The organism is Gordonia sp. VNK1 (genome assembly GCF_040049135.1).
GTDB lineage: Bacteria > Actinomycetota > Actinomycetes > Mycobacteriales > Mycobacteriaceae > Gordonia > Gordonia oleivorans.
The window spans coordinates 1-115,343 of sequence record NZ_JBDZDJ010000001.1 but is presented as its reverse complement, the minus strand read 5'-3'; the positions used below and the strand labels follow the sequence as shown (position 1 = coordinate 115,343).

The following is a 115,343-nucleotide window of genomic DNA, read 5'->3' as shown; positions in this document are numbered from 1 at the left end:
ATGGTGCTGCTGGTCGGGGAATCCGCCGATATGGAGATCGACCGGGCCGCGGGTCGGATTCGGGTGCAGCCGAGCGTCATCGCCGACCTCGACCTCACCCGCTCACACTTGTGGGCTCATGTGCAGCGCGAGGACGGCCGCGATGAGGTCGCGCGGTTGGTCTGCCCGCATCGCGTGCCGGGTGCCCCGGGCGGTGAGGTCCTGATCGCCCATCGCGACTACACCGCAGCCGTGGTGACCGCGTTCGACAACGGCGCCGGTCCGGCGTGGACGGGTCAGGTGGGATCGCCGATCGATCTGACATTGCTGTACTCGTGGAGTTTCCGCACCGGCGACTCCGGCGACTTCGAATCCCTGGCCACTGCCATCGACCCGGACAGCTCGTCCGGATTGGGCACCGCAGCAATGCGTTACGCCCGTGGCGCGGTGCAGGCCGACGTTCATGTGCGGGGCGCGATCAGCACCCTCGCCGACGACACCGACGCCGAGATCACCCAGGTCGACCGCCTCCGCGACGACGTGGCGGCGCTGCTCGCCGACGCGGAGGCGTCGCACGATCCGTTGGGGCGCACGGTGATCGGCCCACCCCACTACGGACGCAGTTGGGTGGCCGATCCGCGCACCACCACCTGGGGCACCACCCTCAACGACGACCCCCGCCTGCGCGGTACCGCCGCCCTCGGCGTCCGGATGGGTCAGGACGCCCAGGACGATCTGGTGGCGGCCATTGTCGCCGAGTTGGGCGCCACCACCCTGGCAGCACATCTCATCGCTCACCTCGCCTTCGGCGTCGAGATCAGCGGATCGCTCTGGCGGCGCAAGCTTCCCGACGACGCGACCGAACAGGTGGCGCTGCTCGCACCGCTGTTGCGTCGACTACGCGCGACCAGCGGCGGGTCGGCGATGGAGGCGATCACCGGGGCCGAGAGCCCTCTGGTCCCGGAGGTGTTCTCCACCGCGGCCCGCCGCATGCTACGGCCCCGCACCGCACGCACCCGCCACACCACCGCACCGATCACCCATACCTCGGCCATCGGATACGTCAACACGTGTCGCCTCGATCCGGTGCCTGCCGGCGACGGATTCCCCGGCATCGACAGCGTCGCAGAGGCCCTCGGCGCACCACCCGCCGAGGATCTCCTGCGCGATCCGCGGAGCCACCGCGGTGTGGAGTTCCCCGTCGACATCGTGGTGTCGCTGCTACCGCAGCCACCGAGACCACGGTGCGATCCCACCCATCTGGGTGGCGTCGCCGGGATGATCACCCCCCGGTTGGACCCGCGAGGACCGAACTCCCCCGGCCGTCGACGCGTCCAGTCTCGCATCCATGGCCTCGATATCGGTGACCTCCGCCCGCCCGAGTACCCCGCCGGCGTGGACTATCCCACCTGGATTCTGCTGCGCGACAGGGCCAAGGAATGGCTCCTGCCCGGCGTCGGCACCCTGGATCCCGATTCCGTGGTGGCGATGCAGACCAACCCGACGTTCATCGACGCCTTCCTGGTCGGGATCAACGAGCAGATACTCGGCGAGTTGCGTTGGCGCAACATCCCGATCAACCGATCGTCAACCCCGCTGTTGTCGTTCTGGCGGCACATCGATTACCGGACCGGTGCCCGCGTGGCCGACATCCGCGGCGTCGGCGACTGGACCGACACGAGCGACCTCGGCGACGCCGAACATCAGGTACCGACCGGCGTCGACCACGGCGCCACCGGCGATCTGGTGCTGGTGTTCCGCACCGACCTATTCCGCCGCTATCCCAAAACCCTGGTGTACCTGATTCGCAAACCCGTACCCGACAATCCGGCAACCGTCGATCAATTACTCCGTCAGACACCAGGATTCCTCGATCCAACGGGAAGCGGCAACCACATCGGGCCCAACTTCCAGGGCACCATCAGCCGCGACGTCGTCTTCTTCTCTTTCGACATCGACCCGGACACCCTCGAGAAGTTCTGGGTGGTGCTCGACGAACCGCCCACCGAGTTGCGGTTCCGCCGATTCAACGGAGATGCCGACGACGCGCCCGCCGCTCCGCTCGGCGAGTCCGCCACCACGTCAGCAGTATTCGCGAATGCCACCCTCGACCATCCGACCCGCGTCGCCTTCGACGGAGCCGACCTCAAGGCGCGTGGCCTGGCGATAGGAACTGCGTGATGACCGAGAGCACAGCACTATTCGATGCACGGGTGGAGGCGGTGGCGTTCGCCATCCCACTGGCCACCGGCGTCGAACCGCCCGAACTCGTCGGCGTTGGGTGGGTCATGCCGCTGCACGAACAACTCGAGGTCGAGCGTCGGCTCCTGTCGGAAGCTCCAGCCGACGAACGGACCGACCGCTACGGCGAGGTCACCATGCTGGCCTGGCTGCAGCACCGCACCGCCGCTGAGATCGCCGACGCCGCCGCCAACGACCCGGTCTATCAGGCGAACTCGCCCCACGGGTCGCCACCTCCGACCGTCAACCTCGTCGTCGCGGCCACCATCGCCGCCATGCATCCCGGACCGGGCACCTCGCCGGCGGATCTGCGCGCGGCAGTGGGCGATCCGGCCGTCGACAGCTTGGTGGCCATCGCCCGCGCGGACCGGTTGAGGGATCCGATCGAACTGCGGGCAGATCTCTGGCGTGACGTCGGCGTCCTGCTGCCGGTACGACTGGAAACCATTGTCGGCCAAGCCTCCCCCGCCGATCCGTGGATCATGCGACTGCGCATCATTCCCGATGAACCCAGCGTGCTGCGGCACGATCCCGTACCCACCGACACCGAGATCGCCCTCGTCACCGCCATGTGGCAGCAGCTCTACGACAGTCTCCCCCCAGCTGTTCAGCAGACGCCCTACCTCACGTGGTTGGATCACGACGAGCTCATCGGTGCACCCTGGGAAACGTTGTGCAGCAGGGTCGGCGGCCCGCGGGCAGCCTGGTTGGTCGGAACATTCCCACCGAATCGGATCGTGGCGGGCCAGATCCACATCGACGCCGGAGCGGCCCACCCCACACCAGCGAATCGAGTGTCCGGGCTACCGCCGAGAATCGAGGTGTGGTGTGACTTCGGTGCCGGAGCAGAACGCGTCCACGTCATCGACGTTGCGCAGAGTGACCTTCCGTTTGACGTCGTCGGCGCGGACCTCGTCGTCGACGAGGATGGCGATCCAAAGGTGGTCGAGCCGACCGATCGGTGGTGGGTGTCGTTCGAGGCCGCCATGGAGGTCGGTCTGGGGGCGACCTTCGAGTTGCCGGCGGGGCATTCGCCGGATGACGTTGCGGCGCTGTATGTGGTGGGTATCGGCGATGACTCGCCGGCGGACCATTTCGCCGAACTCGTCAATGCCGGTGAGATGTCACGAGTTCCGTTGGGTACGCCGACCAATACCGTCGACGGTGCCCACGCCGCCGATCTGGGCGCCGACCCGCAGACATGGCTGGCGATCGCGCGTCGACGGCTTCATGACGACCTCTCTGACCCGTGGGTGTCGCTGCCGCTGACCGGTGACTTCTTTCGTCTGGGTCCCATTCCCGGCAGAGGCGACTTCGACGGACCTGCCGGCCTGGATCGCCTCCTCGTCCAGTCGGCGTGGCCGGTGTTGTGGGGGCACCATTTCCGGGATCTGTGGGCGTTTGGTCCGGACACCGACCGACTCGGGCTCTGGGCCGCCACCAACCTTTCACCTCAAGGTCCCTACCCGCCCATTCGCATCAGCGAGCAACCGTACGGACTCCTGCCGACGTCGGTGATGGGTCGGTGGTCGGTCGACGATGAGGCAGACGCCGACTGCGAACCTCGAATGGCGGAGGTACTGAACCGCATTCGGGAGGTGGCCGAAACGGCCGCCACCGGTGGATCGGGTGCTGATTCGCCGACCGCCGCCGGCGCCTCCCCCGACCGTCTGATGGAACTGATCGGCGTAGACGCGGTGTCCCACGACTACGTGTATCGGCCCTTCTTCTCGGCCGAACTGTGGCAGCAGCTCTACGTCAGTGCGGGCGCCGATCCCGATGCGTTCGAGAAGAAGGTGGCCGATGTGGTGGCGTCGGCGAAGGATCTCTACGCCCAAGACCCCGCCCGCACCTATTTCGGTGTCGGGGAGGCCACCAGCCTCGAACTCCCACTGGTCGTGCCCTCGCAGTGGCCGCACTGGTACACCGAGGAGATGCCGGTCGGCGAGGCGATGGCGCAGGTGCTGAAGGAGATAGCCACCGTCTCTGGGCTGGACCTGCCCCGCTTCTGGGGCGGTGAGCAGAGAGAACGGGGGATGATGCCCGACAGCCTTCTGATCCGGATGCTGTGGCAGTCCAAATTGACGGCCGAGGCCTATGTCGTGCGCGACTTCCTCAAACTCACCGACCCGATGCTCGATCATCCCTACGTCCAGCTGAACGGCACCGAATTGGGCGCCTACGCCTATCAGTACGACGAGACGCTCGGCTACAGCGGACCGGCCTACGATCTCGCGCGGACGATGATCGACGGCATCACGCAGCTCTGCGACATCGTGACCTTGCCGGGCGCCGTCGAGCAGCTCGAGTTCGCTCTGCGTGCCACCCTCGACACGGCCACTCACCGCATCGACCCATGGTTCACGGGTATGGTGGCCCGGCGACTACGGGGACTCTCGGAGTCGCCGACCGCCCGCCATCGGCTCGGACTGTACGGCTGGGTCGACGGGCCGCTGCTCGGGTCGCCCGGCCCCACGGATTCCGGTGTCTTACATACCCCGTCACATGAACAGGCACTCACCGCGATCATCCTGCGCGACTCCGATGTGCCGATGCGATTGGAATCGAACAGAATTCGGCTCGCCGACGAGATCGCCGACGAGGTGCGCATCGGCGCCCATCCCTTCGAGGCGATCGGACGCCAGGTGGAACGGGTGATCGCCGGCCACGACGACGTGGAGACGGTGCGAAAGCGGTTCCCGCTGCGGCTCGATCGCCCGGATGCGGCGCGGGTCTGCCACGGCATCGAGGCTCTCGACACGCTGCTCGGGCCGACCGGCGGGACCGTCGTCGACATGGACGTCGACGGCCGGCGGGATGGACTGAAAGAGATCCGGGCGGCCCTGGACACGTACGGCGACCTGCTGGTCGCGGAGGGGGTTCACCAGGTGGTCAGCGGACGACCCGACATCGCCGGCAACGTCATGGATGTCGCCGCCGGGTTCGCCACTCCCCCGAAGCTTGATATTCTGCGCACTCCGTTGACGGCGGAGGCGTTGCGTACCAGCGTGATCAGCATCCTGCCTGCCGCTCCGGCGGGTGGCGGTGACGGCCCGGCGTTCATCGCGGACCCGGCGGTGGCGGCGGCGATCGAGGCGCAGGCCGGGGCGGCCGACGAGTGGGTGTGGGTGGGCGCGGTCGTCGACGGCGCGCCGGCACCGCGGGCCACACTCGCCGATCTCAAGCTGACTCCCGCCGATGCCGCGGCACTCGCGCCGGATCTGCTCGGCGACCTCGCGGCGTGTGTACTGGGTGGTCCGCCCGATCCCGTTGCCTCGACAGCACTTCGGCGGCATCGTCGGGCGACCGATGTGCTCGACTCTCTGGGCGCGCCGGCCTTCGTCGCCGACGTGGTGTCCGACGCTGCGAGTCTTGATCCCGCCGAGATCGCGGCGCTCGATGGGGGTATCGCCGACGATCTGCTGGTGCGGTACAACGTGTTACGTGATGCGGCCGCGACGGTCGCCGGCGATTTGTCGAGTGCGTCTGGCGGCGGTGACGCCGCGGCGTGCGCGGAGGCACTGTCGTCGGCGCTGCGATGGGGTGTGGTCCCGCACGTCGAAGGCGCGCGACGACCGGCGGTGTTGTCGGCGATGCTGGGAGTGGCGCCGCCCGCCGATCTGGCGCCTGCGTCTGTCGTCGAGCTCCGTGACCTGGCCGGCAAGGCAGCGACCGCTCTGACGGTCCGTGTCGACGCCGCGCCGGAACTACCCGCGACAGCCCCGGATGCCCAGGAGATCCCGCGTGCCGACGAGACGATCGCGCGAGCCATCGTCGAACTCGCCTCACCGACAGGACGAGTCGGCGTGCTCGCGTCGATGAAGCTCGGAGACCTGCTGCGGGTCACCGGGATCGATCCCACCGAAGACAACGATCTCGACGAGGATTGGTTGTCGGTGTGCGCGGCGGTCCGCCCGCACCTGGCGCGGGTGGAAGCGCTACAGCTCGAGGCGATGGTGCCGTCGGCCTTCCCTCCGCTGCTGACGTGGAGCAACTCGCGCGAGGATCATTGGCAGCGGGAGGCATTGGCCGACTTCGTCACCGAACGCAACCGGCGTGCCGACCCCAGCGGGTCGGTACCACGGTTCGTCGCCGCGCACTCGACGGACCGGCTGGATGGTGATCCCGAGGCACAAGTGTCGGTTGGGCTGGTCGACAGCTGGGTGGAGTCGGTGCCACGTCCCGTGCAGACCACCACGGCGGCTTTCGGTTTCAATGCGCCGACGTCTCGTGCGCCGCAGGCGATCCTCATTGCGGTACCTCCCGAACTCAGCGACTTCGGTGCGCCCCTGGATGAGGAGTTGCTCGTCGAGATCGTCGCCGACACCCGGCTCAGCGCACGGGCCCGTGCCGCCGGCCCTCATCAGTTCGGCGGTTTGCAGGCGGCGGTGGGGACCGCAATGTTCGCCGCCGCCTCTCCGACCGGGCTGCGCCTCGATACCGACACGAGCTATCCGTGACGTCGTCTCTACGTGAAAGGAGGCTGCTGCCATGGTGATTCGTGTGGACTGCCACTACCGTCTCGATCCGCATCCGCGTCAGCAGGATTTCACCACGGGCTTCTCCGCCCGCATCGCCGATCCACTGTGGTTCCTGACGCGCCAATGGCAGATGGGTGAGATGCAGGGCGAGAACGCGAGTAGCCCGGTCCGGGTGGACTATTCGACGGTGACCACTCCGATCGACCCATCGCCGGTGGCGCCCGACATAGACCCGACCAAGGTGCCCGCCGAGGCGATCATCGAGGATGAAGACACCGGATGGTGGACGATGGGACGCCGGTTGCGGATCGGCCGGGTGCTGGCGGATCGGCTCGGCGACGTCGACGCGGAGTATCGGTTCTCGGCGCCGCCACCGCCGTACGAGAACCTGGTCGGCGCAGTCGACGGCCTGGCGATGTGGCGTGATCCGGACCCGTTGGGCCTCGGCGACGCCGACTTCGTCGCCGTCGGCGTTCCGGCTCGGCGTGGATCTGCCTGGCAGCCTGATGAACTGGTGTATGCCACGGAGTTTCCCACCGGTGACGACGGATCGCCGATGCTGCGAGTGCCACGCCATCGGGGCGGCGAGGTGGACTGGTTGAGTACCGATGCCTCCGGTGCCGGGTTCGCCGGTGACGTGGTGGCGTCGCATGCGTATCCGGCGCAGTTGGAGTATCCGGGTGCACCGGCGAGCCGGTGGTGGGAGATCGGGGATGCCGCCGTCGACATCGGCGGGTATCCGCCGGACAGTGCGCATCCGGTGACCGCCATGCTGATCTCGTTGATCTGCTCGCACGCCGACGATTGGTTCCTCTTCCCGATCGACGTGCCGGCCGGTCATGTCAGCACACTGCTGGACGGCGAGATCGAGGTGACCGACTCTTTCGGATGCACGTATACCGCACGGGTGCCGGATGATTGGTCGATGTTCGGGATGTCCGGAGCCGACCCGTGGTCGCTGGTGGTGTGGCTTCGCGCGCTCACCCCGGTCGAGGGTCCCGCCATCGAGGAGGTGCTGTTCGGGCTCGATGAGTACAGCAATCTGCTGTGGGCCGTCGAGGAGCGTATCGACGGACGGGAGGCGGCCGCGTCATCAGCGTCCGCCGAGGCTCCCGCCGCTGCAGCACTGACGATCGACCCCGGCGCGCGACGCTACAGCTATCTCCCCGGCACCACACCGACTCCGTTCTGGCATGCGTACGGGGTCGACGAGGTCCGCGTGAACGGGCAGTTCCGACGACGGTTGGTACAGCGGCGAATTGCCGATCTGTCCGGTGAGGAGCCGACGTTGGTCGACGCGCCGGTCGCCGAAGTGTTGCGTGTGCACACCGCCGACGGTGAAGTGGTCCACGAGATCGAACCGGCGACCATCCCGCCGATCGGAACCCGAATCATCCGTCGCCACAAGCTGGCTCGGGACGTGGACGGCAATCCGTGCTTGTGGGTCGAGCGGCAACGTCAGCCGGTGCTGCGACCACCCAGTCAACACGTTCGGTTCGACGAGTTCGTCGAGCGGAGCCTCGACTGACTTCCGTTGACAGCACTCTGAATTACGTTGACCGCACTCCGTTCCAACGCCATGCCTCAGAGCAGAACCAGCCCTACCACCGGAGGTCTCGACACCTCCTCGGCTAGCGCCTCGTCGGCTCGACCGACGGAAAATAGTGGGCATCAATGCAATTCAAGCCGGCTGTCAGTGAACGAGAGAGGCCTATCCGGGGCCAGAGATACGCACGACCACGCCGACCCTTGCCCATTTCTAGACATCTGCCGAGTAGCCTCGCGACAAAACCCCAGGTCACGGACGTCCGATACTCGACCACATGTCTAGAAATGGGCAAGAGGGGTCAGCAGTAGGCCGGTTACCTCCGCGACTTCCATGTCGCCGCAGTCGACCGGTGATAGAAGTCGGCCGATGTTGCGCGAGTGACGGGCAGGGAGACGAGCACCACCACGGTGGCGACGACAATGACGAGGACAGCGACAACCATGATCAACCTCACGAGGTGTTGCAGGTGTACCGTCGTCCCCGACACGACCGGTGAGTTGGCGTCCATGATCCCGACCCCGTCGCCGTGCGACAAGCCCTTCGTGCACAAGCTAACCCGGCCGGCGCGGCTGTGTCAGAGGTCATCCGGGCACTATCCCGAACGGCGTTCGTCACTCACCGACAGCATCGCCGCGAACCGCCCTCGCCCTCACGGCGCCCGCCGCGGATCCGACACGGTCACCGTCGCACCATCGGGACGAACGCACTTGATGACGTAGCCGGTGTCCGGGACTTCGGCTGCGCCGTAGATGTTGCAGTTCCAGCCGTCGACGGTGGCACCGTGATCGCCGCGGCGGATACCGGGGTCGTTGTTGAAGTTCTCGATGAGGGTGATCGCGTCGGGGCAGGACAGTTCCCCGGACGTGACCACCACATACGCCCGCCACTCGGGTGCCGGACCGCACGTGGAGGGTCCGGCCGGCATCACCGAGGTGGTCGTGAGTTCCGGAGCCAGCGTCAGGCTGCTGGCCTCGGGTTCGAGTTCGTCGAGCACCGTCGGCAGTTCGGACGCGTCCACCGACGACACCGGCATCACGTCGTCGACGGCGTCGGCGTCACCGTCGACGGTCGCCGTGCAGGCCGCCACCACGCACCCGGCGACCAGCGCGGTCGCGGACACAAGCACACGGCGGATGATCGGCATGTGCGGTATTCAACCCGCTGCCCCGCCGGATGGCGCGTGCTCGTGTCGGATTCGTCCGTTCGGTCCACACGACTCCGCCGGTCCGGCCCCGAGGAAGTGGGAGCCGGACCGGCCGAGTCAAGGTTCGTTGCTACTTGGTTGCCGAGGGGAACGTGGCCTCGATGACCGTCCAGATCAGCTGCGCCAACGGTGTCGCGATCACCGCCGGAATCCCTTGTCCCTGAAGCGCAATGGACAGCAGCGGGATGGTGATCACCGACCAGTCGAAGTCGGCGAAGAACTGCTTGAGGGCGTCCTGGATGAAGTCCGAACCGAGGTCGGAGGACCCCGTCGACGACGACCCGGTGGACGTGTCCGGCGTCGCGGTGCCCGTGGTGCCCTCGCCGGTGGCGCCCTCGGTGGTGGTACCCGTGGTGTCGTCGTCGTAGGCGACCGCGGCGAGCACCGCGTGCTCGACGGTGAGCCTGTCGGCGGCGGTGGGTGTCACGCCACGCTGACCGTCGAGAACCCAACCAGCGGCGGCCGCGCCCGCGGAGTCACCGGCGGCGGCCGCGTGCGCGCCGATGGCGGTCCAGTCCAGACCGATCGCCGACTGCGTCGACGCCGGCACCGGCGTTGGATCGGCGAGTGCCGGACCCGCGGCGATGGTGGTGCCGATGGCTGCCGCCACGGCGAGAGTGGTTGCGCGCATGCGCATTCCAGAGAACATGAACAATCTCCCCCGAAGATTGATGTGGTGGATACTGAAATTACCTGTGCCGCAGATCAACTCGCGACACATGCTCCCTGGGCGAGGTTCCGGGCACGTGCCGCCGAGTTGGCGTAGTACGTGGCGGTACCCCCGTCAGGAAGTGTGACCTCGCAGACCTCGGTGGCCCCGATGGCGTCGAACTGCTCCTGGGTGATGACCTCCCCGGCGCCGCAGGGTCCACCGGTTGGATCGCCGACGACGACCACCCAGTACATCCCTTGGTAGGGCGGAGATATTGCGCACCAGACGATTTCGTCGCCATTGGCGGTGAGCTTCATGCCCGCGGGCAATTCAGCGGTGGTGGAAGCGGACGTGGGTCCGCTACTGACAGGTGATTGGCTGCACGCAGACATGGTGAGCGCCGCGAAGACGCCTACGATTCCTGCGATGATGCCCCGACTCATCATCATGAGGTGAGCTTAAGGTGTGGATCGGTCGATCCACCATGCGTGCACGCGAGAGTGAGACAGGACTCGCTTCCAGTGTCATCGAGTGACGGACACCACAGATGCGCGGGCGTCTCGGTGCGTCACTGCGCCGGGCTCACCGCTCCACCGGAGAGGGTGCGGTAGGCGTACGTCGACGCGATGAGGGTCACCGGGGCCGAGACGAGCAGTCCGACACCGCAGAGGATCGCGCCGACGATGTTGAGCACGATCACCACGACCGCGAGCAGCAACAGTGAGCCGACGTTCTTCGACGTCAGATTGAAGCTGGCCTTGAGTCCGTCGACCGCCGACAGATTGCGGTCGATGACGAAAGCGAAGGTGTACCAGAGCAGGAACGTGGCGATCAGGCCGGGAATGATGAGCAGGATGTAGCCGATCGTGGTGATCACCCACACGAGGATCGCCGCGATGAAGACGTTGCCGAGGTTGTTCCACTTGAAGAAGTCACCGATACCCGGCTTGCGGCCGTCGAGTTCGTCGAGCGCGCCGCGGGTGAACGCGGCCTGCACCAGCACACTGAGGATTCCGGATACCAAGCCGGGAATGATGTTCGACGTGACACTCGTCGACTCATAGTCGAATCCCCTTGCGGCGCTGTCGATCACCGCGACGATGATGAACGCGATCAACGAGATGCCGATCCACGTCCCGGCGTTGGCCTTGAACTTGTTCCAGCCGTAGCTCAATGCCGTTCCGAGGTCGAAATCGGCGGGGCCGGTGGCATATCCGCCGGGCGCCGCGGGCGGTGGCGGATACTGCCCGTAGGGCTGGTCGGACTGCGGTTGGCCGCCGTACGGTTGGTTTCCATATGGCTGGTTGCCGTAGGACTGATTGCCGTAGCCCTGGTTGCCGTAGGGGTCCTCCGGGTTGGGCGTGCCACCGGGGTTGTTCGGGGGATAGGTCATGTCGCTCCTCGGTGTGATGACTGTCCCGACACGCGGACGGTGACACGATCTGCCCTGGTATCGCAATGGAATGGTTCGAATCGATTCGGAATCGTGCCTTGGCGCGAGGGGCGCGAGGGCAGGCTCACACCGGTCGGTCAGCGACGCGGCAGCGAATCCGGCCATACTTGTTCACGATGCGTTCACCTGACCTCTTCCATGCCCTTGTGCTGCTGAACCTGCTCTTCGCGTGCGGGCTGTGGACTCTGCTGCGGCCGAGTATCCGCGCGGCCGTCGTGCTGGTGCTGGTGGCCGGGGCGTGGGTGATCTGGAATCGTCCGCTCGAGGGGGCCGTGCTGCTCGCCGTGACCAGCCATAACGGCGTCACCGAATCGGATCTGCTGTCGGCGGTGGCGGTCGGGATCGCGGTGTGGGCGGTGACGGTCACGGCCCGTCAACGCACCGGACGGCACACCCCGACGCGGATGCGGTGACCTACCGCGCGAGCACCGACGCGGTGTACTTGGGTTGCCAGTCGTTGGTGAGCAGCGCGCCGAAGTTGTCCTCGCGGTTGTTGGCCGAGGTCCCCCAGTCGCGCACCGAGTAGATGAACGCGGGCCCGCAGTAGCCGGAGTTCTTGGCGGCGCTGAGGACGTCGAGGATCTGGGTGGCCTGCTCCTGCTGACTGACCATCTCGTTGACCCCGAATCCCAGCGACCCGGTGGAGCCCGACGAACTGGTGGTGTCCGAGGTGGTCGTCGGCCGGGTGGGCGCGCCCATCTCGGTGATCCAGATGCGCTTGGCGGAGTCGCCGTAGGATTCCATCACCCCTCGGATCTGTTGCAGTTCCGTCCAGCCGTTGGGGGTCGCGGAGATGCCGCCGGGAAAGACGTAGGGATGCATTGCCGCGGCGTCGAAATAGCTTTTCGCGCCTGCCGCATACATTTTCGTGACGAAATCCACGGCGCCGGCATCAGGGCTCATTCCGGCGGCCACCACCGTCGATTCGGTTCCCGGCAGTTTCTGTTTGACCGCTGCGTAGGCCGCTTTCAGCAGGGCCGTGTACTCGGTGGGATTCGACGGTGTCAGACCCCAGAATGCGGGCAGGTTCGGCTCGTTCCAGATCTCGAATCGTGTGACGTCGTCGTAGCGCGCTATCACCTTCTGCAGGAATGCGCCGAGCGTCGCCGGGTCGGACGGCGGGGCGTAGATGCCGAGTTGGCCGGGTGCCGCGGCTCGCCGCGCCCACGTCGGAGTGGTGGTGACCAGCGCGAGGACCTTCAGGTTGCGTGCGCGGGCCGCGGCGACCAGACGATCGGGGATGGTCCAGTCGTAGCTGCCCTTCGTGGCCTCCACGCTCGACCAGTCGATGAACACCCGCAGCCACTGCGCATGCGTCTTCGCCACCGCGTCGAGCTCGCGGTTCACGTCGGCCGCGCTGAGGTACTGGGTGGCGGCGCCCTGCGAAAAGCCGTAACCATCGTCCGGGGCGGGGACGTCGGCGGCGCGGGCGGTCGGGTTGGCGATCGTCACGCCGAGCAGTGCAATCACCACGGAAATGACCGCGATGAATGTCGTCACCCATGTCCGGCACGTGATTCTGCGGGCATTCACTGCGAGCCTCCCGATGACTCTGTGGGCATTGTTTCGAAAGTGTATTCACGGCGTGCGGCGCTCGGTGGGGAAATGGCGGGACGGGTGAGTGGTCCCGGAGCGTGCCGGGACCGGCCGGGTCGGCGTCGCATAGCATTGCCGGGTGGAGATGCCGGGCCTGCGACGCCGTGACCTGCTGCGTGCGGGTCTGCTGGGTGCGACGGGCCTCGCGGTGGCGGCCTGTTCGTCGACGACGCCTGCGGAGACCAGTTCCTCGGCGGCCCCGCCGCCGCGACGGTGGGGCGCGTTCATTCCGTCGGTGATGCCGATCGCGGGGACCACGCGCACCCCGCTGCAGCAGCTGACGAATCTGGCGGGCGCGCCGCCGTCGTATGCGCACTGCTTTGCCGCGATCGGCGACGAGGTGCCGCTGCGCACGCTGTCGGCGATCATCGAGTTCGGCGCGACTCCCCTACTGACGCTGGAACCGTGGCGTCCCGACGGCGGGATCACCCAGCCCGCGTATGCGTTGTCGCAGGTGGCCGCCGGTCGGTACGACACCGAATTCGCCCGTTGGGGACGCACTCTCGCGTCGTGGGGCAAACCGGTGCTGCTGCGGTTCGCTCAGGAGATGAACGGGACGTGGTATCCGTGGGCGGTCGGCGTGAACGGCAACACCGCCGCCGACTACCGCGCCGCGTGGACGCGGATGCACACGGTGATCAGCGCGCAACGTCCGGGCACACTGGAGTTCGTGTGGGCGCCCAACACACTGACCCTGGGCACCAGTCCTTTTGACGACGCCTACCCCGGACCCAACCTGGTGGATCGGCTCGGCCTGGACGGCTACAACTGGGGTGATGTGCCCGGCCATCACTGGCAGAGCGCCCCCGACCTGTTCACGTCGGGTCTGGCGGCGTTGGCACGTCTGGATTCCCGCCACCCGATCCTCATCACCGAGGTCGCCGCCGCCGAGGGCGAGGGTCCCGACGCCAAGGCCAACTGGATTCGCGACTTCTTCGGTGTCGTCGAAAACCACTCGCGGGTGCAGGGATTCGTCTGGTTTCAGATGGACAAGGAACGGGACTGGCGTTTCAATTCGACGCCGGCGAGCCTGGCCGCGTTCCGGCAGGGACTGGCGACGATGGTCGGCGGCTGACCTGGCGGTTTGTCCGAATTGGTCTCTTCGGGGGACAGTGACACCTGCACCCGGACTGGTAGGAACACGGGAGATCGTGTGAAAGGCGAACAAGTATGACAACGCAGCAGTGGCCGCCGACTCCCCCGACCCCGCCGCCGGGTGATCAGCCGCCGACGGGTGGGCAACCGCCGTCGGGTGGGTCGTCGGGTGGGGGTAAGAAGCCGCTGCTCATCATCGGCGCCATCATTCTCGGACTGTTTGCGCTGCTGCTGTCGTGCGGGATCGGCGGGGTGATCGGCTCCGGCGGGGACACCGCGGCCGCGCCGAGCACCACGACGGTGACCAGTGTGTCGACGGTGACGGTCACCGAATCGCCGAGCACCAGTTCGAGGGCGTCGTCGTCGGCCCCGGCGTCGACCTCGGCGGTGCCGAACGCCAGTACGGTCCCCCGTGGGCTCATCCCGACCAGCACCGAGACCCCCGAGCCGACCACCACGATTCCCCGTGTGCCGACCACCACGCAGGCGCCGGGTGCGTACTACTCGAGTTGCGCCGATGCCCGCGCGGCCGGGGCGGCTCCGCTGTATCTCGGCGAACCCGGCTACCGGCCGGGCCTCGACCGTGACGGCGACGGGGTTGCCTGCGACCAGAATTGACGGGTCGCGACGGCTGGATCCGCCGGATACCGATATAAACGCGGTGTGAGAGGCCGCCCGTGTCGATATACGACGCGAAGGCCCTGTGACACCGCGTTTGTATCGGCGTTTGGGGTGAGATCGGGCGGCGAGGCGATATAACCGGGATGGCTCAGCGGATCGGAAACAATAATTGCTTCCGATAGGCTGAGCGGTCCCGATTATATTGGCGCACCGAGTAGTTCGCACCGACCAACTCCCGTTGGCCGAGTGCCGGTGAGCTTGCGAGTCGGTGTATCTGCCCGGCGGATACACTCGCTCGTTCCTCGCGAGCACTCGGCCAGCGGGGGTTACGTCACGAGCAGTCCGTCGTCCAGCGGGGTTGATCTCGCCGGATGTATCGGCCTGTGGGGTGGGATCGGGCGGCGAGGCGATATAACCGGGATGGCTCAGCGGATCAGAAACAATAATTGCTTCCGATGGGCTGAGCGGTCCCGATTATATTGGCGCACCGGCGGGTTCGTGCTCGGCGATGGTGCGGAGAGCTGCGGGAGTGGCCTCGACCTCGACGGCGGATACACTCGCTCGTTCCTCACGAGCACTCGGCCAGCGGGGTTACGGTCGGCCAGCGGGGGTTGATCTCGCCGCAACGGCACCAGCACCGGATACAAACGCGGTGTGAGAGGCCGCTCGTGTCGATATATACGACGCGAAGGCCCTCTCACACCGCGTTTATATCGGCCTGTGGGGTGGGATCGGGCGGCGAGGCAATATAACCGGGATGGCTCAGCGGATCAGAAACAATAATTGCTTCCGATAGGCTGAGCGGTCCCGGTTATATTGGCACATCGGCGGGTTCGTGCTGGACGGACAGCCTTCACGACACCCAGCCCAGCAGCTCCCAGCACCGGGTCACCCGGTCTCGACACGACCTCCGCTGGCGCTCCGGTCGGCTCGACCATCGAATTGAATTGCAGCCCAGACCAAGGGGCAGCGCCCGGGTCGGCTCGACCATCGAATTGAGTTCCAGCCCGGATCAAGGGACGACGGTCGGTTCGGCTCGACCAGCGAATTGAGTTGCCGCCCAGACCAAGGGACGGCGCCCGGGTCGGCTCGACCAGCGAATTGAACTGCAGCCCAGACCAAGGGGCAGCGCCCGGGTCGGCCCGACCAGCGACTTGAGTTGCAGCATCAGAGCTACCTCGCCCGATAGTCGAAGCGCGCCTTGTCGAGTTGTTTGGTGAGGGCCGGGCCGAGAACGCGTGCGGCGGTGGCGGTCAGGTGGGATTCGTCACGGTAGAAGAGAATCTTGTTGCGGGCCGGGAAGCAGGTATTGCCCTCGCACAGAAGATCATTGACCGACAGGGTGAGGATGTCGCGGTCGCCGCCGCGGGCCTGTTCGGTGAGGATGGGTTCGTGGCGGACGACGTCGTCGAGGTGGAAGTTGCATTTCGTCCAGTCGTCGAGGGCACCCGACATGCAGTCGGCGATCTGGAAATTGGGGTACGGGGTGTCGGCAAGGTAGACCAGTTCGGCACCGGTGTCGCGGAGCCGGGTGAGGCTGTCGTCCCAGGCCGCGGCCGACTCCTCGTAGGTGGGTACATACGTCGACAGTGACGAGAACACGATGACCTTCGGCTGGATGGCCGCAATCTGGTTGAGGGTGTCCTCCCGCCAGCGGATGCAGTCCTCCTTGTTGAACGGGTCGGGTCGTCCGCGTTGCGGCAGGATGTTCTGCACCGGGCAGGCCGCCTTGGTGAACTGGTAGATCCGCCAGCCGTGCGCATTCCCGATGTCGCGCACCGTCTCCGCCCACTGTTCGGCGTGCGAGTCACCGAACAGCACCACCGGGATACCGTCACCGGGCCCGAAGGCGCATTCGTGTGGTGGGCCGTACTCCCCCACCGGGACCAGGCATTCGTGGGGTTCGGGACGGTCGTCGTAGGCCTGGAACGGGTTGGGTACCACCGGTCCCGACGTGGCCGAACTCTCCTGCCCGAACACCGACTGATAACTCAACGTGGCGTTGGTGATGGTGTCCTTGCTGGCGATGTTGACGGTCACCACGCCGACGACCATCGCCGTCGCCAACCCGATGACCAGCCCGGTCAGCCCGACCGAGATGGACGCCGAATTGTTGCGCTTCAGTTCGGCATTGCGGATGATCGGCTCTTCGAAGTACAGCGTCGAGGCGGTCGCGATCAGCAGCGACACCCCGCTCACCGCGAGCAACGCGGGCCAGGTGGTGATCCCGGTCTGCGTCTCGAAGAGCACCAGCGCCGGCCAATGCCACAGGTACCACGAGTACGACACCCGACCGAGAAAACGCATCGGCGGAAACGACAGCAGGAATCCGGGGGCGAACCATGCTCCGGGACTGACCTGTCCGGACAGGATCAGCAGGGCCGCCGCCAGCGTCGGCAGCAGTGCCGCCGTTCCCGGGTACGGCGTGGAGGCGTCGATGAGGACCGCCGATGCGACGATGCCCGCGAGCCCGGCCCACCCCAGCAGGATCGCGAACGCTCGCGCCGACAGCGCTTTTCGCGACCACCACGCCAGCAATGGTTCGATCACGGCGAGCAGTCCACCGACTCCGAACTGCCAGACGCGGGTGTAGGTGGCCATGTACGCGGTGGCCGGATCGACCGGGGTGAGCCGGATCGCCCAGATCAACGACCCGATGGTCAACAGTCCGACGACCAGCGCGATGGACCAGCGGATCGAAAGGTGTCTGCGCAGTGGGGTTCTCGCGACGAGGATGGCGGCGAAGAAGATCGTCAGCGGCCACACGAAGTAGAGCTGTTCCTCGATGGCCAGTGACCAGAAGTGGGTGGCGAGGCTGCCGTCGATGGCGCCGGCGAGGTAGTCGGCGTTCTGCGCGATGAAGTGCCAGTTCGCGAGATTGGCTGCGGCGGCGAGCAAGTCGATGGCCTGTTTGAACACCCGCAGCAGCGGCATCGTCAGCATCGCGCCGATCAGCGACACCACGATCACCAGGGCGGCGGCCGGGATGATCCGCCGGAAGCGCCGGGCGTAGAACCCCTTGAACGACAACGATCCGCTGCGTTCGAACTCCCGGATCAGCAGGCCGGTGATGAGGAACCCGGAGATGACGAAGAAGATGTCGACGCCGACGAACCCGCCGTCGAGTCCGGGGATGCGGGCGTGGAACAGGACGACGAGCAGCACCGCGACGCCGCGGAGCCCGGCGATGTCGGTGAAGAACTTCGAGGTGTGCGGTGCGGTCACGACGTCGTCCACGGCAACATGATGTCGAAGACACCCAATGCCACCGCCCCGATGAACACGATGACGGCGGTGTAGCCCACCACTTCCCACGCGGTGATGCGGTTCCAGTTCGGTGCGGTCGGGCGGCGGTCGGTGATGGTCGGACGAGGAAGAGTGTCACGCGGGGGGACGTCGGAAGGCGGGGTCGGCTCCGCCGCACCGAACCGGTCGGTATCCACATCGTCGGGACCCATCTCGTATCCGGGCACGTCCGCGATCCGCGGAATGCGCTGGGTGGGATGGTCGTCGGGGTCGGTCCAGCCGTTCATGCCGACACCTTCGATCGTCCGCGGGAGAACAGGATCCGCATGAATTCGACGAACAGGGGGAGGGCGAGATAGGTGTAGACGCAGGCGAATCCGACCATCATCCAGAATGAGGCGAGTCCGTGGTAGCGGATGTCGCGCAGGATGAACACCCAGAACACGATCAGCGACGCCCCCAGCGACACCGCGCCGAGGATGCTGATGGAGCGGGCCAGCGAGTTGGACTTGCCGACGACTCCGGTGGGCACCCAACCGATTTCGCGGCCGATGATCTTGTGCAGGATGGCGATGGCGTGGGCGAAGCTGTAGGCCATCTGGATGCGCAGCACCTCGAATCGCCAGCGGGTGCGCGACACCAACGGGAACATCACCACATACACCCACAGCCCGAACAGGAACGGCACCAGCTGCCAGGGCCGGACGTCGTCGGGGAAGGCGGTCACCATGATGACGCCGGGCAGGAAGACCAGGAAGACGTTGAATGCGGTCGTCAGGTAGTAGAAGACCCCGGCCCAATGGGCCATCGCCTGCCGGAAGGTCATCCGTTTCGGCTCGGCCACAACGGTATTGCGCACCCGCGACAGCGATCCCATGCACCAGCGGTACTGCTGGTTGAGGAAGCCGGCGAGATCCGACGGGCACAGTCCCCGTGAGAGCACCACCGGCACATAGCGAATCAGGTAGCCGGCCTGCTGCAGGTGACGGCCGGTGTGCAGGTCCTCGCTGTGTTCGATGGGGGCGAACCCGCCGACCGCCTCGAGGGCGCTGCGCCGGTAGAGGGCCGATGTGCCAACGCAATTGGCGGCGTCCATGCGGTCGCGGGACGGCTGCACCCACCGGTAGAAGAACTCCTGGGTGGCGCCGGCGGTGCGTTGGATCCAGCCCATCGTCTCGGTGGTGGCGAAGCATTGCGGACTCTGCACGATGGCGACCCGCGGGTCGTCGAGGTAGGGCATCAGGTGCGCGAGGAAGTCGTGGCGTGGGCAGAAGTCGGCGTCGAAGATGATCACCACGTCACCGGAGCTCTGGGTGAATCCGTAACGGAGGTTCCCGGCCTTGCGGAGGTGCCCGCGGTCGGGGCGGAGGTGATAGCGGAATCCGAATTCGGCGGCGAGGTCGCGGACCTCGTCGGAGGCGGCGTCGTCGAGCACGTGCACGGTGAGCTCACCCGGCCAGCACAACGCCGCGACGTGAGTGTAGGTGGCGCGCAGGATGGCCAGGCTTTCGCCGCAGGTCGGCAGGAACACGTCGACGGAGGCGAACACCCCGCCGTCGGGAACCCAAGTGGCAGCACACTGTTGATGTGTGCGCCAGGTCACACGACGTCGGCTGAGGCCGGTCGCCAGGGACAGCAGGGTGCCGATGGCGTTGAGGCCCAGCACCACCAGCGCCGGCCACAGCCAGGGGTGCGCGGTGGCGAAGGCGGTCAGCGACCACGCCGACAACCCGAACGCGATCAGCAACGCGAGCTGCACCCATCGCATCTGTGGGCCCAGGTATTCGTAGATCTCGTCGTCGGCGGGCGCGACGATCGCCTCGGGGTCGGCACTGATTTCCGGCGGCATCGACTTGCGCCGCCGCCTGTCGTCGACAGCGTCGTCGTCGGTCCCGATTTCTCCCCCGAGAAGCACACCCACGCGAAACAGAATCATGCACCCGCAACGCCAATGCAATCCGGCGTCGGCGGGCCCGCTACCGTTCTCCGTGTGTTGTTGCGGAATCGGATGGCCTGTGCGGTGGTGGCGGTGTGCACCGCGATCGTCGTCGTCGGCTGCGATTCCGCGGCACCGGAGGCCGTGCACTCCCCCGCCGCGGCACCCTCGCCGGCGGCGGCGACCCTGGCGGCGCGCGGGCAGGTGGTGTCGTCCACCGATCCGCTGACCGCGTGGTCGTCGTACCTGCCGTCGGAGACGCGCGCCACCCGCATCGTGTATCGGTCGGTGTCCGGGGTCGACGGCGCGGCCACCACCGTCTCCGGTGCGGTGTTCGTTCCCGGCGGCGACCGGCCCGCGGGCGGCTGGCCGTTGATCGCCTATGCGCACGGCACCACGGGTGTGACCCGCGATTGCGGGCCGTCCGACCGCGCGGACATGTTCGGTGACATCCGGGCCGTCGCCGGCTTTCTGAACTCCGGATATGCGGTGGTCACGACCGATTATCAGGGTCTGGGCGAACGCACGAGCGGGCCGGCTCACCCCTATCTGGAGCCGCGGACCGCGGGCTACAACGTCATCGACGCCACCCGCGCGGCACGGTCGGTGGAGCCGACGATCGGCCCGGAGTGGGTGGCGGTCGGCGCCTCTCAGGGCGGCGCGGCGGCGTGGGCGAGCGCCGAGGAGTTCGCCGGTTACGGTCCGGGCGCCGGGCAGTTGGTGGGAGCGGCGGCGACGGTGCCCCTGCTCGACGCCGGTTACCTCGTCGATCGCGCCCAGTCGGGCGAACTGACGCCGTCACAACGGTGGCTGTATCCGATTCTGGTGAAGGGCGTCGCGCAGGCGAATCCGCAGCTCACCGCCGGGGATTACCTGCACGGGGCGGTCGGGCAGAACGTCGACGCGCTGGTGTCGTGTTCGGGGGAACGCTCGGGATTGACCGACGAGGTGAACGCCGCCGACGGCGACGCCTTCATGGCCGATGCCGCCGACGCCGACCGGCTGCGGGGCGTCCTGGACTCGATGTCGTTGCCGCGCACCCGAACCGACGTGCCCATCCTCGCGATGTACGGCAGCGTCGACGAGATCATCCCGGTCGACGTGATGGAAGTCACCCTCGGTCGGGCGTGCACGCTCGGGGACACCGTGACGAGGGTGCGTCGCGAGGGGCAGGGGCATTCGCTGGACCCCGGTGCACTGCTCGGACAGTGGATCGCCGCGCGTTTCGCCGGACAGCCGGCCACCGGTGATTGTTGAGGCGAATTTCCCGGACGAGAATTCCCTCGACCGGACCACACGACGGCGACGGTGAATCGGGCAGTGATTCCCGGGGCCCGCTAGGGTGAGGACATTTGTTGGGCGTGCGGTTCGGTGATCGGGGTTTGGCGACGTGAAGAATTGGGTGCGGCGGATCTATGATTCCGCTCCGCTGTGGGCGTGGATTGTCATGGCCGTGTGCGTGGTGATCCTGGTGGTCGGGCTGGTGATCTCGTCCAACCGGACCGCTCCGACGTCATCGACCGCGACGACGACGCCGAGCGCGCCGAGTACCACCGCGCCCGCGGCCACCCCGGCCACCGTCGCCTTCTTCGACGCCGCGAAGGCGGACCCGAAGGAGCCGAAAACGATTCTGCTGCTTGGTGATTCGACGGGAGCCTCGACGTCGGGGTGGGCCCCGGAGCTGGGCCGGGCGATCAGCAGTTCACTGGACCGGACGGTCGCCACCGCCTACTGGAACCCCACGACCTCCAAGTACGGGGCACCGGTGGTCCTCGGCACCGGCCCCAACGGGGCGATCGGCTTCTGGAACGGTTCGGCGTCGGGCAAGGACGCGGCGTATGCGCTGGACAATCTGACCGCGCTGACCACCGCCCCGTCGGGCGAATCGATCGGCACACCGGATCTGGTGCTGCTCAACTTCGGCCTCACCGAGGATGCGTCGCAGCCGCTGGCCGAGCAGATCCAGCCACTCATCTCGGCCATTCAGAAGAAATATCCGGATGCCGGGATTGCGGTGATCAAGCAGAATCCGCCGCGTGACGGCGACAATTCCGACCAGGTGTCGGGGTACGCGTCGGCGATGGATGCCGCGGGCATTCAGGTGATCGACGTGTACTCGGCGTTTCCCGCCGACGCCTCCGCACGCGCCGCGTTGATGGCCGACGGCCTCAATCCGAACGAGGCGGGCCAGAAGCTGTGGTCGAAGACGGTGCTCGCGGCGTTCGGGTTGCCGGCGTCGTCCTGAGACCCCCTCGGTCCGTCGGGATGACCCGACGCGGTCACGGATTGCGCACTTTTTGAAATTCGCTTGGTCGTAGGACAGGCATTTACTTCCCTTATGGCCCCCAAGTACGGGACAATCCTGAGTACGTCCTTATCGCACCTGAGAAAGTCCCGTCATGATGCCGAGTTTCACCCCGCTGACGCGCCGCGTCGCTGCGGGTGTGCTAGTGGCCGGGATAGCGGGCGTGATGGTCGGCACCACGGTGTGGGCGGTACCCGGCGTCGACACCAGCGCGTCGGCACCCAGCACCGACCTGCAGGTCGCGCTGGCCTCGATGGGGTCCGAACCCACCCAACTCGGTGTCGTCGACGACAAGATCTACCGGATCTCCGACGCCGACCTCGACGCGACCCTGGACAACCTGAGTGCGCTGGGTGTGACCGACATCCGGGTCGGCGCGCCGTGGCAGTATCTGGAGGCCGATGGCGAGAATTCGGCGGCGTGGTCACGCCTGGACGACATCGTCGAAGGGGCGCAGGCGCGCGGCATGAACGTGGTGATCGTCGCGGCGGTCACCTCGCCGTGGTCGGCGGGCGAGACCGACACCGACGCCCCGCGCATCGACGAGTTCGCGGCCTTCGCAGCCGAATTGGCCAAACGGTATCGGGGCAAGGTCCGCGGATACGAGGTGTGGAGTTCCCTCGGCGATCCGGGCACCGAACCCGGCACGGTGATGGATCTGTTGGTCGCCGCGACGGCCGCCATCCAGGCCGCCGACCCGACCGCACTCGTCGCGACCCAGCAGACGCTTGCCGCCCAGGTCGCCTCCATCGAATCCGAGTCCGCGCCCGCCTCGGTGGCGACCGATCCGGCGAGCCCGGTGCCGCCGACACCTATTCCGTCCACCCCGACCGAGTCGACCACTCCGCCGGCCCCGCCCGCCGAGACGACTTCCGAGGCGCCCGCAGCGGGTGGCGGCGCGGGCGAAACGAGTTCGCCGACGACCTCGACGACGACGGACCCGAGCACCTCCGAAACCCGCGTGTCGGTGACGCCGAACGAGCAACCCGCGGTCCCCGAGGTCCCCGAATTCGATGCGCAGGTGATTCCGAGCACCTCTTCGGAGCCGTCGGAGCCCTCGGAGTCCTCGGAGTCCGGCCCGAGCGACATCCCGGAGGCCGAACCCGCCGAGTGATCACCGATGTCGGACCGGGCAGGTACCGTGGGCCGACCGATTCGGATGACAGTTCACCCGACGTGAGGACATGGGATGCCACGATCGCGCGAGGAGCGCTTCGATCTCCTTGCCGGGTGGGAGAAACGTGCGGAATGGCCGCTGGCGATCATCGCCGCCCTGTTCCTGATCGCGTACTCGGTGGATGTCCTCGGCGATCCCGGTCGGCTGTTCTCCTTCGGTATCGGGATCGTCGTCGGGTTGTCGTGGCTGGTGTTCGTCGTCGACTACTTCGTGCGGTTGTCGATCACCCCGGATCGGGGACGCTGGTTTGTGCGGCACCTGTTCGATCTGGCGGTCGTGGTCCTGCCGATCCTGCGACCGTTGCGGCTGGTCAGCTTGGTTATCCTGGTCGGTGCGCTGCAGAAGGCGCTCGGTGGTGCGATCCGCGGTCGGGTCGCGATCTACACCTCCGCGACGGCGATCCTGCTGATCTATGTGGCATCCCTGGCGGTGTACGACGCCGAACGGGGACGTCCGGGCGCGACGATCACGTCGTTCGGGGATGCGGTGTGGTGGTCGTTCGTCACCGTCACCACCGTCGGCTACGGGGATTTCGCGCCGGTGACGATCACCGGACGGGTGGTCGCGGTGCTGCTGATGATCGGCGGGATCAGTCTCATCGGTGTGGTCACCGCGACGATCGCGTCGTGGATCGTCGAGCGGGTTGCCGAGGAGGATGACGCCGGCCGGGCCGCGACCGCCGCCGAGATCCGCGAGTTGAAGGACGAGATCCGGATGCTGCGGGAATCGTTGAGCACGGGAAGCGGGGTCGCGGGCGCCGATGCCGATATAACCGGGATGAATACGACCACCCACGACAATTATTGACGCGAGACCGCTGAGCCATCCCGGTTATATCCGCTGATCCGCTCCAGACCCGTCAAGCCAGCGCCAGACCGACCGCGGTGAGGACCGACCACACCAGCATCGCGATGCCGGTGGCACCCAGCGACGGGATGAGACCGGGGCCGGTGGCGTTACAGGACGAAACCCGGATCGCCGCGGCAATCGACGGGCACCGGAAGCGGGATCGCGCACCGAAGCCGATCTCGATACCGATATAACCGGGATGAATACGACCACCCACGACAATTATTGACGCGAGACCGCTGAGCCATCCCGGTTATATCCGCTGATCCGCTCCAGACCCGTCAAGCCAGCGCCAGACCGACCGCGGTGAGAACCGAGGACACCAGCATCGCGATGCCGGTGGCACCCAGCGACGGGATGAGACCGGGGCCGGTGGCGTTACAGGACGAAACCCGGATCGCCGCGGCAATCGACGGGCACCGGAAGCGGGATCGCGCACCGAAGCCGATCTCGATACCGATATAACCGGGATGAATACGACCACCCACGACAATTATTGACGCGAGACCGCTGAGCCATCCCGGTTATATCCGCTGATCCGCTCCAGACCCGTCAAGCCAGCGCCAGACCGACCGCGGTGAGAACCGACCACACCAGCATCGCAATGCCGGTGGCACCCAGCGACGGGATGAGACCGGGGCCGGTGGCGTGTCGGAGGACCGGGCGGGCGGCGACGACGATCAACGGTGCGGTGGCCAGCCCGATCAACACCCATGGGGTGGCGGGGATGAGCACCAGACTCGCGATCAGCGGCACCGACAGGAGGACGACGAACAGGACGCGGGTGGCGCGGTCGCCGAGCCGGACGGCGAGGGTGATCTTGCCGGATTCGGTGTCGCTGGGGATGTCGCGGAGGTTGTTGACCACCAGGACCGAGGTGGAGATGGCGCCGACGGCGATCGCGCAGACCAGGCCCACCCAGTCGACGCGGCCCGACGTGACGTACTGGGTGCCGAGCACCGCGACCAGGCCGAAGAAGGTGAACACGGCGATCTCGCCGAGTCCGTAATAGCCGTACGGTTTGGATCCGCCGGTGTAGAACCAGGCGCCGGCGATGCAGACGGCACCGATCACCACCAGCCACCACGCGGTGGTGACCGCGAGGATCAGACCGCAGACAGCACCGAACCCGAAGCAGGCGAACGCGGCGGCCTTGACCGCCCCGGGTGCGGCGGCCCCGGACCCGACCAGCCGCATCGGCCCGACCCGCTCATCGTCGGTGCCGCGGATGCCGTCGGAGTAGTCGTTGGCGAAGTTCACCCCGATGATCAGGGCGACGGACACCAGCAGCGCGAGCACCGCCTTCCACCAGGTGACGTCGCCGACGTAGAGGGCTGCGCCGACACCGGCGACCACCGGGGCGATCGCGTTGGGCAGGGTTCGGGGTCGCGCGCCTGCGATCCACTGGGTTGGGGTTGCCACGCCCTTGATCGTGCCACGGCCGGTGCGGGCGGCCGACGCGACGTCGACGCCGAGTTCCCAGGGGATCGGTCACACCTGCGGCGCGGTCGCCCAGCCGGGGCTCGGTGGCATCGTCGGCCAGGGCTGGGACTGGTCGATCGGTTCGCGGCGGGGCAGGTCGGCCGGCGTCGCGGCGTCGCAGGCGTGCTGGTCGGCGGTGGGTGTCGGGTAGATCGCCATGAAGTCGAAGCGGGTGACATACCAGCCGCCGAAGACGTTGCGGCCAGTGGTACGACCGGGGCCGGTGGGTCGGGCGGGTGGGGTGGCGCCGGTGCGGACGAGGTCGATCTCGACCGGGCGGGCGGGCATCGTCCGGGATCGCCACTTGGGGCTGTCGGCGCCGCGCACCGATTGATAGCTGTATCGGCACAACACGATTCGCGTCCAGTCGGCCCTGTCCTCGCGGCGCAGCGCGGTGTAGAAGGTGGTACCCACGCCGGGCTCCGTCGGGGACACCTCGGGTGGATAGACGGTGATCATCTGGGAAATATTCGATGGCGCGGCATCGGCGAAACCGGGATATCCCCACTGCAGGGATTCCCCGGCGTTGGCCAATTCGAAGGATTCGACAAAGGCACGCACGAATGTGCCCTCCGGGCCATTGACCTCGACGACGGGACCGGGAATCCAGCGGTAGGTCATGTCGAATTGGGCGGGGATCGTTTCGTCGTCGAGCGTGACCATTTGCGCAGGATTCTCGGGTGGTCGGGTGGGTGATCCGCATGCCGTCAGCGTCGCCATCAGGGCAAGTCCGATCGCGGCGAGTGCGCGTTGCCGTCGTCGGGACATCGACGATCATCCCCTTCGGTCGAACGTAGGGGCAGGGACTTTCGCCCAGCATAGATGTGAATGATGAGACTGGTGGGATTTCGGCGCCCCTTGCCATCGGGTGATGGACGTGGTGATCTGTGAGAGGTTTCGAACTCACGTCGGGAGCAGTTCATGCACTGGTTTGTCGACAGCCCACTTCTCACCCTGTTCTTCTGCGTCGGGGTCGGATGCATCGTGGGGAAAATCCCGTTCGGCCCCGTTTCCTTCGGCCCGGCGGGCGCATTGTTCGTCGCGCTCGCGTTGTCGGCGATCGACTCCGATGTGTCATTGCCGCCGATCGTGACGAGCCTGTCGCTGTGCGTGTTCTGTTATGTCGTCGGAATCGCCGCGGGGCCGTCATTCGTCAACGCCATTCGCACCGGCTGGAAACCCGTGCTGGTGTCGATCACCGCCATCATCGCGATGGCCGCCGCCGCGCTCGGCGTGGGCAAGGCCTTCGGGCTGGACATCGGGACGATCGCCGGGTCGTTCGCCGGTGCGGGTACCGCGACCGCCGCGCTCGGCGCCGTGCAGGAGCAACTCGCCGGCGATGGCCCCATCCCACCGCAACCCGCGATCGGCTACGCCGTGGCGTATCCGATCACGGTGTTCCTGACGATCCTGGCGTGTAGGTATCTGATCTCGGCCGGCAGACGCAAGCCGACCGCCGAGGACCGGGAGAAGCTCCCGCCGATCGTGGTGCGCACCCTGGAGATCGTGCATGATCCGGGCCTGACCGTTCACGATTTCTCCCAACGGTTTTCGGCGGTCATCTCGCGATTGACCCGGGACGCGGAGACCGTCGTCGCGCATGAGTCCGAACGTCTGTATCCCGGCGACCTGGTGACCATCACGGCGCGGGAGAATGTGGCGGAATCGATCGTCGACGAGTTGGGGCGGCCCGCGGCGTCGGAACCGTGGATGGATCGCAGTGCCATCGACTTTCGTCGGATCACCCTGTCGAATCCGCGGCTGGTGGGCCGTGAGTTGCAGGAGCTACGGATGGAGGAGCGGTTCGACGCGGTGGTCAGCCGGGTGCGTCGCGGCGACGTCGACATCATCGCCACGCCGGATCTGGTGCTGCAGAGCGGGGATCGTCTCCGGGTGACCGCACACCGCGATCGGCTCGCCGAGATCGCCACCGAACTCGGTGATTCCGAACGCGCCGCCGGTGACATCAATCCGATCGGCCTCGGCCTGGGATTGACGATCGGTCTGATGCTGGCGTTCGTCGAGATCCCGCTGCCCGGAGGCGGCACGCTCGTATTGGGCACGGCCACAGCGCCTCTCATCGTCGGTGTGATCCTGGGCGCGCTCGGCCGCACCGGTCCGGTGGTGTGGACATTGCCGGGCAACGTCGCCAACACCTTGAATCAGTACTCGCTGTTGGTGTTTCTGGTGGCGGTCGGCACCGGCGCCGGAGCCGGGTTGGTGACGGCTTTGGGCAACAACGGTATTCAGTTGGTGGTGCTGGGGTTGACGATCTCCCTGGCACACGCCCTGGTGTGCGTCGTCGGCCTGCGTACCGTGCTGCATTACGGGACGGCGCGGGCGCTCGGCGGTCTGACCGGGTCGCAACTGAATCCGGCGCCGTATGCGTTCGCGATGGGTAAGGTTCCCGATCAGCGGGTGGCGCTGGGGTATGCGGTGCTCTTCCCGGTGTCGATGATCGTGAAAGTGCTACTGGCGCAGATCATGGTGGTCTACTTCTGAGCGTCGTGCTGGTGGTTCGTGCGGGGTAGCACGAACCATGCGATCACCGTGCCGAACGCGAGAAACGCTGCGCCCAAAGCGAATCCGGTCCGGAAGCCGTCGGCGGGGAGTGTGGAGTGCGCGGCGACGGTCACCAGGATCGCGAGGCCGATGGTGCCGCCGAGTTGCCGGGAACTGTTGAGGACGCCGGAGGCGAGGCCGACGTCGGAGTCGCGCACGCCGGCGGTGCCGACGGCGCCGACGAGCACCATCGATCCGCCGATACCGATGGCCGCGACCATGGACGGCAACAGGATTCCGCGCCAGAAGTCGAACTCGTCGGGCATCAGCGCGAACAGCAGCAGCCCGACGGCGCCAAGCAGACCGAGAACCCCGATGCTGTTGCGGGGACCGATGATCGGTGCGATCCGGCTCGACACCACGATGCCGATGACGACGCCGCCGCAGAACGGCAGGAACAGTAGTCCGGCGATGTCGGATTCGACATTCCAGACCGTCTGCACGAACAGTGAGGCGAAGTAGAATGCCGCGAGTTGGCCGGCGGCGAGCATGAATCCGAAGATGTTGGCGCCCAGGATACTACGGGCGGCCATCAGATGCGGTGGCATGAGCGGGTGGGTGACGGAGCGTTCGACGCGAGCGAATCCGATCAGTAGTACTGCCGCACAGATGAATCCGATGACGGTGGGCGCCGACGACCAGCCGTGGTCGCCGCCCGAGCTGACCGCGTAGACCAGCGCACCGACGCCTGCGGTGACGAGGACCGCGCCACCGACGTCGAGGCGTCCGGCATCGCGCCGTTGCTCGTGCGCGACACCGCGCAGGGCCGCGGCGAAGGCGATCGCGACGATCGGCACATTGACGAACAGCACTGCCCGCCAGGAGAACCAGTCGGTGAGGACGCCGCTGAGCACGACGCCGACCGCACCTCCGGCGGCTCCTGCACCACCCCAGAAGGCCATCGCCGTCTTGCGGACGGCCGGGTCGGCGATGCTCGACGCGAGAGCGAGGGATGCAAGCGCCAGAAGTGCCCCGGCGACGCCCTGCAGTGCGCGGGCGCCGACGAGCAGGGTGGAGCCCGTCGCCATTCCCCCGGCGATGCTGGCCACCGCGAAGAGGGCGAGGCCGGCCAGGATGACCGTCCGTCGTCCCCAGAGGTCGCCGAGGCGTCCGCCGAGCAGCATCAGACCGGCGAAGGTCAGCAGATAGGCGGTGACCACCCATTGCAGTCCGGCGGCGCTGAATCCGAGGTCACTACGCATCTGCGGGAGCGCGATGTTGACCAGGGACATGTCGAGCGCGACGAGGAACTGCAGCGAGAAGATCGTCGCGATGAGTGCCCGATGGTGTGCGGGCGCGGCGACGGACGTCGACGGCGTGGTCACGGGAACCTCCGTTCGGGGGTACGCGACGCGTTTCGGTACGCGTACGTTTACGTATGCGTACGTGAGGGTAACCTAAGACTCCCGGTTGGTACAAGGGACTCCCCGCGCCGTTGACAGCGCTCTGGTGTGCGTTGACGGCGCTCTCGTCTACGTTGACAGCGCCCTGGTGTGCGTTGACAGCGCTCAGGCGCCCCGCGACGCCCGCGCGAGCACCCCGTCGACCTGTGCCGACACGGCGTCGCGGACCCGGAACTGCGCGGCGTACTCGGGCAGGTGCGGCAGGAGGCGCGCGATCGTCGGGACGTCGACGAGGTCGGCGGGATCGATGGTCTGATGCCACGACTTCTCGCCCGGTGTGCGGCGCGCGAGGGTGTCCTGCCATTGGAGTTCGGAGGCGACGATGTACCACACCGCGCGCCAGGCCGACATCGCCTCGACCTCGTCGACCCCCAGCTCCAGGGCGGCCTCGACGAAGGTGTCGGCAAGGACCAGCGCAGGTGCGCCGACGGTGGTCCCGTCACGCAGAATCGGGACGATCCAGGAGATGCGCGCCAGTTCGTCGTACATGCCGACCGCGACGTCGATCATCCGGTCACGCGGCGGACCGTCGGGCCGGACCCATGGGATTCGTGCCGCCACTTCGGTCAGAACCAGTTGCAGCAGTTCGGTTTTGTTGGCCACGTAATTGTAGAGCGTCATCGGCTTGGAGCCGAGCTCTGCCGCCAGGCGGCGCATGCTGAGGCCGTCGACACCGTCGCGCTCGATGATGAGGATGGCGGCGTCGACGATGGCGTCACGGGTCAGGGACGGGGCCGGGGGCATGGTGCCCTATTTCTACCAGTGGTGGCCACGATTCACCGATTCACGGCATTCGAAAGCGCTGTCGACGTTCACGCGAGCGCTGTCAACGCGTGAGAGAGCGCCGTCAACGATGCCGGGGTCAGCGACCGGTCGGCGAGCGGTCAGCTCTCGGTCGGTGTCAGTTCGATGCAGTCCACGCCCCACCCGAGTGGCGTGGAGGTGACGATCGACCAGCCGGCGGCGGTGGTGAGCCGCTCGATGTCGACCTGGGTGCGCGGGGGGACGCCGACGGCGCCGAGGTGCACCAGGGCCATTTCGGTGGCGCGGGTGTTGAGCGCGTCGGGTTCGGTCGATTCGACGAGGATCAGCGAGTCGGCGATCTCGACGAGTTCCCGTAGGTGTCCGATCACCTCGTCGTCGGTGCGGTGTTCGCATGCGCTCGCCAGCACCATCACGTCGGTGCGGGTCCACTCCTCACCGAAGTCCTTGTCGCCCTGCGAATCTGCCCGCCGAAGTGCCGAGAGCGGTTCCGTCTCTTCGACGATCCGTATGGATGCTTTGACGCCGCCGTCGCGCAGCCCGTCGGCGACGACGAGTGCGGCCGGGCCGCCGATGGAAATGTCGGAGTATCCGCGCCACAACGGAAGTCGAGCAAGAGCGGGCATCAGGAAGGTCAGGCCGTCGGCTTCGTCGACCAACTCGTCGTAGCGATCCGCCGCGGATGCGACATGCCGGCGCAAGGTGGTATCCGTGCTGTGTTCCCACGCCGACCGTCGCGCGGTGACGGCGTCGGCGAGTCCGGCGAGCGCGAGCACCTGATCGGCATAGAGGCTGTCGAATTCCTCACGGGCGTGGTCATCGTCGACGAGTCGCTCGCCGTACTCCCCGACCGCGACCTTGTCGCCGTCCAGACGTAGAACCGCGACATCCAGCAGCACGTTGATCACCGGGTCGATCTGTGCGGCAGCCACATTCAGGGAATCGGCGAGTTCACCGCGGTCGCGGGGGCCCGCGGCGACCGCGTCGAGCAGTCCCAGCTTCAGTGCCGCGCGGGTCGCCAACCACGGTACGGGAGAACCGATCTCGGCAGGCGAGGTCGACGTGTCCGCCTCTGCCACAGCATCGACACCGTGATCGTCACGGATGTGCCAGTAGCCGGTGATATCGCTGTGCGACTTGGGAATTCCCCAGTCCCGGTTGACGTGTCGTCGAAGCGCTAGCAGTGCACGGCTTTCCGCGGCGGCCCAGACGTAACCTACTCCGCGGGGTGCGGGCATGGACGTCAACGCCGCGGTGAACGCATCCCGATCACCGGGCTCGGCGAGCAGCCAGGTGACCGAATCCCCTGTGCGAGTATGGATGTCCTGGCGTGCGCGATCATCAGAGATGGTGATGATCGCGCGGGCGGGACCGTCGACGGGCCGTTCGGTGAAGAACCGGTCGATCGCCGGGATGGCGGTCTCGTCGCCGATCAGGATCGTCTCGTCGACGTCATCGGGGATGATCGTCGAGGCCTTGGGGCCGACGAACCAGAGGTCGTCACCGGGTTGCGCGGACCGCGCCCACGCCTCGGCCGGGCCGCCGTCGTGCCGATCCGAGGTGTGGACGACGAAGTCGAAGGACACCTCGAGGGCATCCGGATCGAGGTGATGCGGGGTGTAGTCGCGTGTTTCGCGATGTTCCGACGGTCGCCAGTCGATGCCGTTCTCGCTCTGGTGGGGCACCGCGTCGGCGATGTCGCCGCCGGGTGCGAAGATCAGTTTGACGTGGTCGTCGAACATCGGGGCGGCGAACGCGGGGAACGTCATGCCGTCGCGGGTGAACTCGCCGAGTTGGGGGCCGCCGACGGTGACGCGGCGCATTCGCGGCGTGATGTCCTCGACGCGGCGCACCTGCACACAACGCAGCACCAGCGGGTGGGCTCGGTAGCGGGAACGGTTCATGGACTCGCATCACCTCGTCACGGACTCGTGGGCAACAATTTAGGTGACACTAAGCTACCGCGCGTCGTCGAGGTGACCGCGCGCAGATCGCCGGCAACGGGGTCCGGACGCGACAATCGGCCGCACACCGATGGTGTGCGGCCGATTGCGATTGAGTGCTTGACCTGGTCTGACGGGGTGTCAGACTCCGGCGGGCGCCTCGGGCAGGCTCGCGAGGACCGCGGCCTTGAGATCGTCGACCGTGGTGGCCGAGGTGATCACGGCAACCGACGCGGCGTCGGCGGTCTCGAGGATGCCGAGCAGCAGGTACTCGCCGCGCAGGGTGGTGTCCCCGCGTTCACGGGCGATACGGATCGCGGCCTCGAGCGCCTGTCGCGTCTCGGGTGCGAAGCGGGGGCGCATGCCCCGGCCGCGCGGTCCGCGCCGGCCGCGGCCCGGTTCGAACGGTCCGTCACCGAAGTCAACGTCCTCGCCCGGACCGCCGGGACCGAAACCGCCCCGTCCACCGGGACCGCCCTGACCGAAGCCACCGCGTCCGCCGGGACCGCCCTGACCGAAACCGCCCCGTCCGCCGGGACCGCCCTGACCGAAACCGCCGCGTCCGCCCGGGCCCCCGGGGCCGAAACCGCCGGGACCGAATGCGTCGGGACCGCAGATTCCCTGACCACGGCCGCGTCCTTCGCCGTGACCGTGGTGGCCGCGATGACCACGCGATCCACGGCCGCGGCCTCGACCGCGTCCACGTTCGGGGCGCTCGGCCCAGCCGTCGGCGAGGTCGTCGCCGAAGTTGTCACGCACCGCGTCCCGCACCTTGTCGAGGTCGATACCGATGGAGCGCAATGCTTCCCGGTCTTCCTCGTAGCGGTCGGCGGCACTCTGCTCGGCGGCGGTGTCGTCGTCGACGTCGTTCTCGTCGTGGTAGGCGCGGGCCGCGTCACGCGCCCCCGCCAGGGTCAACCCCTGCTCGGTGAGGATGCCGAACAGCGGCGAACGCGCGTTGCACAGCATTCCGAGAATGAGGTGATCGTTGCCGAGCCGGGTGTGCCCCAGATCGGCGGCTTCCTGCGTGGCAAAGGCCAGCAGCATCTTGTCGTCTTGAGTGAATCGACCAAACATGATGGCTCTCCTTAGAGATTGTGCGGGCCCCATCACTGGGTCTCGCGTGATGAATGTTTCTGGTGCACGGCCTGACGGCTGATCTGCAAGACCTCTGCGATCGCCTGCCAGCTCCAACCCTTGTCGCGGGCATTGGCCACCTGCACCCCCTCGAGGCGGTCGGCGAGCGTGCGCAGTGCGCGTACTGCTGCCAACCCCTGTGCCGGATCGTCGCTCGCGGCGGCTCCGGCCAGGTTCTGAGCCTCGGTGGATTCGGTGTTCTCGTCGTGCATAGTGTCAGGTTATCTTGACTGACTGGGCATGTCAAGAATTATTGACGAAGAATTGTTCCGCGACGACGCGGACGACTCAGTGGCAGGTCTGAACTGGGTTTATGCGTGACCGAGAGCGCTGTCAGTACAACCGGAGCGCGTCGCCCTACTCGTTGGCGATGGCCTCGGTGATGTTCATGCGGGCGGCGCGCCGGGCGGGGACCGCCGCTCCGACGAGGCACAGCACCACCGATGCCGCGACGAACACGATGGTGATCGGACGCGGCGAGTAGGCGACGTCGATCGACGTCGTGGCGGCGAGGATCTCGTCGCTCAGCACATGCAGGATGGCGCCGACGACGAGGCCGGTGAGCGCTCCGACGACGGCGACCGCGCCGGCCTCGGCGAGCACCATGCGGGATACAAACCGTCGGGATGCGCCCATCGCGCGCAGCACGCCGAGTTCGCGTCGCCGTTCGATCACCGAGAGCAACAGGGTGTTGAGCAGTGCGATCGCCGCGGCCACCGAGACAATCCACTGGATGGCGACGGTGAAGGCACCGGACTGCTCGGCCTGCCCACGGGTCGCGGCGAGCGCCTCGGCGCCGGAGTACACATACACCGGGGAGCCGCCCTGCGATGGGTTCTCGGCGGCGATGCGTTCCAGTGCCGCGCGGACCGCGGTCTTGTCGGCGTCGGGTGCGGTGATCACCTGAAGGTAGGTGGCGCCGGTGCGATCGAACCACGTCGACAGCAGCGCGTTGGACACCGCGCCGGTTCCGGAGTCGATGGACACGTAATCGACTGTGTCGCGGACGATCACGTCGTGATAGCCGGTCGGCGACGCCAGCCGCAGGGTGTCACCGGTCTCGACGCCGAGGGTGCGTGCCAGCACATTGGACAGCAGAATCCCGTTGCCGTCCAACACTTGTCGCACCGCCTCGGGAGAAGCCTTGCGCATGAACGGCGCCCGGGACCCCGGCACCAGGCCCTGCAGCAGGATGCGGTCGGCACCGGCGTTCACGTTGGCCCACTGGCCGACCACCACATCGGTGACGCCGGGCACCTCCCGGGCCTCCTGATAGATCTCCGGCGACAGCTCCGGCCCCAGGGGCACCTGATCTTTCGACTGTGACGAGATGTAGAAGTCCGGGTCACCGAGACCGTCGAGCGACGACGAGATCGACGACACCAGATTGTCCAGAGCACCGGAGGTACCCATGCCGACGGCGATCGCGACCGCCACCGTCATCAATGTCGCCCAGGCACGACGCGGCGCACGTCGGGTGTTGACCGATGCCAGACGCCCTGGACCACCGAAGAATCGGGCCAACCGCACCACCGCGGCCACCAGGGGCCGGGTGAGTGCGAAGCAGATCAGCAGCGCGCCGACGGCGTACACCGCACCGGCGATGATGGCCGGGCGGCCCGGCACGGTGACGACGATGATCCACGCGGCGAGGACGGTGAGCACGCCGACGATGCCGGCGGTCCAGACGACCACGCCGCGGCGGGGCACACTGTCGGCGACCTCACCGGGCGTCATCGCCTCCACCGGCGACACCGAGAACACCGACCGCGCAGCCAGACTCGTCGCACCGACGCAGGCGATCACACAGGCCATGACGGCGACGACGGGCGCGTAGGCGGGCAGGTGGTAGGCGATCTTGATGGTCACCGCGTCGCGGGTCACCGGCGGCACCGTCGACACCGCCCAACGACCGGCGAGAATGCCGATCGGTACGCCGATCCCGCCACCGATCAGTCCGAACAGTGCTGCCTCGCCGAGCATGTCGCCGACGAGGTTGCGTCGCCGGGCGCCCAGGGCCCGCACCATCGCCAGCGACTGCCGACGGGAGGCGACGGCCATGTTCATCGTGTTGAACACCAGGAACGCCGCAATCACCAACGAGATCAACGACACCAGCAGAGTCGCATCGCGGGTGACCGAGGTGGCGACTTCGGCTTGGCGGGTGCGGAAGTCGGGGTCCACGACCACCGCCCGTCCGCCGACGACCTGGGAGATCCGGCTGCGCAACGCGGCGATGTCGACACCGGGTTTGGCGACGATGAAGATCGAGTCGACCTTGCCGGGTAGCGCCACATCACCGTTGCCGAATTCGCCTTCCTTGCCGGTGAGCCGTTGTGCCAGATCGAGATAGGCGAACATGTAGGTGCCGCCGTTGAGCCGGTCGGCGCCCTCGCCGGTCGCGACCTGCAGCACCCGCAAGTCGATGCCGTCGATCGAGAGCCGTTGGCCCTCAAGGAATCCGGTGTTCGGGCCGACGATCACCCCGTCGGCGAGATCGTCGAGCGACAGGCCGGTGCCGCCCTGCATCGACCGGAGGTCACCGGACAGGGCGGTGACCCGGAAATCGGAGCCCAACAACGGGATCGGTCTGCCGTCGACGGTGACGGCACCGCGGATCATCGGCACCACCGCCTTCGCGTCGGGCACCTCGGCGCGTATCCGGCCGGCCAGCGAGTCGTCGATCCCGGAGTCGGTGATGGCGGCGACCTCGACGTCGGCGGTCCCGGAGATCGCGGCGTTGAAATCACGGACCGATTCGGTGAACGACCCGTATGTCCCCAGCACGGCGACGAGCAACGCCGAGGACACCAGCACCACGCTGAGCGAGGTGAACACGCGTAGTCGGTGGGTGCGGATCTCGCGCAGGTTGAGGATGCGGACGCGGGTGAGCCCGGCGAGCACCCCGCCGGCGACGGCGCGGACGCGGTTCACGCGATCTGTCCGTCGCGCACCGTGATCGTGGTGTCGGCGACGCCGGCGGCGGCCGCGTCGTGGGTCACCATCACCACCAGGCGACGCTGACCCTCGTGCGCCACCTCCGAGAGGAGGTCGAGGACCGACGCCCCGGTGGCCGAGTCGAGGTTGCCGGTGGGTTCGTCGGCCAGCAGGATCGCTGGTTCCATGATGAGCGAACGGGCGATGGCCACGCGTTGCATCTGGCCGCCGGACAACTCCGACGGCCGGTGATTGACGCGGTCACCGAGACCGACGCGGTCGAGGAGATCGATGGCGCGGGGTTTGGCCTTGCGCAGCGACTGACTGTCGAGAAGCCTTGGCAGAGCGACGTTTTCCCACGCCGACATCGTCGGCACCAGGTTGAAGAACTGGAAGATGAAGCCGACGCGGGTGCGGCGGAACGCCGATGCGGCGTTGTCGTCGAGGGAGCCGAGGTCGACGCCGTCGACGCGGATCGAGCCGGACGTGGGGGTGTCGAGCGCACCCATCAGGTGCAGCAGCGTCGATTTGCCCGCACCCGACGGTCCGACGACGGAGACGAATTGGCCGCCCGGCAACGAGAGGTTGACCCCGTCGAGGGCTCGCACCCGTTCATCACCGAGCGAGTACTCCCGCACCAGATCGACGGCCTCCACCAGGTTCTGCTCCCCCACCGCTGCCATGGGATCAGATCGTAGTGGGAAGGCTCACCCGGTGAACCGTCCAGTGGCGTAGAACTCATCGAGCACGGCCGTCGGCGCGGTCAGCTCCAGCCCCTGCGATGCCAGCCAATCATCGTCGAAATACGTTGTGCTGTAACGGTCTCCGGAGTCGCAGAGCAGGGTGACGACGCTGCCGGGCCGACGGCCGGCGACCATCTCGGACACCAATTTCAGTGCACCCCACACGTTGGTGCCGGTGGATCCGCCGACGCGCCGGCCGAGCCGGTTGCTGATGCAGCGGGCGGTGGCGACGGACGCGGCGTCGGGCACGCCGATCATGCGGTCGATGACCTGGGAGACGAACGACGGCTCGACGCGCGGTCGGCCGATGCCCTCGATGCGGGAACCGATTTCCGAGGTGATCGATCCGTCGCCGGAGGAGTAGGCGGGCAGGAAGACCGAGTTCTCCGGGTCGACGACGGCGAGCCAGGTGGGATGGCGGCGATAGCGCAGGTAACGGCCGAGGGTGGCCGACGTGCCGCCGGTGCCGGCGCCGACGACGATCCAGGTGGGCACCGGGTGCTCCTCGTCGGCCATCTGCGCGAAGATCGACTCGGCGATGTTGTTGTTCCCGCGCCAGTCGGTGGCCCGTTCGGCCATGGTGAACTGGTCGATGAAATGGCCGCCGAGTTCGGCTTCCAGGGTGAGCGCCGCGTCGTACACGTCGGACGGCCGGTCGACGAGATGGCAACGGCCACCTTGACGTTCGATGAGGGCGGTCTTCGACGGCGAGGTGTTGGAGGTCATCACGGCGATGAACGGCACGCCGATCAGGCGGGCGAAGTAGGCCTCGCTGACCGCCGTCGACCCCGACGACGCCTCGATGACCGTGGTCCCCTCGGTGATCCAGCCGTTGCAGATCGCGTACAGGAACAACGACCGCGCGAGGCGGTGTTTGAGCGATCCGGTCGGGTGGGTGCTCTCGTCCTTGAGGTAGAGATCGACGCCGACCTCCGCACCCGACTCGTCGATCCAGCGTGACCATTCGGGCAGTTCGATGCGCAGCAGGTGGGTGTCGGCGCTGCGGCGGGCGTCGGCCTCGATGATGCGGACGGCGTTGTCGGCCCAGCCGCGATCGAGGCGGCGGTCGATGTCGACGGTGCGGATCTGTGGCGTCGGGGGTGCCGTCGGGGGCACGGTGTCGCGGGTCATCGGCCGCGGTTCAGCTGCCGCTGCCGCGCAGACGCGTCTGCAGGTCGTCGTGACGACGCCGGCGCTGCTCGTCGACGGCGGCGATCTGCTCGTTCACGCGCAACCGCAGCGACTTGAACACCACCATGCCCAACGGCAACGCGATCAGCACACCGAACACGGCGGCCACCAGGATGGGGACGTCGACCCCGGCCAGCTTGCCGATGCCCCAGATGATCGCCGCGAGGACGACCACGAGAGCCAGACGGGCCACGGTGTACAGGGCGACGGCCAGGGCCAGGCTGCCGGCGCTGCCCTGCGATTGCTGCTCTTCACTCACGATTTCCAGGGTAACCCGGTGGTCGATTCGGTCCGGCAGAGCGCTGTCAGTGACGGACAGAGCGCTGTCAACGTCGACGAGGGCGCTGTCAGCGATGAGCAGAGCGCTGTCAGCGTGAGCGAGAGCGCTGTCAGCGTGAGCGAGGGCGCCGTCAACGTGAGCGAGAGCGCCGTCAGTGACGGACAGAGCGCTGTCAACGTGAGCGAGGGCGCTGTCAACGCCGACACGGCCGTCCGGGCCAACCCTGTACGAACGCTGTGTGCACCGCCGTCGGCGCGGTTTCCCACCAACGGTGTGGCAGGGCTTGGCAAAGTACGCGTAAAAGGCGCTGGTGGGGCGTGTGCGCAGGTCACAGGCTTCTTTGCACTCTCTTTACTTACCGCTGACGGTTCGAGTACCTGGGCGATTTGCGTGTATTCATGGTGCACGGCCGCGGCATCGGATCCGCGGCGCAAGGAGAGGGAGTTCTCATGACCGCCATCAATCACCCCATGAGCGTCATCACCCCGGGCATGGCCAGCCAGCACACCCTGACCCCCGGTCAGGTGGCCTCGATGTTCAATGTGAACCCCAAGACCGTGGCGCGTTGGGCCAGCTCGGGCATCCTCGGCTCGATCCGCACCCCCGGTGGGCATCGTCGTTTCCGCGAAGAGGACGTCGTCGCGCTGCTGAACCGTCGCCCCTGACCGAGCGCACCGTCGCCCCGGCGACGACCGATCGCCGACGATGACCCGTTGACGTCGGACAGATGACCCACTGGGCAACAAACCTCACGTAAACTCGCTTACAGGGAGGTTGCCATGGCATTTCTGTTCACGCTGATCGGCATCATGGCCGTCGGGTTACTGTTGTGGCGTGCCTTCGGGCCGCAGATGTCCGACGAGTCACGGCAGGTGAGGTCGGCACCGCGCGGGCCGGTCGGCCCCGACGATGATCCCGACTTCCTGAAGGATCTCGACCGGCGTAGTCGCGGTAGCAACGGTTCCGACGCCGACGACCACTGAGTGCGTCCAACCACTGGGTGCGTCCGACCACTGAATGCATCCGTCGACTGGGTGCGTCCGACCACTCCCCTCGTCGGCGTCGTACCGTCGCGACCGACGCCCACCAGCCATCCACGCACGACCCGGCACGTACACCCCGGGGCGACGCGACACGGTCGCAACCACGCTCCGGGAAGGGCCCGCACGCCGTCGTTCCGGACGGTCGAGGCCATTGCCCGCGCCTTCGACGTGAGCGTCACCTATCCTCGGCCATCCCGCTCTCGACGCGTGAAGATGCGGTCGATCACCGGCACACCTGCCGGGATCGACCGGACATCGCTGTGTCCGCGGGACCAACCGCGTCGTCAGCCGGTGATCACAGCCCGGCGTAGGAATGCAGGCCGGAGACCACCAGGTTGATGATGAACAGGTTGAACAGCAACGCGACGAACCCGGCCACGTTGATCCAGGCGGCCGCGGTGTTGCGCCAGCCGGCGGTCGCGCGGGCGTGCAGGTAGGCCGCGTAGATCACCCACGCGATGAACGAGACGGTCTCCTTGGGGTCCCAGCCCCAGAACCGGCCCCACGCCGACTCAGCCCAGATCGCGCCGCAGATGACGCCGAGACCGAACAGCGGGAACCCGAAGACGACGCATTTGTAGGCGAGGCGGTCGAGGGTGTCGGCGCCCGGGATGTGCGCGACGAGTCGCATCACGCCGCCGGTGAATCCGGAGTCGCTGCGCTTGGGATCGTCGGCCTTGGCGCCCCACTGCATCTTCACCAGGTACAACACGCTCGCGACGCCGGAGACGAGCAGCACGCCCGAGCTGATCGAGATGATCGAGACGTGGATGGCCAGCCAGTACGACTTCAGCGCGGGCACCACCGGCGCCGCCTGGGTGTAGAGCCAGCGGCCGGCGATGAACATCAGCAGGATGACCGGCAGCAGCACGAACGACAGCAGCGGCCGGTTGGACGGCTTGCGCAGCACCACGACGCCGGCGACCACGCAGGCCGCGCACGTCATCGAGATGAACTCGTACATGTTGCCCCACGGCGCGCGGTCGGTGGCGATGCCGCGGGTGACGATCGAGGCGATGTGGGCGGCCAGCCCGACGAAGACCACCGGGTAGGCCATCGCGCCGAGCTTCTCGGAGAAGCTCCGTCGGGTGCCCTGGGCCAGTTTGCCGGGGGTCCGGTCGACCGGCGTCGACGATCCGGACGCCGACGATCCGGCTGATCCGGCGGTGGCACCGACGAGTTCCTTGGCCGCGAGCCGACGACTGCGGGCGCCGGCGAGCGCCGCGAGGAACAGGAACATCGCGATCACGTAGACGGTGATGGCGGTGCCGAACAGCAGGTCGGAGTACCGCGCCAGGGTCTCGTCGACCTGTACTGCGCCAGTGTTCATCGGTTCACCTCGGTTGTCACGTGTGCAGCCATTCAGAGTCTGCGGAACTTGGCCGTCCACCCGGTGGGGCGGGCGTCGGGATCGATCAGGGCGGTGGCCTGCTCGTCGAAGCCCTCACCCCAACCGGCCTGGTCGGTCCGGGCGAGCCCGGCGATTTCTACTACAGTACGTCGTTTCGTCGTGGTGGTGCTCGCCCCGCCCGCATCGGCGGCGGTCACCGGCACCAGCCTCGCCCAGATCCGTCGGCGACGCACCAGCAGCGACACCAACAGCCCGATGAGCATCGCGATCGCCGAGACCAGCACCCACGTCTGCGCCGGGTCGTGGGACACCTGCACCGACACCCATCGCTGGTAGCCGTCGAAGGTGACCTCGGTGCCGTCGGCGAGGCGGGTGCTCGCACCCTGCGCTAGATTCACCTGGGATTGCCGCTGCAGCCGGCCCTGGTCGATCAGCCCCTGGTCGAGGGTGTACGCGTTCTGCGGCAGGCCGGTGTCCAGGCCGGTGTCACCCTTGTAGATGCGGATGGCCACCTGCGGGTCGTGCGGCACCGGCGACGACGAACTGAGCAGTGTGCCCTGGTAGTCGGCGGTCGGCGCGAACAGGCCCTCGATGGCGATCTGGTTCTTGCGGCGAACGTCCTCGTCGGGATACATCCCGGCCGGGGTGTCGAAGCGCACCGCCCCCGACGACAGCATCGTCTGCAGTTCATCGGGTATGAAAATGGCTGTCTGCGTCCGCTTTTCACCATTCGGGAAGGTCACGGTGAACCTCGGCGCGAAGCCGTTGCCGAGGACGTAGACGCGGTCGCCGGCCACCCGCAGCGGGTCGTTGACGCGCACCGAGGTCTGCTGCCATTCGCTCGGCGCGGTCGTGGCGTTGTCGCTGTAGGACATCGTCGCGTCGTACATGTCGGGCTGACCGTTGGGCAGGAAGGTGGCCGAGAAGTCGTCGACGCGGAAGCAGAACGGCTCGAGGTCGGTGCCGTCGACGAGGGCGCCGGCGCGGAAGGAGTCGTAGACCGCGGTCGAGGTGTTGCACAGGCCCTGGCCGTCGGCGACGAGGCTGCGGGTGCCCTCGTAGCCGTAGAGCTTGCCGACGGCGATCGAGACCAGCAGCGCGAGCAACGCGAAATGGAAGACCAGGTTGCCGAATTCGCGCAGGTACCCCTTCTCCGCGGACACCTCGACGCAGCCGTCCGGATACTTGTCCGACGGTTCCCGGACGACGACGTTGCGACGCCAGCCCCGCAGGTTGCCGGAGATGCGTTCGGCGAGGTCGTCGGGGTCGCCGTCGACGGTGGTCTCGATGTGCCGCGGCAGCCGCGCCAGGTTGCGGGGTGCGGCGACGGGGGTGGCGCGCAGGCTCTTGGCGTGTTCGATCATGCGTGGGGTCAGACACCCCACCAGCGACACGAACAGCAGCACGTAGATCGCGGTGAACCACACGCTGGAGAAGACGTCGAACAGTTGCAGCCGGTCCATCCACTGGCCGACCCAGCCCTTGTCGGCGATGTAGGTCAGCGTCTTCTGCTCGTTGAGTTCACGTTGCGGTAGCAGGGCGCCGGGGATCGCGGCCAGCGCCAGCAGGAACAGCAGCACCAGCGCGGTGCGCATCGACGTCAGCGACCGCCACAGGTTGCGGGCCGGCCACCAGAGACGGCGGATCGCCCAATGCGGCTTGTGCGGTGGCGGCGGGGTGGCGGGGACCTCGAGCGGGGTGTCGGCGCGCGTCATACGGGGAGTTCCTGGTTGGTGATGAAGGCGTCGCGGACCCACACGATGAATTGATCCCACAGCCCGGTGACCAGCGCGATACCCACGAGGATCAGCATGACACCACCGAAGACCTGGATGGCGCGGGCGTGGTCACGCAGCCAGCCCAGGCTGCGCAGCGCCCACGCCGACGAGAACGCCAGGATCACGAACGGGATGCCCAGTCCGAGGCAGTAGGCGACGATGAGGAACACGCCTCTGGCAGCGGTGGCGCCCTCGGTGCCGCTGGCGGTGGCGATGACCGCCGCGAGGGTCGGCCCCAGGCACGGCGTCCAGCCGAGGGCGAACACCGCGCCGAGCAGTGGGGCGCCGACGATGTTGGACACCATCCGCGGCGCGAACCGGAACTCGTGTTGCATCATCGGCACCAAGCCGATGAAGACCAGACCCATCAGGATCGTCACCACACCGCCGATGCGTTGCAGCAGTTCATGATTGAGGATGAAGGTGCTGGTGATGCCGAGCACGGTGGCGGTGGCGGCGACGAAGACGACGGTGAATCCGGCGACGAACAGTCCGGCGGCCAGCGCCACCCGCGACCGGCCGCGTTTGGCGGGTTCGTCGACGGTCACCGCGGGCGCCTCGGCACCGACGAGACCGGCGAGATACGACAGATAACCGGGCACCAGCGGCACCACGCACGGCGACGCGAACGAGACGAGACCGGCGACGGCGGCGGCGGCCGCGCCGAGCAGCAACGGCCCCGACGACACGGTGTCGGCGAAGGTCTCCCCGATGCTCACGGCGCCGCCTGCGGTGATTCGGCGACCACTTTCGCCACCGCGTCGCCGAGCATCTGCGCGTCGACGGCCTGCAGGAACACCGCGGCCGGACGATGCTGCCGGTCGAGCACGATGGTCGTGGGGACCACCGACGTCGGGGTGGTCAGCGCGGCCAGCGAGGCCCCGGGGAAGTCGTAGAGGGACGGGAAGCCGACGTTGCGGTCGGTGACGAAGTCCTGCGCCGACTGCCGGTCGTCGCGCAGGTTGATGCCGAGGAACTCCACGCCCTGCGACTTGTACTTCTCGTACACCTCTTCCAGGGCGGCGGCCTCACCGCGGCACGGTGCGCACCACGATCCCCACACGTTGATCACCACGGCCTTGTCGGCGAACCGGGGATCATCGAGCGACAACGGTTTACCGGTGACGAGGTCCTCGCCGGAGATCGTGGCGATCTGCTTGCGGTCGGCGGGGTCGTAGGTGATGACGGTTTTGCCGCCGGGCGAGACGAATTGGAAGGTGTCGCCCTGGGAGACGGCGTCGTCGCCGGTGCTACAGCCGGCGGCAATGAATGCGGCAATCGAGATGAACAGTGCGAAAACGACTTTCAGGTACCGGGCGGTCCGGGGAGCGGACATCGGCGTGCCGGGCACACCACGAACTGGCACCTTCACAACCTTCACGTTCTTCCCGTCACGCCCCGGTGACGAGGGGATCCGACGAGCCGGCCGGCTCGGAGTAGATGATGTCGACGAGCGCGTCGTCGTCGTAGATGAGGCTGGTCAGCGATGCCAGCGAGCACTGCCGACGACGCGGATCGTGCCACAGGCGCTGACCTTCGAGGAAGCGACGCAGCGTGTACACCGGCAGTTGATGGCTGACGCAGATGGCCTCGTGGCCGCGGGCGGTGTCGCGGGCTTTGTTGGCGGCGGCGAGCATGCGATGCGCGAGCTGGATGTAGGGCTCACCCCACGACGGGGTGAACGGATCGCGCAACTTGGGCCAGTGCCGCGGCTTGCGCAACGCGCCGTCGCCGACGGAGACCCTGAGGCCTTCGAAGATGTTGTCGGCCTCGATGAGTTCGTCGTTGGTGAAGATCGGCAGATCGTGTGCTGCGGCGATCGGCGTCGCGGTCTCCTGCGCGCGTTGCAGCGGCGAGGCGAAGACGGCGGTGATGTCGTGGTCGGCGAGGGATTCGGCGACCTTGCGGGCCTGGGCCCGGCCGGCGTCGGACAGGTGGAATCCGGGCAGCCGGCCATAGAGGATGCCGTCCGGATTGTGCACCTCACCGTGGCGCATCATGTGGACGATCGTGTGCATCAGTCGTTCTCCCCGGAGTCGGATTCGGTCGTGCGCGCGGCGCCGGCCTGGGCGGGCACCGCCGCGGCGGCAGCGCGGGCGGCCGCGGGCAGCGCGTCGGCGATTCGAGTGAAAGCATCCCCGTCCAGGGCCGCGGAGACAAACCAGGCCTCGAAGGCGCTCGGCGGCGGATACACGCCGGCGTCCAGCAGGGCGTGGAAGAACGGGGCGAAACGCCAGGTCTCGGTGGCTTTCACCGCGGCATAGTCGGTGATCGGGCGGTCGGCGGGAGTTCCGAAGAACACACTGAGGAGATTGCCCGCCTTCTGCACGCGATGCTCCACGCCGGCCTCGGTGAGGGCGGTGGTGAGGAGGTCGGCGAGGCGGTCGGCGTTGGCGTCGAGCGTGGCGTAGGTGTGGGCGTCGGCGGTGCGCAGGGTGGCGAGTCCGGCGGCGACGGCGACGGGATTCCCGCTCAGGGTGCCCGCCTGATAGACCGGGCCGGTGGGTGCGAGGCGTTCCATGATGTCGGCGCGACCACCGAAGGCCGCGGCGGGCAGGCCACCGCTCATCACCTTGCCGAAGGTGTAGAGGTCGGCGCCGACGCCTTCGAGTCCGAACCAGCCGGCCGGGCTGACCCGGAATCCGGTCATCACCTCGTCGATGATGAGCAGGGCGCCGTGACGTCGGGTGACCTCGCGCAGGCCGGCGTTGAAGCCGTCGAGCGGGGGCACCGCACCCATGTTGCCGGCGGCGGCCTCGGTGATGACGGCGGCGATGTCGTCACCGAACTCCTCGAAGGCCTTCGCGACGGCCTTGAGGTCGTTGTAGGGCAGCACGACGGTGTCGTGGGCCGAGGCACCGGTGACGCCGGGGCTGGTCGGCAGTCCGAGGGTCGCCACGCCCGATCCGGCGTCGGCGAGCAGTGCGTCGACGTGACCGTGATAGCAGCCGGAGAACTTGATGATCTTGGGGCGGCCGGTGAAACCGCGGGCAAGCCGGATCGCCGACATGGTGGCCTCGGTACCGGAGTTGACCAGCCGGACCCGTTCCACCGGGTCGACGCGGTCGATGATCTCCTCGGCCAGGGCGATCTCCGACTCGGTGGGGGCGCCGAACGACAGTCCGCCCTCGGCGGCCTTCTGCACGGCCTCGACGACGGCCGGGTGGGCGTGACCCAGGATCATCGGTCCCCAGGAGGAGACGAGATCGACGTAGGTGTTGCCGTCCACATCGGTGAGCTCGCAGCCCTTGGCCGAGGCGATGAACCGCGGATCGCCACCGACCGCGGAGAACGCCCGGACCGGCGAGTTCACCCCACCGGGGATCGCGTGTTGAGCCCGACGGAACAGTTCACTGGAATTCGGCGCGGCCTCGGCGGATCTGCTCACGGCCTCCAGTGTTCCAAATGGCACCGAGTGACCCAAATTCACGCTGGTCAGGGGGTTCGGTGCGGTCGGGCTGCGACTCACTGGGCGCTTCGCACGCCGAGCGTGCCGTCGTCATGGGCGGTTGCTGTTCGCTGTATTCCGGGCGGACGCCGGTCGGTGCGGATATAACCGGGATGAATACGCCCACTCACGACAATTATTGACGCGAAAGCCCTGAGCCATCCCGGTTATATCGGCACCGACGGCCAATCCCCCACCCGACTCACCCCAACCGGCCGGCCGAGCCGTGATCCCAACCCCCGAACGACCAGCCCGACCCACCTCACAGCACCACCGGCCACACACGCCACACGTTGCCCAACCGTCGGGGTATCCACCCCGACAGCCCACATATAACCGGGACGAATACGCCCACCCACGACAATTATTGACGCGAGACCCCTGAGCCATCCCGGTTGTATCGGCGTGCGGCCGACCGCGACGTCAACATCCCTCGAAATCGGGATCGTCCCAGTACTCATCGCCGCCGATGTCACCCTCGTCATCCCCGTTGGGCGTGTCATCGACATCCGGATCACCGTCGACTGCGGCGTCGATCTCTGCGACGAGTTCGCGTGGACCGGCAAGGGCCTTGAGGTGCTCGCGGCGGCGAACCAGATCAGTGATCGTCTCGGCGGCGTCCTTCCACTCGAACATCACGCGGTTGTAGGACATGCGCAGCGGAATGTAACCGAGCCGATGGGCGATCTCGTCACGCAGACGATCCGCCTCGCGTTGCTCGGGCGACTTGTCGTGAAACTCGATGCTGTCGATCTCGACGATCAGACGGTCGCCGATGAGGAAGTCAACGTGCCCCAGACCGACGATCTTCACTTGTATATCGAACCTGAGGCCCATCGCCCGGAAACGAAGCCGAACGATGCTCTCCGTACCCGATTGTGCTCGGCCGTCGCAGAGTTCGAGCAGGTCACGAATGTCGAGGGGCGCCGTGGCGAAGATCGCCACCAAGTCGGCCATGTCGAGAAGATCCTGGTTCAAGATGGAGTCGCACGCTGCCACGATCCCTTCGGCGTCGAGGCACCGCAGTGCGTGCCGAAGTGCCGTCGGGATGTCGTCGAGCGGGTAGATCTCGGGTTCGGGGCCACTGAACTGTTTGCAGAATCATCGTCCACCGGCGTTGTGCGCCGCCTTCCGGGCGCGCACGTGCGCGCGGTTTCCTCGTGCGACGACCCAGATGCCGTGCAGATCCAAGGCGGTCACACACGAGCACACCCCGCCCGCCGACACCGCCTGGACCACCAGCGGATGCGCGTATCCGGTGGCGTACCACCCGCGCCGGAGCAGGTGCAGATCACCACCTCGGACCATGCGCGCGACCTGCGCCTGACTGAATCCCCGACGCGACAGTTCCGTCCACGAAAACACTCCGCGCCAGTGATCTTGTGCGAGTTCGAGATTGGCAAGACTCATGGCGGTGAGTGTGCCGCTCCGGACGACATCACCGCGGCGTCACAGCTCCCGCACGGGCGAATCTGTGGATCGATTGCCCTCTGTGGACAACGCCTCCGGTCACCGGCCGATAACCGACATGACCCGATCGGCAAGCGCCTGCTGTCCGGTGGCGTTGGGGTGCAGGGTGATCCGTGCGGAGCTTCCCTGCTGGGGTTCGATCCACCGATCGGCCCCGGCGCAGGCGTCGTGTCCCTCGGAGGCCGGCGCCATGTCGACGAAGGTGGCACCGGCGTCGTCTGCGGCGCGGCGGACGGCGTCGTTGAGGGTCGCCTGCAGGTCGCGCAGGTATCCGACGTCACCGGCGGCGACCTGCATCGTCGGATAGCAGCCGTCGGCGGCGGGAAGTATCCACGGGTAGCCGACGATGACGACCCGCGCGTTCGGTGCCTGCTCCCGGATCCGGCGCAGCACGTCGGTGAGGGCCGGGCGGATGTCGTCGTCGATGGGTGCGGTCAACTCGTCGCCGTAGCGGTCGCGGCATGGTGATCCGACGCCGCCGGTCGCGCGGCCGAGGTCGCTGCACTTGCTGATGGCGCCGCCGTAGGTGTTCTCGTCGTTGCCGCCGAGCATCATCGTCACCAGTCGGGTGTCGGGGCCGAGTGCGTCGAGTTGCGGGCCGACGCCGTAGTACTGGTCGGTGGTGAGGTCGGCGGTCGTCGCGCCCGCGCAACTCACGTCGTCTATCGCGAGGTCGCGTCGCTGCGCGATCAGGTGGCCGAAGTTGAGCGCGGACCGCTGACACAGGAAAGGCGATCCGCCGACCACCGGGAGCACACCGGTACCCGCGGCGTAGCTGTCGCCGAGGTGGACGTAGGTGGCACCGGCCGACTCGGTCGGCACAGCACTCGACGACGCAACACCCGATGACGTCGATGGTGTTGCGCTGCTGCCGGTTTCGCTGGCGCAGCCGACGATCCCGAGCAGCGCGACCGCGAGGGTGAGCAGGCGCAGCCACCTCACGCGTCGGCACCCAGCATCATCAGCAGCAGTTCGGCGCGGGTCCGGGCGTCGGTGAGGTCGATGCCGAGCATGTCCTCGATCCGCTCGACCCGGCTGCGCAGGGTGTGCCGATGCACACCGATCGTCGTCGCGGCCGCACCCCAGTTGCCGTTGGCCTCGAGGAATGCCAGCAGGCTCGCCTCCAGCCCGGCGCCCTGTTCGCGATCATGCTCGATGATCGGGCGTAGACGATGACTTCGACTGTCGGCCAGCATATTTCGGATCTCGGGGATGCCGAGCAGTGATCGGGTGGCCGCGAGATCGACGAGCTGACCGGTGGCGGCGGAGCGCGCGGCGAGCCGCGCGTGGGCCACCGACTCGGCGATCGCGTCCGGCCGCGGCGCTCCGTCGGCGTCGGCGAGGGCGACGGCGGGTCCGATCCCACCCCGCAATGGTCCCTGCGCGACAAGCAGATTCAGCATTCCGACGGCGACGTCCACATGGTCGTCGCCGTCGAGTAGCACCACCACCTCGGTGCCGTCGCAGAAGACGAACACCGGTCGCCATCGGCTCTCGAGCTCGTCGGCGAGGCGGTCGGCACCACGGCGGGCGGACGCGTCGTCGGCGAAGGTGTACACGACGGCGCGGACGCGGCCGTCGGGGGTGGCGACCCGCTCGAGGATCGAGCGCGCGGTGGCGCCGACGACGCCGTCGAGGGCATTGCCGAGGACGTCGGATTGCACGCGGGCGATGTCGCGGCGGACGTCGCGAGGCTTGGCGTATTCGATCGCCAGCAGTGACACGGCATGTCCGACGAGCATCCGTGCGACCTCGTCGAGCGTCGGTCCGACGACCCCGAGAAACCCGAATGTGGTTGTCGACGAGCCTATCCGGGCGAGGGTGACGGTGGCGTCGTCGGTCACCACGACCGCGCCCGCCGACGCGGGGTCGCGCGCTGCGAGAGTGCGAACGTGGTCGAGGTCGGCGGGGGCCGCGGCGCCGCCGGGTGCGGCCGCCACCTCGGCGTGGGCGGCATCGAGCAGGATCACGCGGCTCGCGACGGCGTCGGCGAGTTCGGAGATGACCGCGGCCGGGCCGCGCGCGACCGCGGCGCGGGTCATCCGCGGCTGGGCGCGGGTGGCCGCGACCAGGCGCGCGGAGCGTCCCGCGGCGATGTGGTCGAGGACGGCCCGGGTGATGGCGGAGAACGGGATGTGCCAGGGCACCTCGAACAGCGGGAGACCCACGCGGTCGGCGGCGGCGCAGATCTCGGGCGGGATCTCCTCGTAGCCGAGGCCGACGCCGAATCCGATGGCGGCGACGCCGACATCCGCGAGCGATTCCACGTATTGCTCGCGGATGGGTGGGTCGTCAGGAAGGCGGAGGCCGGTGGTCAGCAGCACTTCCCCACCGACCATCCAGTCGGCGGCGGTGACCAGTTCGGAGCTCACCGCGCAGTCCATCGGCCGGTCGAGGCCGTCGGCGCCACCCCGTAACTCGAGTTCCAGGCGGCGTTGAGCGAGAAGCCAGCGGACCGACGTCGACATCCCCCCACCGTACGCGAGCTGGACAAGATGGCGTGCGCTTCGCGGATCGTTCGACAAACTGTCAGGCGCACGCGGCGCGGGATTGGGCGAAGACTGGGCGTATCGCGTTCGCGCTCCGCATATCCACCACAATCTCCACGAGGTGAGCCCCATGACCAGCACCACGACCGAGATCGCCTACCGCCTCCCGCAGGAGCGGCGGCTGGTGACCGAACTGCCCGGCCCGCGGTCGCGGGAGCTGGGCGCGCGCCGCGCGGCGAGCGTCGCCGCCGGCGTGAGTTCGATCCTGCCGACCTATGCCGTCGACGGCGATGGCGGCGTCCTCGTCGACGTCGACGGCAATTCGTTGATCGACCTGGGGTCGGGCATCGCGGTGACCTCGGTCGGTTCGGCCAACCCGGCGGTGGCGGCCGCGGTCGCCGATCAGGCGGGGCATCTCATCCACACCTGCTTCATGGTCGCGCCGTACGAGGGGTACGTGGAGATCGCGGAGAAGCTCAACGCGCTGACGCCCGGTGATCACGACAAGCGCACCGCGCTGTTCAACTCGGGCGCCGAGGCGGTGGAGAACGCGGTGAAGATCGCGCGTCTGGCCACCGACCGGAACGCGGTGGTCGCCTTCGATCACGCCTACCACGGTCGGACGAATCTGACGATGGCGTTGACCGCCAAGAACATGCCGTACAAGCAGGGTTTCGGGCCGTTCACCCCCGAGGTGTACCGGATGCCGATGAGTTATCCGCTGCGCGATCAGTTCGGCGACGACGGTGTGGCCGCGGCCGAGCACGTGATCTCGCTGATGTCGACGCAGATCGGCGCCGGCCAACTGGCCGCGGTGATCATCGAACCCATTCAGGGTGAGGGCGGATTCATCGTTCCCGCACCGGGTTTCCTGCCGACGCTGGTGGCGTGGTGCCGGGAGAACGGTGTGGTGTTCATCGCCGACGAGGTGCAGGCCGGGTTCGCCCGCACCGGATCGTGGTTCGCCTGCGACGACGAGGACATCGTCCCCGATCTGATGACGATGGCCAAGGGTATCGCCGGCGGCATGCCGCTCGCCGCGGTCACCGGCCGCGCCGAACTGATGGATGCGGTGCATCCCAGCGGCCTCGGCGGTACCTACGGGGGGAACCCGGTGGCGTGCGCGGCGGGCATCGCCGCGATCGATCAGATGCAGACCCTCGATCTCGCCGGGCGGGCCCGCCGGATCGAGGAGATCGTCCGCGAGGCACTGTCATCGCTGGCCGATGAGCTTGCCGCGCAGGGCAAGCCGGTGATCGGTGAGGTCCGTGGACGTGGTGCGATGATCGCGATCGAGCTGGTGACGCCGGATGCGCCGCGCGCGTCGAACCACAATCCTGCGCTGACCAAGGCGGTGGCCGCCGCATGTCACGCCGCCGGCGTCGTGATCCTCACCTGCGGAACGTTCGGCAACGTGATCCGGCTGCTGCCGCCGCTGGTGATCGGTGAGGACCTGCTGCGTGAGGGACTGTCCGTACTGTGTGAGGCCATCAAGAACAACGCCTAAGGAGGCCGAGTCGATGTACCCGCTTGATCCGCTGTCATCCGACGAATTCCGCAGTGTCACCGCTCTGTTGGCGGCCGAACAGGGGGTCGGCGACGGATGGCGTTATGCCTCCATCGAATTGGCCGAACCGTCCAAGGCCGAGCTCGCCGCCTTCGACGCCGACGGCACGGTGCCACCGCGGCGCGCGGTGGTGGTGTGCTTCAACACCGGGGAGAATCTCACCTACAAGTCGTTTGTCTCACTGTCGGATTCGAGCGTGGAGTCCTTCGACGCCATCCCGGGGGTGCAGGCCAACTTCACCGTCGACGAGTTCGAGGAATGCGACCGCGTGCTGCGTGCACACCCGGATGTCCAGGCGGCACTGGCCGCTCGCGGCATCACCGATCTGGACCTGGTGTTCATGGACACCTGGACCTACGGCGGGGTGCTCATTCCCGAGGAGTACCGGGGTCGGCGGCTCGGCTGGTCGGACACCTGGGTCAAGGACGCGGAGGGCACCAACCCGTACGCGAATCCTGTTCCGGGACTTCACTGCGTCATCGACGTCAACACGATGGAGTTGCTGCGGATTGAAGATACCGGCGGATTCGAGACGCCGGAGGTGATGGGTGAGTATGTGCCGCGTCGCATTCCGCAGCGAATCCGCGACACCTTCGCCCGGCCCGACCTGAAGCCGCTGGAGATCACCCAGCCCGACGGTCCGTCGTTTCAGTTGGACGGCAACAAGCTCACCTGGCAGAACTGGTCACTGCGCGTCGGTTTCAACTACCGCGAGGGCATGACCCTGCACCAGGTGAGTTACCGCGACGGCGGCCGGGATCGGTCGGTGGCGCATCGCCTCTCGTTTGCCGAGATGGTGGTCCCCTACCGGGATCACTGCGAAGACCATTACCGCCGTACCGCTTTCGACATCGGCGAATGGGGCCTGGGCTTCATGACGACGTCGCTGGAGTTGGGCTGCGACTGCCTCGGCGAGATCCGTTACCTCGACGCGGTGCTGCACAACAGCGCCGGTGAGCCGTACACCATCACCAACGCCATCTGCATTCACGAAGAGGACAACGCGGTCCTGTGGAAGCATGTCGACCACGACGCCGGTGCCGAGGTCCGTCGCATGCGGCGCCTGACGGTGAGTTTCCATGTCACCGTGGCCAATTACGAGTATCTGGTGTACTGGCGGTTCTATCAGGACGGCAACATCGAGTGTGAGGTGCGGGCCACCGGGATCATGGTGACCACTCCGATGCCGCCGGGAGTGCTCTCCAATCCGCACGGCACGACCGTCGACAACCGCACGTATGCGCCGTTCCACCAACACTTCCTGGTGGCACGCATGGATCTCGATATCGACGGCACCGACAACACGGTGTTCGCCTCGGAGACCGTCGCCGAACCGATGGGACCGGGCAATCCGCTGGGATTGTCGCTGGTGCAACAGAATACGGCACTGCGCACCGAACAGGACGGGATGCAGGATCCGGATTTCGCCACCCAGAAGAGCTGGAAAGTGGTCAACACCAACGTCACCACCGGCATCGGCGCGCACCCGGCGTACAAGCTGAGCCCGACCGCCGCGTTCCCCGCGATGTTCGATCCGGCGTCGCCGATCTTCCAGCGCGCCACCGTGATCGGACACACCCTGTGGGTGACGCCGAACAGCGCCGACGAGCGGTGGCCGGCCGGGGAATTCGTCAACCAGTCCGACGGCGACACCGGAATGGCGGAGTGGACCAAGAACAATCGCCCGATCGAGAACACCGATGTGGTGCTGTGGTATGTCTTCGGCATCCACCACATCACCCGGCCGGAGGACTGGCCGGTGATGCCCGTCGACGTGGTGTCGTTCTGGCTCAAGCCGTTCGGGTTCTTCGACCGTAATCCCGCACTCGACGTCGCACCGAGTCCGTCGTCGCACTGCCATTCTGAAGGGACGCACCATGACCACCACTGATGTGATCGACACCCAGGCCATTCTCGACGGCGTGCCCACCGGTTTGTGGATCGGTGGCGAGGAGGTGGCCGCCTCCGACGGCGGTACCTTCACCGTCTACGACCCCGCCACCGAGGAACCGTTGACCCAGGTCGCCGACGCGACGGTGGACGACGCGGCCCGCGCCCTCGACAAGGCCGCCGCGGTGGCGGCCGACTGGGCGGCGACCCCGCCGCGCGAACGGGGCGAGATCCTGCGTCGCGCTTTCGAATTGGTGGCCTCGCGGGCCGATGACCTCGCGATGCTGATGACCCTCGAACTCGGACGCGCCCTCCCGGACAGTATCTCCGAGGCCAAGTACGGCAACGAGTTTCTCCGCTGGTTCGCCGAGGAGGCGGTCCGCATCGACGGGCGGTTCACCCACTCGCCGGCCGGCACCGGCCGAATCCTGGTGACGCACGGGCCGGTTGGACCGTGCCTGGCGATCACGCCGTGGAACTTCCCGCTCGCCATGGGTACCCGCAAGATCGGTCCGGCACTCGCGGCCGGGAATGTGATGGTGGTGAAGCCTGCGCATGAGACGCCGTTGACGATGTTGGTACTCGCCGAGATCTTCGCCGAGGCCGGTCTGCCGGCGGGGGTGTTGTCGGTGCTGCCGACGATGAATGCACGGGAGGTGTCCTCGGCGATCATCACCGACGACCGGATCCGCAAGATCAGCTTCACCGGCTCGACACCGGTGGGCCGAAACCTGTTGGGGCAGGCGGCCGAACGCGTGCAGCGCACCTCCATGGAACTCGGCGGCAACGCACCGTTCCTGGTCTTCGACGACGCCGACATCGACAAGGCGGTCGAGGGTGCGTTCATGGCGAAGATGCGCAATGGCGGTGAGGCGTGCACGGCCGCGAACCGGTTCCTGGTGCAGTCCGGGGTGGTCGAGGAGTTCACCGAGAAGCTGACGGAGAAGATGTCGGCGGTGCGGATGGGGCCCGGTTACCACGACGGGGTGACCCTGGGCCCGCTGGTCAGCGCCGCGCAACGGGACAAGGTCGCCGAGGCGGTCGAGACCGCGGTGGCCCACGGCGGCCGGGTTCGGTTGGGCGGCAAGGCCCCCGAGGGCAAGGGTTACTTCTACCCGGCGACCGTCATCGATCAGGTGGACGCCTACGCCCCGGTCACCCGCGGCGAGATCTTCGGCCCGGTGGCCGTCATCAGCTCCTTCGACTCCGAGGACGAGGCCATCCGCGCGGCCAACTCGACCGAGTACGGTTTGGCGGCATACTTCTTCAGCCGCGACCTGGACCGCTGCATGCGGGTGGCGTCGGCGTTGGACTCCGGGATGGTGGGCGTCAACCGCGGCGTGATGTCGGATGTGGCAGCACCGTTCGGCGGTGTCAAGCAGTCGGGTATCGGACGTGAGGGTGCCGCCGAGGGCATCGACGAGTACCTGACGGTCAAGTACGTGGCCCTCACCCCGTAGGCGGGCGTCGAGTGGGCGCCCATTCCCGTCGAGTGGGCGCCCTTTCTCGTCGAGTGGGTATCAGCTGTAGTAGCCGCCGCGCTGATGTATCGCCTCGGCGATCTCGGCGATGAGACCCATGGGGTCGCTGGTCATCCGCTTGTTGTTGGCGCGGATCACCTTCCACTGCAGCCGGTTTGATTCGGCATCTCGCGCCGCATCACTCGCCTGCTGCTCCGGCGACGAATGATAGTCCTCGCCGTCGTACTCGATCGCGATCTTCAGGTCGGGGTACGCCCAGTCATGGCGCGCGACCAGGATTCCGTACTCGTTGAACACCTCGAACTGAGCCACCGGCGTCGGCAATCCACAGTCGTGCATGAACAGCCCCGTCGAACTCTCGCGGGGCGATTCGTGGAGGCGATTGACGAGTGGGGCCAACCCCCTCACCTGTCGCACATGACGAGTTCGCTTCTGGGATTTTGCGTATTCCGCGAGCTCATCGAGGTCGAAACCGGTGGCGGCGGCGAGCGTATCCAGGTGTCCGATCGCCCGCATTCGCGGCTGGATCCGTCCCACGTCGAAGGCGGTACGGATCGGTGAGGTGACCGCGATTCCGTCGATCGTGACGACGTGTTCTGCCGGTAGGTCCAGTCGCCACGTGGTCGTCCCGAGAGCAGGGCGACCGGACGCGGTGATGCCGCGGATGAGAACGACGTCGAAGCCGGCGTCGAACCACTTCGCGCCGTGCATCACCATTGCCGCCTGCCCGGCAACGACCGGATTGCCCTGCGCCTGGGATGCGATCGCGACCACGCGTTCGCGAGCGGTCATCAGCTCCGCTCGACTGATGTGCGCGCCGCCACGCACGCGACGGAACTCGGCGGCGAAACGTTCCGCGGACATTCCGACGACGGACATGGCGTCCTGACGAGTGATCAGCGATGGCGGGGAGGTGGAATCTTCGATTGTCATGCCGGGTTGGACGCAGCGCGCGGCGATTCGGTTCCACCGTTGGGTCAGATTCCGCCGAGCCAGGTACGTCAGCGGTCGTACGGCGAGCCCGCTCGACGTCGAACGACGCACACTCGACGCGAGACGGCGCACACTCGACGCGAAACAGCGCCCACTCGACGAAATACCGCGCACACTCGACGCGAAACAGCGCCCACTCGACGAAATACCGCGCACACTCGACGCGAAACAGCGCCCACTCGACGCGAAACAGCGCCCACTCGACGCGAAACAGCGCACACTCGACGCGAAACGGCGCCCACTCGACGGAGGCGAGTGGGCGCCGTTGGGCGTCAGGGCGCGTCAGGGTACGCGCGCAGCGTCAGCGCAGCAGCGCGCGGCTCATGACGACGCGCTGAATCTGGTTGGTGCCCTCGTAGATCTGCGTGATCTTCGCGTCGCGCATCATGCGCTCGACCGGGAAGTCGCGGGTGTAGCCGGCGCCGCCGAAGAGCTGCACGGCATCGGTGGTGACCTCCATGGCGACGTCGGAGGCGAAGCACTTCGACGCCGACGAGATGAAGCCGAGGTTCTTCTCACCGCGCTCGGCGCGGGCGGCGGAGGTGTAGACCATCAGGCGGGCGGCCTCGACCTTCATCGCCATGTCGGCGATCATGAACTCGACACCCTGGAAGCTCGAGATCGGCTTGCCGAACTGCTTGCGCTCCTTGACATATGCGATGGCCTTGTCGAGCGCGCCCTGCGCGATGCCGACGGCCTGCGCGCCGATGGTCGGCCGGGTGTGGTCGAGGGTCTGCAGGGCGGTCTTGAAGCCGGTGCCCTGATCGCCGATGATGCGGTCCTCGGGGATCGTGCAGTCCTCGAAGTAGAGTTCGGCGGTGGGGCTGCCCTTGATGCCGAGCTTCTTCTCCAGCGGGCCGACGGTGAAGCCGGGATCGTCCTTGTGCACCATGAATGCGGAGATGCCGTTGGCCTTCTTCTCCGGATCGGTCACGGCCATGACGGTGTACCAGGATGACTTGCCGCCGTTAGTGATCCAGCACTTGGAGCCGTTGAGCACCCAGTTGCTGCCGTCCTTGCGGGCGCGGGTCTTCATGCCCGCGGCGTCGGAGCCGGCCTCACGTTCGGACAGTGCGTAGGAGGCCATCGCCTCGCCGGAGGCGATGGACGGCAGCACCTGCTTCTTGAGCTCGTCGGAGCCGTTGAGGATCAGGCCCATGGTGCCGAGCTTGTTGACGGCGGGGATCAGCGACGACGACGCGCACACGCGGGCGACCTCTTCGATCACGATGCACGCGGCCACCGAGTCGGCGCCCTGACCGTCGTACTCCTCGGGAACGTGGATGGCGTTGAATCCGGAGGCGACGAGCGCGTCGAGGGCCTCCTGCGGGAACCGCGCCTCTTCGTCGACGACGGCGGCGTAGGGCTCGATCTCCTTTTCCGACAGCGCGCGAATCGCCTCACGCAGGGCGATGTGCTCCTCGGGGAGCTCGAAAACGTTGAACTCGGGATTACCAAAACCCATGTCGATCCTCCGGCCATGTCGGGCACTGCGTGCCAGTGATGTCGCTTCGGTACAGTTCATCATGGCACGCAGTGCCATGTCAATGAACGGTCTCTTCTATTGTCCCTGCTTGCGGCCAACGGCACGCAGTTGTCGACGAACCTGCTCGGCGACGACGTCCGGGTCGGCGTCGGCGGGATAGGTCACCACCGCGATCGCATCGTCGGCGGATCCGGCCGCATCGCGCGCCCGGTGGTCGGCACCGAGTGCCGTGCGCACCTCGGCCAGCTCGGCACGCAACCGCTGCAGGGTCGCATCCGTGTCCCCGCGGATCATCGACCTCAGCAGGTAGTTGTGCACCGCGGTCACCGCGGAGGCGAACGCCACGATGTGAACCGCCGACCCACCGGGAACCACGCGCCGCAGGTACTCCTCGAAAACCCGCTGGTAGCGGTAGGTGGTGACGAGTTCGCGGTCCCGCAGTGCCGGAACCCGTGAGACCACGTGCAGCCGGCGGACCGCGAGGTCGCGCGTCGCGAGGAAGTGGGTGAAGACGATCTCGGCGGCCGCGCACACCACGGTCCACGGGTCGCCGGCATCGAGTGCCTCATCCGGTGCGAACTCTTCGGCCGACAGTCGTTCGGTCACCTGCGCGAGCAACGCCTCGTGGTCGGCGAAGATCATGTCCTCTTTGGAGCGGAACTGCCGGAACAGGGTGCGGCGCGACACCCCGGCGGCCGCGGCGATCTGGTCGACGGTGGTCGACTCGTACCCGTTCTCGCTGAACAGCCGGATCGACTCGGCGACCACCAGGGTGCGCAGATCGTCCGGCTCGCCGGTCGTGTCACTCGGTGCCATGGCATCACAGTGTGGCTCACCGAACGCCGCTGCGGTAGGGCGGCCGAATGAATCACGGCGGCGCGCGGTGCCTCCGCACCCCGGAGATGATCAGATCGAGGGCGCACATCACCCACCGTCAGCAGGAGTCGGCACCGTGAGCGGTCCTGAAGTCACCGGCGCTACCCACGCACAGGGTCACCGACCGCACACCTCATTGAGCGATCGCCCTTCGCCGACCACCGCGCCTCCGACGATGATCCGCACCACCTCGACCGCCGACGCGAATCTGGCCTCTCGGGCGGCCCGCGCGGTGGCCTTCGGCAATCCCGTGCTCGCGGCGATACAGTTCGGCGTTCCGTTGGTGGTCGGTGTCGCCACAGTGGTGAGTGGCGTACTGGTTGGCGAGACGACGAACTCCCTGCCGGCCGCCTTCCCGATCATCGTCATCGGAATCACGCTCATCTGTCTCGGCGTCACCAACGTGGCGCTTCCCTACCTGCAGACGCTGACCACCTGGAAGCGCTTCGCGCCCAGGGACACCGCGCTGATGGCCGAATTCGGACCCGCCCACATCATGTTCATGGCCGGCGGAATCACCACCACCGTCGACATGACCAGCGTCGCGACCGTGGCCGCTCGCCGTGACATGCTGGCGGTCCGGACCACCCAATCGATCTCGTTGCTCATCCCGATGGAGATGGTGCCGCCGACGATCGCGGCAACACTGTTGTCGCGCTGAGCCTCTCAGCTTCCCGAAGCATCCTTGCGCAGCTCGAACTTGAGCACCTTCCCGGTGGAGGTGCGTGGCAGGTCGTCGGCGATGACGATGTCGCGGGGCACCTTGTACCCGGCGAGCAGGGTCTTGGCATAGGCGATGAGATCGTCGGTGGCCAGCGTCGCACCCGGTTTCAGCAGCACGTAGGCGCGGGGCCGTTCCCCCCACTTCTCGTCGGGCACACCGACAACCGCGACGTCGAGCACCGCGTCGTGACTGACGAGGACCTGCTCCACCTCGATGGTGGAGATGTTCTCACCGCCGGAGATGATGATGTCCTTGGCCCGGTCGCGCAGCTGGATGTAGCCGTCGGGGTGCATCACGCCGAGATCGCCGGTGTGAAACCAGCCGCCCGCGAAGGCTTCTCGGGTGGCGTCGGGATCCTTGAAGTATCCGGCCATCACGTTGTTGCCGCGGAGCACGATCTCGCCCATCGTCTCGCCGTCGGCGGGCACGTCGGTCAGCGGCAGGGTGCCCTGCGCCACCACGCGCGCGTCCTCGGCCTGCACCATGCCGACTCCCTGCCGCGACAACTTGGTGGCACGCTCGGCCGGTGCGAGATCGTCCCAGGCGTCCTGGTACTCGCAAATCGTATACGGCCCATACACTTCGGTGAGTCCGTAGACATGGACGACGGTGATGCCGAGCGCCTCGAGTTGACCGATGACCGTCGGACTCGGCGGCGCTCCGGCGGTGGTGATGTGCAGCGGCCGGTCCAGCCGATGGGCGCGCGGCGATCCGGCGATCGTGGTGCATACCGTTGGCGCACCGCACATGTGGGTGACGCCGAGATCGTCGATCGCATCCCAAACCGCGTCGGCCCGCACCGCACGCAGGCAGACGTGGGTGGCCGATGCCTGGGTGACCGCCCACGGGGTGCACCAGCCGTTGCAGTGGAACATCGGCAACGTCCAGAGGTAGCGGCTGTGGCCGGTGAACTCGTTGTGGAAGGTCTCACCGAAGGAGTTCAGATACGCCCCGCGGTGGGTGTACATGACGCCCTTGGGTTTTCCGGTGGTACCGGAGGTGTAGTTGATGGTGATGACGGTGTTCTCGTCGTCGACGGTCCACGGGATCGGCGTCGGATCGAGATCGTCTGCGCGCGTCAGGAAGTCGGGGTAGGACTCGAGTCCCGGGATTCCGGATGCCGCGACATCACCGGGGACGGTGCCGAATTCGGTGTCGACGATCTCGACGGTGGTGGTCAGCTCCGGCACCTGATCGACGATCAGCGACACCGTGTGCCGGAACTCCGCGTCGAAGAACAGCGTCGTGACGCCGGCGTGGTTGAGGATGTAGACCAGCTCGGGTCCGGCCAGCCGGGAGTTCAGGGCGACGAGCACCCCGCCGGCCAGCGGCACCGCGTAGTGCGCGACCAGCATCTCGGGGACGTTCGGGGTGAGGTAGGCGATCCGCTCCCCCGGCTCGATCCGGTCGGCCAGGATGCGGGCCAGTCGCGCCACCTCGTCGGCGAACTCGCCGTAGGTGGCGCTGCGCTGTCCGTAGATGACGGCGGTGCGGTCGGGGAACACCTGGGCCGAACGTTCCAGGAACCGCAGGGGTGTCATCTCGGAACGGTTGGCGGTGCCACTGTCGATGCGGCCGAACTCGGCGTCGAGGTCGGTGGTGGGTGGGGCGGTCACATCCGGCACGGACATCGGTTTCTCCTGGTCGGGTCGCGGTGCGGCGGGTCGGTGATGCCCGCGACGTTTTGTCGCCTTCCACGGTATGGATCACACTGGAGGTTGCACCACCCCCGGAAGTGGGTGGTTTTGCCCGCAGGAGGTGACCACATGGCCGCAGCGATCAGATCCGGGACGATCGACACCCGCCGACCCGACGACGCCGACGCCGTGCGCGCGTCACTGCGTGCCGCGGGCCGCGCCACCGTCCTGCCGGTGCTCTTCGGCGGCGTCGTCGACGACCGCGGGGCGGTGCTGTCGGGGTTCGTCGGTACGCGCAGCGTCATCCTGCGGGACCTGCTGATCTCGGCCGACTGCGGCCTGGGTGGGCGGACCATCGCCGAACGACGCGCCGGCGCGGTATCGGACTACTTCACCTCCACCGAGATCACCCACGATTACGACCGTGAGGTGTCCGGGGAGGGCATCGAGTCGTTGATCGCCGCACCGGCGGTGGTCGACGGCAGGACGCGGGCGGTGCTGTACGGCGCCCTGCGCAGTCCCGAACGCATCGGCGATCGGGTGATCGCCCGGATGGTCGGCACCGCGCGGCAACTCGCTCACGAGATCGAGGTACGTGACGAGGTGGATCGTCGTGTGGCGCAGCTGAATCGGGTCGAACCGGCCGAACCGCAGGTCCCCGCCACGGTCGCCGACGCCATCGTGGAGAGCTATGTCGCGTTGCGGGAGATCGCCGCGACGACGACCGATGAGGCGCTGGCCGGCCGGTTGCGCGACGTCGAGGAGCGGTTGCGGGGCCTGGGTTCGCGGCCGACGTGCGCGGTGACGCTCTCGCCACGCGAACGCGATGTGCTCGCCCACCTCGCGTTGGGATGCGCCAACGCCGAGATCGCCGAGCGGCTGTCGTTGCGGCCGGAGACCATCAAGAGTTACGTCCGCAACCTGATGGGCAAGCTCGAGGTGCACAATCGGCGCGAAGCGGTCGTGACGGCGCGTCGGATGGGGTTGCTGCCGTAGCGTCGCCCCCGGTGTTGCCCCGTGTCCGCGCCGCAGCGCGACGCCACGATCCATCGAAACCGGCAAGCCACGGAGTCCGGATACGTACCGTGGAGGAATGTCCACACCCACGCAATCGCCGACCGCCAATCCCGACGACACCACCAGCACCACCACGACGGTCGCCGCGGGGGACGTGCCGTCACCGCACGACGACGACGCCATCAACGACGCCACCCGCGATCTGCTGGTCGAGGGTTTGCGCCGCACACTCGACGGCCGCTGGGCCGCGACCCGGGACATGGTGCGCGAGCTGTCCGACCGCTCCGATCTGCTGCCCGATCCGTCGCTGACGCTCGACGAGGCACGTGAGCGGATTCTCGGTGAGATGCGGGAACTGGCGTCGCACGGCTTCGCCGGCGCGGGTTTCGCCACCGACCACGGCGGCACCGGCGACATCGGAGCGTCGATCACCGCGATCGAGATGCTCGGCTACGCCGACCTGTCGTTGATGGTGAAATCCGGTGTGCAGTGGGGACTTTTCGGCGGTGCCGTCGAAAACCTCGGTACCGCACGACATCACGACCGCTACGTCGCCGACATCATCTCACTGGATCTGCTGGGCTGCTTCGCGATGACCGAGACCGGCCACGGCTCCAATGTGCAGGCCCTGGAGACCACCGCGACCTACGACCCGCAGACGCAGGAATTCGTGGTGACCTCGCCCACGCCGTCGTCGCGCAAGGACTACATCGGCGGCGCCGCCCAGCATGCGACGGTGGCGGCGGTGTTCGCCCAGCTGATCACCGCCGGACCCGGGGAAGAGCCGGAAAGCCATGGGGTGCACTGCTTTGTGGTGCCCATCCGCGACGCCGACGGCAACGACCTGCCCGGCGTCACCACCAGTGATTGCGGATACAAGGGTGGCCTCGCGGGCGTCGACAACGGGCGCATCACCTTCGACGACGTGCGCATCCCGGCGGAGAACCTGCTCAACCGCTATGCCGACGTGGACACCGACGGCACCTACCGCTCCCCCATCGAGAACTCCAACCGGCGCTTCTTCACCATGCTCGGCACCCTGATCCGCGGCCGGGTGTCGGTGGCCGCGACGGCGGGTGCGGCGGGCCGTAAGGCGCTGGCGCTGGCCACCCGTTATGGCCTGGTACGCAAGCAGTTCGAGGCCCCGGACAGCGACTCGGAGATCACCGTCCTGGACTATCTCGGGCATCAGCGGAAGTTGTTGCCGCTCATCGCGAAGTCGTATGCGATCGCGTGCACGCAGAACGAGCTGACCGCCGAACTGCATGAGGTGCAGTCGGCCGCACCGGATGATTCCGACGCCGGGCGGCAACGTGAACTCGAAAGCGCCGCAGCCGGTTTGAAGGCGTACGCCACCTGGCACGCCTCCCATGCCATCAACGTCAGTCGCGAAGCATGCGGCGGTGCAGGCTATCTCGACGAGAACCAGATCTCGATCATCCGTGGCGACATCGACGTGTTCACCACCTTCGAGGGCGACAACACCGTCCTGACCCAGTTGGTCGCCAAGGAATTGCTGTCGGCGTATGCCGATGACGTGCAAGGCCTTTCGGCGGGCGGCTGGGTGCGGTTCATCGCCGGCATGGCGCGCGACGTCGTCGTCGAGAAGACCGCGGCCCGGCAGGTGGTGCAGACCCTGCTGGAGAGTTCCGACGAGGATCCGGAGAAGTCGAATCTGACCAACCGCGGCACCCAGATCCGCCTGTTCCGCAACCGTGAGGATCATCTGGTGCGGACCTGCGCGCAGCGTCTGCGGCGCGCGATAGGTGACGACAACGACGCCTTCGAGGTGTTCAACAATGCGCAGGATCATCTGCTGAAAGTCGGTCGGGCACATACCGAACGGGTGGTGCTGGAGTCGTTCATCGAGGCCATCAACGACTGCGACTCCAAGGCGACCGCGGAACTGCTGGGCAAGGTCTGCGACCTGTTCGTCTACTCGGCGCTCGAGGAGGATCTGTCGTGGTTCCTGATGCACCGGCACGTGTCGGTGGAGCGGGCCAAGGCGATCCGGCGCGGCGTCAACGAACTGTGCCTCGAACTGCGGCCGTACGCCGGGGTCCTGGTGGACGCCTTCGGGATTCCGGAGCAGTTGATGGTGGCGCCGATGATCGAGAACGGGTGACGGGTCACCTCGATCGCTCGGAGCCGCGTTCGGAACCCCGGCGCAGCACGAACGGAAGAACCAGCCAGAACGCCGCGAACACCGCGAGGGTGCACCCACCCGCCACCAGCGCCGGAACCCGACCGACGGTCGCGTCGAACACCACGACCATGCTGCCGCTGAGTGCGACACCCAGGAAGAGCAGGCCGACGTAGGCGATCCGATGAGCCCACGGGACAAGTGTGGGCAGTCGATGCCTGCGGAACAGTGCCCGGTGCAACGCCACCGGCGTGACGAGCAGGACGGTGGAGCCGACCGCGCACGCCACGACCGCGAGGTAGAAGATCCGCATGCCGTGGTCGAGGACGTCGAATCGGGACTGGAACGGCAGGGTCAGCAGGAACGCGGTGAGCACCTGAACACCGGTCTGTGCCACCCGCAGTTCCTGCAGCAGCGATGACCAGTTGCGGTCGAGTCGTTGGGTGCCGGTCTCCGAGCGTTGCGTGCGATTCCAGTCGGAATCGGCCAATCCGTCGTCGGACCGGTCGTTCGCCGGAGGCTCCGGATGCACCCCCTACGAGTCCGTCCCGCGCGGCGGCAAGCCGAGCTTGACCGCGAGGTGCGCCTCGGTGAGTTCGTTGCGGAAGCGTTCCACGTCGCGCGCCCACGCCTGAGCGAGGCTGCCGTCGGCGAGGGTGACGCCCACACCGGTCCGTCGTCGGGGGACGCCGTGCAACTCGCCGAGCGCGGGGGCGCTTTCCCACTTCTGGTGTTCGGAACCGTTGTTGGCGGGGTGGATCTCATCGATATCGGCCAGGGCGAGAATCTTGGTGCCCTGCTGCAGTGTCGTCTCGGTGAGCTCGACGGTCACGTGCTTGCGGGCCGCGACGACCTGGATGACGGAGAATCCGACGACGATCAGGCCGAAGATGCCGATGACCAGCCAGTGCACCTGCCCCGGTCCGGCGATCTCCATACCGAGGACCGCCGCGATGAGGACGGGACCGACGGCCACCACCCACCAGCTGCCGCCGGGCTCGTAGAACAGGACCTCGCCGGGGTTGTCGGGGATCGGGGTGGGTATGAAGGCGTCTTCCGGGGAATCCGTGTCTTCCGCGGTGTCGGCGTCGTCTGGGGAGTCGGCGTCGTCCGGGTCACCCGGCTCGTCGGGCTCCTGCGACCGGTCTGCGGTCACCGGGTCTTCTTCCCCCGCTTCTTGAGCTGTGCGCCCTTCTTCGCGGGCGCGGTGGTGGCCGGTTCTTTGCCGGTGAACCAGGTGTCGGCCTCCGGCCGGTAGGCGAGCAGGGATCCGAACAGGGCGATGATCGCGACGAGCAGCGCCACCGCGAGGAGCGGCGCCAGGAAGCTCAGGACCAGCAGCATGATGACCACGACCAACGTGAGCGCCGCCAGCGAGGAGCGCCACCGTTCATCGCCGGTGTAGGTCTTGGAACCCAGCAGGATGTAGGCGACGCCGACGGCCGCCACCAGAACGCCGATGCCAACCGGGATCAGCGTTTCGACTGTCACGAAGATGCCGAGAAGGATGTAGGCCACACCGAGCGCAGCCAACAGCCCGCCCGCAACCAGCCAGCAGCGGTAGGCCCAGACCACGATGTTCGGGCGCTGGGCGGGATCAGGTTTGGTCACGGGACTGATCTCCTTCGGTCTGGTCGACGGATGGGTTGGCGTCGGACGACGTGGCGCCGGGTGACTCCTTACTGAGTGAAGCACCCGCGCGCTCGTTCCGTGGGTCGTCTGCGGCGGAAGGCTGCTGCTCCGGGGAACTCGGGGTCGGCGGCTGCTGACCGGGGTACGGCGGGTACCCGGCGCTTGGGTAGCCGTTCGGCGGCGGATAGCCGGGTGGGGCGTAGCCGTAGGGCGGCGGGTACGGACCGGATTGCGGGTATGCGCCGGGCTGGGGATACGCCCCGGGCTGGGGATACGCCCCGGGCGGCGGGTAAGCGCCCGCCTGCGGGTGGCCCTGGCCGGGAATGGGCGGATAGGGCGGCGCCGCCGGGACGCGCGGTGCGCGACGCCACTGCGCCATCTTCTTGCAGTAGGTGTCGGATTCGCGGCGCAAGAGCAACACCACCGCGCCGAGTGCGGCGACACCGCCGATCACGTTGGGCACCATCGCCCACGTCGGGTGGACGTCGCCGAAGAGCGAGAAGAACGTGGTGATCACCAGGAACAGGCTCAACGCACCGAGCAGGAATCGCGCCCAGTTGTAGCCCTTGCGGGTCAGGATGAGGAGAGTGACCGCCACCGCGATCTCGACGATCAGCGTGATCACGATGGTGGTGATCACCAGACCCGACGACGTCACGAGGTTGTACTCCTCGGTGCCCTCGCCGTAGCTGGACCTGGCGAAATCGACGTAGGCGTCCCGCGTCTGGCCGTAGGTGGCGATCGTGGTGATGATGTGTCCGAGCAGCACCACGATCCACAGTTCGGACGCGATGACGATCGACTCGACGATCTTGGGTTTTCCACCCTGCCGATCGTCGCTGCCCGGGCCGGAGCTGCCGCCCGGGTCGGTGGATGAAGACATGCCTTCCAGGGTAATGAACGCGCGGGAGTCACCACTGACAGCGCCCTCGTCATCGTTGACAGCGCTCGCCCCCACGTTGACAGCGCTCTCGTCACCACTGACAGCGCCCTCGTCACCGCTGACAGCGCTCTCGTCATCGTTGACAGCGCTCTCGTCGACGTTGACAGCGCTCTCACCAACGTTGACAGCGCTCATCCGATACTGAAATCAGGGACAGATCCGACCGCAGAGCGCTGCAGTGCGTACCAAAGCGCCGTCAGCGAAAGCGAAAGCGCTGTCAACGTCGAAGCGAGCGCCGTCAGTGACCGCGAAAGCGCTGTCAGTGCGTACCAAAGCGCTGTCAGCGAACGCCAGAGCGCTGTCAGTGCGTACCAGAGCGCCGTCAGCGAAAACGAAAGCGCTGTCAGTGCGTAGCAAAGCGCTGTCAACGCCAACCAGAGCGCTGTCAACGCGAACCAAAGCGCTGTCAGTGCGTACCAGAGCGCCGTCAGCGCAGCGCGGCAGCGACCTCGGCGGCCCAGTAGGTCAGGATGATCTTCGCGCCGGCCCGCTTGATGGAGAGCAGCGATTCGGCGATGGCGGCGTCGCGGTCGATCCAGCCGCGTTCGGCGGCGGCGGTGATCATCGAGTACTCGCCGGAGATCTGGTACGCGGCGACCGGCACGTCGGCCATCTCGGCGACGTCGCGGACGATGTCGAGGTAGCTCATCGCGGGTTTGACCATGACGATGTCGGCGCCCTCGTCGAGGTCGAGGCGCACCTCGCGCAGTGCCTCGATGCGGTTGGCACCGTCCTGCTGATAGGTGCGCCGATCGCCCTGCAACGACGATCCGACGGCCTCGCGGAAGGGACCGTAGAACGCCGACGCGTACTTCGCCGCGTACGCGAGAATGCCGGTGTCGGTGAACCCTTCGGCGTCCAGTGCCGCGCGGATCGCGGCGACCTGACCGTCCATCATGCCGCTCGGACCGAGCAGGTGAGCGCCGGATCGGGCCTGCGCCAACGACATCGAGATGTAGCGATCGAGGGTCGCGTCATTGTCGACGCGGCCGGCGTCGTCGAGGACGCCGCAGTGCCCGTGATCGGTGAACTCGTCGAGGCAGGTGTCGGCCATCAGCACGGTCGAGTCACCGAGGTCCGAATGCAGCACGGCCAGAGCACGATTGAGCACGCCGTCGGGATCGTCGGCGCCGGAACCGCACGCATCCTTCGCCGCCGGGGCGGGCACCCCGAAGAGCATCAGCCCGCCGACTCCCGCGCGGACCGCCTCGTCGGCGGCCTTGCGCAGGGAGTCGAGCGTGTGCTGGTACACCCCGGGCATCGACGAGATCTCCCGGGGCGCGTCGATGCCGTCGGCGACGAACATCGGCAGCACCAGATCGCCGGGCGCGAGCACGGTTTCGGCGACGAGTCGCCGCATCGCGGCACTCGTACGCAGCCGTCGGGGACGGATCACCGGAGCCATCACCGACCCCCTAGGACCGCGACCGCCGCGACTTCTTGCGCGGCGGCGGCAAGGCCCCCTCGGCCCGCAGCCGGGCGGCATGCTCGGCGAGCGCGTCGACGAGGTCGGGGATCGACGCGGATTCCGGCTGCACGTCCACGCGCAGCCCGAATTCCGTTGCGGTCTCCGCGGTCTTGGGTCCGATGCACGCAACAATGGTGCGCGCGTGCGGCTTTCCGGCGATGCCGACGAGATTGCGGACGGTGGAACTCGAGGTGAAGCACACCGCGTCGAAGCCACCGGTCTTGATCATCTCGCGGGTCTCGGCCGGCGGCGGGGCAGCGCGCACGGTGCGATACGCGGTCACGTCGTCGATCTCCCAGCCCCGCTCACGCAGCCCCTCCGACAGGGTTTCGGTGGCGATGTCGGCGCGCGGCAACAGGATTCGATCGACCGGGTCGAAGACGTCGTCGTACGGCGGGAAGTCTTCGAGCAGGCCGAGGGAGGACTGCTCACCCGAGGGCACCAGTTCCGGGTTGATCCCGAAGGCGCGCACCCGCTCGGCGGTCGCCTCGCCCACGCAGGCGATCTTGACGCCGGAGAAGGCCCGCGCGTCCAGACCGAACTCGGCGAACTTCTCCCACACCGCACGCACCGCGTTGGTGGAGGTGAACACCACCCACTGGTAGCGGCCGTCCACCAAACCCTTGACGGCCCTTTCCATCTGGGCCGGGCTGCGCGGCGGCTCGACCGCGATGGTGGGCACCTCCTTGGGGATGGCGCCGTGGGAGACGAGGCGATCGCTCATGTCGCCGGCCTGATCCTTGGTGCGGGGCACCAGCACGGTCCAGCCGTACAGCGACCGCGACTCCCACCAGGAGAGCTTGCCGCGCTGGGTCACCACCTTGCCGACGGTGAGGATCAACGGTCCGGACAACGCGTTACCCAACTCGTTGAGCGTGACCAGGGTGGCCTCGATGGTGCGCTGCCCGCAGGTGGTGCCGTTGACGGTGATGGCCACCGGTGTCTGCGGGGCGAGGCCGTGTTCGGTCAGCGCGCTCGCGGTCTCGGCCAGATGCCCGGACGTGGCGTGCAGCACCAGCGGGCCGGGGGCGGCGGCGAGCGCGGCCCAGTCCACGCCCTCGGCGCGCACGTCGGCCTGGGTGTGGCTCGAGCCGAGCGGCATGCCGGCGTAGCTGGGCACCACCGATGCGGCCGGCAGACCCGGCAGCACCTCGAAGGTGATGGTGGTGCGTGCCACCGCGTGCACCTCGGTGAGCACCGAATCGGTGGTCAGCGGGTCACCGGAGACGACGCGCACGACGTCGTCTCCGGCCTTGGCGGCCGCGACCAGGGTCTTGGCGACCTCGCCGGGATCTCCGAGTGCAGGATGGACGACCTGCTCCTCGGTCTCCTCCGGCGTCGGCGCGACGTCGGTGTCGGGCACGTCGTCGCCGGTCTCGTTCTTGGGTGTCTTGGCGGCGGCCCGGCGGCCGGAGTCGGCGGGTTCGGGACGATGCGCCCCGCCGATCATCGCCACCACGGCGGCGGGGACATCCGGGTCGACGTAGGCCGTGGTCGCGGAGGCGATGACACTCCGCGCCCGCACGGTCAGCAGGTCTGGGTCCCCGGGCCCGGACCCCACGAAAAAGATCCGCCCCGGAGTGGCCTTCTTGGTCGTACGGCTCATGCGTTCGCACTCTCCTGCCCTCGTACGGTGAGGGCTGTGTGTTCCTTGCCGGAACTAGGGAGAGTCGACGAGTTCGCCTGCTCCCAGTTCCAGCAGTTCGGCCGCGAGATCCCTGCCCAGCTGGTCGGCACGTTCCACCGGACCCACCACCGAAGCGCGGATCACATCGGATCCGTCCTCGGCCGCCACCGCCGCACGCAGCGACAGTTCGACGAAGATGCGCCCGTCGTCATCGAGCGATTCGACCACCTCTGCGATCGCTCCGACCGGAGCGGTACACCCGGCCTCCAGGGCCGCGAGCACCGCACGTTCGGCGTCGACCGACGCACGGGTGGACGCGTCGTCCAACTCGGCGAGAGTTCTCACCAGTTGGGCATCGTCGCTGCGACACTCCACGGCCAACGCGCCCTGCGCCGGAGCCGGTAACAGGACCACCGGATCGAACGCCTCGGTGACCTCGTCGGCCCTTCCGATTCGTACGAGCCCGGCCCGCGCGACGACGACCGCATCGAGTTCGCCGCTGGCGACTTTGCCCAACCGAGAATCTAGGTTGCCTCGTAGGGGGCGGATTTCCAAACCGAGACCCAATGCTTTAAGCTGTGCCGCCCGTCGCGGGGCGGAGGTGCCGATCGTCGACCCGGGCGGCAGTTCCCCGAGGACCTGCCCACCCTTGCTGACCAGCGCATCTCGGGGATCCTCGCGGGGTGGGACGGCCGCGATCACCAGCCCCGGATCGGGTGCGGTCGGCAGGTCCTTGTACGAGTGCACGGCGACGTCGATCTCGCGGTTGTGCAGCGCGTCGCGCAGCGCGGTGGTGAACACCCCGACGCCGATCTCGGCGACCGGTGCGGCCGAGGCGTCGCCCGCGGTCTTGATGATCACCGGCTCGGCCGGATGCCCGGCGGCGATCAGCGCGTCGACGATGGTCTGCGTCTGGGTGCGGGCCAGCAGGGAGCCCCGGGTGCCGACGCGGATGACGGCCCGGGTGTCGGTGTCGGTCACTGTTCTGCCTGCTCCGATGCGGTGATGCCCCGATCGCCGGACTCCGCGAGCCCCGGCTGGGTCAGATGGCCGGACTCTGCGAGCCCGGACTGGGTCAGATGGCCGGACTCTGCGAGCCCGGACTGGGCCAGATGGCCGGACTCTGCGAGCCCGGACTCGGGAGCGCTGACGGCCTCGGCGGCACCCGGCTTGAGCTCGAAGAGTTCGCGCAGCGCCTCGGCGTAGTGGTCACCGTTCGGGGTGGACGCGAGTTGTTTGACCCGCACCGTCGGCGCGTGCAGCAGCTTGTCGACGACGCGTCGCACGGCCTTGGCCACCTCGTCGCGTTGCGGATCGTCGAGTCCGGGGAGTTTGGTCTCCAGGCGCAGGATCTCGGCCTCCACCACGTCGGCGGCGCGTTGCCGCAGGGCCGCGACGGTCGGCGTGACCTCGGCCTGACGTTGTGCGGTCAGGTAGTCGGCGAGTTCGCCCGCGACGATCGACCGGGCGGCGAGGGTGTCGTCCTCGGCGGCCTTGGCCTCGGCCATGCCACGCAGCCCGGCGATGTCCACGACGTGCACACCGGGCAGCCGCGCGGCCGCCGGGTCGACATTGCGTGGCAACCCGAGATCGCAGATGACCAGCGGTTTCCCGGCGTTTCCGGCGGTCCCGCGGGCGGCGAGCGCCGAATGCACGTCACCGACGCCGATCACCGAACCGACCGACCCGGTGCAGGCGACGACGACGTCGGCGTCGGCCATCACCGCGGGCAGGTCGTCGAATCCGACGCCGCGCACCTCGATGCCGTGGTTGGCGGTGATATTGCCGGCGAGGTGTTCGGCGTTGGCGACGGTCCGGTTGACCACCACCATGCTGCGGACACCTTCACGGGCCAGGTGTGCGGTCGCCAGGCCACCCATCGCGCCGGCGCCGACGACCACCGCCGAGCGCATGGCCGGCTCGTCGCCCGTCCCGGATGCCCCGGCCAGCAGGTACTGGGCGCGATGCAGCGCCACCGACACCACCGACGCGCCCGCGCGGTCGATGCCGGTCTCGGTGTGCACCCGCTTACCGACGCGCAGGGCCTGCTGCGCGAGTTCGTGCAGCACGCGTCCGGTGCTGTGGTTGGAATCGGCGTCGAGGTAGGCGTTGCGGATCTGCCCGAGGATCTGCTGCTCACCGACGACCAGCGAGTCGAGGCCGGCGGCGACGGTGAACAGATGCTCGACGGCCGCCTCGGAGTACCGGACGTAGGCGTGGCTGGTGAGGTCGTTGATGGTCAGGCCGGAGTGCTCGCCGATGACGTTGCCGACGGCCTCGAGGGCGGGGTGGAAGGCGTCGACGACGGCGTAGATCTCGACGCGATTGCACGTCGAGACCAGCATCGCCTCACTGATCGCCCGCGAGCTCAGGAGCTCGTCGACGAGCTTGGGCCGTTCGTGGTCGGAGACCGCGATTCGCTCGAGCACCTCCACTGGTGCACTTCGATGCGAGACACCGAACAACAAGACACTCACGCCGCCACCGTTTTCATCGCCTATCGGTCCACCACTGCACGCAAATCCCGGCCCTGACGCTCCGCGACCGGGGTCCGTGACGCGTTGAAGGCCAGCACCTGTAGTTCCAAGGCTAGATCAACCTGCCGGACGACGACATCGGAGTCCACCACAAGGCTCACCGGCGTCACATTCAGCAGCTGTCGGACACCGACGCGGGTGAACGCATCGGCCACCGTCTGGGCCTGGTCGTCGGCGGTGGCCACCACCCCGATCTCCACCGGCCCGATCAGGGGATCCGAACACACCTCGGCGATCGCGTCGAGGGCCTGGACCTGCGGTGTCGCATCGTCGAGCACGGTGCCGACGACGTCGGGGTCGTCGTCGAAGAGGGCACGGACCTCGAATCCGCGGCCGAATCCGGTGTGGGTGAGCAGGGCGCGTCCGAGGCGACCGGCGCCGGCGAGGGCGACCGTCACCGTGATGTCGGTGTGTAGTGCGATCGATATCCGCGCGGTCAGTTTGCTCACGTCGTATCCGACGCCGCGCACCCCGTTGGCGCCGACGTGGGACAGATCCTTGCGCAGGATCGCCGGATTGACCCCCGCAGCGGTGGCCAGCTGGCCGCTGGACGCGACGACGACGCCGCGTTGGGAAAAGGACCGCAGGACGTGCAGATAGGCGGCGAGGCGGGCGACGGTGGGATCGGGGATGTCACCGGATACCGAACCGACGCTCACTGCCGCACACCCGCTTCCGTCCACCGGGCGGGCAGCCGTGGCGTGCCCGCGTCGAATGTCGATCAGCGTATACCGGACGGGGTACGCCTCCGCCACTACCCCGCCGACGACGATTTCGCAACGCGGGCGGGCGACGTCACATCCGGTGGGAGCGCTGTCAGTGCGGGAGAGAGCGCTGTCAACGTGGGAGAGAGCGCTGTCAGCGGTCTGGAGAGCGCTGTCAACGTGGCGGGGACGGACCGGAACCGGAACCCGGAGGTCGGAACCGGCGTCTCAGGCGTCGTGACGCGCGGCCCGAGCGGTCAGGTCGGCGCGCAGGCGCGGTTCGTCGACCTCCCAGTAGCCGTGTTCCTCTCCGTCGAGCAGGATCACCGGCAGCCGGTCACCGAATTCGGCGCGCAGACTCCGATCGCCCGCGTCGGCGGCGGCGTCGACGTCGATGACCTCGACCGTTTCCCCGAAGTCGGCGCAGATCCGTTCCAGGTCGGCACGTGCACCGACACACGCGGCACATCCGGCGCGGCTGAGCAGGGTGATCGACATGGGGACCTCCGGTCGCGGCGAGGGTTCGGTGGGCGTCGGCACGCCCGGCTGCACGGTCCAGTCTGACAGCCCCGCTAGGCTGTAGGGGTCGAGCCCCAACCGCCCGCACAGGGCCGTCTCGGAGGTGTGAACTGTGGGTGTGTCCTCGGACGGTGACGCGAATCCGGTCGGCGTCCCGGGCTCCGACGAGGCCTCGGACTCGGGGCCGTCGGAGTCACCGGTGTCCGCGCCCGTCGAGGCCGTCAACGCCGGCGTCAACGCCGAGGGTGCCGAACCGTCGGCCGATGACTGGGAGGCACACGCCGACCGCGTCGACGGGGGTTCGGCGAACAACGACGACGACCATGACGACGCCGACGACTCGCACGATCCCGACGAGGAGAGCAACCGGGTCACCGCGTGGCTGACCGAACGGGCCAGCGCCGCCGGCGGACGGTTTCGTCAGACCGCGCAGGAGTTGCGGCAGTCGCTCGCCGGTGAGGCCAGCGCCAAGGCCGCCCTGGACACCCTGCGGGCCCGGCCGCCGGCCGACACCGCACCCGAGGTGCCACGCGATCTGACCGCGGCGGCGTTCTTCGACGTCGACAACACCCTGGTCCAGGGCGCTTCCATCGTGCACTTCGCGCGTGGCCTCGCCGCCCGAAAGTACTTCTCCTACGGCGACATTCTCGATTTCGCGTGGACGCAGGCGAAGTTCCGGATCACCGGCAAGGAGAACGCCAACGACGTCGCCGAGGGCCGCGAGAAGGCGTTGAGTTTCATCGCCGGACGCCCCACCGCCGAGCTCGCCGAACTCGGCGAGGAGATCTTCGACGAGTACATCGCCGACAAGATCTGGCCGGGCACAAGGGCTTTGGCGCAGCGGCACCTCGATGCCGGGCAGCAGGTGTGGCTGGTCACCGCCACCCCGGTCGAACTCGCCCAGACCATCGCCGATCACCTGGGCCTGACCGGCGCCCTGGGTACGGTTGCCGAGAGCCGCAACGGCGTGTTCACCGGCCGCCTCGTCGGCGACATCCTGCACGGCCCCGGTAAGGCACATGCCGTGCGTGCGTTGGCGATTCGCGAGGGACTCAACCTCAAACGGTGCACCGCCTACTCCGACTCGCACAACGACGTGCCGATGCTGTCGCTGGTGGGCACGGCCGTCGCCATCAACCCCGATGCCGACCTGCGTGACGTCGCGAAGGTCCGCGGCTGGGAGATGTATGACTTCCGCACCGCCCGCAAGGCCGCAAAGTACGGCGCCGGAACGGCTTTGGTGATCGGCGCGGCCGGCGGCACCGCGGCAGCGGCGACGAAGCTGTTGCGTAAGCGCTGATCTGTGAGAAACGCTACGAGAGCGCGCTGACCTCACTGGCCGGATCGATGAGGATCTTCGCATGCTGTTCGGCCGCACCGAGCACGTCGAAGGCCTCGGCCACTCCGTCGAGGCCGATGGTCGCGGTGATCAGTGGGCGGACGTCGACCTCGCGTTTGGCGATCATCTGCAGGGTGTCGTGGAATTCGGCCGGGTCGTAGCCGAACACGAAACGCAGGTCGAGTTCCTTGTTGATGGCCATCGCCGGCCGGATGCGGTCGGCCTGCATGCACACGCCGACGACGATGATCCTCGACCGCAACGGCGCGGCGGTGAGCACCTGCTCGATCATGCCGGGCACGCCGACACATTCGAAGATCGCCGGCCCCGTCGGCGTGGCCCCGAGGCGGTCGGCGAGGTGGAACACCGATGCCCACGGCACCAACGGAATCCGGCGTAGGGTACGCATCCCGTCGAAGGCCGCGTCGAACAGTTGGGGCACCGTCGAGACGTAGCGGCCCTTCTCGGCGGTGATGTCGAAGGGTGACTCGACGCCTGGGTCGACGACGACGTCGGCACCCACGCGGCGGGCGAGTTCGCGGCGTCCGGCGGTCAGGTCGCTGGCGATCACCGTGCGCACCCCGGTCGCCTTGAGCATCGCGATGACCGCGAGTCCGATGGGGCCGCAACCGATCACGGTGGCGACGTCGCGGCGTCCCACCTCCCCGCGTCGCACCGCGTGGTAGGCCACCGCCAGCGGTTCGGTGAGCGCCGCCTCGTCCAGCGAAAGATCGTGCGGCACATCCATCGTCATGTCCTCGGCGACGACGACGAAGTCGGCGAAGGCGCCGGGCGCGAGTTCATCGAGACCGGTGAGATGCGGCTGGCCGTCGTGCCGGCGCATCGGCAGCGACACCACCGCGGTCCCCGGCGCCCACTTCTTGCGGCATCCCGGTCCGTAGGAGACCACCTCACCGACGAATTCATGGCCCAGGATGACCGACTGTTCCGACCGCATGAAGCCGGGATAGCCGATCTCGGCGGCCAGGTCGGCGGTCTCGTCGCCATCGGATCGTGCGTGCAGATCAGAGCCGCAGATCCCGGCCCGCCGGACCCGCAGCAGCACCTCCCCCTTGCCGGGTTCGGGTGCGTCGACCTCCTGCACCGTCAGTTCGCCCTTGTGACAGATGACTGCACGCACATTGTCCTCCTGATCAGCCGAAGATAGACGAGATGTCGGCGAACTCGGCGTCGGTGACCACGCCGGCCGGTCGCAACGAGGTGAGGTCGTTCATCAGAGCCGTCGTGGGGGCGGCGGCGGCCGATTCGGCGGCCTGGACGGGCGCCGGCTGCGGCACCGCAGGCCGGGCCGGTGCCTGCTGCGCCGAGCGTTGCTTTTGGCGACGCTGAACCCGGTCGTGAACCGAGCTCGCGACGGCGGCGCGGGTGGCGGTGCGGATCAAACTCATGCTCGGTTCCCTTCGGCGGCGTCGAGCGCGCCGATCAGATCGTCGACCGGCACAGGTCCCTTGGTGATGATCGACCCGCCGTCGGCGGCCCATCGCCCCGATCACCGCAAGGAAGGTCAGATCCTCGTAGACGACGATCGCGGCGGCCTCAACGTCGGCGAGTTCTGTTGCGGCGGTGGCAATGCCGCCCTCATCGATCAGAGAACTGTCGGCTCCGGTGAGCGTCTCGAGGCCGACGGTGCCGGCGTCGAGCCGGATGGCCGCGCCGTCGGCGGAGCGGGAGACGAACTCGATGTCGAGGACGTTCACCCGGCCGGAGGAGACGCGATCGTCGAGCAGATCGAATCCCGACGCGGGAATCGGCAGGGTCGGGAATCGAACAACGACGACGTCGACGGGGCCGAGATCGGCGTCAAAACTCATGCCTGTCACAGTAGCGCGCACCGCGACGCTCGGGTCACGCGCTCAGCCGAAGTACACGCTTCCGCGCCGCGACAGCATCCGGAACAGCGTCTGCTGGATGTCCTCGCGGACGTGGTCGGTGAGGTCGAAGACCACCATCGGGTCTTCGGCCGAGGAGGCATCGTATCCGTCGGTTTCGATGGGACGCCCAAAGTGGATGTGCCACTTGGACGGCAGCGGGATGACGCCGAGCGGACCGAGCCACGGGAACAACGGGGTGATCGGCACGTACGGCAGTCCCAGCACCCGCGCAAGCGGCTTCAGGTCGCTGATCATCGGGTAGATCTCCTCGGATCCGACGATCGAGACCGGGACGATCGGGACGGCGTTGCGCAAAGCCGTCGTGACAAATCCGCCGCGCCCGAACCGCTGCAATTTGTAGCGGTCCTTGTACAGCTTGCCGATCCCCTTGTAGCCCTCCGGCCACACCGCGGTGAGTTCACCCTGCCGGAGCAGGCGGTCGGCGTCGCTGGTGCAGGCGAGGGTGGCGCCGATGCGGCGCGCGGCCTCACTGACACCGGGGGTGTCGAAAGCCATATCGGCGGCCAGAACTCGAAGATGGCGACCGGTCGGATGATTGTCGCGGACGGCCACCGAGGTCATGATCGCGTCGACCGGGATGGTGCCGGCGTGGTTGGCGACGAGCAGCGCACCACCCTCGACGGGCAGGTTCTCGATGCCGGTGACCTCGACGCGGAACCACTTCTGATACAGCTGGCGCACCGCAGGCAACCAGACCGCCTCGGTGAAGTGCGGATCGAATCCGAAATCGTCGATCTCGTAATCACCGGTCATCCGCTCGCGAATGAAACCTGCTGTGGCAGTGAGTGAATCGGCAACGGCACTGCGGATCCCACCGAGGCTGAACAGTGGCGACGAGCGCACCTGATGCTCGACGCCGAGGCCGTCGTCGACGACCACCTCGTCGCTGATGGGTGTCACCGAGGCCGGCGAACTGCCGAAGCCGTCGGTGTTGGGATGGGTGATCGGGCCGGGCTGCCGGGGATGGGCGACCTGCTGACTCGGGTGGCGTCCCTTGCCCGCGTCGAAACCTCGACCACCATGCCCCCCTGAGCTCGCGTAGAGCTGAATGACCTTCGCGGTGCGCGTATCGGGTACCGAACCACCGGCCACGCTCTCACCCCACTCTTCCATTTCAGAGAAAATTTTCATTCGACGCGACAATGCACCGGAAACGAGCCTTTCGACGCCCCGACACGTAGAGACCTCATGATACGGAACGCGGCAGCGTTTCGCAGCCGCGTCCCCGTATTGGGCGAAGCCGACAACTCCTGCCACACAAGTCGATTCCCATCCCGCGGGTTGGCGACGAATCACCGAAGCGCCAGTGCGAGAGACACCGCGCGCCGTTCCAGTCCACGCCAACTCGCCGCGCTCACAACAGGATTCACCCCGCCACGGGCGATGAAATCATCCAGGGTCTCCATTGTGGTGAAACGCGGTGCAAACCCGAGTTCGGTCCGCATTCGGGTGGTGTCCAAAACCCGCCCGTAAGTCAAGAATTCAGTTTGGGAACTTCGAAGTTTGGCCGATCGAGGATCCTGCAAAACGCCGGTGATCGGTGCGAGCAGGCGGCCCGGCACCGGTAGCGGGACGTGGCCCACCCGGCGCACCGCCTGCGCGAGTGTCACGACGCCGTCACCGGCGACGTTGTAGGTGCCCGGCCGGCTCACCAGCGTCACATGCTCCATCGCCGCGAGCGCATCCTCCTCGTGGAGGAACTGCAGCCGCGGCGCGAACCCGAACACGGTGGGCACCACCGGCAGCGACAGATGCGAGCCCATCCGGGTGTTGATCCGCGGGCCCAGCATGGCCTGCAGCCGCAGGATGGTCACCTCGATGTCCTGGCGTCGACGGCCGAGCCCGCGCACGTACCCCTCCACGTCGAGGAGGTCACGACCGTAGCTGCGGGTGGGTTCGCGGCGTGCCCGGGTTTCCTCGGAGAAGTGCGAGGGATCGCTTGCACTCGCGCCGTAGACCATGGCGGTGGACCGCAGGATCAGTCGTTTCACCGACGGGCTGCGCTGCGCGGCCGCGCACACCTGCATCGCCCCGACCACGTTGAACTCCTTGATCGCGGTGGAGTGCGGCGCGGTGTCCATGATCGAGGTGGCCGCGTGGACGACGGTGTCGACCTCGTAGTTCGCGATCGCCTTGGCGATGGCCGGCCGTCGGATGTCCAGACGCAGGAACTCCGCCCGACCCATCCGGCGCATCAGGTCCTTACGGGGCACCCGCGAGTCCACCGCGATCACCCGCTCGATCTCGGGATTGGCGGCCAGCCGGGCCACCAGGTAGCCGCCGAGAAATGTCGACGCACCGGTCACGAGAACCGATCGGGGCAGCTGGTCTGGGGAGTCGGGCATGGGACCAGGCTAGCCGGGGCGCCCCGGGTCGGCTCGCCGCAGTGCCCGGCGGCAGGGTCACCGCCCCCATCGACGACAAGAACCCGCACGTGGGCGGGTTCTCGTGGCGGTCGTGCCCGCGCGGGGCCGGAGCCTATTTACCGAGCTTGCGACGCTGCACGCGGGTGCGGCGAAGCAGCTTGCGGTGCTTCTTCTTCGACATGCGCTTGCGGCGCTTCTTGATCACTGAGCCCATCGGGGTACTTCCTCACTTCACGTGCAACGTTCTTCCTACCCCGCAGGATGCTGCGGGCCGGCCACCGCACGCGGTGCACCCACAACGGTGCATCCACATGGCTGAGCACCCCGGTGACACCGGGAGCCTGCGGGCCGGATCGGGTAGCCGATTGTCCACACTACCGGCCCGACCCCACGGAACAGAAATCGCATCCCGACGGGTCACAGCGGAGGAGAACATGCCCGCCCGGGGCCACCGGGGTCGCCGGTGGCCCCGGGCCGGTCGGGCGGGATCGGTGTTATCCGGCGTCGAAGTAGGACGTTTCGAGGTAGTCGTGCACGGCCTTGGCGTGCACGCGAAACGAACGACCCACGCGAACCGCGGGCAGTTCACCGTTGTGCACCAGGCGGTACACGGTCATCTTGGACACACGCATCAGGGATGCGACCTCTGCGACGGTGAGGAACTGGGATCCGGCTCCGGCATTGCCGGCCGCCGACCTGTCTCCTGGAGTCTCTGCAGGCGTCATGAAATTCTCATACCTCCGGAGCACGCGTCGCGGCCGCCGGCTTCCCCTCCGGCGGACATCAGACACGCACGTGCTTAAAGGAGCTTAGCGTGGCAGATGTGAAAAAAGCGACGTGAGTGGCCAGGAAATTCCATTTCGGGCGTCCTCGCCCACAACATACTGGGGTTTCGGGCGCGACGACCACTAATTGTGGGAAACATGGCCCGGCATGGCAGCGCCAGCAACCCTCAATGTCAGCTCGACATTGCCGACAGAATTGCGCCGATAGTCGACAATTCCGGTCCCCGCTACACACCCTCACCGTCGACGCGGCGTCCGGACGCGCGGCTCACATCCGAGGCCGCTTTCGTGGCCGCGTACATCGCCGAACGCAGACCATGGGTCTCCAGCTCACGGATGGCGGCGGCGGTCGTGCCACCCGGCGAGGTCACCGCGGCACGCAGATCCACCGGCGACAGGCCGGAATCGCTGAGCAGCACCCCGGCACCGCGGATGGTCTGCACCACCAGTTCGGTGGACTGGGCGCGGGTCAGCCCCAGCGCCACACCCGAATCGATCATCGATTCGGCCAGCAGGAACACGTACGCGGGTCCGGACCCCGACACCGCGGTCACCGCGTCCATCAGTTTCTCCGGCAGCACCGTCACCCGGCCGACGCTGCCGAGCAGCGTGGTGACCGCGCGCAACTGCTCGGCGTCCACGTGCCGGCCCGCCGACACCGCCGACATCGCCTCGTTGACCAGCATCGGGGTGTTCGGCATGACCCGCACCACCGGCGATCCGGCCTGCAGGATCGTCTCGAACCTGGAGATCGGGACACCGGCCACCAACGACACCGTCACCCGTTCGGATTCGGCGTTGTCCTCGGCGGCGGCGAGTTTGCGCATGACCGGCTCGACGTCGTCGGGTTTGACGGCGAGGAACACATACTGGGCGCTCTCGGCGGCCACCGACACGTCCTCGGTCACGAGTACCCCGTACTCGTCGGCGATCTCGGCCGCGCGGTCGGCGACCCGCTCGACGACGACGAGGTCCTTGGCCGGTGTGCCGGCGGCGATCAGACCGGCCAGCAGGGCCTCGCCGATCTTGCCGCCGCCGATGATCGCGATACGTTCGCTCACTACTGGAAAGCCTTTCTGCAGATGCGATCTGCCCGTGGACGGGCGGATCGTCGGGTTGGTCGGAGGAGCGTGGGGCGGTGATCGGTGCAGGTCACCGCTGCCGTTGCGGGATGAGGGCGAGCTGACGCGACTGCGCCACCACCGCACCCGTCGAGTCCACCACCAGATGGTCTTCTTCGAACATGCCGGCACCGACCTCGACGGTGGTCGCGGCGAACCGCAGCCAGCCCGGCGCCGGTTCCCGACGGATGTAGGTGGTCAACTGGACGGTCGGCGCCCACCCGAACAGTGCCAGGTTCATCACCACCGGCGGCGAGATGTCACACACCAGCACCGAGAAATACGAGTCGGGTGCGGCGTCGCGGGGGCGGGCCCACCCCCGGATGACCGGGTCGCCCTTCTCCCCGCGGATCACCGGGAAGGTGGCCGGGTCCAGGCCGAGATCCAGGGCCTGACCCAGATGCATCACGTCCGACAGCGGCGTCTCGCCCACCGAGATGGCGTCGGCGGTCGGCTCGGCCGGCAGATCGTCGAGCACCGTCGGCGACGAATGGTGCGCCGTCCCGGTGTCCGGGCGGGCCAGCGTCACCGACGACGACACCATCACGCGGCCGTTCTGGGTGAGGTCGACGTGCACCAGGGTGACGGTGCGGCCCCGTTTGCGGACCGTCGCGGTCAGCTCGACCTGCGCCGGGTCGGGTGCGGCGAGGTAGTCACTGGAGATCGCCACCGGCACGACGTCGGCGGTGTGCAGTGCCGTGTCCGGGGCATCCGCGGGTGCGAGATCGTCGAGGGCCAACCGGGCGGCGCGGGCGATGATCATCTGCATGCTGCCGCCATGCACCTTCGGTCCGACGGTGAAGGCGTCATCGATCGTCACGCCGTAGGTGATCGACGGACCGGCACCGTCCCCACGATCGGCCGCGGGCCCGATCACCCGCAGATCCAGCAGTTCGGCCAGCTTGTCGGTCATGTCACCCTCTTCACCACCGCGGATCACCGCGCGCGGCTCGACTCCCGTTTGAGATGTTGCCGGGCAAAATCTAGCGAACGGGCCAGCATCGCCTGACGCTCGGGTTTGGTCCGCGCCGACGACGTGGTGACCTCCAACACCACCGCACCCGCGAAATCGCTGTCGGCGATGCGCCGGCACACGTCGACACACGGCTGGGATCCGTCGCCGGGGATCAGGTGTTCGTCGGTGGCCGCACCCGAACCGTCGGCCAGATGCAGATGCGACAGGTTGGCACCCATGCGTTCGTAGAGGCCGACCGCGTCGGCGCCGGCCGTCGCGGTGTGCGACAAGTCCAGGGTGTAGTGGCCGTAACCGTCGTCGGTGGGGTCGATGGACTTGCCGAAGGCCGAGACCGCCGGCCCGGGGGTACCGCCGCGGCGGGCGAGGCGACGCGCCGATCGCGTTCCCGCGCCGAACGCGCGGTCCGCGCGCATCGGGAACATGTTCTCCACCGCGACACCCACGCCGGAGGACTCCGACAGTTCCCCGACCAGGTCGTCGAAGGCCGCGACGTAGGTGCGTTGCCACCGGAAGGGTGGGTGCACGACCACCGTGGCCGCGCCGAGGATCTCCGCCGCCTCGGTCGACCGCGCCAACTTGGCGATCGGATCACGCCCCCACACCCGCTGCGAGATGAGTAGGCAAGGGGCGTGCACCGACAGGACCGGTACCTGGTACTTGTTCGACAGGTATTCGACGTGGCGGACGTCCTGACTGACCGGATCGCCCCACACCATCAGCTCGATCCCGTCGTATCCGAGTTCGGCCGCGTAGGCGAAGGCGGCCTCGGTGTTCTGCGGATACACCGACGCCGTGGACAACCCGATGGCGATCTCCGGGCGAACAATCGGGTCGACGGGCGCGCGCCCCGACGCCTCGGTCACGTCGCCAGCAGCACGAGCGGCCCCATCGTGACGATGAGTCCGGCGGCGAGCGCGAGCAACGTCGTGACGAGGTCGTTGGTGCGCCGCACCAGATGGGTGAAGGTCACGATGCCGAAGATGACGATCACGGCCAGGATCAGCGCGAAGTACGGGTTCCAGCGCCACAGTTCGGTGAAGCCCCAAAACAGACCGACGCCGACGACGAGCCCCACGACGACCTCGGCGACGATCGCGAGCCACGACAACGCCGGGGAGTGTCCGTGCGACTCACCCTTCCCGGGCTCGCGCTTGTCCCGCTTCTTCTTCTTCGGCTGCTCGGCCTTCGTGGTGGCGGCGTCGGTCTTGCCGGTGGTGTCGTCGGTGCTCTTGGCGGTGTCGGTGCTCTTGGCGGTGTCGGCGGTCTCGTCGGCTTCGTCGTCGCTGCGCAGTGCCCGACCAGCCGCGGCGGCGCCGGCCACCCCGGTCAGTCCGCCCGCGGCGAGTGCCGCGGTACTCACCCCGGAGTCACCGTCCTCATCGTCGGCGAGGTCGTCGGACTCCGGCTCGAGCACATCGGGCTCGGACACACCGGCGGCGACGGTGTCGGCGGGTTCGTCGGTTCCCGTCTCGATCGCCGCGGCGTCGAGGTCTTCGGTGACGTCCACCGGGGTGGCCGGGGCGGTGTCGGGAAGATCGGTGTCGGGAAGATCGGTGTCCGCGTCGTCGGTATCCGCTGCCGCGGTGTCTGAGGTGTCGTCTGCGACGTCGATCTCGGGGGAATCGATGATCTCGGCGAAGCGATCCTGCGGGCCCGCGAGGTCGACGCCCTCGACGTCGTCGGTATCGACCATGACGACGTCCTCGCCGATCTCCGGACCGTCGACGATCGGGATGATGCCGGTGACCGCATCCGCGGCGACATCGTCGGGTTGATCCTTGGTGAGGTCATCGGGTTCCGGCGCCACGACGCCGGAGTCCGTTGAATCCTGTTGTGCAGAACCGGATTTCGCTGCCGCTGCGGCGGCGGCCACCCCGGCCGCTCCCGCGGCGGCGGCTGCGGCCGACTTCTTGCGGAGGGAGAACCAGCGTCGTTTCTTGCCGCCACCCGGTGCGTCGGCCTCGGGTTCCACGTCGGCGAACGACCGATAGGCCTCGAAGTCGTCGTCGATGACCTCGGAGAATCTGCTGCTCGTGGGCGCCTTCTCCGACTGCCCGGCCGCGGTGCCCGCGGCGGCGGTATCCTCGGCGAGAGCGTCGTCGGCGCTGTCGACCACCGGGATGATCCCGGTCACCGCGTTGGACGGTTCGACCTCGTCGTTGCCGGTGTTCTCGGCTGCCCCGATGTCCGGCGACTCGGCTCCGAGACGACCCGACACGGCACGGGAGCTGAAGTCGCGGGTCGGCGGTGGGGTGAACCCGGGCATACCGCTCGACGTGCGTGCCGTCGGTGCCGGTGTGCGGGATGCCTGATCGGGTGCGGGCACCGCATCCTGCCCGCGCCGGGCCAGCGGATCGGAGGCCCGCGGGAACGAGCGGGATTCCGGCGACGGTGACCACGGGGCGGTCGGCGGCCCGGTCGGCGGCCCGGGCGGCGATGCCGGAGCGGGCGCGGCAGGAGCCGGGGTCGATGCGGCAGGAGCCGGGGTCGATGCGGCAGGAGCCGACGGCGCAGCGGGAGCCGGGGTCGACGCAGCGGCCGGTGCCGCGCCGGTGCCCGACTGCGGGCCATCCGGCTGTGAGGTGCCGGACCGCGGGGTGCCGGACTGCGGGGCGTCGGATTCGGGGGTGTCGTAGGCGGCCGGGCCGGTCACCTTGGGGATCTCACCGGTGAGCTCGGACACCGAGACGGCACCGCTGCGGCCGGCTCGTCGTCGACCGCGGCCCTCTCGGGCCCGCCCGGCCGACCCCGACGACTGCGCGTCGGCCGCCTGGGTGCGGGCCAGCAGTTCGGACACCGAGATCGGCCGCGAGTCCGTCGCGTCGTCGCGTGGGCCCCCGTCCGAGGATCCGGGTTCGTTCGGTCGGCTGTCGTTCGCCATTCGAGTGCGTTCTCCGTCCTTCAGCTCGGCGACCGGCTCGCCGAGCCGGTCACCCGCGACCGGTGTCGCATCTGTCAGCGGACGTCGCGGGCCTCGAGGCCGGAAGCAGCCGGATCGGATGCGTCCGTAGGCTCGGCATCGAGACGACGAAGGATGACCCCCTCGCGCAACGCCCATGGGCAGATTTCCAGTGTATCGACCCCGAGGCCACGCATAGCGGCCTCGGCAACAAGAGCGCCGGCGACGAGCTGACCTGCACGATCGCTGCTGACCCCCTCGAGTTCGGCGCGGTCGTCGCGGGTCATCCGGGAGATGAAGGCGATGAGCTGCCGCAGACCGCTGGCCGTCAGGCTGCGTTTGACCCGCGGCCCCGCACCCGACGGGGCGGCACCGGTGAGTCGAGCGAGGCTGCGGAAAGTCTTGGAGGTGCCGACCGCGAGGTCGGGTTTGCCGGGTTCGAGGAGTTCCTTGGCGACGGGCCGCATCTCGGCGTCCAGCCAATCCCGCAGTACCCCGATGCGGCGGCGGTCCGGCGGGTCGTCAGGCAGCCACTCGCGGGTCACGCGGCCCGCGCCGAGCGGCAGTGACAGCGCCACGTCGGGTTCCTCGTCGACGCCGTTGGACATCTCCAGCGAGCCGCCACCGATGTCGAGGGCCAGGATCCGGCCGGCGCTCCAGCCGTACCAGCGGCGTACCGCCAGCGAGGTCAGGCGGGCCTCGTCGCGTCCCGACAGGACCTCGACAGTGACGCCGGTCTTGGCGGCCACCCGGGCCAGCACCGCGTCGGAGTTGGTGGCATCGCGCACCGCGGAGGTGGCGAACGCCATCATCTGCTGGCAGCCGGAACTCTTCGCGATGAGGGTGAACTCCTCGATCGAGTCGACGAGTCGTTCGGCGGCACCGTCGGCGAGGCGGCCCTGGCCGTCGATGTGTTCGGCGAGACGCAGCACGGCCTTGGTGGAACTCATCGGGGTGGGATGCCCGCCGCGGTGGGCATCGACGACGAGCAGGTGGACCGTGTTGCTGCCCACATCGAGCACTCCTAAACGCACGGTTACACGATAAGAGGTGGGCCGCCTGCGTTTTACGCGCGGGTGGCCGATCGGCGTGCGGCGATTCTGCACTCGTGGCCACCCTGCGGTTACCGTTGTCCTCGTGGCCAAGCCCCTTCCCATCCAGCGGATCACCCCCGCGCCCGAGGTCGATCTCGATTTTCCGCGCGAGTGGTATGAGTTCAACGATCCGGACAATGCCGAACACGTCATCAGCGCCGACCTCACTTGGCTGTGTTCGCACTGGACCTGCGTGTTCGGCACCCCGGCGTGTCAGGGCATCGTCGACGGCCGGGAGAGCGACGGGTGCTGCACCCACGGTGCGTACCTGTCGGACAAGGACGACCGCAAGCGTCTGGCCAAGGGGATGTCGCTGCTCACCGAAAAGGATTGGCAGTTCTACAAAAAGGGCTCCGGCAAGGACCCCCTCGGGCCGCGCGGCTATCTGATCGAGGACGAGATCGACGACGAACCCGCCCTCAAGACGCGACTTCACAAGGGCGCGTGCATCTTTCTGAACCGGCCGGATTTCGACCGCGGCCCGGGGTGCGCACTGCACGCCATGGCACTGCGCCGCGGACTGGAGCCGCTGACCGTCAAACCCGATGTGTGCTGGCAACTTCCGGTTCGCCGGGTGCAGGACTGGGTGGATCGGCCCGACGGCACCCAGATCCTCAAGACGACGATCACCGAGTACGACCGGCGCGGTTGGGGTGAGGGCGGCCACGACCTCAAGTGGTACTGCTCGGGCTCGCCCGACGCGCACATCGGCGCCACCCAGGTGTGGCAGTCGTACGAGCCGGAGCTCACCGAACTCATCGGCGCCGCCGCCTACGGTGTCCTCGCCGACGCCTGCCGACGGCGCGGCGAACTCGGGCTCGTCGCCGTGCATCCGGCCACCACCGCCGCGACCACCCGCCGCAGCAGCGACATCAAGTACGAATTGCTCGACATCGAACCCTCTTGATCACGAAACCTCACCATCACGAACTGATGACCGAAGCTTCGGATCCGAATCGCCGATGACAATGAGCGACACCGCACCCCCCTCCTTCCGGTCCGCCTCCGTCGCGGCTGCGCGCACGTGGTGGGCGCCACGTGAATTTGGCTGGCTACGCGCCTACCTCACTCCGCTGGGCCTCGCCGGGTGGGCACGCTTCGTGGTCGCGGTCGGCGGTCTGGTCATCGGCGTCAGCGCACTGCTTGCGGCGATCGGACCGCCTGACCTCCTGCGACACAACGGGAAATTGGTGATGTTCGCACTTGCTGCAGGCGGACTGGCTTGGACCCTGCGCTGGATGTTGGGCCCGTGGCCGACTCGAGCGGAATCTGTTGGCCTATTGGCTGCCGCCGATATCGCGGGATCGCGACGGCATGCTTCCTTCACGTCGACATGATCCTCGGGGTGGCCGCGACACCGCTATTCGCGCTCACCGGAATCTACGCCACGATGTTCCACAACGCGTGGACCAACTGCGCGCACCTGGCCTTCGCCGTCGGCATCACGACCGCCGCGGTGGCTCTGGCCGGAGTCGATCAGGGAACGCAGGACATGGCGGTCGCGGCGTCGAAGGGCATCATCACCCTGTCCATCGTCATCGTGCTGCCGTTCATCCACATCGCCTACACACTGCTGCGCGGTACCGCCGACGAGTCGATGACCGACGGACTGACCGGCCTCCTCAATCGCAACGGCCTCGAACGTGCACTGAGCCGGACAACGACCGGTGACGCCGAGCGGAGTACGACGTGGAGCGTGACGCTGATCGACCTCGACAGCTTCAAACGGATCAACGACACCGCCGGCCACCTCGCCGGCGATCAGGTATTGGGCGACGTCGCCCGCGCGATCCGACACATCGCCGCCGCCGACCACCTCGTCGCACGGTTCGGTGGAGACGAGTTCCTGATCATCGCCCGCAATCCGGCATTCCCCGATGCCGTTGTCGCCGAACATATCCGCGCGGCCATCAATGACCGAACCGGCGGAGTGGTGACCGCGAGCATCGGCGTCACCAGACGCACCGGCGTCCGCCTCGACCTACCCGGGGCGGTCATCGTCGCCGACCGGGCCATGTACGAGGCCAAACATGAAGGCGGCGACCGGGTCGTCGTCGCACCGCCGCGGCGATGCGACGCCGATCAGGGTTCGAACTTGTAACCCAGTCCGCGGACGGTCACCAGATGCTTCGGCGACGCCGGATCGGGTTCGATCTTGGAGCGCAGCCGCTTGACGTGCACGTCGAGGGTCTTGGTGTCACCGACGTAATCCGCACCCCACACCCGGTCGATCAGCTGACCGCGTGTGAGCACCCGCCCGGAGTTGCGCAGCAGATACTCGAGGAGGTCGAACTCCTTGAGCGGCAACGTGATCGACTCACCGTTGACGGCCACCGTGTGCCGTTCGACGTCCATCCGCACCGGACCGGCCTCCAGCACCACCAGGGCCAGATCGTCGTCGGAGACCTCCCCGCCGCGGCGCAACACCGCCCGGATGCGGGCGATGAGTTCCCGTGCCGAATACGGCTTGGTCACATAGTCGTCGGCGCCGAGTTCGAGCCCGACGACCTTGTCGATCTCGCTGTCGCGGGCGGTCACCATGATCACCGGAACGCTGGATCGGGCCCGCAACGCCTTGCAGACCTCGGTGCCGGGCACGCCGGGAAGCATGAGGTCGAGCAGCACGATGTCGGGGCTGATCCGGTCGAACACGGACAGCGCCTGCGCACCGTCGTTGACGACGCTGGCCTCGAAGCCCTCCTTGCGCAGCAGGAATGCCAGCGGGTCGGCCAGCGACTCCTCGTCCTCGACGATCAGTACGTGCGTCACCAATTACTCCTCACTTGTTCGGGCTGACGGGTCATGCGATCTGATCCGCACGTCGTCTCACGGATTCGCCACCCGCGTCGGCGTCGTGGACGTCGGCGTCACTGCGGGGTTGGACTGGGGGTTGGACTGGGGGATGGACAGGGTGAAGGTCGAGCCGGTTCCGGGCTGACTCCACAGATTGATGTTGCCGTCGTGGGTGGCGGCGACGTGTTTGACGATGGCCAGTCCCAGACCGGTGCCGCCGGTGAGGCGTGACCGGGCCTTGTCGACGCGGAAGAACCGCTCGAAGACCCGTTGCTGATCGGCGGGGCCGATGCCGATGCCGCGATCGGTGACCGCGATCGACACCATCGAGACCCCGTTCATCGTCGTCACCCGGCGACTGACCGAGACGGTCGTCTTGGCCGGCGAGTAGGCGATGGCGTTGACGATCAGATTGCTCAGCGCCGTCAGCAGCAGCATGCGGTCACCGCGGACGGTCACGTGGATCGGGTCGTCGGAACGCAGCGAGATCCCGGCCGCCTCCGCACTGATCGCCGCGTGATCGAGTGCGGTGGCGATCAATTCGTCGACGTCGACGCAGGTGAACTCCGGGGTTTCGCCGCCCTCGAGTCGCGACAGCGCGATGAGTTCGGTGACCATGTTGCCCATCCGGTGGGCCTCGGCGACCACCCGGCGGCCGAAGTGCTCCACCGATTCGGGATCGTCGGCCGATTCCAGCATCGCCTCGGCGAGCAGCCCGATCGCCCCCACCGGGGTCTTGAGTTCGTGGGACACGTTGGCGACGAAGTCGCGGCGGGTGGCCTCCACCCGCAAGTTCTCGGTGTCGTCGGTGCCGTAGACCATCACGTAGCGCTCGTCGCCATAGGCGCCGACGCGGGCCAGGCACCGCACCGATTCCGCGGTCCGTTTGGCCGCGCGGCCGGTCGACAGGAAACCCAGCGTCGAGGTGGGCGGCACGAAGTCGAATCGTTCGTCATCCCCGGATTCCAGAGCGACCAGCGACGCCTGCCAGACCGGTTCGGCGAGCAGGTGTTCGGCGACCATGCCCAGTTCGACGGCCCGCTGGTTGTAGAGGACGACGTCGCGGAATTCGTCGACGACGGCGACGGCCACCTCGGAATGCCGCACGATCAGGCTGAGCAGTCCGGCCTTGGTCATCCGGCCGTCGTCGGTGACGGTGGGGACGTCGAATTCCCGCAGGGCCGCCGACTCGGGTACCGGGCGGGGAACCTCGGCCGCGGAATCACCGGGATCGTGTTCGGCGACGAGACTGCGCGCCGGCTCGGCGTCGGCGGGGGCATCGTCGGTGGGGTCGGTGGAGCGTGTGAAACGCTCACGCCACGCCGACCAGGCTCGAGGATCTATTGTCGACCAATCGACGCGCCCGAGCACGAATCCGACGATCACCGCGAGCACGATTGCCGCGACGACTCCGGCAATGAATGCAGCGGTCACAGTCGCAGCTTACGGTCCCGCAAACACCACGAACATTCGCGACGGCACAATTCGGCTGCCGTTCACGTGCTGTTCGACCATTTCGTGACCTGAGCCACCTACGTGGTGCATAACGGCTCCGCCTATTGCGGTACCGGCACCGCCATGTCGGCGTATTCGGGATGCTGCTCGATGAAATGCCGAACATACGAACAGACCGGCACCACTTGTTTGCCCGTCGGCCGGATGTCGTCGAGAACGGCCTTCACCAGCTTGCCGGCATAACCGCGGCCGGAGTATGCGTCCGGGATCACGGTGTGGGTCAATACGACCTGATACGGCTCGGATACGTAGTCCACGTACCCGACGGTGACCTCGTCACCGTCCGCGTCATTGCTGAGAACTGCCTCGTACCGCTCTCGCGCAGGTGAGTGTGCGATGCGCAGGTGCCCCGGATCTGCCATGCACCCAATGTAGCGCGCGTCACACGACAGACACCATGACGATTGTGTTACGGATCACACCAGTGGCTACTTCTGCCCCTGTGCTGCGACGGCCGCGGCCCCGGCTGCGGCGGCTTCCGGATCGAGGTAGGTGCCGCCCGGGTTGAGCGGCTTGAGGTTCTCGTCGAGGTCGTAGCGCAACGGATTTCCGGTCGGGATGTTCAGGCCGGCGATGTCGGCGTCGGAGATCCCGTCCAGATACTTGACCAGGGCGCGCAGTGAATTACCGTGCGCGGCAATGAGAACGGTCTTCCCCGCCTTCAGATCCGCGGCGATCGTCTCCTCGAAGTAGGGCACCAGCCGCACGACGACGTCCTTGAGACATTCGGTGAGCGGAACCTCGGGCAGGTCGGCGTAGCGCGGATCGTGGGTCTGGCTGTACTCCGACTCGGGATCGATCGGCGGCGGCGGGGTGTCGTAGCTGCGACGCCACAGCATGAACTGCTCGTTGCCGTACTTCTCGAGGGTGTCGGCCTTGTTCAGCCCCTGCAACGCCCCGTAGTGACGTTCGTTCAGACGCCAGTCCCGGATCACCGGAATCCAGTGGCGGTCGGCGGCATCGAGCGCGATCTGGGCCGTGGAGATCGCCCGTCGCAGCAACGAGGTGTACAGCAGGTCGGGCAGCACATCGTGCTCGACGAGCAGCTCGCCGGCACGCACCGCCTCGGCCTTGCCCTTGTCGGTGAGCGCCACGTCGACCCAACCGGTGAACTGGTTGGACGCATTCCATTCGCTCTCGCCGTGCCGCATCAGGATCAGGGTGCCGTTGCTCATGGTCGATAGTCTCCCACAGACCGCCCCGGCGCTCTTCTCACATCGAGTGGGCGCCGTATCCCGTCGAGTGGGCGCCGTTTCCCGTCGAGTGGGCGCCGTTTCCCGTCGAGTGGGCGTCGTTTCCCGTCGAGTGGGCGCCATATCCCGTCGAGTGGGCGCCGTGCCCGAGCGGTCACCGTCGTCGGGCCGGCGACCGCCGAACAGGGCCCCGTCCCTCGACCGTCCAGCCCGCGACCGCCCAGATCGTCAGATAAGCCAGCCCGAAGAACGCGGCGACGGCCACCCCGACGCCCGTCGACTCGACGTGCGCGAACGGCGTTCGCACCCACCCGAGCGTGGTGTGGATGACGGCGTCGGGACGGGTCACCAGATCCCAGGAGTTCCACCGCTGGAATCGTCCGATGACGACGCCGATCGCACACAGCCCGACCGACGCAACGGCCGCGATCCACCCGACGACCGCTCCGAACTCCGCCTCCAGCCGACGATGCACCAGCAGCAGCGACACGACGCCGAGCATGATGCCCGTCCACGCCGCGAATCCGTATTGCAGCACGTGCCGCCACAGGTCGTATCCCTCACGCAGGTGCACGAGATCGGTGACCAGGTAGGGCGCATTCGGAAGGAACGCAAGCCATCCCAGTCCGAGGGGGATCAACCATCCGCGCCGCGACACCGACGCGAATCCGATGGCGAACACCATCGGAATCCACGCCAAGAACAGATTCCATACCAGGAATCGCGTCGGATAGTACAGCGGCACAGCAGGATCGGTGACGCCGAGCCCCACCGTGAGTGCCGACGTGGCCAACAACGAGGCGGCCAGTACCGCAGACCTGAGCGTGATCACCAAAGCGATTGTGCACCAACCACGCTCCGGGATGTCGGCCGGGTGAATGACCAGCGCACACTCGACGCGAAAGAGCGCCCACTCAACGCAAGAGGCCGCACACTCAACGCGAGAGAGCGCCCACTCAACGCGAAAGGGCGCCCACTCGACGGAAATGGGCGCCCACTCGACGTGCTGAGGAGAATCGACGAAGACCCTAGCGGCGCAGGTCCTTTCGGAGGATCTTGCCGGAGGCCGACTTCGGGATCGCCTCGATGAACTCCACCGCACGAACCTTCTTGTGCGGGGCGACCTTGGCGGCGACGAACTCGATGACCTCGGCCTCGTCGAGGTCGGCGTCGGCCTGCTTGACAACGAAGGCCTTCGGGATCTCTTCGCCGTCTTCGTCATTGACGCCGATGACGGCGGTGTCGGCGATCTTCGGGTGGGTCAGCAGCAGTGCCTCGAGTTCGGCCGGCGGCACCTGATAGCCCTTGTACTTGATGAGTTCCTTGAGGCGGTCGACAATGTAGACGCATCCGGTCGGGTCGACCTGCGCCATGTCGCCGGTGTGCAGGAAGCCGTCGGCGTCGATGGTGTCGGCGGTGGCCTGCTCGTTGTCGAGGTAGCCCAGCATCACGTTGGGGCCCTTGACCCACAGTTCACCGGGTGCCGAGAGACCCTCGGTGGGCAGCGGGATCTCTTCTCCGGTACCGGGATCGACGATCTTGTTCTCGGTGTTCGGAATGGCCCATCCGGTGGACGACAGCGGCGGGTCCTCGCGCCCGAGGGCCGCGGCGGTGTCGATCGGGATGAGATGGCTGACCGGCGAGAGTTCGCTCATGCCGTAGCCCTGCAGCATGTGCAGGTCGAGGCGCTTGGCGACGGCCTTGCCGAGTTCGTCGTCGAGCGGCGCGGCACCCGACATCATCATCGTCAGCGAGGACAGGTCGTAGTTGTCGACGATGGGGTGTTTGGCCAGTGCCACCGCCACCGGGGGTGCGATGTAGGCGTTGGTGACCTGGTAGGTCTGGATGTTCTCCAGGAATTCGACGAGGTCGAACCGTGGCATGACGACGAGTCGTCCGCGGTTGTAGAGCGCCGCGTTGAGCAGCACGGTCATGCCGTAGATGTGGAAGAACGGCAGCACCGCGATCACCACGTCGTCGGGGGTCATGCCCTGCAGCGGCTTGATCTGCACGACGTTGGCGACGAGGTTACGGTGGCTCAGCGCAACACCTTTGGGGTTGCCGGTGGTGCCGGAGCTGTAGGGCAGCGCCGCGACGTGCGTGGCGGGATCGAAGCTGACGTCGGGTGCCGGGAGGTTGGGGGCGAGCAGGTCGGCGGCGTTGGGATGGCCGGTTGCCTCCTGGCCCTCACCGTCGAGGATGATCAGGTCCTCGTCGGCGAAGCCCACCCGCTGGGCGGCCTCGATGGCGTGCGGGGCCAGCGCCGAGATGGTGATGAGCATCTTCGCCTGCGAGTTGGTGAGTTGCTTGGCGATCTCGTCCGCGGTGAACAGCGCATTGATCGTGGTGGCGGCGGCACCCGCGCGCAGCACGCCGTGAAAGACCGTCGCGAAGGCGGGGATGTTCGGCGAGAGGATGCCGACGACGTCGCCCACGCCGATGCCCCGGGCCGCCAGCGCACCGGCGGCGGCGTTGATCTGGCCGATCAGCTGCCGGTAGCTGGTCTCGGTGCCGGTCTTGGGGTCGATCAGCGCGGTGCGACCGAGGTACTCCTCGGCGATGTCGCCGAAGAGGAGGTCGTACAGGCTGACATCGGGGATCTCGACGTCGGGAAAGGGACTGGCGAAGCTCATGGCACCTCCGTTGGCGGGACGATCGGAGCAATCGTATCAACACTCATTGCCACGGTGTGATACGCACCTCGGTCCGGTTTGCCGGATACCGCCGCCCCGCACGACCGTCACGCCGAACTCAGGCGTGACCCTCGTACCCGTCCCCGTTGCGGCCATCGGCGTCGCCGCCGTCCGCTTCGCGTTGCGCGTCGTCGACGACGGATGCACCGCTCTCACCGGGCACATACCGTCCCTCGAGCGGCTCGCCGGGTTGCGGCAGCGAGTCCTTGTCGATGAGGTGCTCGAAGGCCAGGAGGTTGCGCAGCGACTCGCCGCGCGACACCCGCCAGGCCCATTCCCGGCGGATGGAGGTGATGAAGCCGATCTCGAGCAGGGTGTTGAAGTCGCCGTCGGCGGCCTCGAGGACCTGCCCGAGGACGCGGTCGATCTCGTCGGCGGTCAAGGCGTCACCGGAGATCCGGCCGATGAGGTAGATGTCGCCGGTGTTGTCGAGCGTGTACGCCACGCCGTAGAGCCGCCGGTTGCGTTTGAGCAGGAACCGGTAGACGCCCTCGTGATCCTCGTCGGGACGTCGGCACACGAAGGCCTCCAGACGCACGCCGTAATTGCTCGCGGTGAGCAGCACCGTGGTCTTGAGTTTGCGTTCGCCGGGCAGCTCGAGCACCACGTGCTCGGACTGCGCTCCGCCGGAACTCTTGCGGCTGAACGGGATTCCGTGCTCGGTGAGCACCTTCTCCAACAAGTCGATGTGATCGGTGTGGCTCATTTTCCGTCCCTCTCCCTCTGGTCACCGTCGATCCGGTCACCGTCGATGCCGCTTGTCGACGTCCGGCGAACTCCTGACGTCACCCAGTGATTCGGACCGGTCGCCGATCGAGATCACCCCTGCCGGATATCTCGACGACCAAACATCACATGGTCATGCGCGACCGGCGACGCCGCCACCGGCGGGTGGCCCGCACCAGTGGCGTGGCGACGGTCGACGGCGACATCGTGCGCGCGAAGGACTCCATCGCGCGACCGTAACCGGCGACGAGCGCATCGGTGGTGTGTTCCCAGGAGAACTGCTCGGCGTGGGCACGCGCCGCGATCCCCATCCGGGTGAGCTGGTCGGGGTCGCTGAGCATCTTCTCCAGCGCGTTCGTCCAGTCGCCGATCTGATGTCCGTCGACGAGCATCCCCGAGCGTCCGTCGGCCACGGCCACCCCGAGACCACCGACGTCGGCGGCGAGGACCGGTGTCCCGCAGGCCTGCGCCTCGATGGCCACCAGGCCGAAACTCTCCGAATAGCTGGGCACCGCAACGAGATCCGACGCCCGGTACACCTGCGCCAGGCGGGTCGCCGGTTGCGGCGGCAGGAAGGTCACGTCGTCGGCGATGCCGAGTTCGGCGGCCAGGTCGATCAGCGCGGTCGGACGATCCAGTCCGCTGCCCGACGGCCCGCCGACGATGAGCACGCGGACCGGCCGGCGTCCGTCCTCGCGGGAACGTTCGATCAGCGGCGCCGCCGCGGCCAGCAGCACGTCGGGCGCCTTGAGCGGCTGGATGCGGCCGACGAAGGTCACCACCGCGGCGTCCGGGTCGAGCCCGAGTTCGGCCCGCGCGGCCGCCGCCGAACCCGTTGTGTAGCAATCGAGGTCGGCGCCGGGGGTCACCACGTCGATGCGCGCCGGGTCGGCGTCGTACATGGTGATCAACTCGGTGCGCTCGGTGTCGGTGTTGGCGATCAGCCGGTCGGCCTGGGCCACCACCTGCTGCTCCCCGATCACCCGCAGCCGCGGTTCGGCGGCGTCCCCCTTGGCCAGCGAGGCGTTCTTCACCGCGGCGAGCGTGTGCGCGGTGTGCACCAGCGGCACGCCCCAGCGTTCGCGCGCCAGCCAGCCGACCTGCCCGGAGAGCCAATAGTGCGAATGGATCAGGTCGTAGTAGCCGGGCCGCTGCATGGCCTCGGCGCGCAGGACCCCGGCACTGAAGGCGCACAACTGCGCGGGCAGGTCACGCTTGTCGAGGCCCTCGAACGGGCCGGCGGCCACGTGACGCACGACGATGCCGTCGGCGGCGTCCACCGCGGGTGTGTCCATCGACGATGTCGCCCGGGTGAAGATCTCGACCTTGATCCCGCGGCGGGCCAGGCGCCGCGCGGTCTGCCAGACGTAGACGTTCATGCCGCCGGCGTCGCCGGTGCCTGGCTGCGCCAACGGCGAGGTGTGCACCGAGATCAGTGCGATACGCCGTGGCCGGGACGAAGTCATCCCACCAGCTTAAGGCGTGACGGATGTGTCGACCGGGCAGCGCCCCGTCGACGACCCCGGGGCGTTGACACCTGGTGGTGATGTGTCTCACCATCGCAGGATGGTGGCAGATCTGTCGCGAGCACCCGCCTTTGCGCTGCGGTCCGGGTCGACGTGGTGTGATCCCTTCGCCATGTACTCCCGGCTGCGCCGAACGTCGCCGGTGCATCACGTCACCGACGACGGCACGGGCGCGGCGGTGGACTATTGGGTCCTGACCCGTCATGCCGATGTCTGCGCCGCGGCCACCGATCCGTCGACATTCTCCTCGGCGGCCGGGTTGACGGTGACCGACAACGAGATCGAGGCCATCGGCATGGCCGACAATCCGCCGCTGGTGATGCAGGACCCGCCCGAGCACACCCGGTTCCGTTCGCTGGTCGCGCGCGGTTTCACCCCGCGCCAGGTGGAGGCGATCGCCCCTCGTGTCCGGGATTTCGTCGCCCGGCGACTGGATCGGATCGATCGGCTCGCCGGTCCCGACGGGCAGGTCGACATCGTCGAACTCCTCCTCAAACCACTGCCGAGCATGGTGGTGGCACACTACCTGGGCGTTCCGGAACGGGATTGGCAGCGGTTCGACGTCTGGACCGAGGCCATCGTCGGCGCCGTCGGCGATCCCGGTTCGGCCGGCGCCGACGCGGGGGCGGCAACCGGCGAACTCCTGGGGTACTTCGCCGACCTGATCGCCGAGCGGCGGCAGGCGATGGACTGCGGGACCGGCATGGGCGAGGACACGGTCTCCGCGCTCGTCGCCGCGGGCCGGGCCGACGACGACGCGGGGCTGGTGTCGATCCTGGCGTTCGTGTTCACGATGATCGCCGGCGGCAACGACACCACGACGGGACTGCTCGGTGGTTCCCTGGATCTGCTGGCGCGCCACCCCGATCAGCGGGCCCGCCTGGCCGCCGATCCCGACCTCGTCGGCGACGCGGTGGAGGAACTGCTCCGGCTGACCTCCCCGGTGCAGGGGCTGTGCCGTCAAACCAGCCGCACCGTGCACTACCCCGACACTCCCGAGGGTCCGGTCGAGATCCCGGCCGGACGCAAGGTGTTGGTGTGTTACGCCGCGGCCAACCGGGATCCGGCCGTATTCGGTCCCGACGCCGACGATCTCGACATCGCACGGCGTCCACGGGCGATCCTCACCTTCGGCCGTGGCGATCACCATTGCCTGGGTGCGGCGGCGGCCCGGATGGCGGCGCGGGAGACCCTCACGGCCATCCTGGCCCGGTTCCCGGAGTACGAGGTCGGCGACATTGCTTGGGCTGCGGGCAATTACGTTCGACGCCCGACGAGTATGGCGTTTCGACCGGGGGTCCACCGATAGCCGACCCAGGGCAGGTTGTGGCGCGGCGACGCCCCGGGCCCGCCGGCGTCACTCCTCCGGACCGCCCGGATTGCAGCGCGTAGCCACCATCTGCTGTTCGTCGACGACCGGCCGTTGCGGCTCGATGTTCCAACTCGGCTTGTCCGGTGCCACCAGGCGGGCGTAGGTCCAGTGACAGTCGAACTGCGCCCGCATACCCGGGGTGTCGGCGTCGGGGGCCAGCTTCAGGACCTCCGCCCAGGCGACGTCGGCGCCATCGTCGGAGTACGTCTTGCGTCCACTGACGGTCGGATGGATCTGCAGGCTCGGACCGACCGCGGTCGAGACCCACTCGACGTGGTCGACGTAGGGCGGGCGGTTGACCGGGTCGATGGCCGGGGTCGGCGGCGAGTAGGAGCCCAGGCCAGTCGCCGTCGGCACCGACACGCTCGAGCTCGGTGCATCCGATGTCGCCGACGACGACGCAGCGGCCGAGTCGGTCGAGGTCGACGTCGTCGACGATCCACCGCAACCCGTTGCGCTCCCGACGATCAGTGCGCACGCCGCCGCGCCGAGCACGATCCGGCCGCGGCCGGCCACCGGGAGCCGTCGATGAGTCACCCTCGCGAGACTAGCGGCCGGGGTACGCTCCGCGGTGTGGGGTCTTCGCGGCGGTGGTGCACATCGCCGACGATGCTGCCCGTTGCGCTGATCGCGGTACTGCTTCTGCTCACCGGCTGCGCTACGCACGATTCCACGTCGACGGCGGTCACCCACGACTTCGGTGGCCGCGTGGACACCACCACGAACTCACTGCTGCTCGACGGAAGCCCGTGGCAGCCAGTCGGATTCAACGCCTACCAACTGGGTACCGATTGGTCGGTCAACCGCGGATGCGGTGCCGAGGTCGATCTCGACAGGTATTTCTCGGCGCTGCCCGCGCGCAGCCTCACGAGGTTCAACCTCTATGCCTCCTTCGCGGTGAGCGTCACGACCGGTGGCCTGGACTTCGCGCCACTGGACGCGGTGTTCGCCGCCGCGGAGCGCCATCACCAGATGGTCTTGCCGGTGCTCACCGGGTCCTCCGGCGCCTGTGAGGACAACCAGTTCAAGGACCGCCAGTGGTATGTCTACGGGTGGCGGACGACACCGCACGTCGGTGGACTCACCTATGCCCAGTGGCTGCCGATCGCGGTGAAACGCTGGGCCGGGCGGACGTCGCTGGCCGGGTGGGAGCTCGTCGGTGAGCCCGAGGCCAGTTCCTGTGGTGCCGGCGGGTGCGCGTGGCAGCAACGCCTGTGCGCCCCGGGGGCCGCGCAGGTGCTGCGGGACTTCTTCGACTCCGCGGGTGCACAGTTGCGTGAGATCGACGATCGCCATCCGATCTTCTCCGGCACCACCGGTGGCGACCAGTGTTCGCTCGCCGGCGACGACATCTTGACGGTCGGCGCCTCGCCCAACATCGATATCCTCGACTACCACGATTACCGGTACGACGACGGCGCCCCACCCGCCGGGAGCGACCTCCCGACCCGCTTGTCTCAGTCACGGCAGCTCGGAAAACCCCTGGTGGTCACCGAACTCGGCATGAAGGCCGGATCCTGTCGGACGTTGCAGGAGCGCTATGACACTCTGCGGGAGCAGACACTCACCGAACGACGGTCCGGGGTCGCAGCAATCCTGTTCTGGGCGTTCGTACCCGACCCACGACCAACCGAATGCACCTACGACATCGGCTTCGACGACCCGCTCTGGCAGGTGGTGTCCGACCTCAACCGCTGAGACGCGTATCCCCCGGGCCGCTTGTCGAGGTCGAGACCACCCTCGCAAGGTGAAAGCCTTACGCAAACAGGCGGTTCCGCAACCCCCGCTGGTCGAGTGCGCCGCGCGAGCGAAGCGAGCTCGTCGCGTATCGAGACCACCCTCGCAAGGTGAAAGCATCACGCAATCAACCGGTTCGGTAACCCCCGCTGGTCGAGTGCGCCGCGCGAGCGAAGCGAGCTCGTCGCGTATCGAGACCACCCTCGCAAGGTGAAAGTATCACGTAAGCAACCGGTTCAGCCCTGCTGGTCGAGCGCGCTTGATCCCCGCTGGCCGAGTGCCGACGAGCTTGCGAGTCGGTGTATCCGCCGGGCCGAGCTTGTCGAGGTCGAGGCCACCCCCGCTGGCCGAGTGCCGACGAGCTTGCGAGTCGGTGTATCCGCCGGGCCGAGCTTGTCGAGGTCGAGGCCACTTCCGCAACTGGACATCGAAACCGGGCTACCGCCAACCGATTCCGCGCCGAGAAAAGTTGTCGGTAGTCGTCGCTACACTTGACTCAGTTCAGTTGATCCGACCGATCAGAGGAGGTGAACATCATGGCCACCAACATGATTGGCAGCAGCAAGGCGCCGGAACTGTCGATGACCGCCGACGACGCCGCCATGATCGATCACCTCCCCGCCGAGCAGGCCACCGCCCTGGCCCGATCGTTGCAACGCCAAGAACGACAACTGATCGCCCGAAAGGTGCTGTCGGCAGCGCGAATCGGGCATGCCGTATACGACGAGATGCTGCTCTCGGGTCATCAGACCAACGCGCACACCACCGGCGCCGTCGACAAAGCCGCGACCGGCAAGGTATCGACCGCGTTGGGTGTGTCGGTGCCGCACGCCACCGCGTGGATGACGCTGAGTTTCCTGCTGTCGACACTCCCGACGGTAACCGCGGCGTTCCTGGCCGGTGACCAGTCGTTGGACCGTATCCGCATCATCGCCAACGAGATCGGCGTCCTGTCCGACGACGACGTCCGAGCCTTCGCCGAAACCCGTGCACTGCAACTGGCCGAACGCAATCAGGCGGATACGACCCTGCGGGATCAGGTCGTCGAGATGGTGATCGCGCTGGATCCCGACGGTGCCGCCGACCGACGTGAGGAAGCCGCCGCACGCGATCAGAACGTGCGGGTCCGCCGGGACACCAACGGGCACTGCAGCATCTCCGTCTATGCCCCCGGAGAAATGGGCGCGCATCTGGCGGCGCGGATCGCGAAGATGATCAGTGAGCGGATCTGCCCACGTGATCCGCGTCGTCAGGGGCAGGTGCAGGTCGCGGCATTCGCCGAAATCCAAGGCCTGCCCGGCGCGCAGCTTTCGTGCGAGTGCGGGCGGGCCGACTGCTCCCGGGCGATCCCGTTGCCGGAAGAGCCCAGTGGCCTGACCGACCTCGACATCGATGTCGACGGCGTCGCAACTGATCCGTCCGACGATGTCGATGCGGACGCCGACGTGACCGACGATCCCGAGACGATCACCGACGACGCTGACTGTGCGGCAACGGATGCCGTCGAAGCGCAACCCGACACCGACACCGACAGCGATTCGCAGTTGTCGCTGTCGTTGATCACCGACCCGTCCGGACAGCGGGAAGCCCGGCTGGAGTACTTCGGCGTGGTGGACGACGCCCACGCCCGTTCGTTGATCAGCTCGGGACAGCTCGTCACCGTCACCGAGTTTCCCACCCTGGACATCCCCAGCATCAACACCACCACCTCACTCGATCGGATACCGGCGGCGTGGCGTCGTCTCGACGATCCGTTCCCCGCGACACCGATCGACCCGACCGGGCACGGCGGACATTTCCTCCCACCATCGGGTGCTCTCACGTATCGGATACCGGCGTGGTTGCGGGAGAAGATCATCGAGTTGGATGGCACCTGCCGGTACCCGCACTGCGGGCGACCGGCCAGTGAATGCCAGATCGATCACCTGGTCAAATTCGTGCACCAGGATCCGATCACCGGTGGCTGGACCGTGGAATTCAACCTCATGCCGCTGTGCACCCCGGACCACCAGAGAAAACACATGGGGTTGTTGATCCCCACCATGCTGTCGGATCGGGCTGTCATCTGGCGCGACCCCGTCACCGGGGAGACCATCACCACCTATCCACGGTAGGTCACTACCGTCGGGTGGTGCTGCGCTGCAATCGAATTCCAGCATCGGCTTGCGTGGTCTCGAGGCTCGTCGTTTCGACGGAGCTCAACGTAAGGCCCAGTTCCTCCTCGCTTCTCGGCCTTCCCGCTGGTCGAGCCGTCGCGAGCCCCCAAGGGCGAGCGGCGTGTCGAGGCCTCCGCAACGTGCGCTCTGATCGGTGTCCAGCCCCATGTTGCGAGGTCTCGACACGCCACGAGCTCGCAAGCTCGCACGAGGCGGCTCGACCGACGGGATGAGAGGCTCGACCGGCGAATGAGCGGTGGCGTCCTGGTCGGTGATGAGTGATGCTGCGCTGCAACCGGTTTCCGGCATCGCGTTGCGTGGTCTCGACCTCGACCAACTGACCCCACCTACCCCGTGACCCGATACACCCGCCAATCCGGGGAGTTCGCACCCTGATTGCGCGCCTCGAGGACGCGCACCGAGATCTGTGCGCCATTCTCGTAGAGCGTCGGATAACGCTGATTGAGGGCGTCTGAGGCTCCCCGGCCGGTGTCGGGCACCGCGAGCAGGTACTGAACACCGTGGCCCGCCGGATCGTTGAGGACCAGGGCGAAATCGCCGTCGGAGGGGATCACGAACTGTTTGGGCCGCCGCGACTGCACCACCACTGCGAAGCCGTAGACGGTGTCGGTCAGTACGGCGCCGTCCGGAAGATTCAGGGAGTCAAGGTATTCGGCGAGCGTGCGTTCGGTGGAGAAGGTCCGCACCACCTCCTGTTCGTCGAGGTGGCGCTGCGAGACCGAGTCCGGGCGCGGCCAGACGATCGACCCGATCGCGAACTCCTGCGGCGCGAACTTCGGCGACGTCATCCCGTATGCGGTGGTCGGCAGCGCGACGGTCATCACGATGATCGCGAACACCGAGGCGAAGACGTACACGCCGCGCCGCGAACCCCGCCGACGTACCGGCGGTAGGGCGGCATGCAGTCCCTCCCGACGGAACGGCGGATGCCGGCGGGCGGGTACCGAGATCAGGGCGACGATGGCGCCGAGCACGATCACCGTCATGTAGAACCGCAGGAACCCGAAGGTGGATCCCCGTGCGTAACTGTAGACCTGGAAGAACAGCACCGCGCCGATCATCAGCAGCGGCGGCAACAACGGCTGGATGCGCCGCCGCGCCACCCGGATGCCGATGACCAACGCCCCCAGCAACGGCAACAGCGGTGCCAGGATCGCCAGTTCCACCGTCGAGAACCACAGGGCCTCGCTGACCGTCGACGATCCGCTACCGCCGGACTGCTCGATGATCGCCGCATTGCCGTATTCGGAGGTGAACTGCGCGAACGCGTTTCCGGTGATCAGCCAGCTGGCGAAGGCCCAGCCGAGGAAGGCCAGCGCCGACGGCGACACCACCAGCACCACGTCGAGCATCACCCGGCTGATCCGTTTGCCGGTGTCGGTACGCCGATAGGTCACCCATGCGACGACGAGCGCCGCGGCCAGTGACGCCGCACCACCGTCGTAGCGGGTGAGATAGCCGAAGGCCAAAGCGATTCCGGCGACGGCGAGTTCGTGGACGTCGTCGGTGTCGACCCACCGCATCAGCCGGCGCGCCGCCCAGGCGAGGAAGAACAGGTACGGGGCCTCACTCATCCCGTTGGCGCCGTACAGCACGATCATCGGGTTGAGCGCATAGCAGACCGTGACCAGGGTGGCCACCACCCGGTCGAGACCGCGGTCGCGGGCGATGCCGGACACCTGAACCACCGACCCGGCCATGAACGCCGCCGACATCACCACCGCCGACACCGCATCGGTGGTCATCTGCGGTATCCACGGCGTGAGCGCGGTGAGCGGCAGTTGCACGATCGCGGTCATCGGGGTGAAGATGAAGCCGATTGCGGCCAGATGCGGTGAGCGACTGAACAACACGCTCTGCGCCGACTGCACCCGGGAGAGTGCATCACCGAAGTAGAAGTGCACGCCGACGGCCAGGTAGAGACCGACACCGAGGTAGATCGCGAACATGACGACGAAGAGCGCGATCACCCGATTGCGGGTCATGGTGCCCCCTCCCCGTCGTCCGCCGGCTCGGCACCCGATTTCGGGGTAGCCGTCGACAATCCGTGAAAGGTCTTCTCCCAGTACGACGGATTGAACAGGATCTGCCACATCCCTTTGATCGCGGCCACACTCATCAAGAACCAGTACGCCGGCACCAGAAGAGCGGAGAGCAGCAACTCGCTGCGACCCTCCTCGCGGATGGCCATCAGATTCATGTACAGGGCGGCACCGTTGCCGAAGATCAACGAGATCAGCGACAGGTAATAGATCGGCCCCCAGAACAGTTCACCGATGACCGGTGGCTGCCCGGCGATCCACATCACCAGGATGAGCCAGAACACCATGTTCATACATGCGATCAGCGGCGTCCCGGCGATCAGCAGGGTGAACCGCAGCCAGGCGATCGGCCCGAGGATGCGCCACAACTGCCTCGGCCGGCGCATGTGCACCAGCCAGGTCTGCATGTAGCCCTTGTACCACCGCGACCGCTGCCGAACCCAGTTGATCGCATCGACATTGGCCTCCTCCAAGGTCACCGAATCCAGCACCGCGGTGCGAAAACCACTGTCGGAGATCCGCACCCCGAGGTCGGCGTCCTCGGTGACGTTGAACGGATCCCACGCGCCGATGGTGTCGAGTTCGTCGCGTTTGAAGTGATTCGACGTGCCGCCCAACGGGATCGGGGCCCGGCTGACCATCATGCCGGGCAGCAGGAACCCGAACCAGATGCCGTAGTCGGCGGTGAACCAGCGGGTCAGGATGTTGTCGGTGGCGTTGTGGAAACTCAGCTTCCCCTGTACGCACACCACCGAGTCGTCGTCGATGTTCTGGAAAACCCAGACCGCCCTGCGTAATTGGAGGGGATCCGGTTTGTCCTCGGCGTCGAAGATGGTGACGATGTCGCCGGTGGCGAAGTGCATGCCGTAGTTGCAGGCCTTCGGTTTGGTGCGCGGCTGCGCCGGCGGCGTCAGCACCACGGTGACCACGCCGCGTTCGTCCTCCATGGCCCGCGCGGCCACGATGGTCGGTTCGTCGTCCTCCTCGAGCAGCAGCAGCACCTGCAGTTTGTCGCGGGGATACTCGATGGCCTCGACGGCCTCGATGAGGTCGCCGACCACCTCCGGCTCACCGTATGCGGGTACCAGGACGGTGTAGGCGGGCAGGTCGTCGTCGGCGATCGCGCGGGCCTGCTCGTCGGTGACCCGGATGGCGCCGTTGACCAGTCCCCGCCGGAAGATGATCAGCCGGTCGATCAGGGCGACCACATAGACGACGGTCGCCGCACCGACCACCGTGGCCAGCGTCGGCACCGGAAACAGGATGGTCAGGATCGCGATCAGCACGAGCGCCGCGATTCCGCCCCACTTCTGCGGCCTGCTGAAGGCCACCGACGCCGACATCGTCGCATCGGCGTCGCGGAGGCGTTCGACGGCGTCGTGCAGCGCGTCGGCCCGATACGCCTCGTCGACCAGCAGGTCACGCACTTCCCGTTGCGGCCGGGTGCACCGGGCGCGGGGATCCGGCGCCGGGTGCCCGTCGGCTGCCGCGCGCCCCGGCGCGCCGGCGGTCATGCGCCCGTCTCCTGGCGCGCGAGGTCCACCTGCGCGTCGACGATGCCCCAGGCCAGCGACTGCAGGAGGCCACGATCCTTGAAGGTGGGCGTGGAATCCTCGATCGAGGCGTTGCCGCGCAGCAGGACGGTGAACATCGTGTTCAGGTTCTGCCCGATGGTGAACTGTGGCGTGATGAAGTACGCGTCGTCCTCGTGGTTGTCGACCGCCCACAGGATCACCTGCTGCGCCTTGGACCCGTTGTTCCACCACCACGAGATCACCGTGTAGCTGAGGTAGCGGGCATCGTCGACGATGGACCACGTCCAGGCGCGCACCCCGTGCGGCATCGGGATCTCCTGGGACTTGCTGGCCCGGTCACCGACGAGGTCATAACGGAAGATGTACGGATAGACCTGCATGGACAGGGGGCGAGCGGTGTCGACGCTGTCGACGGCGACGCGGCGCGGGCGTGATTGTTTGTCGAACTCGGGACTGCCGTGCGCCTGAATCACCATCTGCCGGTACATCACCGAGGCACTGCCGTAGAGCCGGGTGACCCACGGGTAGCGCTGCACGCTCTCCTGACGCCAGTTCGACGGGATGGCCAGTGGCTGACCGAGCGGCATGCCCGGAATGGTCTGGCTGGGCCAGACGCCCACCTTGACCGGCACCGGGACGAACGCGAGCAGCACCGACGTCGCGATCAGCACGAACGCCGGCCGACCCACCCGGGCCAGCGTCGGCGGATGCACCCCGCGCCCCAACGGAGTCCATCCGAGGCGGTGCCGGACGCGATAGTCGACGTACATGGTGATCGAGGCGACCAGGGTGGAGCCGACCGCCGGGATCACCACCAGCCACGCACGACGGGTTCCGGGTAACAACGCGTCACCGATGACCAGCAGGATCATTCCCACGATCAGCGCCACACCCGCACCGATCGCACCGCGGCGCCCGGAGCGCCCGACGGCGATCTGGGTGGCCACCCCGGCCAGCAGCACCATCACCGCGCCGGCCACCACCGGTCCGCCACCGAAGGTCAGGATCACCACCCGCACCGGCACCGGCCAGATCAGCAACGCCAACAACCACACCCAGCGATACCGGGAGACCGGACGTAACCCGAACATCATGATCGACGCCGCGAGGAAGAACAGCCACAACGCGAGCAGGTCCATGTGGGTGGTGAGGTAGGCCTGCCCGTACCGCGGGTTGACCATCACCTGAACCGCCACCGCGACCACCATGACGATCAGCCCGACGATGACGTCGGTCTGCCGGTCATAGATCGGCGGCTCGGGAGCCCGGCGCCAGGATGTGCCTATCGCCGCGATGATCGCCAGCCCTATCAGTACCGGCACGTAGATGATGATGGTCACCGATCGCATCTCGTCCACGACCGCGATGATGGTGCGCCAGAACGCGATCGTCGTCAGTGCCACGAGCGCCAGCCACCGCAGCGTGAGCACGCCCGAGTTGGTGCGCAGCCACGCCACGGGGGTGCTGCCCTGCGGCGCCTCGGTGGGTGGTGCGGTCGCCGTCATGACGCGGCGATCACCGATCCGCGTCGGGCGTACCGGAATCCGGCGCATCCGAATCCGATGCATCCGTCTCCGGCGCGCCGGCCTCCGCCGTATCCGGTTCGGGCACACCATCTTCCGGCGGCGCTGCCTCCGACGTGCGCCGCGTCCCGCGTCGACGCCGGGCGATCTCGACGAGGATCACCGCCGCGGCGATGATCCCGGCTCCGGCGACCACCGCGAGAACCAGACCGATGGTCTTCTGCAGGCTCGCCTCTTCGGCCGGCGGGGCCGGGACGGCCGCCTCGGCATCCACGTACAGCGGCTGCTGATCACGCACCTTGACGATCGCGTCCTCGGAGACCGACGTCCACCGGTTCTCATCGTCCAACCAGTCGAGCAGTTCGTCGAGGTCTCGCGCATCGCCGGTGGAACTGGCCAACAACACCGTCCGATCACCCGACCGCGTCGCCTGCAGCACGCCGTAGCGCAGCGCCGGATCCAGCGTCACCGAGGAGGTGGAACCCGACGACGACCGCACCGTGACCTCACCGCCGTCGGCGCTGACCGGAAGGTCGATGTCCGGTATGTCCTTGCCCTCGGCGCTGATCAGGATGGCCGGCAGCTGCGAGGACGAGGCCTCCGACATCGACACCACACGAATCCCCAACGGGACCACCGAGATACGCTGCAGCCCGGCAGCGATCTCCACTCCGCGCGCGACGTCGGCGGCATCACCGGTCGTCCAGGCCATCTGCGTCCACGGCATCAGCGATTGCGGTACCGATCCGAGACCCGACGGCTGCGGCGGATCGGCCACGTCGGAGGTGATCTGCCCGGTCGAACTCAACGTGAGGTTCGCGCGGGTGCCGTTGCCGCAGCCCTCGAGGAGGCCGTTGCGTTCCAGGGTCACGGTGACCTCGGTGTAGCGCGCGGCGAGCTCGTTCGGGATGTCGACCCAGCTGTTGTAGGTCCCCGACGAATCGGTCGGCAGCGTCGCGATCACGCGGTCACCGATCCGCACCGAGATCACCGCGCTGTCGCCACCGGCCGGGGCGTAGGTACCCGTCAACTGCACCCGGATGTTCGTCGACGGGCGACCCAGGCGCGTCTGGTCGACGCCGAAGGTGAGGCTCGGCCACGACGACGACGTCACGCTCTGATCACTGACCCCCAGGTCGGCGAGTGTCTGCACGTCCGGCGTGAGTTGCGGGGCGTCGTAGAGCGGCCCGGCAACCGCCGACGAGCTCAGCGCGATCGCGCCGAGGTCGGCCGTCAGGAACTCGCTCTGCGTCACCAACGCGTCGCCGGAGCCCCCGACGACGAGGTATTTCGACCCCTCCGGGCCATCCCGCAGGGTCAGGCCCGTCGGGGCCGACGAGTCGACGACGATCTGCCGTTCCAGCGGTCCGGGTCCGGCGGTCGGCGTCAGGTCCGAACGCGGCCGAGCCACGGTGGTGATGCCGACCTGCGCGGTGCCGTAGTGCGAGGTGACGGCGGCGGCGAGGTTCACCGCGGCGGCCCCCTCGGCCTGCTGCACATCGTCGGGGATGATGATCGACAGGTTGCGCAGGATCGGCGGGAGGAACTGCGCCACCGTCGTCGGGATCGCCTCACGTCCGGTGAAGGTCACCGTGGTGCCGGTCATCCGGAACGCGTTGCCGGGATCGAACCGGCACAGTCCGTCCACCGTCAGATACGACCGCAGCGTGATATCGGCGGCATTGCCGTCGGTGGTCAGGCCGCGCAGGGGCAGCGTGATCGGCGAGTTCGGGGCCGGATCGACCGGGGTCCGCGAGATCAGTCGCTCCCCCTGGTAGACGTCGACCTCACCTCCGGTGACGAACGGTGGCACCGACGTCACGCCGCGCAGAACGTCGGGAGTCAGGTTCGGCGGGACCGGAATCGAGACGCTGACCTGTCCCTGCTGACCGGGAAAGGTGATCGTCGACGACGATCCGAGTGAGTCGAGCGACAGGGGCGGGGGTGGGTCACCCGGTGCCGCGGCCGCCACACCGGCGGGCGCAGCCGCCATCGCCACGACGAGAAGACCCACAGCCAGAGCACGCCACAAAGGAGAACTTCGCAGGCCGACGTTCATGCTTCCTTCGGATCGGGCCCCCCACCAACAGTCTCGGGTTCACGCTATCGCGGAATGGTTGGGCTCGCGTTGCTTCTGCGGTCACGCGGTGCTGCGGGTGTCACGGACCGAAGCGAGTGTTGCCGTTTCGAGTCCGAATCGTTCTCGGTGAGACATTGCGGGTCCGGAGCATGGGCCTAATGCAAGCCCTCGTTCTGCCCGTCTTTCTGCTCGACCCCGCGGTCGCCGATGCCTGAGAATCGCTCGGCGTCCTCGTCGATTGGCGCCACCCACGCCGTCGACACCGCACGCACCATCCATGCCGGCGACACCGTCGACGGCGGCTCCTACGTCGACATCGGCGGAAACCTGTTGTGGCATTTCTGCGGCGGCGACCCCGCCGGCGCCCCGACGATCCTGCTGCACGGCGCTTTTGCATCGGCAGCCACGTGGGGTGCCCAGATCGCCGGACTGAGCGACGCCGGATTACGGCTGCACGTCCCCGAACTGACCGGTCACGGCCACAGCCCGGACGTCGACGCGGACTGGTCGATGGAGGCGATGACCGCCCAGACCATCGCCTATCTGGAGTCGGTGGTGGGCCGGCCGGCACACCTGGTCGGCTGGAGCGACGGTGCGGTGCGCGCCTTGCTGGTGGCCCGGGCCCGCCCCGACCTCGTCTCCCGCGTGGTACTGATGTGCCACTACATGAACTCCGACGGGCAGGCCGCGGTCGGCTTCTTCGACCGCCTCGCCGCACGCGATCCCGCCCTCGTCGACTTCCTCCGCGAGGGATACCAAGCGGAAAGTCCGGACAGCCCAGAGCATTTCGACGAGATCTACCGCAAGTCCGAGGCCCTGCTGCAAAATGGGCCCGAATATCCGCTGGCCGAGTTCGCCACCGTGGCGGCCCCGACGTTGGTGCTCGCCGCCGACCGCGGGGTGGTGCGCCTCGAGCACAGCCTCGCGTTGGCACGCACCCTGCCCAACGGCAGGTTCGCGGTGCTGCCGGGGACTCATATCCTGCCGATCGAGGCCCCCGATCTCGTCAATCCGTTGGTGTCGTCCTTTCTGGCAGCAGAACCCCCGCGGGAGTGGAGTCCGTGAGATCGGCGGGCGCGGGTGCTTCGGTGTCGTCGCCGCCTGTCATCAGGACGAGGGCGCGACCTCGATCCCAGGCCTCCCGGCGCGCCGCATCCGGATCGGATTCGACGCGGACGCGGCGATCGAGGATCAGTACCTCGCGGTGTTCCTTGGTGTAGCGGGGCCAGTCGCCCGGCTCCCCGCCACGCGCGAAATCGCCCCAGCGCGACTGGACTTGCTCGATCATCGCGCCGGCCGCACGCCAATCGCCGGCGGCCAGGCCGGCGAATGTCGGTGTGCGGTACGCCCCGAACACGGCGAACAGTTCGGTGGCGTGGGTGGCGCCGATGCCGACCTTGGCCAGCGCCTTGGTGTGGAAGTCGAATCGGTAGACGTAGGTGGGGGCGATGGCGCGGTACACGTCGGCAAAGCCGGTGACGGGCGCCCAGAAAATGCCGTCGGCGGCCAGCCGGACACGATCGGCGGCACCGCCGGCGTAACTGTTCATGATGGCGTCGCGGGCCGCGTTGTCCTCCACCGCCAGCAGCGTCTGCTCCGGGTCGGGCAGCATGTTCCAGAACTTGTCGAAGAGCAGACCCTCGTCCCGATTGGTCCCGATGATCAACGGCACCGCGGCGGTCTGCCCCTTGCGGGCGGCCTCGACCGGCGAGTACGGCAATGATTCGCCCCCGTACACCGGGCCGAAGGGCACCGGTTCGATGGGGGTGGGGGCATTGCGCGCGAACTTCATCAACCGCATCCCCGCCTTGTGCAGCTGCGTCGGCGACGCCCCGTCGAGGAGGCGGGCGGCCTCGGCCGGCGTGATCGGCTCACGCTGCTCGTCGGCGGCGGCGCCGGCCCGGCGACGCGCCGGATCGGCGAGCAACCGCAGGTATTCGTCGGCGAACACCGCCGCGCTGTCCTTGGAGATGGTCAGATCGGCGGCCGGGCTCTCGGCGATGCCGCGCGCGAACAGTCCGCGGGAGGCGGGGGCGGCCAGCATCATCAGCACCGACGACCCGCCGGCGCTCTCCCCGAAGATCGTCACGTTGTCGGGGTCACCGCCGAAGGCTCCGATGTTGCGTTGCACCCAGTGCAGGGCGGCGATGTGGTCCTTGAGACCGGGGTTCTCGTCGAAGTGCCGCTCCGGCGTCGAATATCCGCTGAAGTCGAGCATCCCGAACGGTCCGAACCGGTACTGGATGGTGACGACGATGACGTCCTGCGACCGTGCCAGGTGCGTGCCGTCGTACAGCGGGGTGGCGGCGGTTCCCAGGATGTAGGCGCCGCCATGGATGAACACCATCACCGGGCGGGGTGTGGTGGACTCGGTCTCCGGGGAGAAGACGTTGAGGGTCAGGCAGTCCTCGCTGACCGGCTGGAACCGGCCCGGACCGGTCGCGGTCAGCAGCTTGTCCTGGACGGCCGCGTCACCGAAGGCGGTACACCAGCGCACCCCGTTCCACGGGGTGACCCGCTGCGGGGCGTCGAATCGGCCGCGACCCACCGGTGGGGCCGCGTACGGGATACCGCGCCAGCTGATGGTGCCGCGGCGGGTGCGGCGACCCCGGACGCCACCGACAACGCCGTCGGTCGTGGTCACCTTTGTGTCGATCAGAGCCATGCCCCCGAATCTACCGCGCGGTCAGATGCGTGCTGCGGCGGTGTGTGTGCGCCGCGGTGGTATGCGCCCAACGCGTGTCGCGACCTACACTGCGGCCGTGACCTCACACACCGCGGACGCGCCGTCGCGCATCGACCTCAACGCCGATCTCGGCGAGGGCGTCGGCGACGACGACGCGATGCTGGAGATCGTCACCAGCGCCAACGTCGCCTGCGGGTTCCACGCTGGCACCCCGGCCGAACTGCTGGCGACGTGCCGGGCCGCCGCGGCGTCGGGGGTGCGGGTGGGTGCGCAGGTCTCCTATCCCGATCGCGCCGGATTCGGGCGTCGCTTCATGGACATCGCCCCCGCCGAGCTCATCGCCGACCTCGTCTATCAGATCGGCGCCCTCGACGCCATCGCCCGGGCGGCGGGCACGTCGGTCACCTACGTCAAACCCCATGGGGCGCTTTACAACACGATCGTGCACCACGAACGGCAGGCGGATGCGGTGATCGCCGCGCTGCGCGAGTTCGGCGGCGATCTGCCGCTGATGGGTCTGGCCGATTCACCGGTGCTGCGCCGGGCGACCGACGCCGGGCTGCCAGTGATCGCCGAGGCCTTCGCCGATCGCGCCTACACCCCGGAGGGCACCCTGGTGTCACGTTCGGAACCGGGAGCGGTGCTCACCGACAGCTCCGAGATCGCCGAACGGGTGCTGCGCCTGGTCGAGACGGGCTCCCTGGTGGCCGTCGACGGCGCGGTGGTCACGGTGTCGGCGGAATCCATCTGTCTGCACGGCGACACCCCCGGTGCCGTCGCGCACGCCCGTCATGTGCGGGAGTCGTTGCGGCGCTCGGGAATCGAGATCAGCGCCGGCTGAGCGGCTGCGCCGTTTCCCGTCGAGTGGGCGCCGTTTCCCGTCGAGTGTGCGCCGTCTCCCGTCGAGTGTGCGCCGTCTCCCGTCGAGTGGGCGCCGTTCCCCGTCGAGTGTGCGCCCTTTCCCGTCGAGTGGGCGCCGTTCCGCGTCGAGTGGGCGCTACCCGATCCGACGCTGCCGCGCGAACTCGGCGAGCACGACGCCCGCGGCCACCGACGCGTTGAGGCTTTCGACGTCGCCGGCCATCGGGATGGACAGGATCGAGTCGCAGGTCTCACGCACCAACCGCGACAGCCCCTTACCCTCGGAGCCGACGACGATGACGGTGGGGCCGGTGCCGTCGTAGTCATCCAGGGTCACATCACCCTCGGCGTCGAGGCCGACCAGCTGAGCGCCCGTTGCGGCCCACTCCTTGAGTGTGCGAGTGAGATTCGGCGCCTGCGCGACGGGGAGCCGGGCCGCGGCACCGGCGGAGGTCCGCCACGCGACCGCGGTGACCGACGCACTCCGACGTTGCGGGATCAGCACCCCGTGACCGCCGAAGGCCGCCACGGAACGGATGACCGCCCCGAGGTTGCGGGGATCGGTGATGTTGTCGAGCGCGACCAGCAGCGGCGGGGTGCCACTGTTGATGGCATCGCGCATCAGGTCGTCGGGATGGGCGTAGCGGTACTCGGGCACCTGCAGCGCGACACCCTGGTGTAAGCCGTTCGCCGACAAGCGATCCAGTTCACCCTTACCGACCTCGAGGATGGTGATGCCGCGGTCACCGGCCATCTGCACGGCCTCGGCGACGCGGTCGTCGGGATCGCCGCCGGTGACGACGTACAGTGCGGTCGCCGGAACCTCGGCGCGCAGACACTCGACCACCGGGTTACGCCCGAGAACGTACTCGGGACCGTCGTCCTTGGCGCGCGACTTCGGTCGTCCCGCAGCGGTTTTCGACGCAGCCTTGGCCCGCTTGTGCGCCGGATGGTAGGACCGGTCGACCGCCTTCGGGGTGGCGCCGCGACCTTCCAGGCCACGACGACGCTGACCACCGGAGCCGACGACCTGCCCCTTCTTCGACCCCGTCTTACGAACGGCGCCTTTACGTTTGGAATTGCCCGCCATCTACTCCCGACCTTTCAAGCTCCACTGGGCCCCATCGGGGGTGTCGGTCACTTCGATACCGGCCTCGGCCAGCCGGTCTCGCACCGCGTCGGCGGTCGCCCAATCCTTGTCCGTCCGCGCCTGAGCACGACGGGTCAACTCCGCCCGCACCAGGACATCCAGCGCCGAGGTGGCGGCCGAATCGTCGGCGGCGTCCGAATGCCAGTGCGCATCAAGAGGATCGACGCCGAGAATGCTCATCATGGCCCGCACCGACGACGCCGCGGCCAGGGCCGCGGGGCCGTCGCCACCGTCGAGTGCGGTGTTGCCGGCCCGCACCGTGTTGTGGATCGCGGCCAATGCGGCGGGCACGCCGAGGTCGTCGTCGAGGGCGGTCGCGAAGTCGGCGGCGATCTCGCCGATCGCGACGTCGCCGACGCGCGAATTCACGCGCTCCACAAAGGATTCGACGCGACGGTAACCGGCGGCGGCCTCGGTGAGCGCGCCGTCGGAGTACTCCAGCATCGACCGATAATGTGCGCTGCCGAGGTAGTAGCGCAGCTCCACCGGACGCATCCGCGACAGCATCGCCGGGATCGACACGACGTTGCCGAGCGATTTGCTCATCTTCTCCCCACCCATGGTGACCCAGCCGTTGTGCAGCCAGTACCGCGCGAACGGGTCACCGGCGCCATGCGCCTGGGCGATCTCGTTCTCGTGATGCGGGAAGATGAGATCCATTCCACCGCAATGGATGTCGAACTCGGCACCGAGCAGTGAGGTGGCCATCGCCGAGCATTCCAGATGCCAGCCCGGACGGCCGCGTCCCCACGGGGTCGGCCAGGAGGGTTCGTCGGGCTTGGCCGCCTTCCACAGCGTGAAGTCCCGCGGATCACGTTTGCCGGTACCGGCACTCTCGCCCTGGTGCACGTCGTCGAGCTTGTGCCCGGACAGTGCCCCGTAATCGGGCAGTGACCGCACGTCGAAGTAGACGTTGCCGTCGGCGGCGTAAGCGTGGCCACGGTCGACCAGTCGCTCCATGTACTCGACCATCTGCGTGACGAAGCCCGTCGCGCGTGGTTCCCCCGACGGCGGGAGCACGCCGAGCGCGTCGTAGGCCGAGGAGAACTCCCGCTCGTGGGTGGCCGCCCACTCCCACCACGGACGGTCGTGGTCGGCGGCCTTGCGCAGGATCTTGTCATCGATGTCGGTGACATTGCGGATGAAGAGCACGTCGTCGCCGCGATGCAGCAACCAGCGGCGCAGGATGTCGAAGGCGATACCGCTGCGAACGTGACCGATGTGCGGCACTCCCTGAACGGTGGCGCCACACAGGTAGATCGACACATGCCCGGGCGACAACGGAACGAAGTCGCGTACCTCTCGGGTGGCGGTGTCATACAGGCGCAGGGTCACGACGTGCGATTCTACCCGGCGACCGCTGCCGATCTCGCCCCGCTGCGTTGACAGCGCTCTCGCCACCGCTGACAGCGCCCTCCCCACCACTGACAGCGCTCTGTTCTGCGTTCACAGCGCTCTGCCCGACGTTGACCGGTGAGTGTCAAGCTGTGGTGAGTCAGTTCCCGATTTTGTTGTGTTATGCGGTGGGTTGGTGGTGCAGGTTGATGGCGACGCGTTGCTGCGGTCGTTTGACTGTGGGTGGTTGGTGGAAACG

Annotated in this window: 99 protein-coding genes and 1 pseudogene (1 of these 100 running past the window's edge); 28 read left to right on the top strand and 72 right to left on the bottom strand. The window is 67.7% G+C overall.

Going from position 1 to position 115,343, the window contains the following annotated elements:
- The 3 genes in view from ABLE94_RS00500 to ABLE94_RS00490 are tightly spaced (at most 31 nt apart) and all read left to right on the top strand, a layout consistent with a single transcriptional unit that may run on beyond the window.
- A protein-coding gene (locus ABLE94_RS00500; protein ID WP_348807718.1) for a hypothetical protein crosses the window boundary here: on the top strand, nucleotides 1-2,160 show its 3' portion. Its footprint begins 342 nt before the window's first position; 2,160 of the gene's 2,502 nt are visible here — the last part of the coding sequence; its start codon lies beyond the left edge, outside the window; it ends in the stop codon at nucleotides 2,158-2,160.
- Nucleotides 2,160-6,680, top strand: coding sequence for a BRO1 domain-containing protein (locus ABLE94_RS00495; RefSeq protein ID WP_348807717.1), 4,521 nt, complete (start codon nucleotides 2,160-2,162; stop codon nucleotides 6,678-6,680). Before ABLE94_RS00500 ends, ABLE94_RS00495 begins: the two co-directional genes overlap by 1 nt.
- Nucleotides 6,681-6,711: 31 nt before the next feature.
- Entirely contained in the window at nucleotides 6,712-8,229 is a 1,518-nt protein-coding gene (locus tag ABLE94_RS00490) for a hypothetical protein (protein ID WP_348807715.1), read from the top strand.
- Between the two features lie 670 nt (nucleotides 8,230-8,899).
- Here the strand turns inward: ABLE94_RS00490 and ABLE94_RS00485 are convergent.
- The 4 genes from ABLE94_RS00485 to ABLE94_RS00470 form a co-directional block, all read right to left on the bottom strand.
- Nucleotides 8,900-9,394: a hypothetical protein gene (locus tag ABLE94_RS00485; RefSeq protein ID WP_348805063.1), complete on the bottom strand. Its 495-nt coding sequence runs from the start codon at nucleotides 9,392-9,394 to the stop codon at nucleotides 8,900-8,902.
- Between the two features lie 130 nt (nucleotides 9,395-9,524).
- Nucleotides 9,525-10,085, bottom strand: coding sequence for a hypothetical protein (locus ABLE94_RS00480; protein WP_348805064.1), 561 nt, complete (start codon nucleotides 10,083-10,085; stop codon nucleotides 9,525-9,527).
- A 74-nt stretch (nucleotides 10,086-10,159) separates the two neighbouring features.
- Nucleotides 10,160-10,423 (bottom strand): hypothetical protein, encoded by a 264-nt coding sequence (locus ABLE94_RS00475; protein ID WP_348805065.1) that lies wholly within the window; start codon nucleotides 10,421-10,423, stop codon nucleotides 10,160-10,162.
- 251 nt (nucleotides 10,424-10,674) lie between these two features.
- Nucleotides 10,675-11,499 (bottom strand): DUF2189 domain-containing protein, encoded by an 825-nt coding sequence (locus tag ABLE94_RS00470; protein ID WP_348805066.1) that lies wholly within the window; start codon nucleotides 11,497-11,499, stop codon nucleotides 10,675-10,677.
- A 176-nt stretch (nucleotides 11,500-11,675) separates the two neighbouring features.
- Between ABLE94_RS00470 and ABLE94_RS00465 the strand changes: the two genes are divergently transcribed.
- Nucleotides 11,676-11,972 carry a hypothetical protein gene (locus tag ABLE94_RS00465; RefSeq protein WP_348805068.1) on the top strand — a complete coding sequence of 99 codons (297 nt, stop codon included), beginning with the start codon at nucleotides 11,676-11,678 and terminating at the stop codon, nucleotides 11,970-11,972.
- Nucleotide 11,973: 1 nt separating this feature from the next.
- On the opposite strand, the gene ABLE94_RS00460 is transcribed toward ABLE94_RS00465, so the two are convergent.
- Entirely contained in the window at nucleotides 11,974-13,059 is a 1,086-nt protein-coding gene (locus tag ABLE94_RS00460) for a hypothetical protein (RefSeq protein WP_348805069.1), read from the bottom strand.
- A 181-nt stretch (nucleotides 13,060-13,240) separates the two neighbouring features.
- On the opposite strand from ABLE94_RS00460, the gene ABLE94_RS00455 reads away from it, so the two are divergent.
- Nucleotides 13,241-14,230 carry a glycoside hydrolase family 26 protein gene (locus ABLE94_RS00455; protein ID WP_425476112.1) on the top strand — a complete coding sequence of 330 codons (990 nt, stop codon included), beginning with the start codon at nucleotides 13,241-13,243 and terminating at the stop codon, nucleotides 14,228-14,230.
- A gap of 95 nt (nucleotides 14,231-14,325) precedes the next feature.
- Nucleotides 14,326-14,868 (top strand): excalibur calcium-binding domain-containing protein, encoded by a 543-nt coding sequence (locus ABLE94_RS00450; protein WP_348805071.1) that lies wholly within the window; start codon nucleotides 14,326-14,328, stop codon nucleotides 14,866-14,868.
- A 1,176-nt stretch (nucleotides 14,869-16,044) separates the two neighbouring features.
- On the opposite strand, the gene ABLE94_RS00445 is transcribed toward ABLE94_RS00450, so the two are convergent.
- The 3 genes from ABLE94_RS00445 to ABLE94_RS00435 are packed head-to-tail and all read right to left on the bottom strand — an operon-like array spanning nucleotide 16,045 to nucleotide 19,966.
- Nucleotides 16,045-18,108: an acyltransferase family protein gene (locus ABLE94_RS00445; RefSeq protein WP_348807714.1), complete on the bottom strand. Its 2,064-nt coding sequence runs from the start codon at nucleotides 18,106-18,108 to the stop codon at nucleotides 16,045-16,047.
- Complete coding sequence (locus ABLE94_RS00440; RefSeq protein WP_348807713.1) at nucleotides 18,093-18,404, bottom strand: hypothetical protein; 312 nt, start codon at nucleotides 18,402-18,404, stop codon at nucleotides 18,093-18,095. The genes ABLE94_RS00445 and ABLE94_RS00440 overlap by 16 nt, the downstream gene beginning before the upstream one ends.
- A complete protein-coding gene (locus ABLE94_RS00435) occupies nucleotides 18,401-19,966 on the bottom strand; it encodes a glycosyltransferase family 2 protein (protein ID WP_348807891.1) in 1,566 nt (521 codons plus the stop codon). The genes ABLE94_RS00440 and ABLE94_RS00435 overlap by 4 nt, the downstream gene beginning before the upstream one ends.
- Before the next feature lie 159 nt (nucleotides 19,967-20,125).
- Here ABLE94_RS00435 and ABLE94_RS00430 point away from each other — a divergent pair, with 159 nt between their 5' ends.
- From ABLE94_RS00430 to ABLE94_RS00415, 4 genes are all read left to right on the top strand, one after another.
- Nucleotides 20,126-21,310 (top strand): lipase family protein, encoded by a 1,185-nt coding sequence (locus ABLE94_RS00430; RefSeq protein ID WP_425476111.1) that lies wholly within the window; start codon nucleotides 20,126-20,128, stop codon nucleotides 21,308-21,310.
- 133 nt (nucleotides 21,311-21,443) lie between these two features.
- Nucleotides 21,444-22,298, top strand: a complete 855-nt coding sequence (locus tag ABLE94_RS00425; RefSeq protein WP_348805075.1) for an SGNH/GDSL hydrolase family protein — start codon at nucleotides 21,444-21,446, stop codon at nucleotides 22,296-22,298.
- Nucleotides 22,299-22,452: 154 nt separating this feature from the next.
- A complete protein-coding gene (locus ABLE94_RS00420) occupies nucleotides 22,453-23,472 on the top strand; it encodes a cellulase family glycosylhydrolase (RefSeq protein ID WP_348807711.1) in 1,020 nt (339 codons plus the stop codon).
- A gap of 75 nt (nucleotides 23,473-23,547) precedes the next feature.
- Nucleotides 23,548-24,342, top strand: coding sequence for a potassium channel family protein (locus ABLE94_RS00415; protein ID WP_348807710.1), 795 nt, complete (start codon nucleotides 23,548-23,550; stop codon nucleotides 24,340-24,342).
- Nucleotides 24,343-24,394: 52 nt separating this feature from the next.
- On the opposite strand, the gene ABLE94_RS26360 is transcribed toward ABLE94_RS00415, so the two are convergent.
- From ABLE94_RS26360 to ABLE94_RS00395, 4 genes are all read right to left on the bottom strand, one after another.
- The gene (locus tag ABLE94_RS26360; RefSeq protein ID WP_425476102.1) at nucleotides 24,395-24,601 is read right to left on the bottom strand and encodes a hypothetical protein; all 207 of its coding nucleotides are present in this window, start codon (nucleotides 24,599-24,601) and stop codon (nucleotides 24,395-24,397) included.
- Between the two features lie 64 nt (nucleotides 24,602-24,665).
- Nucleotides 24,666-24,872, bottom strand: coding sequence for a hypothetical protein (locus ABLE94_RS26355; protein ID WP_425476101.1), 207 nt, complete (start codon nucleotides 24,870-24,872; stop codon nucleotides 24,666-24,668).
- 64 nt (nucleotides 24,873-24,936) lie between these two features.
- On the bottom strand, nucleotides 24,937-25,806 hold the full coding sequence (locus ABLE94_RS00400) for a 1,4-dihydroxy-2-naphthoate polyprenyltransferase (protein WP_348807709.1): 870 nt from the start codon (nucleotides 25,804-25,806) through the stop codon (nucleotides 24,937-24,939).
- Between the two features lie 69 nt (nucleotides 25,807-25,875).
- Nucleotides 25,876-26,634 (bottom strand): hypothetical protein, encoded by a 759-nt coding sequence (locus tag ABLE94_RS00395; RefSeq protein ID WP_348805080.1) that lies wholly within the window; start codon nucleotides 26,632-26,634, stop codon nucleotides 25,876-25,878.
- A 153-nt stretch (nucleotides 26,635-26,787) separates the two neighbouring features.
- Here ABLE94_RS00395 and ABLE94_RS00390 point away from each other — a divergent pair, with 153 nt between their 5' ends.
- Nucleotides 26,788-28,368 (top strand): aspartate:alanine exchanger family transporter, encoded by a 1,581-nt coding sequence (locus ABLE94_RS00390; RefSeq protein WP_348807708.1) that lies wholly within the window; start codon nucleotides 26,788-26,790, stop codon nucleotides 28,366-28,368.
- Here the strand turns inward: ABLE94_RS00390 and ABLE94_RS00385 are convergent.
- From ABLE94_RS00385 to ABLE94_RS00345, 9 genes are all read right to left on the bottom strand, one after another.
- Nucleotides 28,359-29,753, bottom strand: coding sequence for an MFS transporter (locus tag ABLE94_RS00385; protein ID WP_348807707.1), 1,395 nt, complete (start codon nucleotides 29,751-29,753; stop codon nucleotides 28,359-28,361). The genes ABLE94_RS00390 and ABLE94_RS00385 overlap by 10 nt on opposite strands.
- Before the next feature lie 183 nt (nucleotides 29,754-29,936).
- Entirely contained in the window at nucleotides 29,937-30,575 is a 639-nt protein-coding gene (locus tag ABLE94_RS00380; RefSeq protein ID WP_348805083.1) for a TetR/AcrR family transcriptional regulator, read from the bottom strand.
- A 140-nt stretch (nucleotides 30,576-30,715) separates the two neighbouring features.
- A complete protein-coding gene (locus ABLE94_RS00375; RefSeq protein ID WP_348807706.1) occupies nucleotides 30,716-32,497 on the bottom strand; it encodes a siderophore-interacting protein in 1,782 nt (593 codons plus the stop codon).
- Between the two features lie 180 nt (nucleotides 32,498-32,677).
- A complete protein-coding gene (locus tag ABLE94_RS00370) occupies nucleotides 32,678-33,613 on the bottom strand; it encodes a Clp protease N-terminal domain-containing protein (protein ID WP_348805085.1) in 936 nt (311 codons plus the stop codon).
- A gap of 32 nt (nucleotides 33,614-33,645) precedes the next feature.
- Nucleotides 33,646-33,885, bottom strand: a complete 240-nt coding sequence (locus ABLE94_RS00365; RefSeq protein WP_348807705.1) for a helix-turn-helix domain-containing protein — start codon at nucleotides 33,883-33,885, stop codon at nucleotides 33,646-33,648.
- A 145-nt stretch (nucleotides 33,886-34,030) separates the two neighbouring features.
- Nucleotides 34,031-36,607, bottom strand: coding sequence for an FtsX-like permease family protein (locus ABLE94_RS00360; protein ID WP_348807704.1), 2,577 nt, complete (start codon nucleotides 36,605-36,607; stop codon nucleotides 34,031-34,033).
- The gene (locus tag ABLE94_RS00355; protein WP_348805088.1) at nucleotides 36,604-37,293 is read right to left on the bottom strand and encodes an ABC transporter ATP-binding protein; all 690 of its coding nucleotides are present in this window, start codon (nucleotides 37,291-37,293) and stop codon (nucleotides 36,604-36,606) included. The genes ABLE94_RS00360 and ABLE94_RS00355 overlap by 4 nt, the downstream gene beginning before the upstream one ends.
- Nucleotides 37,294-37,317: 24 nt before the next feature.
- On the bottom strand, nucleotides 37,318-38,484 hold the full coding sequence (gene cds1, locus ABLE94_RS00350) for an L-cysteine desulfhydrase Cds1 (RefSeq protein WP_348805089.1): 1,167 nt from the start codon (nucleotides 38,482-38,484) through the stop codon (nucleotides 37,318-37,320).
- Nucleotides 38,485-38,494: 10 nt separating this feature from the next.
- Entirely contained in the window at nucleotides 38,495-38,803 is a 309-nt protein-coding gene (locus tag ABLE94_RS00345) for a DUF4229 domain-containing protein (RefSeq protein WP_348807703.1), read from the bottom strand.
- A gap of 470 nt (nucleotides 38,804-39,273) precedes the next feature.
- On the opposite strand from ABLE94_RS00345, the gene ABLE94_RS00340 reads away from it, so the two are divergent.
- The 3 genes and pseudogenes from ABLE94_RS00340 to ABLE94_RS00330 all read left to right on the top strand — a co-directional run.
- Complete coding sequence (locus ABLE94_RS00340; RefSeq protein WP_348805092.1) at nucleotides 39,274-39,489, top strand: BldC family transcriptional regulator; 216 nt, start codon at nucleotides 39,274-39,276, stop codon at nucleotides 39,487-39,489.
- Between the two features lie 114 nt (nucleotides 39,490-39,603).
- The gene (locus tag ABLE94_RS00335) at nucleotides 39,604-39,807 is read left to right on the top strand and encodes a hypothetical protein (RefSeq protein WP_348807702.1); all 204 of its coding nucleotides are present in this window, start codon (nucleotides 39,604-39,606) and stop codon (nucleotides 39,805-39,807) included.
- Nucleotides 39,808-39,978: 171 nt separating this feature from the next.
- Nucleotides 39,979-40,206: pseudogene (locus ABLE94_RS00330) on the top strand (helix-turn-helix domain-containing protein); the annotation flags it as partial.
- Here ABLE94_RS00330 and ccsB read toward each other — a convergent pair.
- The 10 genes from ccsB to ABLE94_RS00280 all read right to left on the bottom strand — a co-directional run bounded on the left by ccsB (nucleotide 40,163) and on the right by ABLE94_RS00280 (nucleotide 50,382).
- Complete coding sequence (gene ccsB / locus ABLE94_RS00325; RefSeq protein WP_348807701.1) at nucleotides 40,163-41,197, bottom strand: c-type cytochrome biogenesis protein CcsB; 1,035 nt, start codon at nucleotides 41,195-41,197, stop codon at nucleotides 40,163-40,165. The pseudogene ABLE94_RS00330 and the gene ccsB sit on opposite strands and share 44 nt — an antisense overlap.
- Nucleotides 41,198-41,229: 32 nt before the next feature.
- On the bottom strand, nucleotides 41,230-42,933 hold the full coding sequence (resB, locus tag ABLE94_RS00320) for a cytochrome c biogenesis protein ResB (RefSeq protein WP_348807700.1): 1,704 nt from the start codon (nucleotides 42,931-42,933) through the stop codon (nucleotides 41,230-41,232).
- Nucleotides 42,930-43,709, bottom strand: coding sequence for a cytochrome c biogenesis CcdA family protein (locus ABLE94_RS00315; protein ID WP_348807890.1), 780 nt, complete (start codon nucleotides 43,707-43,709; stop codon nucleotides 42,930-42,932). Before ABLE94_RS00315 ends, resB begins: the two co-directional genes overlap by 4 nt.
- Nucleotides 43,710-43,711: 2 nt before the next feature.
- Complete coding sequence (locus ABLE94_RS00310) at nucleotides 43,712-44,332, bottom strand: TlpA family protein disulfide reductase (RefSeq protein WP_425476110.1); 621 nt, start codon at nucleotides 44,330-44,332, stop codon at nucleotides 43,712-43,714.
- Between the two features lie 55 nt (nucleotides 44,333-44,387).
- Nucleotides 44,388-45,014, bottom strand: coding sequence for a histidine phosphatase family protein (locus ABLE94_RS00305; protein ID WP_348807699.1), 627 nt, complete (start codon nucleotides 45,012-45,014; stop codon nucleotides 44,388-44,390).
- Entirely contained in the window at nucleotides 45,014-46,384 is a 1,371-nt protein-coding gene (gene hemL / locus ABLE94_RS00300; RefSeq protein WP_348807698.1) for a glutamate-1-semialdehyde 2,1-aminomutase, read from the bottom strand. Before hemL ends, ABLE94_RS00305 begins: the two co-directional genes overlap by 1 nt.
- Nucleotides 46,385-46,867: 483 nt before the next feature.
- Nucleotides 46,868-47,401, bottom strand: a complete 534-nt coding sequence (locus tag ABLE94_RS00295; protein WP_348807697.1) for an endonuclease domain-containing protein — start codon at nucleotides 47,399-47,401, stop codon at nucleotides 46,868-46,870.
- A 144-nt stretch (nucleotides 47,402-47,545) separates the two neighbouring features.
- Nucleotides 47,546-47,854: a type IV toxin-antitoxin system AbiEi family antitoxin domain-containing protein gene (locus ABLE94_RS00290; RefSeq protein ID WP_348807696.1), complete on the bottom strand. Its 309-nt coding sequence runs from the start codon at nucleotides 47,852-47,854 to the stop codon at nucleotides 47,546-47,548.
- Between the two features lie 99 nt (nucleotides 47,855-47,953).
- Nucleotides 47,954-48,856: an SGNH/GDSL hydrolase family protein gene (locus ABLE94_RS00285; RefSeq protein ID WP_348805100.1), complete on the bottom strand. Its 903-nt coding sequence runs from the start codon at nucleotides 48,854-48,856 to the stop codon at nucleotides 47,954-47,956.
- Entirely contained in the window at nucleotides 48,853-50,382 is a 1,530-nt protein-coding gene (locus tag ABLE94_RS00280; RefSeq protein WP_348805102.1) for a PucR family transcriptional regulator, read from the bottom strand. The genes ABLE94_RS00285 and ABLE94_RS00280 overlap by 4 nt, the downstream gene beginning before the upstream one ends.
- Before the next feature lie 151 nt (nucleotides 50,383-50,533).
- Between ABLE94_RS00280 and gabT the strand changes: the two genes are divergently transcribed.
- The 3 genes from gabT to ABLE94_RS00265 are packed head-to-tail and all read left to right on the top strand — an operon-like array spanning nucleotide 50,534 to nucleotide 55,320.
- Entirely contained in the window at nucleotides 50,534-51,910 is a 1,377-nt protein-coding gene (gene gabT, locus ABLE94_RS00275) for a 4-aminobutyrate--2-oxoglutarate transaminase (RefSeq protein WP_348805104.1), read from the top strand.
- A gap of 13 nt (nucleotides 51,911-51,923) precedes the next feature.
- Entirely contained in the window at nucleotides 51,924-53,861 is a 1,938-nt protein-coding gene (locus ABLE94_RS00270) for a primary-amine oxidase (RefSeq protein ID WP_348805105.1), read from the top strand.
- Nucleotides 53,848-55,320, top strand: a complete 1,473-nt coding sequence (locus ABLE94_RS00265; RefSeq protein WP_348805106.1) for an NAD-dependent succinate-semialdehyde dehydrogenase — start codon at nucleotides 53,848-53,850, stop codon at nucleotides 55,318-55,320. Before ABLE94_RS00270 ends, ABLE94_RS00265 begins: the two co-directional genes overlap by 14 nt.
- Before the next feature lie 60 nt (nucleotides 55,321-55,380).
- Here ABLE94_RS00265 and ABLE94_RS00260 read toward each other — a convergent pair whose 3' ends face one another.
- The 3 genes from ABLE94_RS00260 to ABLE94_RS00250 all read right to left on the bottom strand — a co-directional run bounded on the left by ABLE94_RS00260 (nucleotide 55,381) and on the right by ABLE94_RS00250 (nucleotide 58,636).
- Entirely contained in the window at nucleotides 55,381-56,274 is an 894-nt protein-coding gene (locus tag ABLE94_RS00260) for an endonuclease domain-containing protein (RefSeq protein WP_348805107.1), read from the bottom strand.
- Between the two features lie 361 nt (nucleotides 56,275-56,635).
- Nucleotides 56,636-57,799, bottom strand: a complete 1,164-nt coding sequence (locus tag ABLE94_RS00255; protein ID WP_348807695.1) for an acyl-CoA dehydrogenase — start codon at nucleotides 57,797-57,799, stop codon at nucleotides 56,636-56,638.
- 96 nt (nucleotides 57,800-57,895) lie between these two features.
- A complete protein-coding gene (locus ABLE94_RS00250; protein WP_348805109.1) occupies nucleotides 57,896-58,636 on the bottom strand; it encodes a TetR/AcrR family transcriptional regulator in 741 nt (246 codons plus the stop codon).
- Nucleotides 58,637-58,871: 235 nt separating this feature from the next.
- On the opposite strand from ABLE94_RS00250, the gene ABLE94_RS00245 reads away from it, so the two are divergent.
- Nucleotides 58,872-59,357 carry a hypothetical protein gene (locus tag ABLE94_RS00245; RefSeq protein ID WP_348805110.1) on the top strand — a complete coding sequence of 162 codons (486 nt, stop codon included), beginning with the start codon at nucleotides 58,872-58,874 and terminating at the stop codon, nucleotides 59,355-59,357.
- Between the two features lie 5 nt (nucleotides 59,358-59,362).
- Here ABLE94_RS00245 and ABLE94_RS00240 read toward each other — a convergent pair whose 3' ends face one another.
- Nucleotides 59,363-61,051, bottom strand: a complete 1,689-nt coding sequence (locus ABLE94_RS00240; protein ID WP_425476100.1) for an AMP-binding protein — start codon at nucleotides 61,049-61,051, stop codon at nucleotides 59,363-59,365.
- Between the two features lie 135 nt (nucleotides 61,052-61,186).
- On the opposite strand from ABLE94_RS00240, the gene ABLE94_RS00235 reads away from it, so the two are divergent.
- Nucleotides 61,187-62,053, top strand: coding sequence for a helix-turn-helix transcriptional regulator (locus ABLE94_RS00235; protein WP_348805111.1), 867 nt, complete (start codon nucleotides 61,187-61,189; stop codon nucleotides 62,051-62,053).
- A gap of 97 nt (nucleotides 62,054-62,150) precedes the next feature.
- Nucleotides 62,151-64,199 (top strand): acyl-CoA dehydrogenase family protein, encoded by a 2,049-nt coding sequence (locus tag ABLE94_RS00230; RefSeq protein WP_348805112.1) that lies wholly within the window; start codon nucleotides 62,151-62,153, stop codon nucleotides 64,197-64,199.
- 4 nt (nucleotides 64,200-64,203) lie between these two features.
- Here the strand turns inward: ABLE94_RS00230 and ABLE94_RS00225 are convergent, their stop codons facing one another.
- From ABLE94_RS00225 to ABLE94_RS00180, 10 genes are all read right to left on the bottom strand, one after another.
- Entirely contained in the window at nucleotides 64,204-64,749 is a 546-nt protein-coding gene (locus ABLE94_RS00225; RefSeq protein ID WP_348805113.1) for a DUF6328 family protein, read from the bottom strand.
- Nucleotides 64,750-64,752: 3 nt separating this feature from the next.
- Nucleotides 64,753-65,373: a transport-regulating membrane protein Mce1N gene (gene mce1N / locus ABLE94_RS00220; protein ID WP_348805114.1), complete on the bottom strand. Its 621-nt coding sequence runs from the start codon at nucleotides 65,371-65,373 to the stop codon at nucleotides 64,753-64,755.
- The gene (locus ABLE94_RS00215) at nucleotides 65,370-65,828 is read right to left on the bottom strand and encodes a hypothetical protein (protein WP_348805115.1); all 459 of its coding nucleotides are present in this window, start codon (nucleotides 65,826-65,828) and stop codon (nucleotides 65,370-65,372) included. The genes mce1N and ABLE94_RS00215 overlap by 4 nt, the downstream gene beginning before the upstream one ends.
- Entirely contained in the window at nucleotides 65,815-66,732 is a 918-nt protein-coding gene (locus ABLE94_RS00210; RefSeq protein ID WP_348805116.1) for a hypothetical protein, read from the bottom strand. Before ABLE94_RS00210 ends, ABLE94_RS00215 begins: the two co-directional genes overlap by 14 nt.
- 487 nt (nucleotides 66,733-67,219) lie before the next feature.
- Entirely contained in the window at nucleotides 67,220-68,197 is a 978-nt protein-coding gene (hemB, locus tag ABLE94_RS00205; RefSeq protein WP_348807433.1) for a porphobilinogen synthase, read from the bottom strand.
- Between the two features lie 10 nt (nucleotides 68,198-68,207).
- On the bottom strand, nucleotides 68,208-69,866 hold the full coding sequence (locus ABLE94_RS00200; RefSeq protein WP_348807434.1) for a bifunctional uroporphyrinogen-III C-methyltransferase/uroporphyrinogen-III synthase: 1,659 nt from the start codon (nucleotides 69,864-69,866) through the stop codon (nucleotides 68,208-68,210).
- A gap of 54 nt (nucleotides 69,867-69,920) precedes the next feature.
- Nucleotides 69,921-70,868, bottom strand: coding sequence for a hydroxymethylbilane synthase (gene hemC / locus ABLE94_RS00195; protein ID WP_348807435.1), 948 nt, complete (start codon nucleotides 70,866-70,868; stop codon nucleotides 69,921-69,923).
- On the bottom strand, nucleotides 70,865-72,364 hold the full coding sequence (locus ABLE94_RS00190; protein WP_348807694.1) for a glutamyl-tRNA reductase: 1,500 nt from the start codon (nucleotides 72,362-72,364) through the stop codon (nucleotides 70,865-70,867). The genes hemC and ABLE94_RS00190 overlap by 4 nt, the downstream gene beginning before the upstream one ends.
- Before the next feature lie 20 nt (nucleotides 72,365-72,384).
- Nucleotides 72,385-73,083: a redox-sensing transcriptional repressor Rex gene (locus ABLE94_RS00185; protein ID WP_348807693.1), complete on the bottom strand. Its 699-nt coding sequence runs from the start codon at nucleotides 73,081-73,083 to the stop codon at nucleotides 72,385-72,387.
- Between the two features lie 273 nt (nucleotides 73,084-73,356).
- On the bottom strand, nucleotides 73,357-73,626 hold the full coding sequence (locus ABLE94_RS00180; protein WP_348807692.1) for a glutaredoxin family protein: 270 nt from the start codon (nucleotides 73,624-73,626) through the stop codon (nucleotides 73,357-73,359).
- Between the two features lie 133 nt (nucleotides 73,627-73,759).
- On the opposite strand from ABLE94_RS00180, the gene ABLE94_RS00175 reads away from it, so the two are divergent.
- Nucleotides 73,760-74,947 carry an HAD family hydrolase gene (locus ABLE94_RS00175; RefSeq protein ID WP_348807691.1) on the top strand — a complete coding sequence of 396 codons (1,188 nt, stop codon included), beginning with the start codon at nucleotides 73,760-73,762 and terminating at the stop codon, nucleotides 74,945-74,947.
- A gap of 13 nt (nucleotides 74,948-74,960) precedes the next feature.
- Here the strand turns inward: ABLE94_RS00175 and ABLE94_RS00170 are convergent, their stop codons facing one another.
- The 11 genes from ABLE94_RS00170 to ABLE94_RS00120 all read right to left on the bottom strand — a co-directional run bounded on the left by ABLE94_RS00170 (nucleotide 74,961) and on the right by ABLE94_RS00120 (nucleotide 86,080).
- Nucleotides 74,961-76,127 (bottom strand): zinc-binding dehydrogenase, encoded by a 1,167-nt coding sequence (locus ABLE94_RS00170; protein ID WP_348807439.1) that lies wholly within the window; start codon nucleotides 76,125-76,127, stop codon nucleotides 74,961-74,963.
- A gap of 13 nt (nucleotides 76,128-76,140) precedes the next feature.
- Nucleotides 76,141-76,818, bottom strand: a complete 678-nt coding sequence (locus tag ABLE94_RS00165; protein ID WP_348807690.1) for a hypothetical protein — start codon at nucleotides 76,816-76,818, stop codon at nucleotides 76,141-76,143.
- 42 nt (nucleotides 76,819-76,860) lie between these two features.
- Nucleotides 76,861-78,012, bottom strand: coding sequence for a lysophospholipid acyltransferase family protein (locus ABLE94_RS00160; RefSeq protein ID WP_348807689.1), 1,152 nt, complete (start codon nucleotides 78,010-78,012; stop codon nucleotides 76,861-76,863).
- A gap of 179 nt (nucleotides 78,013-78,191) precedes the next feature.
- Nucleotides 78,192-79,244, bottom strand: coding sequence for an NAD-dependent epimerase/dehydratase family protein (locus tag ABLE94_RS00155; RefSeq protein ID WP_348807442.1), 1,053 nt, complete (start codon nucleotides 79,242-79,244; stop codon nucleotides 78,192-78,194).
- 133 nt (nucleotides 79,245-79,377) lie between these two features.
- Nucleotides 79,378-79,479 carry a 30S ribosomal protein bS22 gene (locus tag ABLE94_RS00150; RefSeq protein WP_003402602.1) on the bottom strand — a complete coding sequence of 34 codons (102 nt, stop codon included), beginning with the start codon at nucleotides 79,477-79,479 and terminating at the stop codon, nucleotides 79,378-79,380.
- A 280-nt stretch (nucleotides 79,480-79,759) separates the two neighbouring features.
- On the bottom strand, nucleotides 79,760-79,990 hold the full coding sequence (locus ABLE94_RS00145; RefSeq protein WP_348807443.1) for a helix-turn-helix domain-containing protein: 231 nt from the start codon (nucleotides 79,988-79,990) through the stop codon (nucleotides 79,760-79,762).
- Between the two features lie 287 nt (nucleotides 79,991-80,277).
- Nucleotides 80,278-81,111 (bottom strand): pyrroline-5-carboxylate reductase, encoded by an 834-nt coding sequence (gene proC, locus ABLE94_RS00140; protein WP_348807688.1) that lies wholly within the window; start codon nucleotides 81,109-81,111, stop codon nucleotides 80,278-80,280.
- A 91-nt stretch (nucleotides 81,112-81,202) separates the two neighbouring features.
- The gene (locus tag ABLE94_RS00135; RefSeq protein WP_348807687.1) at nucleotides 81,203-82,084 is read right to left on the bottom strand and encodes a thioesterase family protein; all 882 of its coding nucleotides are present in this window, start codon (nucleotides 82,082-82,084) and stop codon (nucleotides 81,203-81,205) included.
- A gap of 23 nt (nucleotides 82,085-82,107) precedes the next feature.
- Nucleotides 82,108-83,010 carry a sugar phosphate isomerase/epimerase family protein gene (locus ABLE94_RS00130; RefSeq protein ID WP_348807686.1) on the bottom strand — a complete coding sequence of 301 codons (903 nt, stop codon included), beginning with the start codon at nucleotides 83,008-83,010 and terminating at the stop codon, nucleotides 82,108-82,110.
- Nucleotides 83,007-85,028: an Rv0497 family membrane protein gene (locus ABLE94_RS00125; RefSeq protein WP_348807685.1), complete on the bottom strand. Its 2,022-nt coding sequence runs from the start codon at nucleotides 85,026-85,028 to the stop codon at nucleotides 83,007-83,009. Before ABLE94_RS00125 ends, ABLE94_RS00130 begins: the two co-directional genes overlap by 4 nt.
- 74 nt (nucleotides 85,029-85,102) lie before the next feature.
- Entirely contained in the window at nucleotides 85,103-86,080 is a 978-nt protein-coding gene (locus ABLE94_RS00120) for a Ppx/GppA family phosphatase (protein WP_348807448.1), read from the bottom strand.
- 130 nt (nucleotides 86,081-86,210) lie between these two features.
- Between ABLE94_RS00120 and ABLE94_RS00115 the strand changes: the two genes are divergently transcribed.
- Both ABLE94_RS00115 and ABLE94_RS00110 read left to right on the top strand, forming a co-directional pair.
- Nucleotides 86,211-87,047, top strand: coding sequence for a DUF3109 family protein (locus tag ABLE94_RS00115; RefSeq protein ID WP_348807475.1), 837 nt, complete (start codon nucleotides 86,211-86,213; stop codon nucleotides 87,045-87,047).
- Between the two features lie 438 nt (nucleotides 87,048-87,485).
- Nucleotides 87,486-88,241: a GGDEF domain-containing protein gene (locus tag ABLE94_RS00110; protein WP_348807684.1), complete on the top strand. Its 756-nt coding sequence runs from the start codon at nucleotides 87,486-87,488 to the stop codon at nucleotides 88,239-88,241.
- Here ABLE94_RS00110 and ABLE94_RS00105 read toward each other — a convergent pair.
- The 8 genes from ABLE94_RS00105 to mshA form a co-directional block, all read right to left on the bottom strand.
- Nucleotides 88,223-88,909 (bottom strand): winged helix-turn-helix domain-containing protein, encoded by a 687-nt coding sequence (locus ABLE94_RS00105; protein ID WP_348807450.1) that lies wholly within the window; start codon nucleotides 88,907-88,909, stop codon nucleotides 88,223-88,225. The two genes, ABLE94_RS00110 and ABLE94_RS00105, sit on opposite strands and share 19 nt — an antisense overlap.
- A 57-nt stretch (nucleotides 88,910-88,966) precedes the next feature.
- Nucleotides 88,967-90,367: a sensor histidine kinase gene (locus ABLE94_RS00100; RefSeq protein ID WP_348807683.1), complete on the bottom strand. Its 1,401-nt coding sequence runs from the start codon at nucleotides 90,365-90,367 to the stop codon at nucleotides 88,967-88,969.
- 122 nt (nucleotides 90,368-90,489) lie between these two features.
- Nucleotides 90,490-90,810 (bottom strand): GNAT family N-acetyltransferase, encoded by a 321-nt coding sequence (locus ABLE94_RS00095; RefSeq protein WP_348807682.1) that lies wholly within the window; start codon nucleotides 90,808-90,810, stop codon nucleotides 90,490-90,492.
- A 66-nt stretch (nucleotides 90,811-90,876) separates the two neighbouring features.
- Nucleotides 90,877-91,623, bottom strand: coding sequence for a phosphoglyceromutase (locus ABLE94_RS00090; RefSeq protein ID WP_348807453.1), 747 nt, complete (start codon nucleotides 91,621-91,623; stop codon nucleotides 90,877-90,879).
- Between the two features lie 172 nt (nucleotides 91,624-91,795).
- Nucleotides 91,796-92,473 (bottom strand): DUF1361 domain-containing protein, encoded by a 678-nt coding sequence (locus ABLE94_RS00085; protein WP_348807454.1) that lies wholly within the window; start codon nucleotides 92,471-92,473, stop codon nucleotides 91,796-91,798.
- A 196-nt stretch (nucleotides 92,474-92,669) separates the two neighbouring features.
- The gene (locus ABLE94_RS00080; RefSeq protein ID WP_348807681.1) at nucleotides 92,670-94,274 is read right to left on the bottom strand and encodes an AMP-binding protein; all 1,605 of its coding nucleotides are present in this window, start codon (nucleotides 94,272-94,274) and stop codon (nucleotides 92,670-92,672) included.
- A 118-nt stretch (nucleotides 94,275-94,392) separates the two neighbouring features.
- Nucleotides 94,393-95,040, bottom strand: a complete 648-nt coding sequence (locus ABLE94_RS00075) for a type III secretion system chaperone family protein (RefSeq protein WP_348807680.1) — start codon at nucleotides 95,038-95,040, stop codon at nucleotides 94,393-94,395.
- A gap of 145 nt (nucleotides 95,041-95,185) precedes the next feature.
- Complete coding sequence (gene mshA / locus ABLE94_RS00070) at nucleotides 95,186-96,526, bottom strand: D-inositol-3-phosphate glycosyltransferase (protein ID WP_348807679.1); 1,341 nt, start codon at nucleotides 96,524-96,526, stop codon at nucleotides 95,186-95,188.
- 100 nt (nucleotides 96,527-96,626) lie between these two features.
- On the opposite strand from mshA, the gene ABLE94_RS00065 reads away from it, so the two are divergent.
- Nucleotides 96,627-97,895 (top strand): cytochrome P450, encoded by a 1,269-nt coding sequence (locus ABLE94_RS00065; RefSeq protein WP_348807678.1) that lies wholly within the window; start codon nucleotides 96,627-96,629, stop codon nucleotides 97,893-97,895.
- Between the two features lie 48 nt (nucleotides 97,896-97,943).
- Here the strand turns inward: ABLE94_RS00065 and ABLE94_RS00060 are convergent, their stop codons facing one another.
- Entirely contained in the window at nucleotides 97,944-98,495 is a 552-nt protein-coding gene (locus ABLE94_RS00060) for a DUF2599 domain-containing protein (RefSeq protein WP_348807677.1), read from the bottom strand.
- Between the two features lie 72 nt (nucleotides 98,496-98,567).
- On the opposite strand from ABLE94_RS00060, the gene ABLE94_RS00055 reads away from it, so the two are divergent.
- Together ABLE94_RS00055 and ABLE94_RS00050 are read left to right on the top strand one after the other, a co-directional pair.
- Entirely contained in the window at nucleotides 98,568-99,656 is a 1,089-nt protein-coding gene (locus ABLE94_RS00055) for a beta-mannosidase (RefSeq protein ID WP_425476109.1), read from the top strand.
- A gap of 575 nt (nucleotides 99,657-100,231) precedes the next feature.
- Nucleotides 100,232-101,809: an HNH endonuclease signature motif containing protein gene (locus ABLE94_RS00050; RefSeq protein ID WP_348807675.1), complete on the top strand. Its 1,578-nt coding sequence runs from the start codon at nucleotides 100,232-100,234 to the stop codon at nucleotides 101,807-101,809.
- A gap of 389 nt (nucleotides 101,810-102,198) precedes the next feature.
- Here ABLE94_RS00050 and ABLE94_RS00045 read toward each other — a convergent pair whose 3' ends face one another.
- Genes ABLE94_RS00045 through ABLE94_RS00030 form a run of 4 tightly spaced genes read right to left on the bottom strand, consistent with a single transcriptional unit; the run spans nucleotide 102,199 to nucleotide 108,965 of the window.
- Nucleotides 102,199-103,857, bottom strand: a complete 1,659-nt coding sequence (locus ABLE94_RS00045; protein WP_348807674.1) for an ArnT family glycosyltransferase — start codon at nucleotides 103,855-103,857, stop codon at nucleotides 102,199-102,201.
- Nucleotides 103,854-105,428 carry a glycosyltransferase gene (locus tag ABLE94_RS00040; protein WP_348807673.1) on the bottom strand — a complete coding sequence of 525 codons (1,575 nt, stop codon included), beginning with the start codon at nucleotides 105,426-105,428 and terminating at the stop codon, nucleotides 103,854-103,856. The genes ABLE94_RS00045 and ABLE94_RS00040 overlap by 4 nt, the downstream gene beginning before the upstream one ends.
- Nucleotides 105,425-106,954 carry a hypothetical protein gene (locus ABLE94_RS00035; protein WP_348807672.1) on the bottom strand — a complete coding sequence of 510 codons (1,530 nt, stop codon included), beginning with the start codon at nucleotides 106,952-106,954 and terminating at the stop codon, nucleotides 105,425-105,427. The genes ABLE94_RS00040 and ABLE94_RS00035 overlap by 4 nt, the downstream gene beginning before the upstream one ends.
- A 10-nt stretch (nucleotides 106,955-106,964) precedes the next feature.
- Nucleotides 106,965-108,965: a hypothetical protein gene (locus ABLE94_RS00030; protein ID WP_348807671.1), complete on the bottom strand. Its 2,001-nt coding sequence runs from the start codon at nucleotides 108,963-108,965 to the stop codon at nucleotides 106,965-106,967.
- A 294-nt stretch (nucleotides 108,966-109,259) separates the two neighbouring features.
- Between ABLE94_RS00030 and ABLE94_RS00025 the strand changes: the two genes are divergently transcribed.
- Nucleotides 109,260-110,117, top strand: coding sequence for an alpha/beta fold hydrolase (locus ABLE94_RS00025; protein WP_348807670.1), 858 nt, complete (start codon nucleotides 109,260-109,262; stop codon nucleotides 110,115-110,117).
- On the opposite strand, the gene ABLE94_RS00020 is transcribed toward ABLE94_RS00025, so the two are convergent.
- Nucleotides 110,059-111,717, bottom strand: a complete 1,659-nt coding sequence (locus tag ABLE94_RS00020; RefSeq protein ID WP_348807669.1) for a carboxylesterase/lipase family protein — start codon at nucleotides 111,715-111,717, stop codon at nucleotides 110,059-110,061. The two genes, ABLE94_RS00025 and ABLE94_RS00020, sit on opposite strands and share 59 nt — an antisense overlap.
- 97 nt (nucleotides 111,718-111,814) lie before the next feature.
- On the opposite strand from ABLE94_RS00020, the gene ABLE94_RS00015 reads away from it, so the two are divergent.
- Nucleotides 111,815-112,579: a LamB/YcsF family protein gene (locus ABLE94_RS00015; RefSeq protein WP_348807468.1), complete on the top strand. Its 765-nt coding sequence runs from the start codon at nucleotides 111,815-111,817 to the stop codon at nucleotides 112,577-112,579.
- 156 nt (nucleotides 112,580-112,735) lie between these two features.
- Here the strand turns inward: ABLE94_RS00015 and rlmB are convergent, their stop codons facing one another.
- Nucleotides 112,736-113,689 carry a 23S rRNA (guanosine(2251)-2'-O)-methyltransferase RlmB gene (gene rlmB / locus ABLE94_RS00010; RefSeq protein WP_348807470.1) on the bottom strand — a complete coding sequence of 318 codons (954 nt, stop codon included), beginning with the start codon at nucleotides 113,687-113,689 and terminating at the stop codon, nucleotides 112,736-112,738.
- Entirely contained in the window at nucleotides 113,690-115,084 is a 1,395-nt protein-coding gene (cysS, locus tag ABLE94_RS00005; RefSeq protein ID WP_348807668.1) for a cysteine--tRNA ligase, read from the bottom strand.
- Nucleotides 115,085-115,343 lie beyond the last annotated feature (259 nt).

Coding starts and splice junctions, on each gene's coding strand:
- ABLE94_RS00495 (WP_348807717.1), top strand. CDS start 2,160: ATGACCGAGAGCACAGCACTATTCGATGCACGGGTGGAGGCGGTGGCG.
- ABLE94_RS00490 (WP_348807715.1), top strand. CDS start 6,712: ATGGTGATTCGTGTGGACTGCCACTACCGTCTCGATCCGCATCCGCGT.
- ABLE94_RS00485 (WP_348805063.1), bottom strand. CDS start 9,394: ATGCCGATCATCCGCCGTGTGCTTGTGTCCGCGACCGCGCTGGTCGCC.
- ABLE94_RS00480 (WP_348805064.1), bottom strand. CDS start 10,085: ATGCGCGCAACCACTCTCGCCGTGGCGGCAGCCATCGGCACCACCATC.
- ABLE94_RS00475 (WP_348805065.1), bottom strand. CDS start 10,423: ATGAAGCTCACCGCCAATGGCGACGAAATCGTCTGGTGCGCAATATCT.
- ABLE94_RS00470 (WP_348805066.1), bottom strand. CDS start 11,499: ATGACCTATCCCCCGAACAACCCCGGTGGCACGCCCAACCCGGAGGAC.
- ABLE94_RS00465 (WP_348805068.1), top strand. CDS start 11,676: ATGCGTTCACCTGACCTCTTCCATGCCCTTGTGCTGCTGAACCTGCTC.
- ABLE94_RS00455 (WP_425476112.1), top strand. CDS start 13,241: ATGCCGGGCCTGCGACGCCGTGACCTGCTGCGTGCGGGTCTGCTGGGT.
- ABLE94_RS00450 (WP_348805071.1), top strand. CDS start 14,326: ATGACAACGCAGCAGTGGCCGCCGACTCCCCCGACCCCGCCGCCGGGT.
- ABLE94_RS00440 (WP_348807713.1), bottom strand. CDS start 18,404: ATGAACGGCTGGACCGACCCCGACGACCATCCCACCCAGCGCATTCCG.
- ABLE94_RS00435 (WP_348807891.1), bottom strand. CDS start 19,966: ATGCCGCCGGAAATCAGTGCCGACCCCGAGGCGATCGTCGCGCCCGCC.
- ABLE94_RS00430 (WP_425476111.1), top strand. CDS start 20,126: ATGGCCTGTGCGGTGGTGGCGGTGTGCACCGCGATCGTCGTCGTCGGC.
- ABLE94_RS00420 (WP_348807711.1), top strand. CDS start 22,453: ATGATGCCGAGTTTCACCCCGCTGACGCGCCGCGTCGCTGCGGGTGTG.
- ABLE94_RS00415 (WP_348807710.1), top strand. CDS start 23,548: ATGCCACGATCGCGCGAGGAGCGCTTCGATCTCCTTGCCGGGTGGGAG.
- ABLE94_RS00395 (WP_348805080.1), bottom strand. CDS start 26,634: ATGTCCCGACGACGGCAACGCGCACTCGCCGCGATCGGACTTGCCCTG.
- ABLE94_RS00390 (WP_348807708.1), top strand. CDS start 26,788: ATGCACTGGTTTGTCGACAGCCCACTTCTCACCCTGTTCTTCTGCGTC.
- ABLE94_RS00380 (WP_348805083.1), bottom strand. CDS start 30,575: ATGCCCCCGGCCCCGTCCCTGACCCGTGACGCCATCGTCGACGCCGCC.
- ABLE94_RS00375 (WP_348807706.1), bottom strand. CDS start 32,497: ATGAACCGTTCCCGCTACCGAGCCCACCCGCTGGTGCTGCGTTGTGTG.
- ABLE94_RS00370 (WP_348805085.1), bottom strand. CDS start 33,613: ATGTTTGGTCGATTCACTCAAGACGACAAGATGCTGCTGGCCTTTGCC.
- ABLE94_RS00365 (WP_348807705.1), bottom strand. CDS start 33,885: ATGCACGACGAGAACACCGAATCCACCGAGGCTCAGAACCTGGCCGGA.
- ABLE94_RS00355 (WP_348805088.1), bottom strand. CDS start 37,293: ATGGCAGCGGTGGGGGAGCAGAACCTGGTGGAGGCCGTCGATCTGGTG.
- cds1 (WP_348805089.1), bottom strand. CDS start 38,484: ATGACCCGCGACACCGTGCCCCCGACGGCACCCCCGACGCCACAGATC.
- ABLE94_RS00340 (WP_348805092.1), top strand. CDS start 39,274: ATGACCGCCATCAATCACCCCATGAGCGTCATCACCCCGGGCATGGCC.
- ABLE94_RS00335 (WP_348807702.1), top strand. CDS start 39,604: ATGGCATTTCTGTTCACGCTGATCGGCATCATGGCCGTCGGGTTACTG.
- ccsB (WP_348807701.1), bottom strand. CDS start 41,197: ATGAACACTGGCGCAGTACAGGTCGACGAGACCCTGGCGCGGTACTCC.
- resB (WP_348807700.1), bottom strand. CDS start 42,933: ATGACGCGCGCCGACACCCCGCTCGAGGTCCCCGCCACCCCGCCGCCA.
- ABLE94_RS00310 (WP_425476110.1), bottom strand. CDS start 44,332: ATGTCCGCTCCCCGGACCGCCCGGTACCTGAAAGTCGTTTTCGCACTG.
- ABLE94_RS00305 (WP_348807699.1), bottom strand. CDS start 45,014: ATGCACACGATCGTCCACATGATGCGCCACGGTGAGGTGCACAATCCG.
- ABLE94_RS00295 (WP_348807697.1), bottom strand. CDS start 47,401: ATGGCCGACTTGGTGGCGATCTTCGCCACGGCGCCCCTCGACATTCGT.
- ABLE94_RS00290 (WP_348807696.1), bottom strand. CDS start 47,854: ATGAGTCTTGCCAATCTCGAACTCGCACAAGATCACTGGCGCGGAGTG.
- ABLE94_RS00280 (WP_348805102.1), bottom strand. CDS start 50,382: ATGTCGACGTCGGTCCGCTGGCTTCTCGCTCAACGCCGCCTGGAACTC.
- gabT (WP_348805104.1), top strand. CDS start 50,534: ATGACCAGCACCACGACCGAGATCGCCTACCGCCTCCCGCAGGAGCGG.
- ABLE94_RS00270 (WP_348805105.1), top strand. CDS start 51,924: ATGTACCCGCTTGATCCGCTGTCATCCGACGAATTCCGCAGTGTCACC.
- ABLE94_RS00265 (WP_348805106.1), top strand. CDS start 53,848: ATGACCACCACTGATGTGATCGACACCCAGGCCATTCTCGACGGCGTG.
- ABLE94_RS00260 (WP_348805107.1), bottom strand. CDS start 56,274: ATGACAATCGAAGATTCCACCTCCCCGCCATCGCTGATCACTCGTCAG.
- ABLE94_RS00255 (WP_348807695.1), bottom strand. CDS start 57,799: ATGGGTTTTGGTAATCCCGAGTTCAACGTTTTCGAGCTCCCCGAGGAG.
- ABLE94_RS00250 (WP_348805109.1), bottom strand. CDS start 58,636: ATGGCACCGAGTGACACGACCGGCGAGCCGGACGATCTGCGCACCCTG.
- ABLE94_RS00245 (WP_348805110.1), top strand. CDS start 58,872: ATGATCCGCACCACCTCGACCGCCGACGCGAATCTGGCCTCTCGGGCG.
- ABLE94_RS00240 (WP_425476100.1), bottom strand. CDS start 61,051: ATGTCCGTGCCGGATGTGACCGCCCCACCCACCACCGACCTCGACGCC.
- ABLE94_RS00235 (WP_348805111.1), top strand. CDS start 61,187: ATGGCCGCAGCGATCAGATCCGGGACGATCGACACCCGCCGACCCGAC.
- ABLE94_RS00230 (WP_348805112.1), top strand. CDS start 62,151: ATGTCCACACCCACGCAATCGCCGACCGCCAATCCCGACGACACCACC.
- ABLE94_RS00210 (WP_348805116.1), bottom strand. CDS start 66,732: ATGTCTTCATCCACCGACCCGGGCGGCAGCTCCGGCCCGGGCAGCGAC.
- hemB (WP_348807433.1), bottom strand. CDS start 68,197: ATGGCTCCGGTGATCCGTCCCCGACGGCTGCGTACGAGTGCCGCGATG.
- ABLE94_RS00200 (WP_348807434.1), bottom strand. CDS start 69,866: ATGAGCCGTACGACCAAGAAGGCCACTCCGGGGCGGATCTTTTTCGTG.
- ABLE94_RS00180 (WP_348807692.1), bottom strand. CDS start 73,626: ATGTCGATCACCCTGCTCAGCCGCGCCGGATGTGCCGCGTGTGTCGGT.
- ABLE94_RS00165 (WP_348807690.1), bottom strand. CDS start 76,818: ATGAGTTTTGACGCCGATCTCGGCCCCGTCGACGTCGTCGTTGTTCGA.
- ABLE94_RS00160 (WP_348807689.1), bottom strand. CDS start 78,012: ATGGAAGAGTGGGGTGAGAGCGTGGCCGGTGGTTCGGTACCCGATACG.
- ABLE94_RS00155 (WP_348807442.1), bottom strand. CDS start 79,244: ATGCCCGACTCCCCAGACCAGCTGCCCCGATCGGTTCTCGTGACCGGT.
- ABLE94_RS00150 (WP_003402602.1), bottom strand. CDS start 79,479: ATGGGCTCAGTGATCAAGAAGCGCCGCAAGCGCATGTCGAAGAAGAAG.
- ABLE94_RS00145 (WP_348807443.1), bottom strand. CDS start 79,990: ATGACGCCTGCAGAGACTCCAGGAGACAGGTCGGCGGCCGGCAATGCC.
- ABLE94_RS00135 (WP_348807687.1), bottom strand. CDS start 82,084: ATGACCGACAAGCTGGCCGAACTGCTGGATCTGCGGGTGATCGGGCCC.
- ABLE94_RS00125 (WP_348807685.1), bottom strand. CDS start 85,028: ATGGCGAACGACAGCCGACCGAACGAACCCGGATCCTCGGACGGGGGC.
- ABLE94_RS00095 (WP_348807682.1), bottom strand. CDS start 90,810: ATGGCAGATCCGGGGCACCTGCGCATCGCACACTCACCTGCGCGAGAG.
- ABLE94_RS00090 (WP_348807453.1), bottom strand. CDS start 91,623: ATGAGCAACGGCACCCTGATCCTGATGCGGCACGGCGAGAGCGAATGG.
- ABLE94_RS00080 (WP_348807681.1), bottom strand. CDS start 94,274: ATGAGCTTCGCCAGTCCCTTTCCCGACGTCGAGATCCCCGATGTCAGC.
- ABLE94_RS00075 (WP_348807680.1), bottom strand. CDS start 95,040: ATGAGCCACACCGATCACATCGACTTGTTGGAGAAGGTGCTCACCGAG.
- mshA (WP_348807679.1), bottom strand. CDS start 96,526: ATGACTTCGTCCCGGCCACGGCGTATCGCACTGATCTCGGTGCACACC.
- ABLE94_RS00065 (WP_348807678.1), top strand. CDS start 96,627: ATGGTGGCAGATCTGTCGCGAGCACCCGCCTTTGCGCTGCGGTCCGGG.
- ABLE94_RS00055 (WP_425476109.1), top strand. CDS start 98,568: ATGCTGCCCGTTGCGCTGATCGCGGTACTGCTTCTGCTCACCGGCTGC.
- ABLE94_RS00050 (WP_348807675.1), top strand. CDS start 100,232: ATGGCCACCAACATGATTGGCAGCAGCAAGGCGCCGGAACTGTCGATG.
- ABLE94_RS00045 (WP_348807674.1), bottom strand. CDS start 103,857: ATGACCCGCAATCGGGTGATCGCGCTCTTCGTCGTCATGTTCGCGATC.
- ABLE94_RS00040 (WP_348807673.1), bottom strand. CDS start 105,428: ATGACCGCCGGCGCGCCGGGGCGCGCGGCAGCCGACGGGCACCCGGCG.
- ABLE94_RS00035 (WP_348807672.1), bottom strand. CDS start 106,954: ATGACGGCGACCGCACCACCCACCGAGGCGCCGCAGGGCAGCACCCCC.
- ABLE94_RS00030 (WP_348807671.1), bottom strand. CDS start 108,965: ATGGCGGCTGCGCCCGCCGGTGTGGCGGCCGCGGCACCGGGTGACCCA.
- ABLE94_RS00025 (WP_348807670.1), top strand. CDS start 109,260: ATGCCTGAGAATCGCTCGGCGTCCTCGTCGATTGGCGCCACCCACGCC.
- ABLE94_RS00020 (WP_348807669.1), bottom strand. CDS start 111,717: ATGGCTCTGATCGACACAAAGGTGACCACGACCGACGGCGTTGTCGGT.
- rlmB (WP_348807470.1), bottom strand. CDS start 113,689: ATGGCGGGCAATTCCAAACGTAAAGGCGCCGTTCGTAAGACGGGGTCG.